Source organism: Clostridium sartagoforme (genome assembly GCF_039521405.1).
GTDB classification, from domain to species: domain Bacteria; phylum Bacillota; class Clostridia; order Clostridiales; family Clostridiaceae; genus Clostridium; species Clostridium sartagoforme.
In genome coordinates this window covers 159,583-264,713 of sequence record NZ_BAAACH010000039.1, presented here as the reverse complement: position 1 = coordinate 264,713, position 105,131 = coordinate 159,583, and the positions used below count along the sequence as shown (strand labels likewise).

The 105,131-nt window shown below is 27.4% G+C and carries 106 protein-coding genes, 1 tRNA gene, 1 pseudogene, 3 riboswitches and 2 other annotated features; of the genes and pseudogenes, 24 read left to right on the top strand and 84 right to left on the bottom strand.

Annotated elements, in window-relative coordinates; all coding sequences use genetic code 11:
- Positions 1 to 108: 108 nt before the first annotated feature.
- On the bottom strand, positions 109 to 1,521 hold the full coding sequence (locus ABDZ60_RS18545) for an MFS transporter (protein WP_343780226.1): 1,413 nt from the start codon (positions 1,519 to 1,521) through the stop codon (positions 109 to 111).
- A 156-nt stretch (positions 1,522 to 1,677) separates the two neighbouring features.
- Complete coding sequence (locus ABDZ60_RS18540; protein WP_343780224.1) at positions 1,678 to 2,355, bottom strand: HD domain-containing protein; 678 nt, start codon at positions 2,353 to 2,355, stop codon at positions 1,678 to 1,680.
- A 147-nt stretch (positions 2,356 to 2,502) separates the two neighbouring features.
- Here ABDZ60_RS18540 and ABDZ60_RS18535 point away from each other — a divergent pair, with 147 nt between their 5' ends.
- Positions 2,503 to 2,988 carry a flavodoxin family protein gene (locus ABDZ60_RS18535; protein WP_047000481.1) on the top strand — a complete coding sequence of 162 codons (486 nt, stop codon included), beginning with the start codon at positions 2,503 to 2,505 and terminating at the stop codon, positions 2,986 to 2,988.
- A 200-nt stretch (positions 2,989 to 3,188) separates the two neighbouring features.
- Here ABDZ60_RS18535 and ABDZ60_RS18685 read toward each other — a convergent pair whose 3' ends face one another.
- Positions 3,189 to 3,422: a DUF2651 family protein gene (locus ABDZ60_RS18685; protein WP_425544871.1), complete on the bottom strand. Its 234-nt coding sequence runs from the start codon at positions 3,420 to 3,422 to the stop codon at positions 3,189 to 3,191.
- Between the two features lie 379 nt (positions 3,423 to 3,801).
- Between ABDZ60_RS18685 and ABDZ60_RS18530 the strand changes: the two genes are divergently transcribed.
- On the top strand, positions 3,802 to 4,320 hold the full coding sequence (locus ABDZ60_RS18530; protein ID WP_047000480.1) for a nucleoside/nucleotide kinase family protein: 519 nt from the start codon (positions 3,802 to 3,804) through the stop codon (positions 4,318 to 4,320).
- Positions 4,321 to 4,418: 98 nt separating this feature from the next.
- On the opposite strand, the gene ABDZ60_RS18525 is transcribed toward ABDZ60_RS18530, so the two are convergent.
- The 10 genes from ABDZ60_RS18525 to ABDZ60_RS18480 form a co-directional block, all read right to left on the bottom strand.
- Complete coding sequence (locus ABDZ60_RS18525; RefSeq protein ID WP_343780221.1) at positions 4,419 to 5,084, bottom strand: deoxynucleoside kinase; 666 nt, start codon at positions 5,082 to 5,084, stop codon at positions 4,419 to 4,421.
- Positions 5,085 to 5,350: 266 nt separating this feature from the next.
- A complete protein-coding gene (locus ABDZ60_RS18520; RefSeq protein ID WP_343780218.1) occupies positions 5,351 to 6,073 on the bottom strand; it encodes an ABC transporter ATP-binding protein in 723 nt (240 codons plus the stop codon).
- Positions 6,054 to 7,058, bottom strand: a complete 1,005-nt coding sequence (locus tag ABDZ60_RS18515; RefSeq protein WP_047000462.1) for an ABC transporter substrate-binding protein — start codon at positions 7,056 to 7,058, stop codon at positions 6,054 to 6,056. Before ABDZ60_RS18515 ends, ABDZ60_RS18520 begins: the two co-directional genes overlap by 20 nt.
- Positions 7,059 to 7,092: 34 nt before the next feature.
- Positions 7,093 to 7,869, bottom strand: a complete 777-nt coding sequence (locus ABDZ60_RS18510; RefSeq protein ID WP_343780216.1) for an ABC transporter permease — start codon at positions 7,867 to 7,869, stop codon at positions 7,093 to 7,095.
- A complete protein-coding gene (locus ABDZ60_RS18505) occupies positions 7,841 to 8,131 on the bottom strand; it encodes an MTH1187 family thiamine-binding protein (RefSeq protein ID WP_016207059.1) in 291 nt (96 codons plus the stop codon). Before ABDZ60_RS18505 ends, ABDZ60_RS18510 begins: the two co-directional genes overlap by 29 nt.
- A 127-nt stretch (positions 8,132 to 8,258) precedes the next feature.
- Positions 8,259 to 8,366, bottom strand: a riboswitch (TPP riboswitch).
- A gap of 122 nt (positions 8,367 to 8,488) precedes the next feature.
- Positions 8,489 to 8,725, bottom strand: coding sequence for a hypothetical protein (locus tag ABDZ60_RS18500; protein WP_016207060.1), 237 nt, complete (start codon positions 8,723 to 8,725; stop codon positions 8,489 to 8,491).
- 30 nt (positions 8,726 to 8,755) lie between these two features.
- Complete coding sequence (locus ABDZ60_RS18495) at positions 8,756 to 9,490, bottom strand: TatD family hydrolase (protein WP_047000461.1); 735 nt, start codon at positions 9,488 to 9,490, stop codon at positions 8,756 to 8,758.
- A gap of 15 nt (positions 9,491 to 9,505) precedes the next feature.
- On the bottom strand, positions 9,506 to 10,348 hold the full coding sequence (locus ABDZ60_RS18490; protein ID WP_343780213.1) for a metallophosphoesterase: 843 nt from the start codon (positions 10,346 to 10,348) through the stop codon (positions 9,506 to 9,508).
- Positions 10,349 to 10,664: 316 nt separating this feature from the next.
- On the bottom strand, positions 10,665 to 12,449 hold the full coding sequence (locus ABDZ60_RS18485; RefSeq protein ID WP_343780210.1) for a DUF438 domain-containing protein: 1,785 nt from the start codon (positions 12,447 to 12,449) through the stop codon (positions 10,665 to 10,667).
- Positions 12,450 to 12,625: 176 nt separating this feature from the next.
- Positions 12,626 to 13,120, bottom strand: coding sequence for a deoxycytidylate deaminase (locus ABDZ60_RS18480; RefSeq protein WP_047000459.1), 495 nt, complete (start codon positions 13,118 to 13,120; stop codon positions 12,626 to 12,628).
- A 209-nt stretch (positions 13,121 to 13,329) separates the two neighbouring features.
- Between ABDZ60_RS18480 and ABDZ60_RS18475 the strand changes: the two genes are divergently transcribed.
- Positions 13,330 to 13,920, top strand: coding sequence for a lysozyme inhibitor LprI family protein (locus ABDZ60_RS18475; RefSeq protein WP_343780207.1), 591 nt, complete (start codon positions 13,330 to 13,332; stop codon positions 13,918 to 13,920).
- 355 nt (positions 13,921 to 14,275) lie between these two features.
- Here ABDZ60_RS18475 and ABDZ60_RS18470 read toward each other — a convergent pair whose 3' ends face one another.
- From ABDZ60_RS18470 to ABDZ60_RS18415, 12 genes are all read right to left on the bottom strand, one after another.
- On the bottom strand, positions 14,276 to 15,070 hold the full coding sequence (locus tag ABDZ60_RS18470; RefSeq protein ID WP_343780205.1) for an acetyl-CoA carboxylase carboxyltransferase subunit alpha: 795 nt from the start codon (positions 15,068 to 15,070) through the stop codon (positions 14,276 to 14,278).
- A 2-nt stretch (positions 15,071 to 15,072) separates the two neighbouring features.
- Positions 15,073 to 15,930, bottom strand: a complete 858-nt coding sequence (accD, locus tag ABDZ60_RS18465; protein WP_016207073.1) for an acetyl-CoA carboxylase, carboxyltransferase subunit beta — start codon at positions 15,928 to 15,930, stop codon at positions 15,073 to 15,075.
- A 12-nt stretch (positions 15,931 to 15,942) separates the two neighbouring features.
- Positions 15,943 to 17,286, bottom strand: a complete 1,344-nt coding sequence (locus ABDZ60_RS18460; RefSeq protein ID WP_016207074.1) for an acetyl-CoA carboxylase biotin carboxylase subunit — start codon at positions 17,284 to 17,286, stop codon at positions 15,943 to 15,945.
- Between the two features lie 15 nt (positions 17,287 to 17,301).
- Entirely contained in the window at positions 17,302 to 17,718 is a 417-nt protein-coding gene (gene fabZ, locus ABDZ60_RS18455; RefSeq protein ID WP_016207075.1) for a 3-hydroxyacyl-ACP dehydratase FabZ, read from the bottom strand.
- A gap of 9 nt (positions 17,719 to 17,727) precedes the next feature.
- Positions 17,728 to 18,237: an acetyl-CoA carboxylase biotin carboxyl carrier protein gene (gene accB, locus ABDZ60_RS18450; RefSeq protein WP_016207076.1), complete on the bottom strand. Its 510-nt coding sequence runs from the start codon at positions 18,235 to 18,237 to the stop codon at positions 17,728 to 17,730.
- On the bottom strand, positions 18,200 to 19,441 hold the full coding sequence (fabF, locus tag ABDZ60_RS18445; protein ID WP_016207077.1) for a beta-ketoacyl-ACP synthase II: 1,242 nt from the start codon (positions 19,439 to 19,441) through the stop codon (positions 18,200 to 18,202). Before fabF ends, accB begins: the two co-directional genes overlap by 38 nt.
- Before the next feature lie 15 nt (positions 19,442 to 19,456).
- Positions 19,457 to 20,200, bottom strand: a complete 744-nt coding sequence (fabG, locus tag ABDZ60_RS18440; protein WP_016207078.1) for a 3-oxoacyl-[acyl-carrier-protein] reductase — start codon at positions 20,198 to 20,200, stop codon at positions 19,457 to 19,459.
- Positions 20,201 to 21,145 (bottom strand): ACP S-malonyltransferase, encoded by a 945-nt coding sequence (gene fabD / locus ABDZ60_RS18435; protein WP_016207079.1) that lies wholly within the window; start codon positions 21,143 to 21,145, stop codon positions 20,201 to 20,203. It lies immediately after the preceding gene.
- A 12-nt stretch (positions 21,146 to 21,157) separates the two neighbouring features.
- Complete coding sequence (gene fabK, locus ABDZ60_RS18430; protein WP_016207080.1) at positions 21,158 to 22,084, bottom strand: enoyl-[acyl-carrier-protein] reductase FabK; 927 nt, start codon at positions 22,082 to 22,084, stop codon at positions 21,158 to 21,160.
- Between the two features lie 15 nt (positions 22,085 to 22,099).
- Positions 22,100 to 22,327: an acyl carrier protein gene (gene acpP / locus ABDZ60_RS18425; RefSeq protein WP_016207081.1), complete on the bottom strand. Its 228-nt coding sequence runs from the start codon at positions 22,325 to 22,327 to the stop codon at positions 22,100 to 22,102.
- 12 nt (positions 22,328 to 22,339) lie between these two features.
- The gene (locus ABDZ60_RS18420) at positions 22,340 to 23,317 is read right to left on the bottom strand and encodes a beta-ketoacyl-ACP synthase III (protein WP_016207082.1); all 978 of its coding nucleotides are present in this window, start codon (positions 23,315 to 23,317) and stop codon (positions 22,340 to 22,342) included.
- Between the two features lie 85 nt (positions 23,318 to 23,402).
- Positions 23,403 to 23,954, bottom strand: coding sequence for a biotin transporter BioY (locus ABDZ60_RS18415; RefSeq protein ID WP_343780197.1), 552 nt, complete (start codon positions 23,952 to 23,954; stop codon positions 23,403 to 23,405).
- A gap of 181 nt (positions 23,955 to 24,135) precedes the next feature.
- Here ABDZ60_RS18415 and ABDZ60_RS18410 point away from each other — a divergent pair, with 181 nt between their 5' ends.
- Both ABDZ60_RS18410 and ABDZ60_RS18405 read left to right on the top strand, forming a co-directional pair.
- Positions 24,136 to 25,209 carry an NAD(P)H-dependent flavin oxidoreductase gene (locus ABDZ60_RS18410; protein ID WP_343780196.1) on the top strand — a complete coding sequence of 358 codons (1,074 nt, stop codon included), beginning with the start codon at positions 24,136 to 24,138 and terminating at the stop codon, positions 25,207 to 25,209.
- Positions 25,210 to 25,764: 555 nt separating this feature from the next.
- On the top strand, positions 25,765 to 26,580 hold the full coding sequence (locus ABDZ60_RS18405) for a VanW family protein (protein ID WP_343780195.1): 816 nt from the start codon (positions 25,765 to 25,767) through the stop codon (positions 26,578 to 26,580).
- A gap of 205 nt (positions 26,581 to 26,785) precedes the next feature.
- Here the strand turns inward: ABDZ60_RS18405 and ABDZ60_RS18400 are convergent, their stop codons facing one another.
- The 5 genes from ABDZ60_RS18400 to ABDZ60_RS18380 form a co-directional block, all read right to left on the bottom strand.
- Positions 26,786 to 28,522 (bottom strand): oleate hydratase, encoded by a 1,737-nt coding sequence (locus tag ABDZ60_RS18400; RefSeq protein ID WP_343780193.1) that lies wholly within the window; start codon positions 28,520 to 28,522, stop codon positions 26,786 to 26,788.
- A 234-nt stretch (positions 28,523 to 28,756) separates the two neighbouring features.
- Positions 28,757 to 29,626, bottom strand: a complete 870-nt coding sequence (locus tag ABDZ60_RS18395) for an NAD(P)/FAD-dependent oxidoreductase (protein WP_343780191.1) — start codon at positions 29,624 to 29,626, stop codon at positions 28,757 to 28,759.
- 17 nt (positions 29,627 to 29,643) lie between these two features.
- A complete protein-coding gene (trxA, locus tag ABDZ60_RS18390) occupies positions 29,644 to 29,958 on the bottom strand; it encodes a thioredoxin (RefSeq protein ID WP_016207088.1) in 315 nt (104 codons plus the stop codon).
- 130 nt (positions 29,959 to 30,088) lie between these two features.
- Entirely contained in the window at positions 30,089 to 31,801 is a 1,713-nt protein-coding gene (locus tag ABDZ60_RS18385; protein WP_343780189.1) for an ABC transporter ATP-binding protein, read from the bottom strand.
- A gap of 108 nt (positions 31,802 to 31,909) precedes the next feature.
- Positions 31,910 to 32,332, bottom strand: coding sequence for a YaaR family protein (locus tag ABDZ60_RS18380; RefSeq protein ID WP_343780187.1), 423 nt, complete (start codon positions 32,330 to 32,332; stop codon positions 31,910 to 31,912).
- Positions 32,333 to 32,482: 150 nt separating this feature from the next.
- Between ABDZ60_RS18380 and ABDZ60_RS18375 the strand changes: the two genes are divergently transcribed.
- Positions 32,483 to 35,107 carry a calcium-translocating P-type ATPase, PMCA-type gene (locus ABDZ60_RS18375; RefSeq protein WP_343780185.1) on the top strand — a complete coding sequence of 875 codons (2,625 nt, stop codon included), beginning with the start codon at positions 32,483 to 32,485 and terminating at the stop codon, positions 35,105 to 35,107.
- Between the two features lie 276 nt (positions 35,108 to 35,383).
- On the opposite strand, the gene ABDZ60_RS18370 is transcribed toward ABDZ60_RS18375, so the two are convergent.
- The 12 genes from ABDZ60_RS18370 to ABDZ60_RS18315 all read right to left on the bottom strand — a co-directional run bounded on the left by ABDZ60_RS18370 (position 35,384) and on the right by ABDZ60_RS18315 (position 47,404).
- Positions 35,384 to 35,848, bottom strand: a complete 465-nt coding sequence (locus tag ABDZ60_RS18370) for a hypothetical protein (protein WP_343780182.1) — start codon at positions 35,846 to 35,848, stop codon at positions 35,384 to 35,386.
- Between the two features lie 209 nt (positions 35,849 to 36,057).
- A complete protein-coding gene (locus ABDZ60_RS18365; protein WP_016207093.1) occupies positions 36,058 to 36,735 on the bottom strand; it encodes an amino acid ABC transporter ATP-binding protein in 678 nt (225 codons plus the stop codon).
- An 11-nt stretch (positions 36,736 to 36,746) separates the two neighbouring features.
- Positions 36,747 to 37,388 carry an amino acid ABC transporter permease gene (locus tag ABDZ60_RS18360; protein ID WP_016207094.1) on the bottom strand — a complete coding sequence of 214 codons (642 nt, stop codon included), beginning with the start codon at positions 37,386 to 37,388 and terminating at the stop codon, positions 36,747 to 36,749.
- Between the two features lie 42 nt (positions 37,389 to 37,430).
- Entirely contained in the window at positions 37,431 to 38,231 is an 801-nt protein-coding gene (locus ABDZ60_RS18355) for an amino acid ABC transporter substrate-binding protein (protein ID WP_047000448.1), read from the bottom strand.
- Between the two features lie 195 nt (positions 38,232 to 38,426).
- A complete protein-coding gene (locus tag ABDZ60_RS18350; protein WP_343780179.1) occupies positions 38,427 to 38,747 on the bottom strand; it encodes a hypothetical protein in 321 nt (106 codons plus the stop codon).
- Between the two features lie 89 nt (positions 38,748 to 38,836).
- Positions 38,837 to 40,966, bottom strand: coding sequence for a cellulose biosynthesis cyclic di-GMP-binding regulatory protein BcsB (locus ABDZ60_RS18345; RefSeq protein WP_343780178.1), 2,130 nt, complete (start codon positions 40,964 to 40,966; stop codon positions 38,837 to 38,839).
- Between the two features lie 13 nt (positions 40,967 to 40,979).
- The gene (locus ABDZ60_RS18340) at positions 40,980 to 42,230 is read right to left on the bottom strand and encodes a glycosyltransferase family 2 protein (RefSeq protein WP_016207097.1); all 1,251 of its coding nucleotides are present in this window, start codon (positions 42,228 to 42,230) and stop codon (positions 40,980 to 40,982) included.
- A gap of 10 nt (positions 42,231 to 42,240) precedes the next feature.
- A complete protein-coding gene (locus ABDZ60_RS18335; protein WP_343780165.1) occupies positions 42,241 to 43,596 on the bottom strand; it encodes a DUF2334 domain-containing protein in 1,356 nt (451 codons plus the stop codon).
- Positions 43,586 to 44,434, bottom strand: a complete 849-nt coding sequence (locus tag ABDZ60_RS18330; protein ID WP_016207099.1) for a diguanylate cyclase domain-containing protein — start codon at positions 44,432 to 44,434, stop codon at positions 43,586 to 43,588. The genes ABDZ60_RS18335 and ABDZ60_RS18330 overlap by 11 nt, the downstream gene beginning before the upstream one ends.
- On the bottom strand, positions 44,434 to 45,882 hold the full coding sequence (gene wsfD / locus ABDZ60_RS18325; protein ID WP_343780162.1) for a glycan biosynthesis hexose transferase WsfD: 1,449 nt from the start codon (positions 45,880 to 45,882) through the stop codon (positions 44,434 to 44,436). The genes ABDZ60_RS18330 and wsfD overlap by 1 nt, the downstream gene beginning before the upstream one ends.
- A gap of 165 nt (positions 45,883 to 46,047) precedes the next feature.
- Positions 46,048 to 46,890 carry a CvfB family protein gene (locus ABDZ60_RS18320; RefSeq protein WP_016207100.1) on the bottom strand — a complete coding sequence of 281 codons (843 nt, stop codon included), beginning with the start codon at positions 46,888 to 46,890 and terminating at the stop codon, positions 46,048 to 46,050.
- Between the two features lie 13 nt (positions 46,891 to 46,903).
- Positions 46,904 to 47,404, bottom strand: a complete 501-nt coding sequence (locus tag ABDZ60_RS18315; protein WP_016207101.1) for a gamma carbonic anhydrase family protein — start codon at positions 47,402 to 47,404, stop codon at positions 46,904 to 46,906.
- Between the two features lie 119 nt (positions 47,405 to 47,523).
- On the opposite strand from ABDZ60_RS18315, the gene ABDZ60_RS18310 reads away from it, so the two are divergent.
- Complete coding sequence (locus ABDZ60_RS18310) at positions 47,524 to 48,549, top strand: CehA/McbA family metallohydrolase domain-containing protein (RefSeq protein WP_084820719.1); 1,026 nt, start codon at positions 47,524 to 47,526, stop codon at positions 48,547 to 48,549.
- A 97-nt stretch (positions 48,550 to 48,646) separates the two neighbouring features.
- On the opposite strand, the gene ABDZ60_RS18305 is transcribed toward ABDZ60_RS18310, so the two are convergent.
- Complete coding sequence (locus ABDZ60_RS18305) at positions 48,647 to 48,985, bottom strand: hypothetical protein (protein WP_343780159.1); 339 nt, start codon at positions 48,983 to 48,985, stop codon at positions 48,647 to 48,649.
- A gap of 422 nt (positions 48,986 to 49,407) precedes the next feature.
- Between ABDZ60_RS18305 and ABDZ60_RS18300 the strand changes: the two genes are divergently transcribed.
- Positions 49,408 to 49,875: an Lrp/AsnC ligand binding domain-containing protein gene (locus ABDZ60_RS18300; RefSeq protein ID WP_016207104.1), complete on the top strand. Its 468-nt coding sequence runs from the start codon at positions 49,408 to 49,410 to the stop codon at positions 49,873 to 49,875.
- Positions 49,876 to 49,942: 67 nt separating this feature from the next.
- Positions 49,943 to 50,152 carry a DUF378 domain-containing protein gene (locus tag ABDZ60_RS18295; RefSeq protein WP_016207105.1) on the top strand — a complete coding sequence of 70 codons (210 nt, stop codon included), beginning with the start codon at positions 49,943 to 49,945 and terminating at the stop codon, positions 50,150 to 50,152.
- A 60-nt stretch (positions 50,153 to 50,212) separates the two neighbouring features.
- Here ABDZ60_RS18295 and ABDZ60_RS18290 read toward each other — a convergent pair whose 3' ends face one another.
- The 3 genes from ABDZ60_RS18290 to ABDZ60_RS18280 all read right to left on the bottom strand — a co-directional run bounded on the left by ABDZ60_RS18290 (position 50,213) and on the right by ABDZ60_RS18280 (position 54,523).
- Entirely contained in the window at positions 50,213 to 51,574 is a 1,362-nt protein-coding gene (locus ABDZ60_RS18290) for a DUF2334 domain-containing protein (protein WP_343780157.1), read from the bottom strand.
- A gap of 99 nt (positions 51,575 to 51,673) precedes the next feature.
- Positions 51,674 to 53,422 (bottom strand): phosphoenolpyruvate carboxykinase (ATP), encoded by a 1,749-nt coding sequence (locus tag ABDZ60_RS18285; protein ID WP_047000440.1) that lies wholly within the window; start codon positions 53,420 to 53,422, stop codon positions 51,674 to 51,676.
- A gap of 390 nt (positions 53,423 to 53,812) precedes the next feature.
- A complete protein-coding gene (locus tag ABDZ60_RS18280; protein WP_343780155.1) occupies positions 53,813 to 54,523 on the bottom strand; it encodes a lysophospholipid acyltransferase family protein in 711 nt (236 codons plus the stop codon).
- 140 nt (positions 54,524 to 54,663) lie between these two features.
- Between ABDZ60_RS18280 and ABDZ60_RS18275 the strand changes: the two genes are divergently transcribed.
- Positions 54,664 to 55,506: a ComEC/Rec2 family competence protein gene (locus tag ABDZ60_RS18275; RefSeq protein ID WP_343780154.1), complete on the top strand. Its 843-nt coding sequence runs from the start codon at positions 54,664 to 54,666 to the stop codon at positions 55,504 to 55,506.
- Between the two features lie 64 nt (positions 55,507 to 55,570).
- On the opposite strand, the gene ABDZ60_RS18270 is transcribed toward ABDZ60_RS18275, so the two are convergent.
- Entirely contained in the window at positions 55,571 to 56,350 is a 780-nt protein-coding gene (locus ABDZ60_RS18270; RefSeq protein ID WP_343780152.1) for a ribonuclease H-like domain-containing protein, read from the bottom strand.
- A gap of 435 nt (positions 56,351 to 56,785) precedes the next feature.
- On the opposite strand from ABDZ60_RS18270, the gene ABDZ60_RS18265 reads away from it, so the two are divergent.
- Positions 56,786 to 57,007, top strand: coding sequence for a FeoA family protein (locus ABDZ60_RS18265; RefSeq protein WP_343780150.1), 222 nt, complete (start codon positions 56,786 to 56,788; stop codon positions 57,005 to 57,007).
- Between the two features lie 60 nt (positions 57,008 to 57,067).
- Positions 57,068 to 57,235: a FeoB-associated Cys-rich membrane protein gene (locus tag ABDZ60_RS18260; protein ID WP_343780148.1), complete on the top strand. Its 168-nt coding sequence runs from the start codon at positions 57,068 to 57,070 to the stop codon at positions 57,233 to 57,235.
- Between the two features lie 51 nt (positions 57,236 to 57,286).
- Here the strand turns inward: ABDZ60_RS18260 and argS are convergent, their stop codons facing one another.
- The 3 genes from argS to ABDZ60_RS18245 all read right to left on the bottom strand — a co-directional run bounded on the left by argS (position 57,287) and on the right by ABDZ60_RS18245 (position 61,602).
- Complete coding sequence (gene argS / locus ABDZ60_RS18255) at positions 57,287 to 58,978, bottom strand: arginine--tRNA ligase (protein WP_343780146.1); 1,692 nt, start codon at positions 58,976 to 58,978, stop codon at positions 57,287 to 57,289.
- 61 nt (positions 58,979 to 59,039) lie between these two features.
- Positions 59,040 to 59,247 (bottom strand) — a binding site (T-box leader).
- 155 nt (positions 59,248 to 59,402) lie between these two features.
- Positions 59,403 to 60,050, bottom strand: a complete 648-nt coding sequence (locus ABDZ60_RS18250; RefSeq protein WP_343780144.1) for a site-2 protease family protein — start codon at positions 60,048 to 60,050, stop codon at positions 59,403 to 59,405.
- 118 nt (positions 60,051 to 60,168) lie between these two features.
- Positions 60,169 to 61,602 (bottom strand): LCP family protein, encoded by a 1,434-nt coding sequence (locus ABDZ60_RS18245; RefSeq protein ID WP_343780141.1) that lies wholly within the window; start codon positions 61,600 to 61,602, stop codon positions 60,169 to 60,171.
- 292 nt (positions 61,603 to 61,894) lie between these two features.
- Here ABDZ60_RS18245 and ABDZ60_RS18240 point away from each other — a divergent pair, with 292 nt between their 5' ends.
- The 3 genes from ABDZ60_RS18240 (at position 61,895) to ABDZ60_RS18230 (ending at position 64,677) form a co-directional block, all read left to right on the top strand.
- Positions 61,895 to 62,539 (top strand): hypothetical protein, encoded by a 645-nt coding sequence (locus ABDZ60_RS18240; protein WP_016209202.1) that lies wholly within the window; start codon positions 61,895 to 61,897, stop codon positions 62,537 to 62,539.
- Between the two features lie 421 nt (positions 62,540 to 62,960).
- Positions 62,961 to 63,866, top strand: a complete 906-nt coding sequence (rocF, locus tag ABDZ60_RS18235; protein ID WP_016207118.1) for an arginase — start codon at positions 62,961 to 62,963, stop codon at positions 63,864 to 63,866.
- A gap of 181 nt (positions 63,867 to 64,047) precedes the next feature.
- Positions 64,048 to 64,677, top strand: coding sequence for a 3'-5' exonuclease (locus ABDZ60_RS18230; protein ID WP_016207119.1), 630 nt, complete (start codon positions 64,048 to 64,050; stop codon positions 64,675 to 64,677).
- A 93-nt stretch (positions 64,678 to 64,770) separates the two neighbouring features.
- Here the strand turns inward: ABDZ60_RS18230 and pflA are convergent, their stop codons facing one another.
- Positions 64,771 to 65,484 carry a pyruvate formate-lyase-activating protein gene (gene pflA, locus ABDZ60_RS18225; protein ID WP_343780137.1) on the bottom strand — a complete coding sequence of 238 codons (714 nt, stop codon included), beginning with the start codon at positions 65,482 to 65,484 and terminating at the stop codon, positions 64,771 to 64,773.
- A gap of 150 nt (positions 65,485 to 65,634) precedes the next feature.
- Positions 65,635 to 66,708 (bottom strand): GNAT family N-acetyltransferase, encoded by a 1,074-nt coding sequence (locus ABDZ60_RS18220; protein ID WP_343780134.1) that lies wholly within the window; start codon positions 66,706 to 66,708, stop codon positions 65,635 to 65,637.
- 384 nt (positions 66,709 to 67,092) lie between these two features.
- Here ABDZ60_RS18220 and ABDZ60_RS18215 point away from each other — a divergent pair, with 384 nt between their 5' ends.
- The 5 genes from ABDZ60_RS18215 to ABDZ60_RS18195 are packed head-to-tail and all read left to right on the top strand — an operon-like array spanning position 67,093 to position 71,415.
- Positions 67,093 to 67,632: a helix-turn-helix domain-containing protein gene (locus tag ABDZ60_RS18215; protein ID WP_016207121.1), complete on the top strand. Its 540-nt coding sequence runs from the start codon at positions 67,093 to 67,095 to the stop codon at positions 67,630 to 67,632.
- A gap of 20 nt (positions 67,633 to 67,652) precedes the next feature.
- Entirely contained in the window at positions 67,653 to 68,705 is a 1,053-nt protein-coding gene (potA, locus tag ABDZ60_RS18210) for a spermidine/putrescine ABC transporter ATP-binding protein (RefSeq protein WP_343780231.1), read from the top strand.
- Complete coding sequence (locus tag ABDZ60_RS18205; protein ID WP_016207123.1) at positions 68,698 to 69,555, top strand: ABC transporter permease; 858 nt, start codon at positions 68,698 to 68,700, stop codon at positions 69,553 to 69,555. Before potA ends, ABDZ60_RS18205 begins: the two co-directional genes overlap by 8 nt.
- Positions 69,549 to 70,361, top strand: coding sequence for an ABC transporter permease (locus tag ABDZ60_RS18200; protein ID WP_016207124.1), 813 nt, complete (start codon positions 69,549 to 69,551; stop codon positions 70,359 to 70,361). The genes ABDZ60_RS18205 and ABDZ60_RS18200 overlap by 7 nt, the downstream gene beginning before the upstream one ends.
- Positions 70,348 to 71,415 carry an ABC transporter substrate-binding protein gene (locus ABDZ60_RS18195; RefSeq protein WP_343780131.1) on the top strand — a complete coding sequence of 356 codons (1,068 nt, stop codon included), beginning with the start codon at positions 70,348 to 70,350 and terminating at the stop codon, positions 71,413 to 71,415. Before ABDZ60_RS18200 ends, ABDZ60_RS18195 begins: the two co-directional genes overlap by 14 nt.
- Before the next feature lie 28 nt (positions 71,416 to 71,443).
- Here the strand turns inward: ABDZ60_RS18195 and ndk are convergent, their stop codons facing one another.
- Positions 71,444 to 71,854: a nucleoside-diphosphate kinase gene (ndk, locus tag ABDZ60_RS18190; protein ID WP_343780128.1), complete on the bottom strand. Its 411-nt coding sequence runs from the start codon at positions 71,852 to 71,854 to the stop codon at positions 71,444 to 71,446.
- 133 nt (positions 71,855 to 71,987) lie between these two features.
- Here ndk and ABDZ60_RS18185 point away from each other — a divergent pair, with 133 nt between their 5' ends.
- Complete coding sequence (locus tag ABDZ60_RS18185; RefSeq protein ID WP_047000431.1) at positions 71,988 to 72,257, top strand: acylphosphatase; 270 nt, start codon at positions 71,988 to 71,990, stop codon at positions 72,255 to 72,257.
- Positions 72,258 to 72,343: 86 nt separating this feature from the next.
- Here ABDZ60_RS18185 and ABDZ60_RS18180 read toward each other — a convergent pair whose 3' ends face one another.
- Both ABDZ60_RS18180 and ABDZ60_RS18175 read right to left on the bottom strand, forming a co-directional pair.
- Positions 72,344 to 73,306, bottom strand: coding sequence for a glycoside hydrolase family 73 protein (locus ABDZ60_RS18180; RefSeq protein ID WP_343780126.1), 963 nt, complete (start codon positions 73,304 to 73,306; stop codon positions 72,344 to 72,346).
- 138 nt (positions 73,307 to 73,444) lie between these two features.
- A complete protein-coding gene (locus ABDZ60_RS18175; RefSeq protein WP_047000430.1) occupies positions 73,445 to 74,839 on the bottom strand; it encodes an alanine/glycine:cation symporter family protein in 1,395 nt (464 codons plus the stop codon).
- A 91-nt stretch (positions 74,840 to 74,930) separates the two neighbouring features.
- A riboswitch (glycine riboswitch) is annotated at positions 74,931 to 75,017 on the bottom strand.
- 2 nt (positions 75,018 to 75,019) lie between these two features.
- Positions 75,020 to 75,099, bottom strand: a riboswitch (glycine riboswitch).
- A 289-nt stretch (positions 75,100 to 75,388) separates the two neighbouring features.
- On the opposite strand from ABDZ60_RS18175, the gene aspD reads away from it, so the two are divergent.
- Positions 75,389 to 77,041 carry an aspartate 4-decarboxylase gene (gene aspD, locus ABDZ60_RS18170; protein WP_343780123.1) on the top strand — a complete coding sequence of 551 codons (1,653 nt, stop codon included), beginning with the start codon at positions 75,389 to 75,391 and terminating at the stop codon, positions 77,039 to 77,041.
- A gap of 512 nt (positions 77,042 to 77,553) precedes the next feature.
- Here aspD and leuA read toward each other — a convergent pair.
- The 11 genes from leuA to treP all read right to left on the bottom strand — a co-directional run bounded on the left by leuA (position 77,554) and on the right by treP (position 89,234).
- Complete coding sequence (gene leuA, locus ABDZ60_RS18165) at positions 77,554 to 79,230, bottom strand: 2-isopropylmalate synthase (protein ID WP_343780121.1); 1,677 nt, start codon at positions 79,228 to 79,230, stop codon at positions 77,554 to 77,556.
- A gap of 57 nt (positions 79,231 to 79,287) precedes the next feature.
- Positions 79,288 to 79,485 (bottom strand) — a binding site (T-box leader).
- Positions 79,486 to 79,556: 71 nt separating this feature from the next.
- The gene (locus tag ABDZ60_RS18160) at positions 79,557 to 80,516 is read right to left on the bottom strand and encodes a D-2-hydroxyacid dehydrogenase (protein WP_016207131.1); all 960 of its coding nucleotides are present in this window, start codon (positions 80,514 to 80,516) and stop codon (positions 79,557 to 79,559) included.
- A 13-nt stretch (positions 80,517 to 80,529) separates the two neighbouring features.
- Positions 80,530 to 81,162 (bottom strand): pyrophosphatase PpaX, encoded by a 633-nt coding sequence (gene ppaX / locus ABDZ60_RS18155; RefSeq protein WP_016207132.1) that lies wholly within the window; start codon positions 81,160 to 81,162, stop codon positions 80,530 to 80,532.
- 181 nt (positions 81,163 to 81,343) lie between these two features.
- A complete protein-coding gene (locus ABDZ60_RS18150; protein ID WP_016207133.1) occupies positions 81,344 to 82,228 on the bottom strand; it encodes an SPL family radical SAM protein in 885 nt (294 codons plus the stop codon).
- Between the two features lie 11 nt (positions 82,229 to 82,239).
- Entirely contained in the window at positions 82,240 to 83,004 is a 765-nt protein-coding gene (locus ABDZ60_RS18145) for an N-acetyltransferase (protein WP_016207134.1), read from the bottom strand.
- Positions 83,004 to 83,657, bottom strand: a complete 654-nt coding sequence (locus ABDZ60_RS18140; protein WP_343780115.1) for a GyrI-like domain-containing protein — start codon at positions 83,655 to 83,657, stop codon at positions 83,004 to 83,006. Before ABDZ60_RS18140 ends, ABDZ60_RS18145 begins: the two co-directional genes overlap by 1 nt.
- 59 nt (positions 83,658 to 83,716) lie before the next feature.
- Positions 83,717 to 84,571: an NmrA family NAD(P)-binding protein gene (locus ABDZ60_RS18135; RefSeq protein WP_343780112.1), complete on the bottom strand. Its 855-nt coding sequence runs from the start codon at positions 84,569 to 84,571 to the stop codon at positions 83,717 to 83,719.
- 111 nt (positions 84,572 to 84,682) lie between these two features.
- Entirely contained in the window at positions 84,683 to 85,579 is an 897-nt protein-coding gene (locus ABDZ60_RS18130) for a helix-turn-helix transcriptional regulator (protein ID WP_047002334.1), read from the bottom strand.
- A 235-nt stretch (positions 85,580 to 85,814) separates the two neighbouring features.
- A tRNA-Leu gene (locus ABDZ60_RS18125) sits at positions 85,815 to 85,899 on the bottom strand.
- Positions 85,900 to 86,073: 174 nt separating this feature from the next.
- On the bottom strand, positions 86,074 to 87,738 hold the full coding sequence (treC, locus tag ABDZ60_RS18120; protein WP_343780109.1) for an alpha,alpha-phosphotrehalase: 1,665 nt from the start codon (positions 87,736 to 87,738) through the stop codon (positions 86,074 to 86,076).
- Positions 87,739 to 87,797: 59 nt separating this feature from the next.
- On the bottom strand, positions 87,798 to 89,234 hold the full coding sequence (gene treP / locus ABDZ60_RS18115) for a PTS system trehalose-specific EIIBC component (protein WP_016207137.1): 1,437 nt from the start codon (positions 89,232 to 89,234) through the stop codon (positions 87,798 to 87,800).
- 172 nt (positions 89,235 to 89,406) lie between these two features.
- On the opposite strand from treP, the gene treR reads away from it, so the two are divergent.
- Positions 89,407 to 90,120, top strand: a complete 714-nt coding sequence (treR, locus tag ABDZ60_RS18110) for a trehalose operon repressor (protein WP_016207138.1) — start codon at positions 89,407 to 89,409, stop codon at positions 90,118 to 90,120.
- Between the two features lie 58 nt (positions 90,121 to 90,178).
- Here treR and ABDZ60_RS18105 read toward each other — a convergent pair whose 3' ends face one another.
- The 3 genes from ABDZ60_RS18105 to ABDZ60_RS18095 form a co-directional block, all read right to left on the bottom strand.
- Positions 90,179 to 91,309 (bottom strand): glycosyl hydrolase family 8, encoded by a 1,131-nt coding sequence (locus ABDZ60_RS18105; RefSeq protein ID WP_343780106.1) that lies wholly within the window; start codon positions 91,307 to 91,309, stop codon positions 90,179 to 90,181.
- 19 nt (positions 91,310 to 91,328) lie between these two features.
- Positions 91,329 to 92,114 (bottom strand): potassium channel family protein, encoded by a 786-nt coding sequence (locus tag ABDZ60_RS18100; protein WP_343780103.1) that lies wholly within the window; start codon positions 92,112 to 92,114, stop codon positions 91,329 to 91,331.
- 191 nt (positions 92,115 to 92,305) lie between these two features.
- Complete coding sequence (locus ABDZ60_RS18095) at positions 92,306 to 93,352, bottom strand: aldose epimerase family protein (protein WP_016207141.1); 1,047 nt, start codon at positions 93,350 to 93,352, stop codon at positions 92,306 to 92,308.
- 464 nt (positions 93,353 to 93,816) lie between these two features.
- On the opposite strand from ABDZ60_RS18095, the gene ABDZ60_RS18090 reads away from it, so the two are divergent.
- Positions 93,817 to 94,218 (top strand): bacteriohemerythrin, encoded by a 402-nt coding sequence (locus tag ABDZ60_RS18090; RefSeq protein WP_343780101.1) that lies wholly within the window; start codon positions 93,817 to 93,819, stop codon positions 94,216 to 94,218.
- Between the two features lie 121 nt (positions 94,219 to 94,339).
- Here ABDZ60_RS18090 and ABDZ60_RS18085 read toward each other — a convergent pair whose 3' ends face one another.
- The 15 genes and pseudogenes from ABDZ60_RS18085 to ABDZ60_RS18015 form a co-directional block, all read right to left on the bottom strand.
- Positions 94,340 to 94,678 (bottom strand): DUF1653 domain-containing protein, encoded by a 339-nt coding sequence (locus tag ABDZ60_RS18085; protein WP_343780098.1) that lies wholly within the window; start codon positions 94,676 to 94,678, stop codon positions 94,340 to 94,342.
- Between the two features lie 9 nt (positions 94,679 to 94,687).
- The gene (locus ABDZ60_RS18080) at positions 94,688 to 95,731 is read right to left on the bottom strand and encodes an NADH:flavin oxidoreductase/NADH oxidase (RefSeq protein WP_343780096.1); all 1,044 of its coding nucleotides are present in this window, start codon (positions 95,729 to 95,731) and stop codon (positions 94,688 to 94,690) included.
- 157 nt (positions 95,732 to 95,888) lie between these two features.
- Complete coding sequence (locus ABDZ60_RS18075; RefSeq protein ID WP_016207145.1) at positions 95,889 to 96,254, bottom strand: phage holin family protein; 366 nt, start codon at positions 96,252 to 96,254, stop codon at positions 95,889 to 95,891.
- A 349-nt stretch (positions 96,255 to 96,603) separates the two neighbouring features.
- Complete coding sequence (locus ABDZ60_RS18070; RefSeq protein ID WP_016207146.1) at positions 96,604 to 96,891, bottom strand: hypothetical protein; 288 nt, start codon at positions 96,889 to 96,891, stop codon at positions 96,604 to 96,606.
- A gap of 464 nt (positions 96,892 to 97,355) precedes the next feature.
- Positions 97,356 to 97,508, bottom strand: a complete 153-nt coding sequence (locus tag ABDZ60_RS18065; RefSeq protein WP_016207147.1) for a zinc-ribbon domain-containing protein — start codon at positions 97,506 to 97,508, stop codon at positions 97,356 to 97,358.
- 803 nt (positions 97,509 to 98,311) lie between these two features.
- Complete coding sequence (locus ABDZ60_RS18060; RefSeq protein WP_287596930.1) at positions 98,312 to 98,518, bottom strand: DUF6290 family protein; 207 nt, start codon at positions 98,516 to 98,518, stop codon at positions 98,312 to 98,314.
- Between the two features lie 88 nt (positions 98,519 to 98,606).
- Positions 98,607 to 98,771 carry a hypothetical protein gene (locus ABDZ60_RS18055; RefSeq protein WP_343780092.1) on the bottom strand — a complete coding sequence of 55 codons (165 nt, stop codon included), beginning with the start codon at positions 98,769 to 98,771 and terminating at the stop codon, positions 98,607 to 98,609.
- Between the two features lie 232 nt (positions 98,772 to 99,003).
- Entirely contained in the window at positions 99,004 to 99,885 is an 882-nt protein-coding gene (locus ABDZ60_RS18050; RefSeq protein WP_343780090.1) for an LAPAL motif-containing putative phage structural protein, read from the bottom strand.
- Positions 99,886 to 100,002: 117 nt separating this feature from the next.
- The gene (locus tag ABDZ60_RS18045) at positions 100,003 to 100,155 is read right to left on the bottom strand and encodes a hypothetical protein (protein ID WP_343780088.1); all 153 of its coding nucleotides are present in this window, start codon (positions 100,153 to 100,155) and stop codon (positions 100,003 to 100,005) included.
- A 159-nt stretch (positions 100,156 to 100,314) separates the two neighbouring features.
- Positions 100,315 to 101,277: a peptidoglycan recognition protein family protein gene (locus ABDZ60_RS18040; protein ID WP_343780086.1), complete on the bottom strand. Its 963-nt coding sequence runs from the start codon at positions 101,275 to 101,277 to the stop codon at positions 100,315 to 100,317.
- A gap of 32 nt (positions 101,278 to 101,309) precedes the next feature.
- On the bottom strand, positions 101,310 to 101,504 hold the full coding sequence (locus tag ABDZ60_RS18035; RefSeq protein WP_016208507.1) for a hypothetical protein: 195 nt from the start codon (positions 101,502 to 101,504) through the stop codon (positions 101,310 to 101,312).
- Between the two features lie 5 nt (positions 101,505 to 101,509).
- A complete protein-coding gene (locus ABDZ60_RS18030; protein ID WP_287596938.1) occupies positions 101,510 to 101,716 on the bottom strand; it encodes a BhlA/UviB family holin-like peptide in 207 nt (68 codons plus the stop codon).
- 117 nt (positions 101,717 to 101,833) lie between these two features.
- Positions 101,834 to 102,265: a hypothetical protein gene (locus ABDZ60_RS18025; protein ID WP_343780080.1), complete on the bottom strand. Its 432-nt coding sequence runs from the start codon at positions 102,263 to 102,265 to the stop codon at positions 101,834 to 101,836.
- 72 nt (positions 102,266 to 102,337) lie between these two features.
- Positions 102,338 to 102,550, bottom strand: a complete 213-nt coding sequence (locus tag ABDZ60_RS18020; RefSeq protein WP_343780078.1) for a hypothetical protein — start codon at positions 102,548 to 102,550, stop codon at positions 102,338 to 102,340.
- Positions 102,540 to 105,131, bottom strand: a pseudogene (locus ABDZ60_RS18015) (hypothetical protein); the annotation flags it as partial. The pseudogene ABDZ60_RS18015 and the gene ABDZ60_RS18020, both read right to left, overlap by 11 nt.

The window sequence follows — 105,131 nt, the reverse complement described above, 5'->3', positions numbered from 1 at the left end:
AATACAGAAATCAGCTTTTAGCAGCTTAACCTCTTTTTTTAAAATGTCCTTGACATGGGGTCCATTTTAATTTTATCAGTACCTTTTTTATTATATTTATGTATTTAATTAGTTTAATGTTTTTGACCTCTTATTTACGACTCTAAGTAATGTTAATATAGCTCCAATTAAGCAAATACACCCTATTCCGGCAAATACAAATCTCATTGCATAAATAAATATATCTGCTCTACCTTCTACATACCCAGAAACCTTATATCCAATTTTACTGCTCATTCTACTATATAAAATACTTGTTGAAAGTGCTATCCCAGTAGTTGTTCCTAAGTTTCTTACTAGTCCATTCACACTTCCTGCTATTCCAAGCTTGGTTTTATCAACTGTAGACATTATTAATGAATTATTTGGTGATTGGAATATACCACTTCCTAATGATACTAACCCAACAAATATTGCAACAATTATTAGTGATGTGTACTGATTAAAGATAGTTAACGAGAAAATACCAATAGTTAAAATACTTAACCCTATACATGATATCTTTTCACTTCCAAGTTTATCTGACAGATGTCCACTTATTGGTGCAACTATTGCTAATATTATTGGAGAAACTGTCATCATAAGTCCTGCTGAACTTGGGGTAAGCTTCAATACATCTTGATAATAAAAGGGTAAAATTATATTTATTGCTCCTATTGAAACAAATGATGTAAATCCACAAAATATACTTAATGAAAATAATTTATTTTTAAATATATTTATATCTAACATAGGACTTATTATTTTTTGCTCTACCTTTATAAATATAAATAATAGTACTAAAGAAAGCACAAAGGCTCCCATAATTATAGGATTTGTATATCCTATACTTTGCCCGAAATTTATAGATGTAAATAACATTATTATTGAAATCATGAATAAAAAAGTTCCTTTTATATCAAAGGGAACTTTTTCAGTAATCTTTTTAAAGTTTAATACCTTTAATACTCCTATATAAACTAAAATTCCTATTGGTATATTTATTAAAAAAATGTATTCCCATGGTGCTACTGATACTATAAGACCTCCTAAAGTTGGCCCTACCATAGTTCCAAGAGCAACTGCAGTTCCTGTCATTCCAAGAGCTCTACCTCTTTTGGTAGGAGGAAATGTTTCTGTAATTATTCCTTGGTTAGTTGCCATTGCAGCTCCAGCACCTATTGCTTGAATTATTCTAGATAATATAAGCATTATAAGGCTGTTTGATAACCCACAAAATAATGATCCTAAAGTAAATACTCCTATTCCTATTTTAAAAACTTTGCTTTTACCAACTATATCTCCTAGCCTTCCAAACAACAAAATAGTTGCACATATAGTTATTAAATAACTTGTAACTACCCATTCTATTCCAGCCATTGTTGTTCCAAGTTCTCTTGACATTGTAGGTAAAGCTACATTTACTATACTACTATCAAGAGTTGTCATAAAAGTCATAGGTAATACTGTAAGTAATATTGCCCATTCTTTTTTCATCTTCATATACTTCATCTCCTAGTCTATCTATTACATTCAATCATTATATAATACTATTATTTTTTGAAAATGAAAATCTATTTAAAAAAACAGAAACTTAAATTTAAGTTAAAACTTTGAGATTATCTTTAAAATCTTCATATTTTCGTAAAATTTCTAATTTTATATTATTTTATTATAGTAAAACTTGAATACCTCTTCTTTCTTCAAAATTTCTTGAGCTTCTATATAAGGTTTCATTATTACATTTTTACTTTCTTCTAAATAAAATTTAGCATATCCACCTTCACCATATTTTTCTACCAAATGTGAATATACTCTCTTATATGTTTCTTCTTCATTTAAAGTATTATAATTCTTTTTCGAAAAATTGTAGCATCTTTCTATCATATCATATATATCTGTTGTTCTATCTGCATCTGAAACTATATATCCATATATGCTTCTTGGTTCATGAGCATTAGAAGCCCTATGATCTTCACATGCTTCCCCCATTGAAATAAGCTCTTCTTTTGTAAACCAATTTTCTAAATTAGTATCATTTATAAGTATATCCTTTGAATGAATTTGATGTATTTTTCTATCTATACTCATTCCTAAATCATGATATATTGCAATAGTTAATACCATACTTTTATTTACAGGGAAATATTTTGACAGTTTAATTGATGAATCTATTACAGTTGCTATATGCTTTATTCCATGACCCTTATCAAAGGCTTTATATTTTTCTAAAATATCTTCCATTAAGTATTTTAATAAAGATTGCTCTATTTCGTTATTAATTATAGTATACGTTTCTTTGCTTATTATTTTTTTTATTTCATATAAATTTTCCATATTTTACTCCTTTTTATAGTTACTCTAATCTATATACTTTATAAAATAAACACTAAAAAATATTATATTTAATAATTTGTATCTAAACAAGTAAAGTTTTATAATAATTATATATTGTTATGTTTTGGAATTAATGGGGGAGATATAATGAAAATATCAATTTTATATTTTAGTAAAACTGGTCATACAAAAGAAATGGCTAATGTAATAGCTGATGGAATTAGAAAAGTTCCTAATATTGAAGTTGGGGTATTTGCTTTAGATAGTATAGATGATAAATTTTTGCTAGATAGTAAAGCTGTAGTATTTGGTACACCTACTTATTATGCAAATACTTGCTGGCAGATAAAGAAATGGTTTGATGAATCTAACCATTATAACCTTGAAGGTAAAATTGGAGCTGTCTTTTCTACAGCACATTATGCTCAAGGAGGTGCTGACACTGCAATTCTTACAATAATTAATCATTTAATGGTAAAAGGAATGTTAGTTTATTCTGGAGGCTCTGCTCTTGGAAAACCATTTATTCATTTAGGAGCTGTTGCTATAGACGAAAACTTTGAAGAAAGTAAATCTATGTTTTCAATATTTGGAGAACGTATTGCTTTAAAAGCTAAGGAGTTATTTAACTAGTAAAAATTCAAATAAATTTTTTATAACATATTTTAATTTATATATTTTAAAAATTAATATATATAACTATAATAAATAAAGCTGCCGCAAAGTAAATAATTCTTAATTGATTTATTTATGCGACAGCCTTTACCTTGAGGTTTTATAAAACATTTTATTTTATGCTTTTTAATAGTACTCTATTATATATTTTATCAAGATTATGCAGTAAACTTTTTCCTGTATTTTAGAATTAAATCTGCAACAAGTGTTCCAATTAAAGATATTCCTGTATAGACAAAACACCACATTAAGAAAGAAGAATTAAATACAGTATATGTTGCCACTAAATATACTGTAAAGATAATGCCTAAAATTATTATTTTTCTCTTAATAAATAATTGCAAAATTAAAGATACTACAAAAGTAAAAAGGGGTAAGATAATTAAAATCATTCCAAAGGGATTTTCATTAATGCTAAAAATAGACATATATTTCACGACCTTTCATATTCATTTGCTATTATGCAATATTTACACGTAATTGATAGTTTAATTTCAATATTTTTTATCTATACCTCACATTATTCTAAACCACCTTTAACCTAATTAATTTTCAATACGTTATTTTTTCTTTTCTATATTAATATGTTACATTTAAAAACTTACAAAAGTACTTTTCTATTACTTAAATTTTTCTAACAAAATCATTAATATAAAAATTTTTATACTCTATAGAAATCTAATATTGTTATAATATAAAATAATGATTCTAATTTTATAAATAATATTTATTAAAACACAATAATCAATTACATATAAAGGAGGATTTTTTATGAAATGTATTTCTATTTCTGGAAAATCAGGACACGGAAAAGATACTTTAGCCTTAAGATTAAAGGAGTTATTAGAGAAAGAAGGTAAAAAGGTATTTATTATTCATTATGCTGATTATTTAAAAATGGTTGCATCGAAAGTCTATAATTGGGATGGCTCTAAAACTGGTAATGGAAGAAGCTTACTTCAAAGCCTGGGTGATAAGATGAGAGCTGTAGATGAAATGTTTTTAATAAATGAATTGCTTAAAATATTATATTTAGTTAAAGATGATTTTGACGTAGCTCTAATTCCTGATGCTAGATTCCCTAAAGAAATAGATTGTTTAAAATCTATTGGTGAAACTGTATCAATTCATATTACAAGAGTAAATTATAAAAACAACTTAACCGACACCCAAAATATACATAAAACTGAAATATCCCTTGATGATTATAAGTATGATTATAATCTATATTCTTATGAAAATGAAAATATTTCTGATATTCCCTTAATAATAAATGATATATTGTCTTAAAGTTTTCTTGTAAAATATTTTGATTTTTTTATCATTTTAATAAATAAGAAAATAGAGCAAACTAAACAATTTGCTCTATTTTCTTATACTAAATGTTATTATGCAATTTCTTCAATATCTCTAACTTCTCTAAGCTTTTGTTCTACTAATTCTATAAGCTTTTCTTTATCTTCTTCGTTATTAACTACATCCATCTTGTCCATATCTATTATTAAAACTTCTGATGCATTATAGCAATTTTCTACCCATGCATCATAATCTTTCCATAGAAAATGATAATATTCTTTTAAGCTTTCATCAATTTCAAAATCTCTTCCTCTTAATGCTATTCTATTTAAAACAGTCTCGAAGGAGCCTTTTAAATATACCATTACATCTGGAGCTTTCTTAGGAAGTTCTTCTAGCTCTTCTAACATGTTATGTAAAAGATCCTCATATATCTTCATTTCTAAATCATTAATTCTATCAAGCTCCATATTCTTCTTAGCAAAATACCAATCTTCATAAATTGATCTATCTAAAACATTATTATTATGTACTAATGCTTCCTTTATACTTTTAAATCTTGTATTTAAGAAGTAAAGTTGTAGTAAAAAAGGATATCTCTTTTTTTGTATTTCTTCTTCACTTTCACTATAAAACAAAGGTAATATTGGATTATCATCTACACTTTCATAAAATACATCTGATTTAAAATGATCTCCCAAAATTTCTGCAATAGAACTTTTTCCAAGTCCAATCATCCCGCCAACAACTATCAACATGCTTCACCTATCCTTTACTTTTTGTCTTTCTCTATATTACATAATTAAAAATTTACTTTCAAGTCTTGACTTTCATTTTTATACTATATATGGTGTTTTATTTTATATTTCTTCTACATATTGTATAATTTTCTTACTTAATAAACTGATATATTTATTCAACCAATAAAAAAATGAACATATGTAAAGTTTCTTTTTTAGTTGCTTTTCTCCAAATCAACCAAACTTACATATGTCCATTTTAAAAGTAAAGAAATTAAATATATTTACATTAACTTTAATATTTCTTTTTTTATAGCTACAAATTTATCACTAGTAACTATATCTTCATTTCTTTCCTTAGGTAAATTAACTTCTATTTCACCTTTTATAATTGCTGGCTTTTCTGATATTACATATATCCTATTTGAAAGTAGAATTGCTTCTTCTATATCGTGAGTTATGAATAATATAGTTGAATTCATCTTTTTAGTTAGATCTAAAAGCCATTTTTGCATCTTTCTTCTTGTCATGGAATCCAGTGCCCCAAAGGGTTCATCCAAAAGCATTATATCATTAGATGTTAAATATGTTTTTAAAAAGTTTGCTCTTTGCTTCATACCACCAGATAATTGCGATGGATATTTATATTCAAATCCACTAAGACCAAATTCATCTATATGTTTTTTTACTTTTTCTCTTGAATTTTTCTTACTATCGCCTTTAAATATAAGTGGAATACCTATATTATCTATAACCTTTTTCCAGGGTACCATCATATCCTTTTGATACATATAGCTTAGGTCTCCACTAACTTCTACTTCACCATTATCACTACTTATAAGGCTAGTTAAAATATTAAATATTGTACTTTTCCCACTACCTGATGGCCCTAGAATAGAAACAAGCTCTCCTTCTTTAACTTCTATATTGATATCTCTTAATATCTCCATTTCATCAAAAGACTTAGATACATTTTTTAATACAATCTTATTTTGATAAGAACTCATTTGTATAAGCCTCGCTTGCTTTCATTTCCTTATTAATTAATTTATTATTATATAAGAATTTTGTATAGTTATCCCATACGCTATCTTTCATTTCTCCCCATACTTTAGTATCTTCCATATATTTATCTACAAGATACTTTTGGCTTTCTATTGCAAGTTCTTCACTGATTTCAGGAACTTTACTTACTAATAGTTTTGCACTTTCTTCTGGATTTGCTATAGCTTCTTCATATCCCTTAGTAGTTGCTTCCATAAACTTCTTAGCTAAATCCTTCTTATTATTAATAGTATCTTCTGTTGCTGCAATAATTGGAGTGTAATAGTCTAAAGCTGGATCTAAATCTTTAACTGCTATATAGTTTATGTCAAATCCTCTTAACTTTGCTTCAATATTAGTCCATGCCTCAAATGTCCATTCGAAGTCTAAGTTATTCTTAGTTGCTATAAAGAAATCTTCTGTTCCTGCATCTACCATTTTTAACTTACTAAAATCTGCTCCACTTTTCTCCATAACAGCCTTTAATATAGCTTCTTCTGATGGGCTTCCCCATCCACCATAAACTTTATTTTCAAAGTCTTTAACGCTTTCTATTCCTTTTTCCTTTGGAGATGCAAAACCTGATGTATTATGTTGAATTATTGCTGCTATAGCTTTAACTGGAAGCGGACTGTCTGATGTTCTAGCATATGTTAAATCTTCTTGATAACTTACTGCAAAGTCTCCTTTTCCAGCTGCTAAAAGTTGAAGTGATGACCCTTCTGATGGTTGTATTATTTCAACATCTAGTCCAAGCTCTTTATAATAGCCTTTTTCCTGTGCAATATATAATCCAGTATGGTTAGTATTTGGTGTCCAATCTAAAATTACAGTTACCTTTTGCAAATCTTCTGAAGTTTTTGCTTCATCTTTTTTACTACATCCAGCAAATAGTGTAAGTGCTGTTACTGATGCTAATACTACTGATATAATTTTCTTTTTTAACATTACTATTTCACCTCTAAATTTATTGTTTTTTATTTTATTTTTTCATACTTAGTTTTTTATCATTCCATGGAGTAAATACCTTTTCCATAAAGGAAACTAAAAGAAATATCCCCATACTTATAGCTACTATAATCACTATTGATGCAAACATCTTATCTAGTGCATATGCGCTTCTTGCTCTTGTCATATATACACCAAGTCCCTTATCTCCCCCAAGCCATTCTCCAATTACAGCTCCCATAATGCTATATGTAGCTGCAATTCTCATACCTGAAAAGAAATTTATCATTCCATAAGGTAATTTTAAATGTAAGAACACATTAAGTTTAGATGCTCCCATTAATTTAAAATGATTTATTAAATCCTTATCTACACCTTCAAGCCCATCAACTATACTAATTACTATAGGGAAAAAACATACTATAACTACAACAATTATTTTAGGCAATGCACCAAAACCAAACCAAATTATAAATAATGGTGCAAGAGCAACTGTTGGTATAGTTTGAGAAATAACAAGAACTGGATATAAGGATCTTTTTATTAATGGAACCATATCCATAATCACTGCCAATATAATAGATAATACTATTGCAATTAAAAACCCTACCATTCCTTCATATAAAGTTGCTGAAATATGTGGGATCATTGTTCTAAAGTCTTTAATTAATACTTTTATAACATCTGTGGGAGCGGGTAATATATACTTTTCTATCCCTCCAACATTTACTATAAACTCCCATATAATTAATAAAATTAAAATAAAAACTATAGGTGCTATTTTATTCCCTATACTTCTTAATTTTTTCATCCATCGTCACGCCTTCTTTTTTATAATCTATTTTAACCATAGATACTACTCTTGATGCACCTTCTTCTGTACAAATTTCTTGAGCTTTTTTTACTATTTCTAGTAATTCTTCAAGTTCGCCCTCCATTGTTGTTTCCATAGCACCTACTTCATATTTAACACCTTTAGATGCTATATATTCTATAACCTTGTCCACAACCGGATAAATTCTATCCTCATTTACTGTTGGTATAACCTGAAGACTTACATTGCAAAGTGACATAGTCCTCTCCTCCTTTAAATATATTTAAAAGTAAACAAATCAAATATTAGATTTTGTACATAGAGTAAAAAAATACAGTATTTCTGACTAGAAATACTGTATTATAGTTCAATTTGTATATTCATTAATTAATAACAAATAATCTCCCTACGTTGGCATTATCCAAATCAGGTTTATGGGTCAAAATAGTATCAATTTTATCTCAGGCAGTTCACTGCCCCCCCAGATTTATATTTACTTTTTATAATTCCATTTTATTCATCTTTACTATAAATGTCAAGTTAATCAATAATGTCTATCAAGTAGAGAATCCTATTAAATAATATTTTTAGATGCTTACTTCCTTTTATTTATATTCTAGTCTTCACTTTTATTTGCCCCATATAGCACAATTAAAAGCCCTAAGATTCCCACTATAATTTTTATTATTGACATTGATATTAATATAGAAAATAATATTACGGCTATACCAATAATCATAATTTTTAAAGATGAGGATTGATTTTGAATAACTTTATATACATACATACCTAATAAAATTAAAACTGCTATCATAAATAGCATTGGTATTCCCAAAAACATAAGACCTTTCATTTAACATTTCTCCCCTTATTCTAAACTCTTTTAATTAATGATTTTATAATAATTCTTCTCTATACTTCTTAATAGATCATCAAGCTCTATCTTCTTATAATCTGAAACCTTTTTAGCTACATCTATTATTGCACTTGGATAACCATATTCTCCATTTACCCATTCTAACGCTGTTGGTCCGTCAGTTTCTATAAGTAATTTACTTAGTGGTATCTTATCTAAAACTTCATTCGCTTTATCACAATAACCTATATCTACACTTACTGTAAAATAACAACCAAGTTTAATATATTTCTCTAAAGTACTTATTTCTCCACTATACCAATGTATAATAGCTTTATTATAATTATTACGCTTAAGCGCATTATAAATTTCTTCTTCGGCTCCTTTTGTGTGGATACTTACATACTTATTCCTTTTAATGCTTTCTTCCAATATAAAATTAAAAATTCTTCTTTGTGCCTCATAGGTGCTTGTATCTTCCACCCAAACATAATCTAAACCTATTTCACCTATAATTTCACTTTCTTCTATATATGGTATAAGCTCTTCTAAACTTCCTTTATATTCTGCTGCTTTCCAAGGATGAATACCAAAGCAGGGCTTAATAAATTTACTTTGTTTACTATACACCTTATTTTTTATATAGCTTTCTATATCCATACTATTTGCTAAAGTTAATATTTCATTTTCATTTATATCTTTAATTGCAATTTCTATATTTTCTTTAAAGAAATCTAAATGTGTGTGTGCATCTATATACATTTTGTTCTCCTTTAATTATAACTTTTCATCTGAAGATTTTAAGGTTACAGATATAATTTCTGGCCTATTAAATAATCTTATTGGCAGTACACTATTTCCAAGCCCCCTACTAACAAACATAGTAGATTTATCATTAGTGTAATTTCCACTAGTATATTTAGGAAAAAATCCTTGATCTGGTGCAAAAAGTCCTCCTATAGATGGAATTCTAAATTGTCCACCATGAGCATGCCCTGAAAAAATCATATTTATATTATATTCACAATATAAATCAAATATTTCTGGCCTATGTGAAAGTAAAATCTTAAATTCCTCCATATCTTCCCATTGACTTAAATATTTCTCCATATTACTTGTATTAGTATCTTCCAAATAACTTGATGTAAGAAAAGCTGGATCTGATAAACCAAGAAGTTGTATTTTACTTTTTCCTTTAAATAATTCTAAAGTAGTATTATCTAATATATGAACTCCAGCCTCAATCAACTTTTCCGATATCTCATTATATTTACCTGACCAAGCCTCATGATTTCCAGAAACATAGTAAATTGGAGCAACTTTTAAAGATCCCTCAATAAAATGCATTGCTTTATCTAAATTATATCTACGTCTATCTATTAAATCACCTGTAACTATAATTATATCTGGTGATAGCTTTTCTATTTTTTCTAATAATTTTGACTGCTCTTTTCCAAACATTTTATTGTGCAAATCAGAAATTTGAACAATTTTAAAATCCTTGAATTCAGATGGAACTTCAGAGCTATAATAATTAAAATTAGAAATAACAATGCTATTATTTTGCCATATACAAAAAACAATTAATATAATAATAAATAAAATACTTGATATTAGCATTTTTAATCTCCTAAATAGCTTTTTCATTTAATAAACCTCATGTATATACAAATTTTATTAATAACAATCTTTAATACTAAACATTATTGTAATCACCTATTATTTTACAAATAAAGTATACCATTTACTTATAAATAAATCTATGTTAAAACCTACATGTCAGTATATTTACTATAGAAAATAGCTAATGCATTTTAGTTTTTTACTATATTTCTAACGCTTTTATAAATAACCATATTTTATATAACTAATCTAAGGAATAAATAGAAGGTGGGCTACAATACCCACCTTAATTACTATCAGTTTGAAATTTGTTTTATTTATTTCTTTTATCAATTTCTTCAACTATTTTAATAATCAAATCTGAAACTTCAAATCCACCTCTTGCACTAATCATGTTAATTGTAGCAATACCTGCCATTGTTTTAAACACAGGAGAATTTAGTTTTTCAAACTTTGGACTTAAAGATATTAAAAAGTCCTTTATATAAGGATATTGCTTTAAAAGAACTCCTATATTTGTGTTTTCAGTAATATTATATTTATTTACTTTTATTACATTAGCTTCTTTTAATTGCACTTCTTTATCTTCTTTCTTATTTTCCCAAGATAATAATCTTTGGCTTCCATTAAGACTTCTAATATGAGTTGCATCTTGCATCATTTCAAGTATTCCCTTGAAATTACCATCTTCATCTCTTACTGCAGTATAAAGAATATAGACAAACTTTTCCCCCATATCAATCCAAAACTCTGCTTTATCTTGTTCACCATTTTTAAAAGCATCAATTATTTTCTCAACTGTATCTACACTTTCACGCGGATGACAGTTTTGTACCTTTCTACCTATAGCCCCTGCACTCCTTGGAAAAACTCTATGCTTTGTATCACTATAAAATTTAAATATTTCATTTTCATCAACATATGAAAGATCAACCGGAAGATGTTTGAAAATAAGATTTATTTGTTTAAGAGTAAGAAGTCCTTGGCTAACATTAAAAACTTCATCTTCTTGAGTACTTTTTGATGTTATTCCGTGCTTTTGAAGTACATTTGCAAGATCTTTTAGAAGTTCTGTATTAATTCCAGTATCTTTTGAAGTAACGTTGTTCTTAAAATCTTTTCCCTTATATTCTGGTGGATTATCTATTAAACAATATCCAATTTCATCATCACTAATTCTCATTTCAATAAACTCTTCATCATTTAATAATTCCATTGAAGTAGGGAATAGTATTTCAGTTTCCTTTATCATCATATCTTCAACCATTTCTAACACCTCAGATTGAAGTGAAAGAAACTCTGAATCTTTATCTTCATTTAGAAGATTTTTTGATTTTCTTATTATATCTCTAATATTATTATCTAAAGTCCACATTACTTTTGAAGGTTTATCAAATCCCTTTCTTTCAAGAGCTGAAAATAGCTGATTTTGTTTTCTACTAAAATGAATACTTATTTTACTTAATTTATCATAAGCTTCAAGCCATTGATTTTTTATAAACTTTTTATTTAATAATTCCTTCATAAAAGAAAGAACTTTTCTTATTTCTTCAGTCTCATCTATATAAGTTCTAATTGGATGCCCCTTTGGAAGATTAAGCTTTGTAGAAGTAAGTACACCCTTAAAAATCTCAAGAATTTCTTCCATTCTCTCTGCTAGTGTATCATCTGAAATCCCGTAACTTTGTAAATGTTGCTCAGCTAAAGCAAATTCTTCTGCTGTAACACTTTCAAAGGAAGAATTCATTCTATTCTTTGCTTCTTCAAGTGAAATTTTCCCATTTAAATAATCAAGTTTTATGTCAAGCATCTTCTTAATTCTTTCATTATCAAGACTTAAATACTTATTCATTTCTATATCTGAAATTTTTTCAAAAGGGAAGAAGTAAGCGTGATACTCAGTATCACTTATCTTTTCCACATACTTATCAAACCCCTTGCTTTCCATCATTTTATAAAGAGGAAATGGTTCAAAATCTTTAATTACATGTATTCCTTGGTTAGACTCTATTGTTTCTAGAGTTTTTGTTACACAGTCTCTAAAGCTCTCATGGTCTCCTCTGCCATCTATAGTTATATAAGTAATATCCTTTTTCATAAATAATACCCCCTTCAATTAATTGAAATTCATTATCATTATCATACCATAAAGAAATAATTATTGGTGTAACATATGATACAGGTTTCTATTTAAGAGTAAAAAGTTAAAAAAGATGACTTCTATCCATATAGAAATCATCTTTAATACTTTAATTATGTTTATCAATCTTATAGCTAGATATCTGTTATATCTAAAGATATATTTATATTTTTATTCTTAGGCTCTAATTTTGTCATCTTTACTTTTGCAGCATTAAATAATCTTTTAGAAGCTTTTACGTTATCTGAGTCAGAATATTTATCTGAAAGATATACTACTTCCTTTATTCCTGCTTGTATAATTGCTTTTGCACATTCATTGCAAGGAAATAGAGCAACATAAATCTTAGAACCATAAAGATTAGCTCCTCTACTATTTAAAATAGCATTAAGCTCAGCATGCACTACATATGGATACTTTGTTTCAAGTATCTCACCCTCTCTGTTCCATGGGAATTCATCATCTGAGCATCCCCTTGGAAGTCCATTATATCCTTGGCTTAAAATTTTATTATCATTATCTATTATACAAGCTCCAACCTGAGTACTTGGATCCTTACTTCTCTTTCCTGCTAATATTGCAACTCCCATGAAGTACTCATCCCAAGATATGTAATCATTTCTTTTCATTTAAATACCCCCTTTATATAAATTGTGAAGCAATTTATATAGTTCACAATGTACTAGAAATTTTGCTTCGTAAAATCTTATAATTATTTTAATTCATATTTAAATTATATCATTGATTTTCTTATTTGAAAAATATCCATGGATGTTAAACAATTATTATTATGATAAAATAGAAATATATTTAAAGATTAAAGTAAAAGGAGATACTAATGAAAATTAAAAAAATTCTAATTTTAATACTAATTTCATTGTCATTAATTACATTATCAGCGTGTAATAAAGATAATAAAACAAATCAAAATCCTTCAAATAAGACAGAACAAAGACAACAATTAGATGATAGTCTGAATAAAGTTGATAATACAAAGGATCCAAAAGTAAATGAAAATATTTCTGAAACTGATACCCCATCTACTATAAGCAAAATAGTGGGAAGAAGAAATGAATTTATAGAAAAATTAGATAATATACAAAAAGAACTTGATGCATTGCCAGAAAAGAAGGATTCAGATGCTGGAATAACAAATGCTATGAGAAGTTATTATGGAATATCATATGATATGTATGATAAAGTATTAAATGAAATTTATGATTTATTAAGAAATGATTTGTCCCCAGAAACAATGTCAGATTTGCAAACTCAACAAATAAAATGGATACAAGAAAAAGAAGCTGCTGCTAATAAGGAATCTGAACAGTATAAGGGTGGAACATTTGAATTTGTGGCATATAACTCATCTTTATATGAATCAACAAAAAAAAGATGCTATGAATTAGTTAATAACTATATGACAGACTGAAGTTAAAGGAAAAATCTAACCAATCCTAATTGTAAAAAATTGCGAAGCAATTTATATAGTTCACAGCGCACGGTTCACAGTTCACAGTTTTTGGAATAAAGTAACAGGGAACAGGTTATGATATAAATTGCAAAGCAATTTATAAATGAAAGAATGAAAAAATTGAGGTTATTTTGCTACACAAAACTAACTACTGTCCCTAAGCTTACCTTGAAGTAGATGTTTCTTAATTTTTAATTATAGTTTACATCTAGTACTTGTTACCTGATACCTGTTCCCTGTTACCTATAAAAATAAAACAACTGTGCACTGTGCCTTGTGAACTGTGAACTGAAAAATGCTTCGCATTTTAAAACTAAGAGAATTTTCTAAATCTTAAATACCTCTCCTCTAAAAGAGCATCTCTAGATTTATTTTTTAATATTTTGAACTCATTTATTAATTCTTCTTTTATGGAATTTGCTACAAATTCTATGTTCTTATGAGCTCCACCCCTAGGTTCTTTTATTATTTTTTCAATTATACCTCTTTCTAAAAGCTCATATGAAGTAATTCCCATAATTTCTGCAACATCTTTTGATTTTGAAGGGTCTTTTAAAAGTATTGAAGCAAATCCTTCTGGAGAAAGTATTGAATAAACTGAATTTTCCAGCATCCATACTCTATCTCCACAAGCTAAGGCCAATGCCCCACCACTTCCACCTTCACCTATTATTATTGAAATTATAGGCACTTTAATTTGTGCTATTTCTATTAAGTTTCTTGCAATGGCTTCTCCTTGGCCTCTTTCTTCAGCTCCAACCCCGCAATATGCACCTGAGGTATTTATAAAACAAACTATAGGTCTATTAAACTTTTCAGCTTGCTTCATTAATCTAAGGGCTTTTCTATATCCCTCTGGATGAGGAGATCCAAAATTTCTTTCCATATTTTCTTTTAAATCTTTTCCTTTTTGAATTCCTATTATAGTAATTGGATTTCCATTTAAAAGTCCAATTCCTCCTACTATAGCTTTATCATCTTTAAAGCATCTATCTCCATGTAATTCAAAAAAGTTAGTAAATATTTTATCTATATAATCCAGTGTAGTCGGTCTTTCTACCATTCTTGCTATTACTAATCTATCATATGCTTTAATTTTTTTATTCACAACTACACCTCCTTATTTCTATGAAATTTTAGAAGAGTTGAAAGAGCTTTTTTTAAATCTTCTCTTTTTATAATATTATCTATAAATCCATTTTCTAATAAAAATTCTGCACTCTGAAAATTTTCAGGTAGTTTTTGTTTTATTGTTCCTTCTATAACTCTTCTTCCCGCAAAACCTACTAATGCATTAGGTTCTGCTAATATAATATCTCCAAGCATTGCAAAACTTGCTGTAACGCCTCCCGTTGTTGGGTCTGTTAAAACCGTTATATAAAGAAGTCCTTCTTTACTATGTTTTGCAAGTGCACTACTTATTTTAGCCATCTGCATCAAGGAAAAAATCCCCTCTTGCATTCTAGCCCCTCCTGAAGCTGTAAAAATTATAATAGGTAATTTTCTTTTTGTAGCTTCTTCTATTGCTAATGTTAGCTTTTCTCCTACTACAGTTCCCATACTTCCCATTAGAAAATTTGAATCCATAACTGCAATAAATGCTTTATTTCCTCCAATTTCACATTCTCCTGTTACTACTGCTTCAGAAGTTCCACTTTTTTCTTCATTAGTTTTTAATTTTTCTTCATAGTCTGGAAAATCCATTGGATTTTTTGATTTCATATATTTATTAAACTCCCTAAAAGTATCTTTATCACAAATATATGATAATCTTTCATAGCTACCTAATCTAAAATAATTATTGCAATTTGAACATATATTAAGGTTTTCTTCCAAAGACTTTTTATATAAAATTTTTCCGCATTTGCTGCATTTTATCCAAGTTCCATCTGGAACTATTGGTATATCTTTTTCTTCTTCCTGAGTTAAATTTATAACTCCATACTGTCTCTTTTTAAAAATCCCCATAATTTTCACCAACTATAATTTATATTCTTTGCTTATAAAACTAGTGTCAAAGTTTCCTAAGCGAAATTTTTCGTTATTTAAAATATCTATTTGAAATTCTATATTGTTGTCAATTCCTTCTATTACAAATTCATCTAATGCTCTAAGCATTTTATTAATAGCTTCTTCTCTATTTTTACCATAGGCAATAAGCTTAGCTATCATAGAATCATATGTTGGAGGTATAGTATATCCTGAATAAACTGCAGTATCTACTCTTATTCCATTTCCTCCTGGTAAATTTAAAAATTCTATTTTTCCAGGTGAAGGTGCAAATCCCTTTTTAGGATTTTCTGCATTTATCCTACATTCAATAGCATGACCTCTTATTTCAACTTCATTTTGAGAAAAACTTAAACTTTCTCCATTAGCAATCTTTATTTGCTCCTTTACAATGTCAATTGAAGTTATCATTTCTGTGATTGGATGTTCAACTTGAATCCTTGTATTCATCTCCATAAAGTAGAAATTATTATATTTATCTACTAAAAATTCTATAGTTCCTGCATTTACATAACTTACTGCTTTTGCTGCATTTATTGCGGCTCTTCCCATTTTAGCTCTTAGATCTCCACTTAAAATAGATGATGGAGCTTCTTCTAATACTTTTTGATTTCTTCTTTGTATAGTACAGTCTCTTTCTCCTAGATGAATAATATTTCCATGCTCATCGCCTAAAATTTGAAATTCTATATGCCTAGGATTTTCTATAAACTTTTCAATATATATTGTATCGTCACCAAAATTTATTTTAGCTTCTGATTTAGCTGTAAAATATGCATTTTCAAGTTCATCTTCTTTATGAACTATTCTAATTCCTTTTCCGCCTCCACCTAAAGCTGCCTTTATCATTACTGGATATCCTATTTCTTTAGCCTCTATATATGCCTCTTCAATACTTTTTACTATTCCATTACTTCCTGGAATTACTGGAACATCTGCATTTTTCATAATTTCTCTTGCTTTTGATTTATGTCCCATAACACTTATTGTATTACTACTTGGTCCTATAAATTTTATATTACATTCTTCACATATAGCTGCAAACTCTGCATTTTCAGATAAAAATCCAAAACCTGGATGAATTGCATTACACTTTGTTATTACTGCTGCACTAATTATGTTACTTTCATTTAAATATGAGTCCTTTGATTTAGGCTTTCCTACACAAATAGCTTCATCTGCAAGCTGAGTATGCATAGCATCTTTATCAGCCTCTGAGTAAATAGCTACTGTTTGTATTCCAAGTTCCTTACAGGCTCTTATTATTCTTACTGCTATTTCTCCTCTGTTAGCTATTAAAACCTTTCTAATCATAAAAACACCTCTTTACTACCCTACCATAAAGGTTAATTCTGCTTCACATACCTTTTTATCATTTACATATGCAATACCTTTACCGATACCAGCTGAGCCTCTTATCTTAGTCAATTCAACTTCTAACCTTAAAGTATCTCCAGGAACAACCTTTTTTCTGAATTTAGCATTGTTTATTCCACCAAAGTATGCAATCTTTCCTTTAAATTCATCCCTCTTTAAAAGTGCAACTGCTCCAGCTTGTGCCATTGCCTCAACTATTAATACTCCAGGCATAACTGGCTCTACTGGAAAATGTCCTTGAAAAAAGTACTCATTCATCGTTACATTTTTTATTGCTACTATTTTATTATCTTCTAGACTTTCAACTCTATCTAATAATAAAAAAGGATATCTATGTGGGATTATCTCCATGATTTCTTTTATATCCAATTATTTCACCTACTTTATTTTAAATAATTCCATTCCAAATTCAACAATTTCTTCATCAGATCTTAAAACTTCTAATATTTCACAATCTTCTTCTGCTGTTATTTCATTCATTATTTTCATTGCCTCTACTATGCAAAGAACTTCTCCTTTTTTAACCTTAGTTCCTACTTCAACATAAGGCTTTCCTCCTGGAGTCCCTGAAGAATAATATGTTCCTACTAAAGGTGACTTAATACTTTTAAAATTTTCAATTTTATTAGAATCCTCTTTAGCTTCTTCTTTTTCTTCTGGTATATTGCTTGCTATTACTTTATTATCTGATGAAATTATTTCTTTAGAATTTTCTTTTAAAGATTCCTTAAAAGCTTCTTTATTTTTGCTAAGCTTTAATTTAATTCCGTCACTTTCTAATTCAAAAATTCTAAGAGAAGATTCATCTATAGATTTTATTAACTCCTTTATTTGTTCATAAGTTAACATTTTATCTTTCCCTCCATTTTTTGAATATAACTGTTCCATTATGTCCACCAAATCCTAATGAATTAGAAAGAGCATATTCTACTTCCTCTTTTTTACCTTCATTAATAACTATATTTAAATCACATTCTTCATCTGGATTTAAATAATTTATGTTGGCTGGAATAAAGTCGTCTCCTAATGCTTTTATACATATTATTGCTTCAATAGCCCCAGCTGCTCCAAGTAAATGTCCTGTCATAGCTTTAGTTGAGCTTACATAAACTTCCTTTGAAAAATCTCCAAAAGCTTTTTTTATGGCTATTGTTTCGACTTTATCGTTTATTTCTGTAGATGTTCCATGTGCATTTATATATGAAATTTCGCTTGGAGATATATTTGCATCTTTTATTGCATCTCTCATTGCTCTATAAGCTCCATCTCCATCAGAACTTGGAGATGTAATATGATAAGCATCACAAGTTGTTCCATAACCAACTACTTCTCCATAAATTTTTGCTCCTCTTGCTAAAGCACTTTCTAAATCTTCTAATAATAATGCACCTGCACCTTCTCCCATTACAAAACCATTTCTGTCTTTATCAAAAGGTATTGATGCTCTATTTCTATCTTCACTTTTACTAAGTGCTGTTAAAGATTGAAATGCTGAAATTCCAAACTCATTTATAGATGCTTCTGATCCACCTACTATCGCACGATCTAAATAACCATCCTTTATGCTTCTATACGCTTCCCCTATACAATGAGTTGAAGTTGCGCAAGCTGTAGTAACACTTAAACAAGTTCCTAAAATTCCAAATTCTATTGCTATACTTCCTGCTGCCATGTTAGATATAGACTGTGGTATAGTTAATGGTCCAACTCTACTAGGTCCTTTTACTTCTAAAGTCCTTATTTGCTTTTCCATTGTTGTAAGTCCACCTATTCCAGAACCAAATATTACACCAAATCTCTCTCTATCTACTTTTTCTAAATCTATATTACTATCTTTTATACACTCCTTAGCTGCAACTAGTGCTAGTTGAGTATATCTATCTAATCTTTTTGCATCTTTTTTACTTATATAATCTTCTGCTTTAAAATCTTTCACTTCTGCGGCTACTTTAACTTTGAATTCTGTTGTATCAAAAAAGGTTATATTATCTATACCATTTTTTCCTTCTTTAACAGAATTCCAAAAGCTTTCAATTGAATTACCTATCGGTGTTATAGCTCCTAATCCTGTGATTACTACTCTTCTTTTCATAAAAATTCACTCCTTTTAAAGCATAACCATTCCGCCATCTACATTTATTACTTGACCTGTAATATAGTCAGATAAATTAGATGATAAGAATAAAGCTAAATTTGCTACTTCCTTAGGGTCTCCTATTTTCTTCATAGGAATTGTTTTTAAAACTTCCTCTTTAACCTTTTCTGGAAGTACACTTGTCATATCTGTATTAATATATCCTGGTGCAATTACATTTACATTTATATTTCTAGCAGCAAGTTCTCTTGCTACAGATTTTGAAAAACCTATAACACCTGCTTTAGATGCAGCATAATTACATTGTCCTGCATTTCCTGTAACACCCACAACTGAGGATATATTTATTATCTTTCCATATCTTTGTTTAACCATTACTGCTGAGACTGCTTTAGTTGTATTGAAAGTTCCTTTTAAATTTATATCTATAACATCATTAAAATCTTTTTCACTCATTCTTATAATTAATCCATCTTTAGTTATTCCTGCATTGTTAACTAAGATATCTATTCTTTCAAAATTATTCTTAACTTCTTTTACAAAGTTACTTACTTCCTCTTCTTTACTTACATCACATTTAACTGCTAATACTTTAACTCCAAAGCTTTTTAATTCTTCTACTAGCTTTTCTATTTCTTCACTATAATTTCTATAATTAATTGCTATATTAGCTCCATTTTGTGCTAATGTTCTTGCTATTTCTCTTCCTATTCCTCTAGTTCCACCTGTTACTATTGCATTTTTATTTTTAATCATTTAAGCTTCTATCCCTTCTAATGTTTTTTGTAAAGATTTCATATCTTCAACATTATAAATTTTAACCTTAACGCCCTTTTCCCTGCTTATTTCTTTAATGAAGCTACTTAATACTCTTCCTGGTCCAAGCTCTATAAAGGTGTCAACTCCCATATTAAGCATCTTTTCTATACTTTCACTCCATCTAACAGAGGATTTTACTTGGCTAAAAAGTAATGATTTTATATCGTCTTTATCGTCTATAATCTCTGCTGTAACATTAGATATAGTTTTTACTTTAGGTTTATTAAATTTTATATTTTGAAGTTCTTCTCTAAGCTTTATTGATGCCTTTTCTAATAAGGAAGTATGAAAAGGTCCTGATACCTTAAGTTCTATAGCTCTTTTTGCTCCAGCTTCTAAGGCTAATTCCATTGCTTTTTTTACAGCTTCTTTTTCTCCACCTACTACAATCTGATTATTTGTATTGTAATTTGCAATTTCTACTATGCCATTTTCCCTAGCTTTTTCTAAAGCAGCTTTTAGTTTTTCTAGTGGTAATCCTATTATTGCTGCCATTGAACCAACTCCCACTGGAACTGCTTCTTGCATGAATCTACCTCTCTTTTTTACTAAAGCTACTGCTTCCTCAAAATTCAAGACTTCTGATGTCACTAAAGCTGAATATTCTCCAAGACTCAGCCCTGCCACCACATCAGCTTTAATTCCTTTTTCTTCAATGGCTTTTTTAGCTGCAATTGAAGTTATTAAAATAGCTGGCTGTGTATTTTCTGTAATATCTAATTCTTCTCTATTTCCATTAAATATTAAATCTTTTATATCAAAACCTAGTATATCATTTGCTTTATCAAAAACCTCTCTACATACTGAGATGTTTTCATATAAATCTTTTCCCATTCCTATATATTGAGATCCTTGACCTGCAAAAATAAATGCTGTTTTCATACTTCCTCCATTTTAAAGGTTTCTAATTATATTTTCATATTCATTAAACATTTCTTCTATAATTTCTTTAGCACTTTGCTTTTTTGAAATCATACCTGCAATTTGCCCAGCCATAAGAGATCCTTGTTCTACATCTCCGTCTTTTACAGCTTTTTTAAGAGCACCTCTTCCAATATCCTCTAATACCTCCATAGAAGCATTTTTACTTTCAAGATTTAAATATTCTCTTGCAAGTTTATTTTTTAAGACTTGAACAGGGTGTCCTGTACTTCTACCTGTTACAACTGTATCGATATCTTTGGATTTTATTACTGCATCTTTATAGTTTTCATGTATTGTACATTCAGTAGCAACTAAAAATCTTGTTCCTATTTGAATGCCACTTGCACCTAGCATAAATGCAGCTGCAACGCCTCTACCATCACCTATTCCTCCTGCTGCTATAACAGGAATATTTACAGCATCCACAACTTGTGGTATCAAAACCATTGTTGTTAACTTTCCTATATGGCCTCCAGCTTCACAGCCTTCTGCAACTACTGCATCTGCTCCAGCTCTTTCCATTCTTTTAGCTAATGCTACTGATGCTACAACTGGTATTACCTTTATTCCTGCCTTTTTCCACTTTTCAATGTACTTACCAGGATTTCCAGCTCCAGTAGTAACGACTTTAACACCTTCTTCGATAACAACATCTGATAACTCATCTGCATTTTCTGAAAGCAACATTATATTAACGCCGAAAGGCTTATCAGTTAGTTCTTTTGCTTTTCTAATTTCTTCCCTTACAACACTTACTGGAGCATTTGCTCCAGCAATTATTCCAAGACCACCTGCGTTTGAAACCGCAGCTGCTAAAGAACTATCTGCAACCCAAGCCATTCCCCCTTGAAAAATAGGGTATTTAATATTTAGCAATTTGCAAATATTGTTGTTCATGAGTTTTCCTCCACTCTATTTTTCTATAGCACTTTCTATATACTTTACTGCATCTCCTACAGTTTTTATAGTTTCAACATTTTCTACTTTTACATCAAATGCATCTTCAAGATCCATTACTACTTGGAATAAATCTAATGAATCTGCTCCTAAATCCTCTATAAAGCTAGTTTCTAACTTTACATCCTCTTCATTAACTCCTAATTGTTCTACTACTATTTCCTTAATTTTTTCAAATACCATTTTAAAATCCTCCTAAAATTTAATTAATGCTCCAGCCCAGGTTAATCCTCCACCAAAAGCTGCTATTATTATTTTATCTCCTCTTTTTATAAGGCCTTTTTCAAAAAGTTCGCTTAATGCTATTGGAATACTTGCTGCTGAAGTATTTCCATATTTATCAACATTAATATAAAACTTATCCTTATCTATATCTAATCTTCTTGCTGCTTCATTAATTATTCTTAAATTAGCTTGATGTGGAACTATATATTTTATATTTTCTATTCTTTCATCTGCTTTTTTTAACAAGTCATTAACTACATCAGGCAAAACTGATACTGCAAATTTAAAAACTTCAGCACCCTTCATTTCTATATATCTTTTTTCACTAATTTTTTCTTTAGCAAAAGGTGTATTTAGCTCTAATTGCCCTGCAACTAAGCTCTTTTCACCAAGACCTCCATCTGATGAGAAACAAGTACTAACTATTCCTTCTTCTTCATTTGAAAGCTCAATTACTGCAGCTCCTGCTCCATCTCCAAATAATATACAAGTACCTCTATCATTCCAATCAACTATTCTTGATAATACTTCTGCTCCAATTACTAATGCCCTTTTCTTATCTGTACCTTTAATCAAGCTAGATGCTACAATTAAAGAATATACAAATCCTGAACATGCAGCTGAAATATCAAAAGCAACTGCTTTATTACATCCTAATAATCCTTGAATGCTACAGGCTGTAGATGGCATTATTTTATCAGGTGAAGTTGTAGCCACAATTATTAAATCAATATCATCACTACCACAATTACTATTTTTCAACGCTGCTACTGCTGCCTTGTAAGCTAATTCTACAGTTCCTTCTCCACTGGATATTCTTCTTTCTTTTATTCCAGTTCTCTTAGTTATCCATTCATCTGTAGTATCTACTATATTTTCTAAATCTTTATTACTTATAATATTCTCTGGACAATAATGACCAAATCCAACTACTTTTACTCCTTTCATTCAACGCCTCTTTCTCAAATTATTTTTGATATGAGTAAAATATCTCATTTATCAAATATTTTTATATTCAAAGTTTTAATATATATTAAGCTACTATTTCGTGATTTAAGCTAGATGCTACTCTCACGCCTACTAAAGATGTTATTAATACTTTAACTATATCTCCTGGGATTGTTAATAAAAATCCATAATAAATAGCAAAGCTTATTGATATATTTGCTCCTAAGTAATATTTATTTATAAAATAGAAATATGGTACTCCTATTAAATAAATTACTATTACTCCTATAATATTAGCTAAAAACACATTTTTAAAACTATTTTTCTTTTTAGAAATTACTTTTCCAATTATATATGATGATAAAATAAGTCCAATTAAATAACCAAATGTAGGTTGAAATATATATTGAGGTCCTCCTCCTCTAGTAAATACAGGGATTCCTATAAGCCCTATGAGTACATATAGCAATTGTGACAAAGCTCCTTTTTTTGCACCCAATATGATAGCACTAATACTACAAAAGAAAAATTGCATTGTAAATGGTACATATGGAACTGGGATTCTAATAAATGCTCCTATCGCTGTCAAAGCTGCAAAAGTTGATATTAGAATTTTATCTTTCACTGTAAGATTCAATTAGTCACCTCCTCTCAAATATTTTGACTATCAAAGTAATATCATCATGATAATACCATTTTTTTAATTTGTCAATATTCGTAATTTATTTTTAATTATTGTATTTTTTAAAAATCTGAACTATACTATTAATAATATTTTGATTATCAAAGTATTATTTTTTATTTAAAGGAGTAAAATTATGAATATTAAACCATTAAAAATTGGTAATTTAATAGCTAAAGTTCCTATAATTCAAGGCGGAATGGGTGTCGGTGTTTCCCTTTCTAATCTTGCAGGTAATGTTGCGAAAAACGGTGCAATTGGAGTTATTTCTGCTGCTCATGCAGGTTATATGGAAGAAGATTTTGAAAGTAATACATTAAAAGCTAATCTTAGAGGATTAGCTAAACATATAAAGAGAGCTAAAGAAATAAGCTCTAATAGAATAATTGGAGTTAATGTAATGGTTGCAATGAACAATTATGTTGAACACGTAAAGGCTGCAATTGAAGCTGGTGCTGATTTAATTATATCTGGTGCTGGACTTCCATTAAATCTACCTGAAATTACAGAGGGAAGTTCTATAAAGATAGCCCCTATAGTTTCATCATCAAAAGCTGCAAAAGTAATACTAAACTATTGGAAAAAACATTTTAACAAAACCGCTAATGCTGTAATTGTTGAAGGTCCACTAGCTGGAGGTCACCTTGGATTTAAAGCTAATAACTTAAATGATGAAATTAAAAATTTCGATAATAATGTTATAAGTATTATTAAAGAAGTTAAAAACTTTGAAAATGAATTTAATACTACTATACCTGTTGTTGTAGCTGGAGGTGTATTTACTCATGATGACATGATTAAATATCTGAATCTTGGAGCTTCTGGAGTACAAGTGGCTACAAGGTTTGTAGCTACTCATGAATGTGATGCTCATATTAATTTTAAAAATGCTTATGTAAATTGTACAAAAGAAGATATTGAATTGACTATAAGTCCCGTAGGAATGCCAGGAAGAGCCATAAGAAATAAATTGACAGAAACATTAAAGAAAGAAAGAATAAAAATAACTAAATGTTATAATTGTTTAATTCCTTGTAATCCAGCCAATACACCATATTGTATAAGCTCAGCTTTAATTAACTCTGTTAAAGGTGATGTTGAAAATGGATTAGTTTTTTGTGGGGGAAATGCTCATAGAATAAATAAAATAGTTTCAGTTAAAGAACTTATAGATGAATTAATGGGAAAAAATATAATTGTTAATGAATAATTGATATAAAATGCGAATATAAAGGCTGCGATAAATAGATATGTTTCATAAGCTAAATAGCTACGAAAAGAAGTACTAGGCTCGGAGAACTGCTATGCCAAGAGTTTTGGTTAAACTCGCTGCGCTCAGACAAACCAACAACACTAAGGCATAGTAGTTCTTCCTTCACCAAGTACTTCTAGTTTCTCGCTATATACTTATTTCACATATTCTATTTACTTTCGCCAACTTATATTAAGAATTTAAATTAATAATAAATTAAGTTATTTGTAAAAATAATTGGTGAGTGACATTAAAATTTAGTTAAGTGTAGCAAACTATAATTGAGCCTGTTCCACGTTACCTTTTACCTGACACCTGTTCCCTGCTCCCTGTTACCTATAAAATCAAAGCAACTGTGCACTGTACCTTGTGAACTGTGAACTGAAAAATGCTTCGCATTTTTTTATAATTATTCTCCTAATTTTAAAATTATCTTTATAAAGAATATCTACTTGTATATAAGCTTCTATTATTTTACAATTATATTGTACTATATTTTAGGAGCTGATTTTTATGGCATACGTGGAGAAAAAGCCTATTACCCGTAGTAAATTAAGATTATTTTTAGGACAAACATATTATAAAATTAAGAAGTATTTTTACTGGTGGTTTTCTAAAAATTCATATTGTAAAAACATTAGCCAAAATCAATTAGATAATATAATTTTTACTCATAGCACACCACTTTTTAGAAAATTAAAGAATGTTGATATGTACTTACAACGTAATAAAGTTGAGAATTTAAAAATTGCTTTGAAAAAACTTGATGGTATTATTATCATGCCCGGGGAATATTTCTCTTATTGGAAACTTATTGGAAAGCCTAATTATAGAAAAGGCTATAAGGATGGGGTAGTTCTTTGTCCTAATGGTGACTTTAAACCTGGAGTTGGTGGTGGTCTATGTCAATTGTCAAATTTGATTTATTGGATGACATTACATACTCCTCTTACTGTAACTGAAAGGTACAGGCATAGTCATGATGTTTTTCCTGATACCAACAGAACCCAACCATTTGGTTCTGGAGCAACTTGCTTTTATAATTATTTAGATTTAGAAATTAAAAATACTACAAATAAACCTTATCAACTTAAATTGTATCTTACAAATGAAAACCTTATAGGTGAATGGCGTTCAACTGAAATGTGTAATTATAGTTATGAAATTTATGAAAAGGAACACTCAATAACTCCTGGGTTTTTTGGTCATTATATTAGAAATAATGTAATATATAGAAAAACTTATAATATTGTTGGTGATGAAATTAATGATGAGTATATCTCAGAAAATCACGCATTTATGATGTATCAACCATATCTGAGTAATTGATAATGGATAATTAATTTAAAAACTCGAAGAGTTTTATATTTAGTGAAAGAATGAAAAAATGAAAGAATTGTGGAATAAACTTCTACGGAGTTTAGTAAAATTTTATTTTCTTAATTTAGCATAGCTAAATTATTTCCTTAATTCTTTCATTTTATATTTAAAATTTTAATTTTAAATTAAATTTTAATTTTTTCATTCTTCCATTTTAGCTATATGATTTTTTTACTGCTTTTAATAAGACTTTTGGATCTTTCTTATATTGAGTTACTGGAATCACCTTTTTATCTTTTACATTCAGTAAAGTATATATTGCCATTCTTGCTGCACGAACTGAATATTCCTCAGTAAACACCATATCTTCAGGAATCTCAACAAATTGACTTATCATGGCAAAGTTAGTTGAACCTTCTGGTACTACTTTAGGTCTATCACTCATTTTACGTGGTTGGAATTGAGCATCTACATATGGCATCATACATGGAATCACATTTATTACGCTATCCATTATTTCTTCTACTTTATCTTCAAAGTGTAAATGGTGTAGAAGTTCTATTAATAATTCTTCTCCGGTACACTCTCTCATTGGTTTCTTTACGTAATCGCCTACTTTATCTGTATATAATCCATATCCCCAGAAAATTGTTGTATCCATTGGTTGGTTTTTAAAATGTGGTTGAGCTGCAACAACTATGCTCATTAACCAATTCGAATCTTTGAATGTCATTAAAGCTCCACTGCCTGGTACATTCCCTGAAAATTGTTCTATTAACTTTAATAGCTTATCTCCTTTACAAGTTACGGTAAAGCTTTCCCAATTTGTTTCATCTGGATGATTGAAGAATGGTTCTGGATTTCCAAGTCCCATTTTCTTTTTAGCAACTTTTGTCCATAATTCTCCTGAAATTGGCTTGTTAGGATTATATTCTGGGGCATTCTTTAAATCTCCTAATGTTGCACTGTCTGTCATGCAAGCATTAGTCATTATACATATATCCCCATCATTTAATTCAATTATTTTTTCACCTTCTTCATTTTCTATATGAATAGCTGTAACTGTTATTCCTTCTCCCGCTTTAAAATCTAAATCAGTTACTGTTGCATTTATACTAAAATCAACATTAAATTTATCTAAATATGCTTTTAAAGGCATTATAACTGACTCATATTGATTATATCTAGTACGAGTCACCCCTTCTAGTGTTTCAATACGTGAAAATTCAAATATCATACGTTCCATATATCTTTTAAATTCAAATAAACTAGACCATTTTTGGAAAGCAAAAGTTGTTTGCCACATATACCAGAAATTTGTTGTAAAGAAATGTGGTGTATCCTTAAACCAATCTTCTATTGTGAGATCATCTAATTTTTCTTCTGGAGTGATCATTAATTTCCCAAGTGCCATACGGTCTGCATTGTTAAATCCCATTCCTTTTACATCTTGTATAACACCGTATCTATCAATTAAACGAGCTTGTGCATGTGTTGGGTGTAAATGATCAAAGTTTAATATTTCCTCTGTAACACTCATTCCAGGCATTTCTAGTGATGGTACACTTCTTAATAATTCCCAGAAGTTTTCGTATGTTTCTTCATTTAGCATTCTTCCTCCACGACATACAAATCCATTATCAGGATCTCCCGCTCCATCATTACTTCCGCCTAAAATATTCATACCTTCTATAATGTGAATATTTTCACCTTTAAAATTACAATCTCTAACCAAGTATGCTGCCCCAGCTAAAGATGCTAAACCTCCTCCAACAAAATAAACCTGTCTTTCCTTATTATCAAAATTTTCTGTAAAGGTCTCAAATGATGATTTTTTTTCTCCATCATTTTTTAACTTTTTAGCAGCTATTGCAGCAACTGCTGCAGCTCCGGCAATAGCACCTACAGCTAATAAAGGATTTATCTTAGTATTTTTTGTTTTTTTACTCATAAAGCTATACCTCAACTTTCCTTAATGTTTTCTCTTTCTGATTAATATTATAGTTTATCCAAATTATAATGTATTTAGACAATATTTATTATTTGTCTAAATTTCTTTATTTCTTATAATTTGTTCATATTATAACTACTCTATTCATATTTATAAAATCTAAAACTTTAAAGAAAGTTTTTCTAATACAAAAAAATATACAGTATCAAAACTTGATGCTGTATATTTTTAAATCTATTTCTGCTTATTTATTGAATCTAAATATTGTACTGCACTAAGAGCTGCAATATTCCCTTCTCCTGCAGATTTTATATATTGATATGGCCTACCAACGCAATCTCCAGCTGCAAAGCATCCTGATAAATTAGTTTTCATAAGTCTATCAACTGCAATGTGGTTTTCTTCTATCTTTAATCCTGGAACTAGTTGTCCTGGGGATATTGAATCTTTTAATACAAAGACTGCATCTGTTAATATTTCAGAGTCTTTTAAAATTAATTTATTTACTTTGTTTTCACCTATAATTTCTTTAGGCTTATCTTCTATTAATTTTATATTATCTCTTAAATTATATTGGTCTTTGTACATAGGAATATAATATATCTCACCTGCTAATTCTGAAACATAATTTGCTTCCGCTTCTGCTTCTTTATTATACCCTATTATAGTAACAGTTTTTCCTTTATATAAAGGGGCATCACAGGTTGCACAATATCCAACTCCCCTACCTAAATACTTTTCCTCGCCTTCAATAGGTTTTGTGTATTCTATTCCTGTTGCTAAAATAATAGACTTTGCTTCAAAAGTTTTATCATTTGCCATTAAAACAAAATATTCTCCCATTGCATATATATTATTTATTCTTTCTTCCGTTATTGCAATATCCATAGCTTTTATATGCTCTTGAAATCTTTCCTTAATGCCTTCTCCTGTTAAGCCATAAAACCCTAAATAATTATTTACTTTAGGTGCTTTAGCAAGTTTATTGCTCAAATTATTGTTTCCAAAAATGATAAATTTCTTATTTCTTATTTTTGCATTTAATGCTGCTGATAATCCAGCTGGACCACTACCTACTATTGCAATATCATATCTTTCGCTCAATTTTCTACCTCTTCTTATTATAGATGTTTAATGATAGCATCCTTTAAAGAATCCTTTGGCATAAAACCAACTAAGGTATCTACAGGTGTACCATTTTTAAATATCATTAAAGTTGGAATACTTAATATTTGATATTTATTTGCTAAATTTGCATTTTCATCTACATCTATCTTTACAAATCTTGCATTAGTTATTTCTGTTGAAACTTCTTCTATTATAGGAGCAATCATTTTACAAGGATTACACCAAGTTGCCCAAAAATCTACTAATACAACTCCTTCATAATTTAATACTACTTCATTAAAATCTGTTTCTGATACGTGTTGAACCATATAAATCCGCCTCCCGATATACCCCCTAAGGGTATGATTATATTTTAATTTTATACAATTATTTTATTATAGTCAATACTTTATAAAAGATTATATAATTTATTTTCTCCAACTTATAGATTTATATTATTTATTTTTTTAAATGTAAAAATTGAGATTCATATAGTTCTTTATATAAACCTTGCTCTTTAAGCAACTCTTCATGACTTCCTTTTTCTTCGATTCCTTTATCTGTTAAAACTAAAATTTCATCCGCATTTTTTATTGTAGATAGTCTATGGGCAACAACTATAGTTGTTCTGCCTTTACAAAGTTCCTCTAAGGATTTTTGTATCATATATTCAGTTGTATTATCTAAAGCTGATGTTGCCTCATCTAAAATCAATATAGGTGGGTTTTTTAAGAATACTCTCGCTATTGATATTCTTTGTTTTTGTCCCCCTGAAAGCTTCACCCCCCTTTCCCCTATATAAGTATCATATCCTTCTGGTAATGTCATTATAAATTTATGTATATTTGCTCTTTTAGCAGCTTTTACTACTTCTTCATCACTTGCATTATGCTTACCATATAATATATTATCTTTTATTGTTCCTGTAAATAAGAATACATCTTGTTGTACTATACCTATATTTTTTCTTAAAGATTCTAATTTTGTATCATATATACTTATATCATCAATATAAATATTTCCTTCTGTAGCATCATAGAATCTAGGAATTAAATTACAAAATGTAGTTTTACCTCCACCTGAAGGCCCTACTAATGCTAGCATTTTCCCTTGTTCTATATCTAGATCTATTCCTTCTAAGATATTTTTTTCATCATAACTAAAATGAACATTATCAAACTTTATATGCCCTTTTACATCTTTCAATTCTAGATTTCCATCATTCTCAATTTCTTCATCTATAATAGATATAAATCTTTTAAACCCAGTCATTCCATTTTGATATTGCTCCATAAAGTTAACTAATTTTTTAATTGGTTGAGTAAATAACTTTATATATAAAAGATATGCAAAGAAGTCTCCCAAATTTATAATATCTAAGTATGTGAATACTCCTCCAGCAATTAAAACTACATAATCTAAAATATCTATTCCAAAGCCAACGCCTGCAAAATATTCAGCCATAACTTTATATGCTCTAGATCTAGCATTTTTAAACTTATTATTTCCATGTTCAAACTTATCTATTTCATGTTCATGAGAAACAAAAGCTTTAGTTATTCTTATACCTGAAAGTGAGTTTTCTAAATTAGAGTTTACTGCGGATGTTTCAACCCTAGTTTCCATAAAAGCACTCATCATTCTATTTTTTTGCTTTAATGTAAATAAAACTATAAATGGAATAAATGCAAATATAATAAGTGTTAGTGGAATATTTATTGTACTTAACACTACGAATGAGCCAATTAACATAACAAGAGAAATAAATAAATCTTCTGGCCCATGGTGAGCAAGTTCTGATACTTCCATAAGATCATTTATCATTCTACTCATTAAATCTCCTGTTTTATTGTTATCAAAATAACTATTAGGTAACTTTTGCAAACGCAAGAACATATCTTTTCTCATATCTCCCTGCATATGTACTCCCATAACATGTCCATAGTATTGCATAAAGTATCCACACCCTGCTTTTACTACATATATTATTAATAAAGTAATCCCAAATACAACTAGCATTCTAAGATTTTTATTGGGAATACTATCATTTACTAATGTTCTTGTCATCATAGGATAAACAAGGTCACATGCTGCTGCTATAAATGCAGCAGCCATATCTAAGAAAAATAATTTTTTATATGGCTTATAATAACTAATAAATCTCTTTACCATAAATAACCTCCTATTATTACTACATTAATTTTTATTATTCTTTAATAATAGCCCTATTGATAATTATTTTCAAGAAGTCTTTGATATTTTGAAATATTTTATTGAATTTTATCTATATATATCTACTATTAATCCTTGAATTTCATCAATTGATGAAGCTATATTTAAGTTTTCTCCTTCTCCATTTAAAAGAGATTTAGTTAAATCTTCAAGTTTTTTATCTATTGTATCTATTGTTATAAAATATTGAGTTTGCCAAAAACTAATATCCTTTTTTGTATCATACATAAATTTTAAAATTGATTCTAAATATTCCTTTATTAGCTTTTTATAAGCTATTACATCTCCATATGTTTTTGTAATTACTAATCTATTTCCCTTTTTATGAATATTTTCAATCATTTCCTTCAATTGCTCTTCTGATTTTCTTTCTCTAGCTTGATTAAAGCTTTGGGAAAAGTCTCTTTTTTCTGAAATCACTTTTGTATCTTGCTTCACAGGAGCTTTTCTATTAATTCTTCCTATTTCCATACTACTCACCCTTTCTCTAAAGATTATTATATCATTATTTAGAAAATATTTTCTCACTTTTTTTCCCATGTATTAATATTATTAAAAGTAATCATGATATACTTATATAGAGATTTTATTTTACAATTTTTAGAAGTGGGAGGAATTTTTATGTGGTTTAATGAAAGTTCAGAAGAAATAGTAAAGACTTTATCTTCTGATATTATTAATGGTCTTTCTTCAGAAGAAGTAAAGATAAGATTAGAAAAGGATGGCTTAAATAAACTTCAAGGAAAAAAGAAAAAATCTTTTTTACAACTTTTTATTTCGCAAATTAACGATATTATGATTTATATTTTATTAGTTGCAGCCATAATTTCTGCTATCGTTGGCGAAATAAGTGATGCAATAATAATTCTTTTTGTAATATTTATTAATGCAATAATAGGAGTTATTCAAGAATCTAAAGCTGAAAAAGCCTTAGAAGCTTTAAAAAATATGTCCACCCCTAAAGCTCTTGTTAAAAGAGATGGTCAAATTATTGAAGTTTCATCAGAGGAAGTTGTTGTTGGAGATATTGTTGTAATTGATGCTGGAAGATATATTCCGGCTGATTTAAGATTAATTGAAACTGCTAATTTAAAAATTGAAGAATCAGCATTTACAGGTGAATCTGTACCTTCTGAAAAAAATTCTGATATTATAGCTGAAGAAAATAATGTCCCTATTGGTGATCAGCACAATATGGCTTTTATGTCTACTCTAGCCACCTACGGTAGAGGTCTCGGCATTGTAATAGCTACAGGAATGAATACTCAAATAGGCAAAATAGCTAAAATGTTAGATGCTGAAGAAGAAAATATAACTCCTCTTCAAAAAAAGTTAGCTCAACTTGGTAAAATTTTAGGCTTTATGGCAGTAGGAATATCTATAATTATGTTTATAGTTTCTATGTTTCAAGGAAGAGATTTCCTTGAAATGTTCATGACTTCTATAAGCTTAGCTGTTGCTGCTATTCCTGAAGGCCTGCCTGCAATAGTTGCTATTGTACTTGCTCTTGGCGTCCAAAGAATGATAAAAGAAAATGCAATTATTAGAAAACTGCCTTCTGTTGAAACATTAGGTTCTGTTAATATAATCTGCTCTGATAAAACTGGTACATTAACAATAAATAAAATGACAGTAAAAAAATATTATGTTAATGGAGAAATTAATACATTAGATGAAATTAATCTTAATAATGATGAAAGTAAGATTTTAGTTCATGGTATGATTTTATGTAACGATGCTACTTCTAAAAGCGGAGTACAAACTGGTGATCCTACAGAAGTTGCTTTAATTGATGTAGGAAATAAATTAAATATATTCAAGGAAGATTTAAACACTTCTCATGAGAGAGTAAATGAAATTCCTTTTGATTCTGATAGAAAGCTTATGACAACAGTAAATAGTTATAATAATGCTTTTACCGTTTTTACTAAGGGTGCTATAGATAGTATTTTAAAAATATCTAATAAAATATTGGTTAATGGAGAAATTAAAGAATTTAATAATGAAGAAAAAAATAAAATTCTTTCAGCTTCAAATATAATGTCTGATGATGCTTTAAGAGTTTTGGCTTTAGGTTATAAAAATATAGAAAATGAACATGTTGCTATAGATGAATTGGAAGAAAATCTAATCTTTGTAGGCTTTATGGGTATGATAGATCCTCCTAGAGAAGAAGTAAAAGGCTCTATTCAAGTTAGTAAGAATGCTGGTATTAGAACTATAATGATAACAGGCGATCATAAAAATACAGCTGTTGCTATTGCCAAAGAACTTGGTATAGCTAATGATATATCTGAAGCTATGTCTGGAAGTGAAATAGATAGTTATTCAGATGAGGAATTTACCAAAATAGTTAATAATTATAGAGTTTTCGCTCGTGTATCTCCTGAGCATAAAGTTAAAATTGTAAAAGCCTTTAAATCTCATGGAAATATAGTTTCTATGACAGGTGATGGTGTTAACGACGCCCCATCTTTAAAAGCAGCAGATATAGGTGTTGCAATGGGAATTACAGGAACTGATGTTGCAAAGGGTGCTGCTGATATGGTTTTAACAGATGATAACTTTACTACAATTGTCAAAGCCGTTGAAGAAGGAAGAAATATATTTAATAATATAAAAAAATCTATTCTATTCTTATTAAGCTGTAACTTAGGAGAAGTTGTTGCTTTATTTGTTGCAATATTATTAAATTGGGCTTCACCTTTATTACCTATACACATTCTTTGGGTAAATCTAATTACAGATAGTTTCCCTGCTCTTTCTTTGGGTGTTGATCCTGGAGATAAAAGTGTTATGGATGTTCCTCCAAGAAATCCAAAGGAAAGCTTATTTGCAGGTAAAATGGGGAAACTATTAATAATAAATGGTATCCTAATAGGTATAACAACTTTATTTGCTTTTGTACTTGGAGAATACTTATATCCAGAATCATTAAGACACGCTCAAACAATGGCATTTGTAGTTCTTAGTGTTTCACAATTATTTTATTCTCTTGCTATGAGAAATGAAACTAAATCCTTATTCCAAGTTGGAATACTAAAAAACAAATGGTTAATTGCATCAGTGTTATTTGGAATACTATTACAATTCATTATAATAACAATACCATTCACTGCAGAAATCTTTAAAGTCTATTCACTAGAATTTAAAGATTGGGTAATAGTTATCTTAATTTCATTAATTCCATTTGTTGTTAACGAAATAATTAAAGTATTCTTTAGAATGAATGAAAGAAAAAAATAAAAATTTATTACTAAATTTAAAATTGCAATATAAAGGCGAAGATAAATAGATATACTCCATAAGCTAAATAGCTGCGCAAAGAAGTACTAAGCTCGGAAAAACCACTATGCCAAGAGTTTTGGTTAAACTCACTACGCTCAAACAAACCAACAACACTAAGGCATAGTAGTTCTTCCTTCACCAAGTACTTCTAATTGCTCACTATATACTTATTTCACATATTCTATTTATCTTCGCCAACTTATATTAAGAACTTAAAATAATATTGAATCAAATTTAATTATTATTCATATCTATATTAATTTTATTATCATCAAGGAATTGTCTTAAAACCTTTATCAATTTATTATAATCAGTACAGTTAAAGTACATAAAACTATCTCCACCATGATGAAAATATATTAACTTAATCTTGTCTTTATGATTTACTAATTTAACCTTATTAACTTTATTCCATCTACAAGAATCACCTTTAATTCCTGATAACCCTTGATTTGTAATACCCTTTCTAGAAAATGCTCCTAGTAAAAATAGTATTGAATACATTATTCCAGATATTAGTTCATTTGTATTGGTATAATAAAAAAAGTTAACTATTAAAATAAAAACCGATGCCGACAACATAATTACGCGATATACCTTATTAATTGAAGCTTTAATCAAATAAAACTTCTGTCCAATTAATGTAATAAAAATTAATGCAGAAACTAAGATTATATCAAAATTATCATGAATCTTCATAACAAAATACCTCTTTTATAAATTCTACAATTCTTATTATATATACTTATTTTCCCATCATCAATCATAAGTTAAATATTAATAAAAGAAAAAACCGTTCCTAAGATTTTTTACTTAAGCACAGTTTTAATTTACAAATATTTAATTCCATAACTCAACTCGCCTGAGTTATTTCCTCAATTCTTCATTCTTCATTTTTAACTATTAATTTAAAATATGTTTCCTTCTTCCAAAATTCCATCCTTCATTGAATATATCTTGTCAGCCACTTTTTCTGCAAAACTCATATCATGTGTTATTATAAGCATACTCATTCCATCCTTTGCAAGGCTTCTTATTAAAGTTGCGACTTCTCCTGTTAATCCAGGATCTAAGGCTGAAGTTGGTTCATCAAAACACATAAGCTTTGGATTTAATGCTAAGGCTCTCCCTATTGCAACTCTTTGTTTTTGCCCTCCAGATAACTCATATGGATAGTTATTTATTTTATCACTTAATCCTAGAAATCCTAGAATCTCTTTAGCATTTTTCTTTGCATTTTCTTCGCTTTGTTTTAAAACCCTTTTAGGAGCTTCTATTAAGTTTTCTAAAACACTCATATGTGGGAATAAGTTGAAGTTTTGAAATACTAAGCCTATTTCTCTTCTTGCTTCATTAAATTCTTCTTTCCCTTTATAAACCCCATTTTCACATAAAAACTTATTATCTATTTCCATGCTTCCTGCATCACAAAACTCTAATCCATTTACACATCTTAATAAAGTTGTTTTACCACCACCAGAAGGACCAACTATTACTGCTATTTCTCCACTTTTTATTTCTAAATCTATTCCTTTTAAAACTTCAAGCTTTCCAAAGTTTTTCTTTAACCCTTGAATCTTTAGCATAACTTTTCCTCCTATTCATAGTAATTAAACTTCTTTTCAATAAATTCTAAAACTTTTGTTATTATTCCATTAAATATTAAATAAACTACTGCTACAACTACAAAAGGCATTATAGATGAAAGCCTGTTTGAAGCTATTTTAGCTATCTTTAAAAGTTCATCTAATCCTACCACATAAATTAAAGCTGTATCTTTGACTAAAGTAACAACTTCACTTGCTACTGGTGGAAATATTTTCTTTAATGCTTGTGGCATTATAATTCTAAAAAATGTGTCTTTTTTACTTAAGCCTAATACTTCTGCACCTTCAAATTGACCTTTATCTATAGATAATATTCCCGCCCTAAATATTTCTGCAAAATATGCTCCGTAGTTTAAAACCATAGCTAATATTGCTGCTGGAAATCTAGGAATACTTATATTTAATAAAGGTAACCCAAAAAATATAAATAATATTTGTAAAAGTAAAGGTGTTCCCCTTAATATTAATACGTAAGCACCTGTTATTGATTTTAAAATACTTATTTTAGAAATCCTTCCTAGTGCAATAATAACTCCTAATGGAATAGAGAAAATAAGAGTAATTGCAAATATTTCTATTGTTACTTTTAATCCCTCTAAAGCCTGTGGAATAAAAGTTATTATTTCGTTCATTAATTCCAAAGTAAACACTTCTTTCTTAGTCATTTTATAATTTTATTTAGCTATTATATTATCTCCAAACCACTTTTTAGAGATTTCTCCTGCTTTTCCTTCTTGAACTAATTCATCAAAAGCTTTATTAAATGCTTCTACTAATTCTTTATCATCTTTTCTCATACCAACAGCATAAGCTTCTTTTCCAAAATCATCTTTTAACACTTTATACTTATCAGCACCTCTTTGATTTATATAATATTTAGCTAATATTTCATCAGCAACAACTGCATCTAATCTACCGGCTTCTAAATCCATTAAAGCTTCATTATTAGTTTCAAATGTAACTATTTTGCTATCCTTAAAAGTATCTACTATATTTCCATCAGCTTCAATTGCATCAACAGCACTTGATTGATTTTGTGCGCCTACTCTTGCTCCATTCAAATCTTCTTTTGAATTAATTTTTGAATCTGATAATGTTATTATAACTTGTCTATTATTTAAATATTCTTTTGAAAACTCAACTTTTTCTTTTCTTTCGTCTGTTACGCTATATCCATTCCATATAAAATCTATATTACCGTTATTAAGTTCAGTTTCTTTCATACTCCAATCTATTGGCTGAAATACTATTTTCTTTCCTAATTTTTTTTCCATTTCTTTAGCAAGATCTATATCAAACCCTGTATATTCTCCATTTTCATCTTTAAATCCCATTGGCACAAATGTATCATCAAATCCTAATACTAGTTCATCCTTATCCATAGAATTCACTGTTTTTTTTTCTGTACAAGATATCATTGCAAAAGATACTAATATTAATAAATACCCCACTAATAATTTTTTCATCATTTTCATATATAAAATCCCCCTTTTTATGCTTTACATTATTTATATTTCTTTCTTTATTTAATACTTTATCATAGTAAAGTATTAAAGTCAAATAAAAAATACGACATTTTAAATATCGTATTTTTTATTTTTATATAAATTACTTAAATACTATCAATTTCAAAGATAATTTATGAAAATGTATAATATTTATTATAACTTTCATAATTGTTTTTTTAAAATATATATCATATATGATGTTATAGGAATTATAGCTATCCAATAAAAGGTTCCTATTTGTAACTCTTGTAATTTAATTAAATGTCTGTATAGTATTATACTTGAATAAATGAAATCTATAAATATAGTTAATATAACAGAATCTTCAACTTTAATATAATAATTAATTACTGATAATAGACATAAAACTAAAAGCATAATTAAATTTTCATATTTAAAATTAGTTCTAATAATGTTTGAAGAAATAGCTAAAAAGAAATTATATATAATAAATACTATTATATTTATATTTTTTCTATACATTAATATCTAGCTCCTTTTTATCATCAGTATTATTATCACTTTAAAAATCTCTATTCCTAATATTATTTATCTGTATTTACTAATAATTTTTATTTGAATTTTCTTTTCTTATTTTTTATTAAATACATTATTGTTGATGCAAGTAAAAATATAAATATTAAAGCTACAATTATTAATATTCCCCTTGAAGATTTATCTAATCCTATAATCTTTTCATATACTGGTTTTTTATCTTCTTCTTTAAATCTAAATTTTCTTATATCTCCATATTCATCTATAATTATTGAATCTCCTGTAAGTTTATTTACCTCGTTAGAACTTTCTAAGTAACTTAATGAGTTTAATAGTATATCATTGTTAGGAGCTGTTAATACTAACATTGCTTTTTGAGTATTATATGGAGATAAATCTAATTGAAACATTGATATATTAGAGTTAAAGGGCTCTGTTAAATATAATTTCTCATTTCCTATAAAATAATTATAATTATCATCGTACTTAAACCATAATTTTTTATTTAAATCTTTAATTAAAGTATTTGTAGATGGTGTACCATATACTATTAAATTCTTATTCTTTTCTCTTCCATTTAAATTTGAATATCTTGATACATCTATTTCGCCAACATTACCATTTATTTCTTTTCCAATTACAGAAAAACATTTTCCTAGTGAAGTAAGTTCTTTAGATGATAAGCTATCTGGAACCGAAATCAAAACATCATTGAATCTATTATCTAAAGCAAATGGAGCTGGATATTTTTCGAAAAAGTATCCTAATGAATTTTGAGTTTCTGAATAAATATATGAACTTCCATCTATTAATGCCCATGGTGTTTCTTCCTGCCTCATTTCACAATAAGAATCTATAAGTTCTAAATCAAAAGCTAGTTTTATCTCTATATAATTGTTTTTTATTATATTGCTAGGAATCGAAAGTTCTAATGTATCTGCTAAAGCATTTTCTTTTTCTAATTTTTTGCTTCCTATTGCAATATTGTTTATGTAAACAGTTATAAGGGATTTATTAAAATTCAAATTATCAGAATATCTAAAATTTAATTTTATATTTGTACCCTCAGCAACTATTCTATTTTTAGGAATAAGATATGATACTGTTCCTGTTCTTCTAAAGGGCCCTTTAAACTGCATCTCACTAATTCCCATACTTTCAAAGGTTATTAGCTTATTAACTTCTTCTACTTTAATTTCTTCATTGATATTTTCGCTGATTATAAAAGTATCGTTATTTACTTGAGTTGTTAACTCACTGTTCATCAAAAACTTTATAGCTTTTAAATTTATGCTATCATTTTCAGAACATATAAGCATTGCTTTTACATCTTCAAAGTCACCTTTATAAGGAGAATTCCCTAACTTTATAATTGAATTATTTGATAAGTCTATAGTACTTACATCCTTAAACGCATTGCTTATCTCATTGGGTATTGAATTTTTACTTCCGATAAATATAATATTGTTATTATTTTTTTGTTTTATTAAATCTGAGTACTTTATGATTTCTGACTTGTATTTTGTATTAGTATCATTTTTGCCTAAATAAGATGATAGAAACAAAGCATTCTTCAAATCCATATCTGTGTAATCATCTGACAGTACTATTTGTGTTATCTGTGATGTATTATTCTTCACAAATGGATATGGAAAATTTTTTATTATGTTATCTGTGATTTTTTCTTTATAATTTATGTTCAATTTAGAATTCTTTTTTATTATCATCCAATTAGCTGTATTAATATCATCTGTACAAGGTTTATCTGTTATTCTACAATATCCATCTATTTTAAATTCATTAAACCCTTCCTTTAAGTTATCTATTGGCACCTTAGCCTTTATATTTTGCACTTCTTGTTTAGGGTTATAAACTAATTTAGATGAGTAGAAAGGAACTCCATTTATATTAAATGTTATATAAGAATCTTTTGTTACATCTACTAATTGATTTACTGATAAGTTTATTTCTATATCAACATTTTCTATACTCCACCATTTATCTATATTGAAATAAATGCTATGACTTGTAAAAACTCCCTTAAAGGTAATGTCATCATTTATAACTTCATTTTTTATATAACTTTTACCGCCTATATTATTATTTTGCTCTGCTAATACTACATTTTCAAATGACGATATAAATAATATAATGCTTAATATGACTATAGTTAGTAAACTTTTAATATTGAAATCATAGCTCTTCATTAATTCCACTCCTTTAAAACCTTTCTGTTTTGTACCATTTAACTTCTCTTTTAAATATTACATCTTTAATGTAATTATAAAATCCTAACGCAGCTACAATTCCCCATAGTTTACAATATGTAAAATACATGATTATAACTATTATAGTATTTTTTATTGATAACTCACCCTTTTCAGTAGATATTGCAACTAATATAGATAAAACAAATACCGAATATGCCATTATCCAAAGTATTGTATTATAACCAACTATATTTATATGTACAACTTCTATTGCTCCTAATAAAAATATAGCATCTGATATTATGGTTGCAGATAAAAAGAATACATAAATAAGAATATAATATAAAATATCAAACCTGGTTGCCCCTGCTGATTTATCAAATATGTACTTAAAGTTTTTAAGAACTACATAAATATTTCCTTTTGCCCACCTAGATCTTTGCTTAAACCATACATTAAGGGTCTGTGGCTCTTGCTCCCAAGTTACTGATAAAGGCATAAATTTTATTTTATATCCCATTCTATACATTCTAAAACTTAACTCTGTATCTTCAGTTATAGCTTTTGTATCCCATCCATTTATTTCATCTAATATCTTTCTTCTTATTACAAAGTTTGTTCCTGGAATAGTGCATAGTTTAAATAATTTCCATCTGCCAGCCTGTGCCATCCATTGAAATGTTAATGTCTCTATATTTATAAACTTTGTAAGTATATTTACATTTTTATTTCTACATCTAAACTTTCCTATAACTGCTCCTAATTTTTCATCACTTACTAATGTCTTTATTAAATATTTTAATGCTTTCTTTTCTGGAGTATTATCTGCATCATATACTGCTAATATTTCTCCTTTGCTTTGCTTATAACCTATATTTAATGCAGTAGATTTTCCTTTTCCTCCTGTAGTTTTATCTGTATTTATAATTATAAAATTTCTATTTTTATATTCTTCTTTAACTTTACCTAGTATTTCTGCTGAATTATCACTTGAATTGTCATTTATTATTATTACTTCATATTTATCTTTAGGATACTCTAATTCTAATAAAGCTTTTGCTGTTTTTTCTATTACTTTTCCTTCATTATGAGCAGGTACTAGTACTGAAACAAAAGGATATTCTTTTAGCTCTTGCACTAAGTTTTCCTTTAGTATATCTAAATAATATAAATATCCTCCTATAACTAAAATTACGTTAATAAATATTATTAACCAAATAACTATGAGGGAATATAGGATTATATAATCAAATATATTCATTTTTATTCTCCTATTTAAAAAATTTGTTTCTATCTAAATTTCTACTTCGAATTCCTATTATTAAGAATATAAAACTAGCTATTGTAGTTAATAATATTATCCATCTATTTGCATAAGATAAGTCAATTTCCTCATTATTAGTAGTATCTTCAACTTCTCTTATAAACATATTTTCAAAATCTTTTATGGATATAAACTTTTGAGAATTCACATTAATATTATTAAGAAAAATGTTCCCATTTTCTTTCTTTATAATATCTTCTCTCATGTGAACATAAGAATTCATATTCATAAAATCATTAAAATGTATTTGATTTTCTTTTATTGTATCTAAATTATTTTTAAAAACTTCAAAATCAGTATCACTTCTTAAGGTTATTGCTATATTATTTAAATAATTGCTTTTATTATTAAAATTATTATATGGAACCTTTTCTATAACATTTTCTTTTTTGTTTATTTTCATATTATATTTACTTATTTTTATATCTTCATCTATTGGTGTTATAAATAAAGTATTACTTGTATCTAAATATTTATTTATATCAGAAAAGTAAATCCAATCTTCTGATATATCTATTGCAGTTGCGTAAACTAAGTAATCTTGAAAACTCTTTTGTGACATAATCATTTTACTTGATATTTCTTTTATATCTGCGCTTACATTATCTTTTTGATATATATATGGGTAGTGCAATATTATAGATCCACCTCTACTCTCAGCATATCTTAAAACCTCCATATATCTTTTCATGGCCTCAGAATTTTGATTGTTAAATATAGGCATAGATGATATTATAAATGGTATTCCTTTATTGTATAAATAGTCTATTTTTTTTAATAACTCATTTAAATCATCAAATGGATAAGCTTCATCTAACATAAAAAATATTTTGTTGTTTTTTTTTGACATTCTTAATATCGCTTCTCTTACAGTTTTGTTTTTATCATAATCTTCTAAGTTTTTTATTCTTATAACTTCACTTATTTCTTTGTAAAATAAATTTTCTTTTTCTTCATCACTATTTATAATTAGCAAAATTTTATTACTATAACTAGCTAATATATTAATAATATTTTCTTTAAATTCTTCTGGTTTATTCTTAAGTAAAATTATTTCATCATAGCTATTAAAATTTATATTTTCTATTTCTTCTAAATTAATAACCTCTAAGCTACTTTCTAAATTTAATGATGATTTTATTACTTCATTTAGCAAATTAAGTTTTTCTCCATAAGCTTTATAAGAATCATATGTTATAAGTATATTTTTTTCTTTTGCACTAGTATAATTTTTTATAGAGAGAATATTAAATGATAGTATAAAAGATATTATAATTAGTATTGATTTTCCTTTACACGTCATACTCTAATTCCTTTTCAGCTTTTTTCAGAAGTTCCAATGGATCCTGTATATCTCCTTCATAGGTATAAGATCCAACTTGAATTTCTAAGTTTATATTTTTATTAAATTTTCTATCCTTCATTTCTATATTTTTTATATTTTCTTTCAATCTATTTTCAACTACCTTTGAACCTGAATTATCAGAAATTAATATGTACACAAAAGTGCTATCATTTAATATATATTTTCTATCTTCTACTCTTAAGGACTCACTTAATACTCCTGATGATTTTATTAATATGTTATTAAAATAATCTCTTCCCACTATAGTTTTTAATCTATCTCCATACTTAAACTTTACAATCATAATTGTTATTGGTATGTTGTATCTTTTGTTCATACTTATATATATTGGTATTTCGTTAGTAAAAGCCTTTATATTTCTATCTCCTGTTAATGGATTTATCATAACTAGTTCCTCATTTAAGTCTTCTAATTCTTCCACCTTATTTTGAAGTAATAGTATATTCCTTGAAACTAATGAAACAATAACAGCTGTTAGTGGCATGAAAACTATCCACAAATAAACTTCATTATTTAAAGATATTCCTGTTGATATGTTTTGATATAAGTTATATGTTCCATAAATGAAATCTATTATTAAAGTTATCACTAAAGATATTGTCACATTAAAATAGTAACTAATTAATGCAATTATCATTAATATTGTTAGCATAATATAGTTTTCAAAATTTACTTGAAAATTTAGAAATGTAATTATAATTGAAAGAATAAAAAAATATGCTATTAATAGATTAATATAAAAATCCACTGCTTTTCTTTGATTTTCATCTTTCATTATTTTATCCTCCCTTTAGAATCTTTTTTACTAATGATATTACTTAATAAACATACTATCATTAAATCAAAACTTAAATTGTACATAAATACATGTTTTGATAAGTCTGCATCTCCTGCCCCTATTATTGATATAAATATTTGAGATAAACCTATTATTAGTGCATATAATAACCCTTCTTCAAATAGTAACCCTTCTAAATTGCCTAACTTAAATTCTTTTATATATTTCTTATAAGAAAAAATTAAATATATAAAAATATATATTACTGATATAATAAAACCCTTTGGCATAATACTTTCTTTAAATGAACTCCATAATACAAAAAAATTAGACCTTTTTCCATAAGCCTTTCCCTCATATTTTTCATAGTTCCCCATAACTTTTGGTCTTATTGAATATGAGTTTTTAAAAGCTAAATCACACATTTTTATTAAAGCCTTAGGATTTTTAATATAATATAAAAGAATACTAAAGACAGAATATTTACTATAAAACTCTTCTTTTAATCTTTCATCGTCTGGGTTTACCATTGGTATTTTCTCAAAAAATATTTCATTTTGTAGAAGTGAGTATTGATTATATATGTCAAAGTTATTTAGTATTTTATCTGGTTCTTCTTCATATAATAAAACACCTCTTGTTATAGCATGATATCTATTTATATAATCAAAATCTCCCTTAATGGATTTATAGAAATATACTGAATTTGTTATTAAAAATATTATTAAAATTATAGATACTATTCTTACCTTAATATCCCTTTTTAGAAATATCACTCTTACCAAAAGTATTGATGCTAGTATTCCTATTGGTGATAATTGCTGTTTTGATCCTAAAAGCAAATATGTAGATATTCCAAATAAAATTAAATTATTTATATTAAACTTATTAAACTTACACATATACAAAAATATTCCTATACTATATAAAAAGCAGCATATGTTTACTGATTCACCATAAAATGAATTATAATAAGCAATGTATGCGGTATCTGAAAATATAATTGTAATTAAAAATACTAATATAACTTTATATTTTTTATTATTTATATCTTCTAGCAATACTCTACTAATAAAATAAAGTGCTACTGCTTGTATAATTATATATATCATTGATAAAAACCTTATATCAAAAACATCATCTTTAGTTATTAACTTATCTATAAATATAGCTAGTTTTATAAATGTAGATTGAGTGGAAATAAGAGTTGTTTCTAACTCATTGTTATATTTATATATTCCATAGCTTTTATTAAAATATCCAAAAAATATATCTTCATTTTCTTTAGGTAAATGATATAAATCATTTTGGCTAATAATTCTATAATAGTCTCCATTGTCAGCCATACCTATTATTGGAGGAATAAATAATGTTATTATACTAATTAATAAAAATAATATTACTGACAACATGGAGTAATTTATTTTATTTAATATATTTTTCATATAAATCTCCTGTTTAAATATATTCAAATATTTAAATTAATGAAATTTACTATTAATATTGAAGTTCTATTATAAATTTCATTTATATTTTGTATATATTTTTCTCTTAATAAATAAATATATACAAAAAGAGACAGCATTAATCTGTCTCTTTATAATAATATTTTATTTTAATCTAGTTCCTTCTTTCTCTTGAACTATTTTCCCATCCTTCATTAATCCACCTAAAGCCATTTTGAAATAATTTTTACTTGTATTAAAAGTAGCTTTAATATCATCTGGATTTGATTTATCATTAAATGGCATGAATCCGCCATTCTTTTTTAAATATTTTAATATATCTTCTTGAATTTGATCTCTTTCATTTAACCTTGTTTTTCTTGGTGTTAATCCTATTATCCCATCTTCATATATTCTTTTTACTCTTAATTTCATTTCAGTTCCTGGATAAAAATCTATGTAATACTCATTTGGTAATATCATGCCTTTATATTTTGAATCTATTGCTACATGGATAGTTCCACTTTGGCCTTTTGAATAAATCTGAGCTATAACCTCTTCTCCAACTTTAAATTCTTTTTCTTCATCTTTTGCATTTAATATATAGTTCTCAACATCTGTAGTTGCTGCTATTCTTCCAGTCTTATCTAAATACACATAAAACAAATATTTGCTTCCAGTATGTAATTTAAACCTTTGCTCTTTAATTGGAACAAAAATGTCTCTATCTAAGCCAAAGTCAATAAATGCACCAAATTCTGTTTGAAATACCACTTTCAAATATGCAACCTCACCAACAGTAACCAAAGGCTTTTTAAATGTTGCTATTGGTCTATCCTTAGAATCTCTATACACAAAGACCTCTACCTTTTCTCCGACTTGTATACTTTTCCCTTCTGCTACTGATTTAGGTAATAGTACATCAACTTTGCCTTCATCACCTAAATAAAACCCAAATTCTTTTTCTCTTTTAACTTCTAAAGTATTATATTTTCCTATATTAATCATTTTTCCTCCTGATTTATAAGTATTTTTTACTTAACTCAACATAATTATTGGCAGATCTTTCTATCCCCTTAATTTCATCCTCTGTCAGTTTTCTTATAACTTTAGCAGGACTTCCCAGAATAAGAACTCCTTCTTCATATTCTTTGCCTTGAGGCACTAAAGATCCTGCTCCTATTATAGTATTTTTGCCAATTTTAGCTCCGTTTAATATTATTGATCCCATACCAACTAAAACATTTTCAGAAATTATGCAACCATGAATTATTGCTCCATGTCCTATAGTTACATTTTTTCCTATATTAGTTTCACAATGAGAGTCTACATGAACAACTGAATTTTCTTGAATATTACTATTTTCACCAATATAAATTTTATTCATATCGCCTCTTATTCTAGTTCCAAACCAAATATTAACATTCTTTTCAATAACAACTTCTCCTATTATATCAACACTTTCTGATATATAGCAAGATTTATCTATCATGGGCTTTTTATTATTAAATTCTTTTATCATTTATAATCCTCCAATTAATTTCTCTTAAAGTTATTTTATCATTAGTGAATATTATTGTCATTATTTATAGATATTCAATACTATATATAGAATAAGTAATAATTTATAAGGAGCTTATTTTGGGAAGAAAAAAACATAAACAAATAAAAGATTTTGATGAAAATAATATGAAGTTTTATTATGGTATTCCTCACTGTCATACTGAATTTTCAACTGGCAAAGGTTCTCCCATAGAAGCTTATGAGTATGGTTATAAATCTGGATTAAATTTTATGTTTATAACAGATCATAATTCTTTTTTATCTAGTGAAATATCAATTAAAGACGATAAATATTCTAAATTTCAAGGTACTAAGGTTTATGCAGCTAAAGTAAGAAAAAAATATGATGATTTCTTACCTTTAGTTGGATTTGAATGTAAAACTTATCTCTATGGAGATTTAAATATAATGAATTCTTCAAGTTTCTTTACAGGCGCTGTTAAAGATTTGAAAATTTTAGCTTTATGGATGTTGAATAATCCTGATGCATTTATTTCTATAAATCATCCCCATAAAAATATAAAAGCTTTACCCTACAATCCTGTATTGAATAAATTAATAACATCTATAGAAGTTGGAAATGGCAATCCTTCTCACAAATATACACGACATGATAAATACTACTTTAGCTTGCTAGATGATGGTTGGAAACTAGGCGCTATTAATGGCCAAGATAATCATAAAATGAATTTTGGAGACTCCGAAAATTTAACTGTTTGCATTTGTAATAGTTTATCTACTGAAGATATTATATCTGCTTTTAGAGAAAGACGGACTTATTCTACTGAATCACGCTATCTAAAATTATACTTTACTATAAATGATAATTTCATGGGAAAAGAAATTTTTATTACTTCTGATAAACTTAAATTTATGATATTTACAGAGGATATTAAATATAAAATAAAAGAAATACAAATCATAACTAACAAGGGCAAAATTATAAGGACTATAGAAAATATAAATTTAAGTAGTATCAAATATCTATATGAGCATAAAAGGGAAGAAGATGAAAGCTGGTATATAATAAAGGTATTTGAAGAAAATGATAATATCGCATTTAGTTCTCCTATTTTTATAAATGACACTAACTTAAAAATATAAGTTTATTTTCAATGTATTACCCTTTATAAAATATATTTAATATAAAATAAGTAGGACATATATTATAATACTTTATAATATATGTCCTACTTATTTGCTAATCTTCCTTTTTTTGATTTTGTATATGTTTAGCTCTATTAGGTTTTGCTTTTGGTCTTATTTCAATTTTCTTTTCCTTCATCTTTGGTCCACCTGTATTTTGAATATCAAAAAACCATAAAAAGAACCAAACTATTACTAAAGTAAGCAACATATTTAACCACATGTTACTTAATTTAAAGAAAAATTGAGCTACAAATAAAACTAATGCTATTGCTAATGGAATCCACTTATTTATTCTCACTTTTGAAAATACATATTTTTTTCCTAAATTAAATAATAAAATCATTAATCCTATAGTTACTGCAAAATATAATATAGTAATAAGTATTTGCACGATATAATTCCTCCTTTAAAAGCTTCTATTATTATATTAAAAGAAATACTTCATATTTTCAAGCCATATCAGGTTAATACTTAAAATAAATTGCGAATATAAAGGCTACGATAAATAGATATGTTTCATAAGTTAAATAGCTACGCAAAGAAGTACTAGGCTCGAGAACTACTATGCCAAGAGTTTTGGTTAAACTAGCTGCGCTCAGACAAACCAACAACATTAATGCGTAGTAGATCTTCCATTAAGCCAAAACTGTAAACTGTGAATTGTACACTATGAACCCAATAAATAGTATTTATTACTAATATATTAATTTTTCCTATTTTATTTATTAAATTTATTATAATTCCCTTCTATTTTAATAAATTATTTGATAGAATATAGTAAGAAATTAAAAAATGTTAATAAGAGGTGATTCTATGAGTTTAAATTTAACATATCAATTAGATGAATTAGATCTACAAATTCTAGATTTATTAATAAAAGATTGTAGAACTCCTTACTTAGAAATAGCAAGAATTTGTCATGTAAGTGGTGGAACTATACATGTGAGAATGAAAAAAATGGAAGAGCTTGGTATAATAAAGGGAACAAGAATTCTTTTAAATTTACCTAAATTAGGTTATGACGTATGTTGTTTTGTTGGTATATATGTAGATAAAACATCTTCATTTGATTCAGTTTTTGAAGAGTTATCAAGAATTAAGGAAGTTGTCGAATTACATTTAACAACAGGTAACTATTCTATTTTTGCTAAAGTAGTTTGTAAGAATATTACTGATCTTCAAGATATATTGCTTAATAAAATTAATACTATTACTGGTATTCAAAGAACCGATACTATAATATCTTTAGATCAACCAATCGATAGAAATATCACTATTTAAAATACATAAAAAACTTTCCTGTGGTTATACTATTAATTGTAAACCTATTATAAAAGGAGTGTTTTTAATGAAAGTTTTAGATTCGATAGCACTTATATTAGTTATAATTGGAGCTATTAACTGGGGATTAATTGGATTTTTTCAATTTAACTTAGTTGATACGTTATTTGGAACTATGACTGCATTTAGCAGAATAATTTATGCTTTAGTTGGTATAGCTGGAATCTATTCACTATCCTTCTTTGCCAAAGATAAATTTCTTGGTTCTAATGACTAAAATAATATAGTGTTTTAAATTTAAATTAAGAAAGTGTGGTTATCCACACTTTCTTAATTTTTATAAATCTTTTATATTGCCAAATTCATAGCCTAAAGATTCTACGCAATTAACTATTTGTTTTAATATAGAGTTCTCATTATACTTATAATTTATTTCTCCGTTTTTATCTATTGAAATATCTACATCCTTTATTTCAACACTTAGATGATAAAATAAGCTTAACTCTTCATTATTTCTTTTATTTCTTATTCTACTAAGAATTGCTTTCCCATCATCATCATCTACATATCCCATTGGAGTTGGTATATATTTTGTAACTTTATTTATTTTACTTGTAATTATATTTTTATTATATATTCCTATGGAAGGTTCATAAATTATCTTAAAATATTCTTCAAAAATCTCTTGTTGCTTATGGGTTGTCCTATAGTGTGGTGTTTCCCAAAAGCTAATTGGTATATTTACTTTATTTGCAATTTTCAGTGCATTTTCTACCCTTGTCCTAATTTCCTTTTCATCCTTATATCCATCATCGCCAAACTCAAAACCTGAAATACTATTAGTATCTTTATATTGATGAGTATATCCATGTAACCCTACATTTCCACCTCTATTTAAAAGATAATCTAAAGTAAAAATGAAATTTGAATTTTGAATAGAATCTTTTTTTGATACATCATTATCTATATTATAGGTATTATTTATATATCTAGGTACCCATGCTACACTAAAGCTTTCTTTGTTTTCATTCATATAATCAGCAACTTTTCTTACTTTTTCTAGAGCACCTTTAGTAATGTATACATCTCCTGCAGTAAAATCTTCAAATCTTATAAATGCTTTTTTCTTTTTATTTCTTTTTATTGGTTTCTCTTTGTCTACTTCTGTTAATGTTTTTTTAGATATGTATATACTATTTTTTTCATAATCCCAATAGGTGTTTAATTTTAAGATTTCACACAAATCAAAAAATGATATGTAATATTCATTATCCTCTTTTAATATATCACCTCTTAAATCGGTAATTTTATTATCTTCTTCATAAGTTTTTTTATTTAGATCAATATTCGCAAGATTTTTTATTATTATATCGTCCTTATCTACTTCTTCTTTATTCCCAAAATAACTTAAAAATTCTGATAACGGAATATAAAATCTATCATTCTTGTATAATATGTTTTTATTAAAATTCATTTTATTATTTTTTAAATAAAATGATAAGTTATATGGGATTCTTTTAAAACTATTTTTTTCTTCTTCATTTACATTTTTAGACTTTAGTTCTTCTACAACCCTTGCTCCTTTTGTATTATAATACTTCTTCTTTAAATTATGACTCTTTAATAAATTAAACCCAATCAGATTTAAACTTATTATAAAAATAATTGATACTAAGAAAATTATGTAAGTTTTTTTCATAATGTTATACCCCTATAAATAATTTAAGTTTTACTACCTAATAGTAATTTATATTGTATAACTAAAAAACCTACTTTTGAAGTAGGTTTTCTTAATTATTTATTTCATTTCTTTAATAATATCAAATAATTCTATTGCCGCTTTTCTTGGGCCTTCTTTTTCTTGACCATCTATAGCTAAACAAGTTTTTATTTGCCCAACTTTAACAGATCCATTGAACATAGCCTTAAAATATCTTTCTATTAATATATCTGTTTCTTTTTGTTTTTGCGCAGGTCCAAATGGATTTGCAAAATAACTTTCTACTAATCCTTTTTCTGAAGTTGTTCCTTTCGCCATTCTAGCGCCTGATTTAAATATTTCTATAGCATCTTTAGTATTTTCAAAATATTCTATAGCATTTTCGCCCACTTCCACCGATGTATAATTATTAGCATATAAGAATAAATCTACTTCATATCCTTTTACTATTTCTTTATATGGAGCAACTGGCATTACTAATCTAGCATTTATTTTATCAGGATTCATAAAAATACTTCTATCGATTTCTTTAAAGGCATATCCTTGGTCTAAATCATCTAATCTAACAAATGCTCCTATTTCTGTTCCATATCCAATTATCTTTCCATCTATTTCTTTAAATGTTCCCATATCATCAAATATCACTGTCATATTACTTATATGATCTTCACTTAATGTTCTAAAGGCTTCTAAACTTTCTGATTTTCCGGCTCCACTATCTCCCATGATAACAACATTTGCTGCTTTACCATCCTTAAGCTCTATATTAACCATAGCACCATGTATTGGTAAATATCCTCTTTTAATCATTACTAAATTGTGTAATGTAAGAGTCATTTTCTTCATATATCCAAAATAATCAATGTCAACAGAATGATTTACATATCCTAACATGATATCATTTTCTTTATCATCATAGAATACTGTTTTCTTATCCGTTTCATTATCTGTTGCACCAAATACATAAACTAAATCTGGCTTTTTACCTCTATATTCTTCGCACCTTGCCATTTCAAATAAATTACATAAAGTTATTCCATGTTGCATGAAATCTCTATGGAAATATATGAACGCTATAAGTTCTCCTACTTTTGCTGGATAGCAAAACCAATGATCTTTATTTAATGAAGCATATTGTAATGGGTTAGTACTTACTTCTGTAAACATTCCACTTCTAGTATTCTTTTTAGGGTATGTTATAAATGGTGTTTCTAATAATATACTGTCAATAAATTCTATATCTTCTAATGATTCATATCCTTTTGGTAATGGCCATAAAACTCTATTAATTATTATTGAGGCATTTCCCCCAACTGGTATTTGTCTAAATACATTTGGCTTATATCCCAAAACATTCTTTTCTATTTTTCTATATAATTTCAAAATTAAATTAGATAATGATGAATTTGCTTGAGTAAAACTTACTGCTGATAATCCATCCTGACGTCTATTATTATGAATTATTGTATATCTTTCTAGCCCCCTCCAGAATAAATACAAGTCTTCTATAAATGCTATAAATTTATCTTTATCTGAAAATAAATCATCATACATCTCATTGGCTTCTACTATTTCTTGAACACTCATAACTGTACAATATTTAAATATTTTAGATAAATCTTTAGATATTTGAGCTATATCATCTGTTTTTAATCCTTGCCTTAAATATCTCCAGCTTAATGTTACCTTTTTCTTAGATTTCTTCAAATAATTTTCTATTACTCTCTTAAATCCATAACTTTCTACTAGTTCCTCAAATGTACTACAGTATTTAGCTGTAAAATTAATTAATACCTTATCATTGCTTATTGAAAACTCTTTACGCATAAATTAACCCCCTTGTGAATTATGTGTATGATGAAAATTTCATTTTGACCTTATTTTTTTCTATTATAACATATATTATGCAAGTTTTTAAAGTTTATTTTTTCATTTTTCAAAATTATTATGATTTTTAAATATTTTTTCTGAAAGAAAACGTAACCAAAATAATATACTTAAGTTTTTTTTAATAATTGATAAATTTTCGAACTATATTTATAAAAATAAAATAAACGTTCCTACATAATCGAATTATATTCTTTAAGTTATATATATAATATGCCCTATTATAATTTGCAGCATTCCTTTAACTCAAGGAATAAATTGTAAATAGCAAAAAGCTATATTATTGCCTTAATATCAATAATATAGCTTTTTACTATTTTTGTTCTATATTTATTTCTCTAAATTTTTTGCAATTTCTAATCTTACTTTTTCCATTAAGGATTTTTCTTCTTCTCTTGATAAATTCTCTGTATATATTGGCTCTGAAAATGTAATTGTTATATCTATAGGCTTAAATTTACGATCTATTTCAAAAGCTCTATAAGCCCCATCTATAGTAACTGGCACAATAGGAGCTTTTGCCATTGTTGCTAACTTTAAACTCCCTTTTTTAAACTCCATTAATTCACCATTTTTACTTCTTGTTCCTTCAGGAAATATAGCCATACTATATCCTTTTTTTATATTTTCTGAACCTTTTCTTATTACTTTAATAGCTTCCCTTGCATTTTCTCTATCTAGAGGAACACAATTATATTTACTCATCCAATATCCTAATACAGGTGCTTTAACCATTTCCTTTTTAGCTACAAACCCCATACACTTTCCAACTGAATCTATTAATATAGGAATATCTAATATACTTGTATGATTACCTATATAGCAACATGGTACATTCGGAATATTCTCTTTTCCCTTTATTGTAACATTCATTCCTAATGCATTATGAATCGTATATCTTGCCCAATCTTCTCCTACTTTTCCACTATAATCTATAGCTGCTCTTTCTCCTTTTGTTTTTTCTAAATACCATCGTTTAACAGCTTTAAGTTGCATAAATATCATATATATACCGTAACTAATTATTTTAAAATAACTCACTATTCTTTCACCACCAAATCTTACTTTTCTTCTCTATTATAAATGCATATAATTTTTTCTTCAATTATATTTTTAATTTGTTAAGTCTATAATATATGTATCAGCTATAAAATATATTACTATTTTTAAGGAGATAACAATTGAAAAAGAAAATTATTTATATAACTTTAAATTTTCTTTTAATACTAATATTATTTCAATGTAGTATTGAAACTAATAAAAATATTGTATCTGACAATATTAAAGGAATGAATGTTCATTTCATTGATGTAGGTCAAGGAGATTCTATATTAATTCAAGTTAATTCGAAAAATTTACTTATAGACTCTGGTCCAAGTGCTTCTAAAGATAAATTAGTAAAATATCTCAATTCTTTAAAGATTTCTAAGTTGGATTATATAATAGCAACTCACCCTCATGAAGATCATATAGGAAACATGAGCTATATAATTGATAACTTTGAAGTTTTAAATTTCTATGCCCCTAAAGTAAACAGTAATACAAAAGCATTCGAAACCATGGTAGAATCTCTTGTGATAAAAGATTTAAAAATTAAAGTACTAAAGCCAAATATTAAGTCAATAGATCTTGGTGAAAATACTAAAGTTGATGTTTTTTCTCCTATATCTAATGAATATGAAAATCTAAATAATTTTTCTTCTATTATAAAGATTTCCTACGGAACCACTTCTTTTCTATTTACTGGTGATTCAGAAGAGCTTTCTGAAAAAGAAGTTTTAACGCAAGGATATGATTTAAAAAGCGATGTACTAAAGGTAGGACATCATGGATCTTCATCTTCAACTTCAAAAAGATTTTTAGATGCTGTTGATCCCTACATCGCAGTAATATCTGTCGGAAAAGATAATAGTTATGGTCATCCTTCTCAGGAAGTTTTATCTAGGTTAAAAGATTTAACTATTTATCAAACTGATTTAGATGGAAATATTTTAATAAAATCAGATGGTTATTCTTTGAAATGATAGATGCTCCTAAATAATTAGGAGCATCTATCATTTAAGAATTTATTCTTAAATTAATATTTAATTATTTTACTTCTTCTATTGTATGCTCTTCTTTAATTAAAATTTCTTCTTCTTGTTTAATTGTATTTTCTCCAGTATCATTAACCTTTGATACATCTATTTCTTCTGTTTCGTGTATTGATTCTACTTGTTCTTCTTCAGCCTTCTTTACATATGCCTTCCAAAGCATATATATATTATATAAATTGGTTACATCTTGCTCATTATATAGGAGTATTGTTTCTATTTTTTCTCTAGGCATTCTTAAAATATATTCTCTATCTTTTAGCACTTTATTAAATGTCTTTGCTAAATTGGAACCACTTATAAGATCTCCTTCTCTATGAATATTAAAGTCTTTCTCTAAATTTTTTAGCCCTATTGAGTGCCCCATTTCCTTTTCATATTCTCTTTGAATATCTATATCTTCAAATTCCTTCGAAAAATTAAATGCTATTCTATACTTCTTAAATAAATAATTTATCACAGTATAGTCGTTATTTCCAGAGAAAGTAACAATTGCCTTTTTCCCTTTTCTTTTCATATTAACAAAGTATCTTTTTGCTAAATCTAATATCTGTATTACCTCTCCCTTATTTTCAATCATATACTGAGTTACATACAATTTATTGTTTTCATAAATACACGCTCCAAAGACACCTATACATTTTGGTTTTTTATACACATAATGCTCTAAATCAAAAAATATTAATTCCTCCGGAGATCTATTTATTGAATCTGTTTTTAGCATAAAATCTCTTGCTAAAGAATCAACCTCTATTATATTTTCTCTAATAATCACATTACCACTCTTTCTTCCTTATCATTATCACCTTTAAATTCCCTGTTTTATCTTATAATATTATATCACCTTTTATAGCAATATAAAAACAAATATATGTGTTTCAATTAATAATCTACATAATTATAAGTTTTAAGTTAATAGCCTTGCCTACATAGAATAACAAAATTGAACTCATATACCTTTTAAGTTTTTATATAAGTCACTGAAATACTACCGTAATAAAATACTTATTACAACTTATATAAATTTAAATATTCCTACTTATATAATATTATGTAATTTATTATATGTTCTCTATACTTATAATTATAATCTGTAAAAGAATATTTTTAATTAATGATTATAATTAATAAATTCTTAAAAGCATTGACTACTTTTTCACATTTTGTTATTATATTTATATGATAATGATTTTCAATACGAGGTGACAGTATGAGTTTATGTGATTTAAAATTAGGAGAAAAAGCTATAATAAAATATATTGATGGTGATGACAAGCTTGCCAAAAGATTATTAGCCCTTGGTTGTATTGAAGGTACGGAAATTCAATTTAAAGGAGTTGCACCTCTTGGTGATCCAATAATAGTTAATCTTAGAGGATTTGATTTAGCTATTAGGAAAAAAGATGCTAAAAATATCTTTTTATCTGTATAAACAAAGTATCTTTTATAATATCTATCATAATTATATTATTTATAAAAAGAAGGTGTTTTCATGGAAATATTAATTACCTTAATTATTGTAGCCTTTGCGGGCACTACAATATATAAATCTATAAAGAAATCTTCTAAAGGTGGTGGCTGTAACTGTGGTACCTGTTCTGACCATTGTCCAATGTATGAAGATAATTCAAACGGAATTAAATTGGCAAAGAAAAACTAAAGATAGAATGGCTTAATAAAATTTAATTAAATTTTATTAAGCCATTTTAAATTACATCTTATCTACAACTTCAATACCTAATAAGGCTAAAGAATTTTTAATAACTTGACATGTTGCTTTTACTAAACCTAGCCTTGCTTCTTTTAATTCTTCATCTTCTAGATTTAATACAGAATGTGCATTATAGAATTTATTGAATGTTTTTGCAACCTCAATTGCATATCTTGTAACAATTGACGGTTCTAATTTTTCAGTTGCTAAATGTATTTGCTTTGCAAATCCTTCTAAAGTCTTTACTAATTCAAACTCTTCCTTTGATGTAAGTTTAGAATAATCTGCATTTCCTTTAAGTTCTCCAGCTCTTGTTAATATGCTATTTGCTCTTGCATATGAATATTGAACATAAGGACCTGTTTCACCATCAAATGAAAGCATTTCTTTCCAATCAAATACTATATCTTTTTCTCTTGAATTCTTTAGATAAGTAAATACTACAGCACCAACACCTATCTTCTTAGCTACTTCCTCTTTATTATCTAAATCTGGATTTTTTTCATTTATTACTTCTAAAGTTTTATCTATAGATTCTCTAATTAAATCATCTAATAGAATGACCTCGCCCTTTCTAGTTGAAAGTTTTCTATCTGCAAACTTTACAAGACCAAAACCTACATGGACACAATCTTTTGCCCATTCATGTCCTGCAAGCTCTAAAACCTTAAATACTTGTTTAAAGTGTAAAGCTTGTGGTGTCCCAACTACATATATGCTCTTATAGAAATCATATGTTTTCTTTCTATACATGGCTGCTGCTAAATCCCTAGTTGCATATATTGATGCTCCATCACCCTTTAACACTATACACGGAGGCATATTATACTCATCTAGCATAACTACTTGCGCTCCATTACTTTCTACTAACAAGTTCTTTTCCTTTAACTCATTTACTACAACATCCATTTTATCATTATAGAATGCCTCACCTGCATATGAATCAAATTTAACATCAAAAATTTCATATATTCTTTCAAACTCTTTTAAACTTAAATCTCTAAATCTCTTCCATAAGGCTTCTACTTCTTTATCACCATCTTCTAACGCTTTAAAATAAGCTCTTCCTTCATCTTCAAGTGAAGGCTCTTTTTCTGCTTCATCATGGAATTTAACATATATTCTTAAAAGTTCATCTATAGCATTCTTTTCTAAAGCTTCTTCATTTCCCCATCTTTTATATGCAGATATAAGTTTTCCAAATTGAGTTCCCCAATCTCCTAAGTGATTTATTCCCTGAACATTGTAACCTTCTTTTTTAAAGATCTTATATAGAGAATTTCCTATAGCTGTTGTAAATAAATGCCCAACATGAAATGGTTTTGCTATATTAGGTGATGAATATTCAACACAAATAGTTTTTCCTTCTCCAATATTAGATGAACCATATTCATCTCCCTCTGTTAATACTTTTTCTATTGTATTTTTAGTAAATATGCTTTTATCTGCAAAAAAATTAACATATGGTCCAATATTAGTTATCTTTTCAAATCCTTCATTACTTATTTTACTTGCTAATTCCTCTGATATCATATTAGGAGCTTTTCTGAAAGCTTTTGCTAGTTGAAAACATGGAAATGCATAATCTCCCATATCGCTCTTTGGTGGAATTTCAATTAATTTCTCTATACTTTCAATATCCATATCAACATGCTTACTTATTGCTTGCGCAACTTTTTTCTTGTAATCCATTATTATATCCTCCTTAAGTTTCACTATTAATTAAAAAATAAAAAATCCGTCTCTTAACTAAATAAGAGACGGAAAACTTCCGCGGTACCACTCTGATTGCATAAAATGCCACTCAATGCTTTAACGCAGCAATACGAACTATCCTACTAATAAAATTTCAGTAGCTATCTCCAAGACTCTCTTCCTAATACTCTATCTTATAAGGCTTACACCAACCCCTTACTCGCTTAAAGAATCAAATATAGTACTCTTCTCTTCATTGATATTAATACTTATTTTATTTTAATATAAACATTATACATAAACAAAACTTTTATTGTCAACATAAAAGGTATATATAATAATTCATAATTAGTAATTATATACTTATAAGTTTAAATATTAATCTTTTACTAAATACAGCAATGTCTTTTTATAAACTTTTTTAAAATATTAATCCTAAAATTCCAAAAGCTATTTTACTGAATAATTCAATTATTAAACCTGAAGGTATTGCTAATATATATCTTCCTAATAAGACCACCCCTATAAGAATAAACATTTGATATTGATAAAGAATATCTGCAACTTTATAAAAGTTTTTAGGACTTAGCTCCTTAAATAATTCAAATCCTGCAAGACCAGGAAGTGGTATTAAATTAAATACAAATAAATTTATATTTATTATTGATATATATTGTAAAGCCATGCCCACAATATTGTATGATGATGAAGGAACTATTTTATATGCTGTAATTGCCCATAATCCATATATAAACATAGCAATAAATCCTACTAACAAATTTGCAAGAGGTGCTGCCATAGTTACCTTTATTGCATCCTTCTGTCCTCTTCTGTATGCTCTTGGATTAGTATCTAAAGGCTTAGTCCATCCAAAGCCAACTAATAATATCATTATAAAGCCCATTAAATCTATATGAGCTGCTGGATTTAATGTTAATCTTCCTTGAAATCTTGGTGTTTTATCGCCTAATTTATCTGCTACTTTAGCTTTGGCATATCCTTGTGCTACAAAAGCTATTAATATTGCTGGCACTGCCAATATCTTATTTAATAAGTAATCTACTCCCATCACTCTACTCCTCCTTGTTCTTTTTATGATTATATCATATTTATTAAAGCAAAGTTTATATTTACATTTTTTTAATAAAAAGAAGCTTTACTTAGAAGTAAAGCTCTTTAAAACTTTATTAATTTTGAGGTTTATCAGAATTATTCACATTATTTTCACCATTTGTTGGTGGATTCGTTGTTCCTCCTCCTGTTGGTGGGTTCGTTGTTCCTCCATCTGTTGGTGGATTCGTTGTTCCTCCTCCTGCCGGTGGATTCGTTGTTCCTCCTCCTGCTGGTGGATTCGTTGTCCCTCCTCCTGTTGGTGGATTCGTTGTTCCTCCATCTGTCGGTGGATTCGTTGTTCCTCCTGTTGGTGGTTTAACAACATCTTTATCTGGTACTGGATCTATTACCTTTTCTTCATTTTTATCATTATAATCTTCTGGCTTTATGTTATATAATGAATTATATCTTGCTTCCTCTGCATTATATCTTGCAGCTGCATTTTCTACTGATAATAAATCAAATTCTTCTGGATTAGGTGATTTATTCTTAAATATAAAGTCATAAAGTATCTTTGAGTTTTGCTTAAGATCTATTAATAAGCACCATCCTCTATCCTTATATAAATTATCTCTTGCTATAAGTTCAGCTTGTGGTATTTGTAATCTCTCAAAATTTAAATTAGGCAATTTATAAATTGTATAAGCCAAATTTAATGCTTCTGGTATATCTATATTAGTTTTTACATGTTGTGATAATGTATTAGCTACTCCTACATATTTAATAGGATTGACTTCTTTAAGCTTTGAAGCTACTTGATACAATACTGCTGATTGTCTCTCGCCTCTCTCAAAATTCCCATTACCAACATATCTAATTCTTGCATATGATAAAGCTTGTTGTCCGTTTACCTTTTGAAGTCCTGTTTCAGTAATTGGAGGAGAATTTACACCTGTTGATTCACCTATATATTTATTTACTTCCTCTATTTCATAATCTTTAATATCAACTTCTATTCCACCGATTTCATCTATTATAGCTTCAAATCCCCAAAAATTAACTATAACATATTTATCTAAATGTAAATTAAAGTTTTGTTCTATAGTTTCCATTAGTAAGGCCGCTCCACCTTCTGCTCCACGAAGTTTTCCGTTATCATCTTGCTCAGAACTTCCAAAAGCAAAAGCTGCATTTATTTTATTTTCGCCATATTCAGGTATATCAACTAATGTATCTCTCATTATTGTTGTTAACTTAACATTTTTATTATTATTATCTAAAGTGGCTATAATAATAGAATCAGATCTTGCTGGTTCATCTAATGTTCTTCCATCAGTTCCTATTAATAATACATTTGTAATTCCATCTACTTCATTATAGCTTGCTTCTCTTTTAACTTCAGGTTTGTATTCTACATAAATTCTATTTCTCAAACTATTATACCACCATAATGCTGTTGCTATTATTATTGCTAATACACTTAATACTGATATTAATATAATTTTGTTTCTTTTCTTCTTCTTATTCTTAGATTTTTTTCTTTTCTTCGTTAACTCATTCTCGCTCATCCGAATTCCTCCCTTTACTTTACCTTACTATTATATAACTAAGATTTATATTCTTACAACAATATCCATTAAATTATACTAAATTTATTTGTCATAATTGTTACAAATATATAACAATTATATGTTTTATATGTTTTTCAATTATTTACTTTAATTATTTACTTTAATTATTTACTTTATATGAATTGTTTACTCTATATAAATAAAAATACTTTATAAAAAATGAAATATTTCATTAATATAGTTTAATTTTACACTTATTTGGTAATAATAGTAACAAGGAGTGATAAATATGGATAATTCAAATAATAATTTAAATTCAAAATCCACAAGTGGAAATTTAAATAAAAAGCAAAAAGCTGCTATATTAGTTTCATTTATTTCTTTATTAGCTATCTGTTTTTGCCTAAGCTATTTTATAACGGATTATTTTACTAATCCTAATAGATTAATTAATAATGAAGAAGCCGAAAATAAAACTGTCTATAGTGAAAATGATAAATATTTAGATGATAATATTTATATTACTTTAAAAACAAATGATAATATAGATATGTCAGAAAACTTACTAAACTTAAAGAAAAAATTAAATTTAGATGATAATCTTACTAAAGAGGCTTTATCAGAGAAACTTTCTGATGATGGATACGCTCTTTATGAATGGGATAATAATAAATTAATTTACACCCGTGATTCATCTACAGATATTAATAAATTTGAATCAAATAAATATTATTTAGGTGAAGAAAATGGATATATAAGCTTATTTAAAACAGATTCAAATGGAAATATAATAGAATCTGAAAAAAAGGTTTACTCAAATTCAAAACCACTAGCTAATTTACCAGAAATAGATCAAAATTATATAAAAGAAAATAAATTCTCATTTGATACAAAGGATGAAGCATTACAAAAATTAAGCGAAATGATTTCCTAATTATTAAAATATTTACTTTACTTAAATTATGTATATAATTTAAGTCTTAAAACTGCCGTATAAACTTGACTCTATCACGTTTATACGGCAGTTTTTTATTAACTTTTTATTTAAATTTCTTTATTATATGGAAATTCCTTTTTAATTTATTAATATATAGAATAACATAAATTATTAAGGGAATAAATAAATTATATAAATCAAAATAGAATCTATATTTTTCTTTCTATTTTGATTTTTTTTCACATTTTAAGACAAAATAGTATAAATATAATATGTATTTAGTTAAATTTTCTATATAAAATTTAAAAATATAAAATTGTAATAAATTTTTTATATTTTTTTATTTACTTATTTACATTAAGCTATTAATATATATTTATTGCCCTAAAAAATTTATTCCAAATCGGAGGTTTGTTTTATGAATATTAGTATTATTGATATGCCTATATTCTATGGATGTGATAATCCTGGAGTTGAAAATGGGCCAAAAATTTTAAGAGAGAACAACCTTCTAGATATTTTTAATAAAAGCCACCAAGTCTGTGATATGGGCGAAGTTCATGTAAAAAATGTTTCTTCAAATGATAAATACGCAGCTAACGCAAAAATGAAGTATTTAGATGAAGTTGTGAGATCAAATGTTGGACTAGCTGATAAAGTTTATGAGTCCTTAAAAAATTCATATCTTCCTTTAGTTATTGGCGGAGATCATTCATTAGCAATTGGAAGTGTTGCTGGCTCAAGTAAATTTTTTGCAGAAGATCTTGCAGTAGTTTGGGTGGATGCTCATGGTGATATAAACACACACGAGACTTCCCCATCTGGAAACATTCACGGAATGCCTTTAGCTAGTTCTATGGGAATTGGTCATGAAGTTTTAACCAACCTTTATTCCTCTAGTAAAAAGGTTAAACCTGAAAATGTATTTTTATTAGGTTGCAGAGACTTAGATTTAGGTGAACTTGAATTAATCAAGGAAAATAATCTTAACGTATGGACCATGAAAGATATTAAAAATAAGGGCATAGAACTTGTATTAAAAGAATTCTTAGAAGCTATAAATAGAAACAATGTGAAAAACATTCATTTTAGCTTTGATATTGATAGTTTAGATCCTACTTATGTTCCTGGAACAGGAACACCAGTTGAAGATGGATTAACTTTTTCCGAAGGAAAACAAATAATTGAAAGTATAATTAGTACTTCATTAGTAAGGGCCATGGATTTTGTTGAATTTAACCCTAACTTAGATGATAATAAAAAAACATTAGAAACTTGTCTTGAATTATTAAAAGTTATATCAAAGGCTTTTGAAGGAAAATAAATTTTAAAATAACTAATAGTAACCTATTAGTTATTTTTTGTTCTCCAAATTTATAAATTGATTTTATAAATCTTTAGTTTTTATGTTATTATATATATGTGTTTCGATAAACACTATACAAATTTAAATCTATTTCTATTAAAGTTTATATAATAGTAAATTATATTCTTAGGAGGATAAAATGAAATTACTTTTTTTCGATACTGAAACCACTAGTATAAAACCTGGAAACATATGTCAATTAAGTTATATAATTATAGACGCTTCCTGTAAGCCTCAAAAAACAATAGGAAAAAACTTCTTCTTTACAGTTGATAGTATGGATGAAGGTGCGCAAGCAGTTCATGGATTTTCACTTGAAAAATTATATGATCTTTCAGAAGGGAAAGAATTTTTAGATTTTGTCCATGAATTTATGCCTGACTTTTTTGATGCTGATTTTATAATAGGTCATAATGTCCAATTTGATATAAAATTCTTAAAACATGAATTACAGCAACTTTGGGAAGCTGGTCTTATAGATACAACATGGGAACCTAAGAATACTTTCTGTACTATGTCATATTACAAAGCTATTTGTAATTTACCAAGTCCAGCTGGAAATATAAAAAATCCTAAGCTGTCAGAAGTTATAGATTTTCTTCAAATAACAGAAGAACAAATTGAAAGTAAAGCAAATGAGTTATTTGAAGGTAGTGGAAATTATCATGATGCTAGATTTGACACAGCTGCTACTTATTTAACAGTGATTCAAGGCATGAAGAAGGGACTAATACCTGCAGGGTACTTTTCTAAATTACTTAATAAATAAATTTCATTCAGTGCACAGTTAACAAGGCACAGTTCATAGTTTATTATGAACTGTGCCTTGTTAATTGTGCACTAGAAAATTGTTTAGTAAAATTTAATATTCTCCAAAGTATTTATCCTTAAGACTTTTACAAATATCTTTATTCATTGCTGGAACTCCATCTAATCTATATTGTATTCCCATAGTTTCATACTTATTTACACCTAATAAGTGATATGGTAATAACTCGACTTTTTCAACATTTTCTAAATTATTAATAAATGTTTTAAGGCCCTCCATATATTCTTCACTATCTGTCTTGCCTGGAATAACTACTTGTCTTATCCAAAGTTTAGTGCCAGCCTTTTTACAAGCTTCTAAGAATTTATTTGTTTCTTCTATTTTGAATCCAGTAATTTCTTCATATCCTTCTTCTGATAAATGCTTAACATCATACAAAACTAAATCTGTATATTTTAGTATTTCATCATAATCACCAAATCCAACACCTGATGTATCTAGACATGTATGTATTCCTTCTGATTTACATTCCTTAAGTACTTCTAACAAAAATTCTGGCTGTCTTAATGGATCCCCTCCAGAAAATGTTACTCCTCCACCCGAAGTTGTAAAATAACTTTTAAATCTCTTTATTCTTTTAACTAATTCTTCAGCAGTATATTCAGTTCCTCCTTTGTCACTCCAAGTATCTGGATTATGACAATAAAGACATCTTAATTTACATCCTTGAAAAAATACAACTACTCTTATACCTGGTCCATCAACAAGACCCATACTTTCAATTGAATGAATTCTACCATTTACCATACTTATCTTCTCCTCTATCTAGGAAATTAACTTTAAATTTATCTTGTCTTATTCATTATAATTTGTATATACTGAAAAGTCTATTATTGCAAATTTCTATTTTTATTTAGCTACTTGTAATTTACTTATTACCTTAATATGTTATATTCTTTAATTATATATACCTATTTCCTTTAATAACCTTTCACTTACCTCTTCACCAGCTAGCTTTTTAACAATCTCTGTGCATAGTTCTATTATCCCAATCATATTTGATGCAAACATTAATTTACCATTATCAACAAAAGCTTTTTTTATTTGAATTGTCCCCTCTATTCTCCATTCTGATTTTGGTACTGTAATTCCTTCTAAATCATTAAATTCATTAAGAAAATATATTCCGTTAGAAAATGTTATTATATAATCGCAATTACTATAAATAAATTTTAAATAATTCATTAAAACACTATCTTTAGCCGCTGATTTTACGTCTTTTCCTCCTGGTATTATAATCATATTAGGTTTATATATATTATTATTAATTATATCTTTAACAGATACATTTATATTTTCTGTTTCTATTTGTGATTTATTGGATATGGGATGAACTTCGAAGTAATCTTCCTTTAGAATTTCATTAGCTTTACTAAATATATTAAAAGGAATTGAATATTCCATTATATTAATATTATCATAAGTTAATATATTTATAATTTTTTTATTATTTATCTTACATTTAAAAAAGTTCTTTTTAGTTATTTTATAAGTAAATTGATTTCTAAAATTACTTATCTCTTCAAAACCTATTTTTTTCAATAGTTCTCTGGATTCTTTTGTACTTACAGTATCTATTATTGCCTCTCCACCAAATTCAAAAAAATAATATTCCAAAAGTAGCTTTAATGCTTCTTCTCCATATCCTTTGCGTCTATGCATATGATGTATTTTTATATTTATTCTAGCTACCTTAGTCGCAGAATTATATCCATGGAAACTAACTTCTCCAATTGCCTTTTCATCTAAAGAATATATAAGACAATAAAAATTCTTCCCATCTGTTGGTTGTACCATTTTTCTATAAAACATATCCCATTTTTCTTTTGGAAAAGAATATGTCTTACCTATCTCCCCCATATTTTCTTTATTACTCCACAAAGATTCTACAAAAGATAGCTCAGTAAATTTAGGTTGCCTTATATAAACCTTTTTACCATTTCTCCTATATAAATTTAATTTATTATTCATTTCATCACCTATAACAAGAAATTTATAAATATTTCTTTATTCTTCCAGATAATATATAGTTTAATATCTCATAAAATTCAGCTTTTATCAAGAAATATAACTAGTATTTAATTTTAACTTAATGTTTTTAAATATATTGTAATTATTTCACTTTTATTATTTTACTTAGTATTCCTAAACTTTCATGACTGTTTTCTTAAACTTAATTATATAAATAATCATATAGTATATATATAATGAGGCTTTGGCAAAAAACTTTTTTTATATATTATTTGAAAAAATATTGATTTTTATAATATTAATATTTATAATATTTATTGTTTGTTTAGTAATTTTAAACTTTTAGTTTAGTATTATAAAATTTATATGATGGAAGGTGTAATTGTGGAAATAGGAGAAAAAATTCGTAGACTTCGTATTGAAAAACAATTGACTCAAGAAGAACTTGCCAATAGATGTGAACTTTCTAAAGGATTTATATCACAAGTTGAAAATGACTTGACTTCTCCATCAATAGCAACATTAATTGACATACTAGAAATTCTCGGTACAAATCTCACAGAATTTTTTAGTGATGCTAGTGAAGAGAAAGTTACTTATACATATGAAGATATGTTTGAAACTGAAAATAATGATTTAAAATATAAGCTAATGTGGCTTATACCTAATGCACAAAAAAATGAAATGGAACCAATAATGATAACTCTTGAACCTGATGGAAGATATATAGAAGAAGAACCTCATGAAGGTGAAGAATTTGGTTTTGTTTTATCTGGAACTATAATTTTACATCTAGGAAAAAAGAAATTTAAAGTGAAAAAAGGTGAAAGCTTTTATTTTAAACCTAGATCTAATCACTATATTTCAAATGGTGGAAAAACACAAGCTAAAGTAATTTGGATAAGTACTCCGCCGTCATTTTAAATCTATAGAAAGAGGTGTTTATTTTGAAACAAAACATAATTGAAATGAAAGGTATTTCTAAATCCTTTGATAGTAATTGCGTTTTAGATAATCTTTCATTAAATATTAAAAAGAATGAATTTTTAACATTACTTGGTCCTAGTGGATGTGGTAAAACAACAACATTAAAAATACTTGCTGGATTTGAAGTTGCTGATAAAGGTGAAGTTTTATTTAATGGAAATGATATTTCATCTTTACCTCCATACAAAAGACAGGTAAATACTGTATTCCAAAAATATGCCTTATTCCCTCATATGAATGTATATGAAAATATTGCATTTGGATTAAAAATTAAAAAAACTCCTAAAAATGAAATAGATTTAAAAGTTAAAGAAATGCTTAAATTAGTTTCTTTAGAAGGATTTGAAAAAAGAAGCGTAGAATCCCTAAGTGGTGGACAACAGCAAAGAGTTGCTATTGCTAGAGCTTTAATTAATGAACCAGAAGTTCTTCTTTTAGACGAACCTCTTGGAGCTCTTGATTTAAAACTTAGAAAAGAAATGCAAATTGAACTTAAAAGAATGCAACAAAGACTTGGAATTACTTTCATCTTTGTAACTCATGATCAAGAAGAAGCATTGACAATGTCTGATACTATTATAGTTATGAATAAAGGTAAAATTCAACAAATGGGATCTCCAGAAGATATATACAATGAACCTGCTAATGCATTTGTTGCTAACTTTATAGGTGCAAGTAATATTTTAGATGGAACTATGTTAGATGATTTTAAAGTAGAGTTCTGCAATAATACTTTTGTTTGTGTTGATAAAGGGTTTAAACAAAATGAATTAATTGATGTAGTTATAAGACCTGAGGATATTAAAATTGTAGCTGCTGACAAGGGAATGTTAAAAGGTACAGTAAAATCAATAATTTTTAAAGGTGTTCATTACGAAATAGAAGTTGAAGAAGGAAATAATAAATGGATAATTCATAATACTAAATTTGCAGAAGTAAATTCTGTTATAGGATTAGATATTTACCCAGAAGATATTCATATTATGAGAAAGGTTTCAAATAATGAGTAAGGCAAAAAATATTAATAAAAACTTTGCTGCATCTCCTTTCATAGTTTGGAGTTCTTTATTTATTATAATTCCTTTAATAATAGTTTTATTCTTCGGCTTTACTATATTAACACCTGAAGGAGATTATAAATTTTCATTAGAAAATTTCACAAGACTACTTCAATCTCAATATATAAAGGTTTTTACTAGAAGTTTATGGCTTGCTTTTTTATCAACATTATGGTGCTTAATTTTAGGATATCCTGTTGCATATATAATTTCTAAAATGAAACCTTCAAAAGGTAATATTTTAATTATGCTTTTTATAGTACCAATGTGGATGAACTTTTTGCTTAGAACTTATGCTTGGTTACCTATCTTAGGTAAAAATGGCTTTGTAAATAATATTCTTGGTTACTTAGGTTTTGGCCCTTTTACTTTCTTATATAATGATGGCGCTGTAATACTTGGTATGATTTATAATTTTTTACCCTTCATGGTGCTTCCAATATATACTGTGTTAACAAAAATGGATAAAGATTTATTAAATGCAGCTGCCGATTTAGGCGCAAATAGGGGTGAGATATTTAGGAAAATAGTTTTACCTTTAAGCATGCCTGGTGTTATTTCAGGAATTACTATGGTATTTATGCCGGCTGTTTCTACATTTGTAATTTCAAGATTGCTTGGTGGTGGACAATATATGCTTTTAGGTAATTTAATTGAACAACAATTTACTATGATGGGTGATTGGAATTTTGGTTCATCTATTTCTATATTTATGATGATAATAATATTAGTATCTATGGCTATAATGAGTAAGTTTGATAATTCTGATGCTAAAGAAGGAGGAGGAAATCAGTTATGGTAAAGAAACTTGAAAACTTTATTAAGAAATCTTATTTATTACTTATATTTATATTTTTATACACTCCAATATTAGCATTAATTATTTTCTCCTTTAATGATTCAAAAACCATGGGAAAATGGTCTGGCTTTACATTAAGATGGTATGCTGACCTATTCCAAAATGAAAGAATTCTTCAAGCTTTATTCTTTACTGTTGTTATTGCAATAATTTCTTCCGTTATAGCTACTATAATTGGTACTTTAGCAGCTATTGGAATAAATAAAATGAAGGGACCTAAAAAAGCTCTTTTATTAAATATTAATTATTTACCTGTATTAAATCCAGACATAGTTACTGGTATTGCCTTAATGAGCTTATTTATATTTATAAGACCTCTTACAAAATTAGATTTTGGCTTTACTACTATGCTTCTTGCTCACATTACATTTAATATTCCTTATGTAATTTTAGCTGTTTTACCTAAACTTAGACAGTTACCTGAAAATATAGAAGATGCTGCATTGGACCTGGGTGCTACTCCAGCTTACACATTAAGGAAAATAATATTGCCTCAAATTAAACCTGGAATATTTGCTGGTATGTTAATGGCTTTTACAATGTCTATTGATGATTTTGTAATTAGTTTCTTCACTGCTGGACCTGGAGTTACAAACCTTTCTATAGAAATCTTTGCTATGGCAAGAAGAGGGATTAAGCCTGAAATTAATGCTCTTTCAACTTTGATGTTTGTAACAGTTTTAACTCTTCTATTAATTGCTAATAGAAAAGAATTTTTATCAAGAGGTGATAAAATTGAAAAAGCTTAAGAAATCTATTGCTATCTTATCATCATTATTTTTAATATCATCATTTTTTGTAGGATGCTCTAAAAACAATGATGATTCAAGTGGTACAAGAACCCTTAATGTATTTAATTATGGAGATTATATAAATGAAGATTTAATCACAAAATTTGAAGAGGAAACAGGTATTAATATAATTTATGATACTTATGAATCAAATGAAATTATGTATCAAAAAGTAAAAAATAGTCCTGGAACTTATGACTTAATTTTCCCTTCAGATTATATGGTCGAAAAAATGCTAAGTGAGGATATGTTGGAAAAAATTGACTTTACTAATATACCTAATTATAAAAATATTGGAGATGATTTTAAAAATCTTCAATACGATCCTAATAATGAATACTCAGTTCCATACATGTGGGGAACAATAGGAATAATATATGATGCTGATAAAGTAAAAGAGGGTGTAGACAGCTGGGATATATTATGGGATTCAAAATATAAAAATGAAATATTTATGTTTGATTCCATAAGAGATACTCTTGCTATTTCTTTAGTTAAACTTGGATACTCTTTAAACTCAGTTAATAAAAATGAATTGGAAGAAGCTACTCAAGAATTAATAAAGCAAAAGCCTTTAGTTCAATCTTATGTTATGGATGAAGTTAAAGATAAAATGATAAACGGTGAAGCTACCTTTGCTACTGTTTACTCTGGTGATGCGATATTTATTCAGGATGAAGCTCCAGATTTAAATCTTCAATATGTTGTTCCTAAAGAAGGCTCAAATAAATGGTTTGATGTTATGGTTATCCCAAAGGGAGCAAAGCATAAAAGTGAAGCGGAAGAATTTATAAACTTCTTATCCGATGCCGAAAATGCTAAAGAAAATGTAGAATATATAGGTTATGCAACTCCTAATTCAGCTGCTTATGAATTATTAGATGAAGAAACTAAAGAAGATGAAACTGTTTATCCTGCTGATGAGGTCCTTGATAAATGTGAAATATTTAAAGATTTAGGTAACAAAATAAAACTATATGATGATGCTTGGTTAAAAGTAAAAATTAATTAAGGAGTTACGTTATGTAACCCCTTTTTAATTATAAGTTTAAATTTCCAAACCACAATTTTATTTCTCTTTCTGCACTTTTAGGACTATCTGATGCATGAACACAGTTTTCTCTATTATTTGCAGCATATAACTTTCTTATCGTACCTTCTTCAGCCACTTCTGGATTTGTACTTCCATTAATTTCTCTAATTTTCTCTATTGCATTTTCTCCTTCTAAAATCAATGCACATAAAGGTCCTTTAGTTATAAATGCTATTAATGGATCAAAAAAACTTTTCCCAATATGTTCTTCATAATGCTTACATGCAAAATCCTTAGATATCGTTTCCATTCTTAATGCAATTACTTTTAGTCCATTTTCTTCATACTTATCGATTATTTTTCCTATTATATTTTTTCCCACTGCATCTGGTTTTATTAATACTAGTGACTTTTCCATATAATATTCCCCCTTGTCTTAAATTCTCATAATTATTATATCATCTTTGTTCATAAACTAATAATATTATCTTCATAACAATATTATATTTATGTTATAATTTTTATAATAATCTAATATAAGAGGTGAATTTATGATTAGATACTATGTTCTTGTTGAAGGTAGAGTTCAAGGGGTTGGCTTTAGATACTTTTGCCAGATGAATGCAGCTAACTTGAAGCTAACTGGATGGGTTCGTAATATGGATAATGGAATGGTTGAAATGGAAGTTCAAGGTGATGAAAAAATAATTATTAAATTTATTAATACAATAAACAAAGGTAACTTTTTCATAAGAATAGACTCCCTTTCAAAAAAACAAATTGATTTAGTTTTTAATGAATCTAAGTTCAAGATTAAATAACCGTTATCTAAAAGTGAAAAATTACATCAATAATTATTCATATTTAATTATCAATTCTTAAGTGGCTGTCTTTAATACAGCCACTATTATCTTTGTACCTTCGTATCATATAACATTAAATTATTTTCTTGAATAACTCTTATTAATTTATCTCCATAAATTAAATTTCCTTCCTCATCTTTAGCCGTACTATAACCTGCATTTTCTAAAGCTTGTGCTTGCTCCTTATAGCCTTTAGCTTGAAATAATCCATTTGCAGAATATCTTTCATTTTCATAAAGAAATTTTCCGTGATCTTTTATAGAAGATTTTATATCACCATAAGATCTAAATGCTCCAACAATAACATCATCATAATTCTCTTTAGTTTCAAGATCAATACTATCCCCACTCCATCTTTCATCTGCTTTTATCCCAAAAAGATTATTATATTTAGATGATAAAGTAGACTCACCCCATCCAGATTCTAAAATAGCTTGAGCAATCGTTATAGAAGGTAATATTCCATAACTTTTATAATTATCATAAGCAACCTCAGAAACCTTATCTATAAATTGAAGCTTAGAATTGTCCATTATTAATTCTCTGTGTATATAATTATTTTTCAATCCTTCAAGGTATTCATTAGCTTTTTCTTCTTGTTCACTACTTAAATTTAATGCTTTAATTGCAGCTTTAAATTTCTTTAATTCTACAACATTTCCAGAAGCATCTTTGTTGTAAAATGAATTTACTATATTATTTATATTCTCACCATTAATTTCAAAGTTACCATCAGCTATAGCACCATTTACTGCTGCTATTTCTTGCCAATTTAATTGAATCCCCCCAGCACTTAAGTCATCACTTATATTTATGTATTTAATTATTTCTTCATTTGAAAGTATTGTTTCTTTACTTGATTTATTAAGATATTCTGCGGTTACAAAAACTATTGTAACCATTAATGTAATAATAAAAGTTACACTTAAAATAATTTTTTTCATAATGTTTTTGCTGTAACTTTCCTTATAATCACCTATTCCTTTATATGTTCCCTTGTACTCCAAAACGCTACCTCCAAATATTCTTCTTTATAAATATATACATATATTATAAATAATATTTTATTTATATAAAGTTTATTATGAAAATTTAATTAATATTTAAGAAAATTTATTATATAAAAAAGGTGGAGTTTTTCCACCTTAAACTGTCATTTTTTCTTCAATTCCATCCGTATCCACTTCTTTTATATCATCAAAAAACTTCTGTGTTTCAGAAATAACAACATGCCTTAATCCTATTAATCCAATTAGATTTGGAAATGCCATAAGCCCATTAACTATATCTGCTATAATAAAAATCATCTCCAATGGTAAAAAAGACCCTACTGCAACTAAAGCTATAAAAATAATTTTATAAGGTTTTATTCCCTTTACGCCGAATAAATATTCAATACATCTTTCCCCATAATAATTCCATCCTAATATAGTTGTAAACGCAAAGAATATCAAACCTATATTAACTATATATTTTCCTAATAAAGCTATTGGCAATCCCTTTTCAAAGGCTGCTGTAGTTAAATTTGCACCTTCTAGGTTTCCAGTAAAGCTTCCTGTAACAACAATAACTAATCCAGTCATTGTACAAATTATAATAGTATCAATAAATGTTCCTGTCATAGAAATTAATCCTTGTCTTACAGGAGATTTTGTTTTTGCTGCTGCTGCTGCTATAGGTGCACTACCAAGTCCTGCTTCGTTTGAAAATACTCCCCTTCCAATTCCTCTTTGCATGGCAATTGAAATAGTTATTCCTACTGCACCTCCTAAAGCTGCTTTAGGATTAAATGCACTTCTTATTATTAAACTAATAGCTGAAGGTATTTTGGTAAAATTAAATATTAGTACCAAAATAACTCCCACTATATATAGTATAGCCATAAAAGGAACAATTTTTTCTGATACACTTGAAATTCTTTTTATTCCTCCTAGAGTAACTAAGGCCACTAATATAGTAACTACTACTGCTGTAACTATTAATGGAATATTGAATCCTATTTTTGCTGCATCAGCAATAGACTTTACTTGCCCAAATGTTCCTATTCCAAGTAGAGCAACACCTACTCCAAATATGGCAAATAATTTTGCTAACCAATTTAATCCTAGCCCATTTTTTATATAATACATTGGTCCACCAGCCATTTGTCCATTCTCATCTACTTCTCTATATTTTATTGCAAGTACTCCTTCAGCATATTTAGTAGCCATGCCAAAAAAAGCTGCTATCCACATCCAAAACAATGCTCCTGGTCCTCCAGCCTTAATTGCAGTAGCAACTCCAACTATATTTCCTGTTCCTATAGTTGCTGATAAAGCCGTACATAAAGCTCCATAACTAGTAACATCACCTTTTGCATCATCATCAGTATCTTCCTCTTTTGAAAATATGTATTTTAGTGCTAAAGGTAGTTTAAATATTTGTAGTAGTTTTAATTTCCAGGTTAAATATATTCCTGTCCCTACTAATAATACTAATAGTGGTGGCCCCCATATTATAGCATCGATAGTACTTAAAATTGATTGAATTTGATTTAACATAAAAAAATCCCCCTTAAATTTAAATTTACGGAGGAGAATAGATAGGTAAATAAGATCTATTAAATAATAAAAATTTATAGACCTATCTTATCCCCTGTCCTTTTACCTGAGAGTTTCAATAATTTAAACTTTAAATTATCTTGCTCCTTCGGTGCTCATCTCTGAGTCTCTCCAGAGGTTCGTCCAATAGCGGTCCTAATACCTGAAAGATTTACTTCTTCGGTGGATTTATTTAAAAATCTCTCTCCCACTACCTTCAACCGAACATTATTAAATTATATTACGATTATATATGCTTTCCTTAAAAATTTCAACCTCTTTTTATATTAATTATAAAAAATACTCTCAATATTTTTTATTTTTATAATTATTAACATTTAACATATTAATAATTTTTTATCTTTTATAATCAACATGTTTTGATAAATTATCATTTTTTGAATCATTTATTGCAGTAATTATATTTTTTGCAAGAATTCATTGAATTTTTACAATGGAGATATATACTATTAATAGAATTAATAGTACATTTGAAAAGGAGTATCCATAATGGACATAAAATTAACAAAGGACTACTTATCAAATCTTTATGGTAAAATAAGCCCTTTCGAATTTAAAGATAAATTGATTGAATTAGCTAACCTTAATAAAGGAAAATTTAATGGAAATATTTTAGATGCTGGTAGAGGTAATCCTAATTGGACTTCTTCAACCCCTAGACAAGCCTTTTTTACACTTGGCCATTTTGCTGTTTTAGAATGCCAAAGAAATTTATGCGTAAATGACTTAGCTGGTATGGTTAGTAAAAATGGAATTTATGAAAGGTTTTTAGATTATTATACTAAGAACACTAATTTACCTGGAATTAGTTTATTAAAAGAAATACTAAATTATTGCATTAAAGAGTTTAGTTTTAATCCAGATGATTTTTTATTTGAAATTACTGATGGAATTATTGGTGATAACTATCCGTTTCCAGATAAAATGCTTATTCATATAGAGGAAATAGTTAATAAATACTTATTAAAAGAATTATGTGGTGACACTAAATTTAATAATAAATTTGATGTTTTTGCCGTTGAAGGTGGAACTGCTGCAATGTGTTATATTTTTGACTCTCTAACATCAAACAAGCTATTAAATAAAGGGGATAAAATTGCTTTAATGACACCTATTTTTACGCCTTATCTAGAAATTCCTCACTTACCTAACTATGATTTTGAGGTAATAAGGATTCATGCAAATGATTTAGATGAAAATAATAATCCAACTTGGCAATATCCAATTGAGGAACTAGAAAAACTTAAGGATACTAATATAAAAGCATTATTCATTGTTAATCCAAACAATCCCGCTTCAATAGCATTAAGTGATAAATGTAAGAATAATTTAGTTAATGTAGTTAAAAACTATAATCCAAATTTAATGATAATAACTGATGATGTTTACTGTACATTCATAGAAAAGTTTAAATCTATAGTTGCTCATTTACCATACAATACCTTAGGTGTGTATTCCTTATCGAAATATTTTGGAGTTACTGGTTGGAGACTTGGTGCAATATTTTTAAATGAAAACAATGTATTTAATGATCTTTTAACTAATCTGTCATCTAAAGATAAAATAGAATTAAATAAAAGGTATAAACACATGTCATCTGATCCTAGTAATATAAAATTCATAGATAGATTAGTTGCTGATAGTAGACAAGTTGCTCTTAACCATACTGCTGGTTTATCAACGCCTCAGCAAGTTCAAATGGCTTTATTTTGTGCCTTTACTCTAGTTGATTATAATAATAATTATAAAAATCTTACTATTGAAATATGTAAAAGACGTAAAGCTTTATTATTTGAAGGCATGGAATTAAATCTTATAGATAATCCTAATGATTCTTCATATTATACTGAACTAAATATAATTGATTGGGCAAAAAATAAATTCAATGAAGACTTTTCTAATTACATAGCATCACACTATACCCCATTTGATATATTATATGATTTAGCTAAAAATTACTCTATAATCTTATTAAATGGAGATGGATTTGCTTCTTCTGAATGGTCATTAAGAATTTCACTTGCCAATCTTAATGATAATTTCTACTATATCATTGGTAAAGTTTTAAGAAAAATTCTTTCTGACTTGCTTAAAGAGTGGCAAGAAAATAAATGGTCAAAAGAAAAAGCAGAAAATTTATAAAACTATTCAACACTTTCATATATAAAATAAAGATCGAGTTTATACTCGATCTTTTCTAGTTCGTAATAGTAAAAAATACGAAGCATTTTTCAGTTCGCAGTGCACAATTCACAGTTTGCAATTTTTGGAATAAAGTAACAGAGAGCAGGGACAATCTCAATTATAGTCTGCTACACTTAACTAAGTTTTTAATTTCCCTCACCAATTATTTTTTACCAATAATTTAATTCATTATTAATTTAAATTCTTAATATAAGTTGGCGAAGGTAAATAGAGTATGTGAAATAAGCATATAGCGAGAAACTAGAAGTACTTGGTGAAGGAAGAACTACTATGCCTTAGTATTGTTGGTTTGTCTGAGCGTAGCGAGTTTAACCAAAACTCTTGGCATAGTAGTTCTCCGAGCCTAGTACTTCTTTGCGTAGCTATTTAGCTTATGAAACATATCTATTTATCGTAGCCTTTATATTCGCAATTTAAAACAACTATGAACTCTAGTCTTGCTTGTAAATCTACATGTGTTTTTTATAAAGTCTATTTATTGCACTAAATACTGCTTTTATTGATGCTATAGTTATATTACTATCTACTCCAACACCAAAGGTTGTTTTAGAATTATCTAGTCTTTTCATTTCAACATAAGCTGCTGCTTTAGCTTCTGAACCTTCACCTAAAGAATGTTCTGCATAATCTAGTATTGTGGTTTCTACTAAATTACTTTTAATTAATGCTTTCTTTAATGAATCTATAGGTCCATTTCCTTCTGCTATAAAGCTCTTTTCTTCCCCATTAAATAAGAAAGTAACATTTATTTTAGTATTTTGAGATTCGAAGTCTAAACTATCACTATCTTCAATCTTAAACTTTAATAGTTTAAATGGGCCTACAAAATCTAAATACTCGTCTCTAAACTTTTCCATAATTACTTTTGGTGATATTTCTCCATGCTTTTCTGTTACCTTTTGTATTATATCTCCAAACTCTTTATGCATACTCTTAGGCATCTTATATCCAAAATGACTTTCTAATACGAAGGCCACTCCACCTTTTCCTGATTGGCTGTTTATTCTTACTAAGGCTTCATATTCTCTTCCTAAATCAGTAGGATCTATAGGTAAATATGGAACTTCCCAAGTATTTTGGTTTCTTTCTATATACTTTTTCATTCCCTTATTTATTGCATCTTGATGTGAACCTGAAAATGCAGTAAATACAAGTTCTCCTGCATAAGGATGTCTTATATGAACAGGTATTTTGCAACACTTTTCATAAACATCTATTATTTTATTTATATTATCTAATTGTAAGTTTGGACTTATTCCATGAGAAAACATATTATATGCTAAATTTAATATATCAACATTTCCTGTTCTTTCTCCATTTCCAAATAAAGTACCCTCAACTCTATCTGCACCTGCTAACATTGCAAGTTCTGCAGTTGCAACTCCTGTGCCCCTGTCATTGTGTGGATGCACGCTTAAAATTATTCTATTTCTATTACTAAAATTTCTACTCATCCATTCTATCTGATCTGCAAATACATTTGGTGTATCCATTTCTACTGTGGATGGTAAGTTTATAATTACCTTATTTTTATCATCTGCTCCCCAAGTATCTAATACAGCTTCACATACTTCTAATGCATAATCAACTTCTGTTCCTGTAAAACTTTCTGGTGAATATTCTAAATATAATTTTCCATTAAAAGACTTAGCATACTCTTTAACTAGTTTTGTTCCCTCTACTGCTATAGACTTGATTTCCTCTTTGCTCATATTAAAAACAACATCCCTTTGAAGTATCGATGTAGAATTATATATATGAACTATAGCCTCTTTTACCCCCTCTAAAGCTTCAAATGTTCTTTGTATTAAATGTGGCCTAGCTTGTGTTAAAACTTGAACCTTCACCCCTTCAGGAATCAAGTTGTTTTCTACTAAAATTCTCAAAAAGTCGAATTCTATTTGTGAAGCTGATGGAAATCCAATTTCTATTTCTTTAAATCCTAATTCTATTAAAAGATTAAACATTTTTATTTTTTCTTCTACTGTCATAGGATTAATTAATGCTTGATTTCCGTCTCTCAAATCAACACTACACCATATAGGTGATTTTTTGATTTCATTATCTGGCCATGTTCTTTCCTTTAATTTAATCGTTTGAAACTTCTTGTACTTTTTATAATTCATTTAAATGCCCCCTTATTTATAAATATAGAAAGTAAAAAACCGCATAAACCTACTCCTAATTGGAGCGATTTACGCGGTACCATCCAAGTTTTAACTTAATTAAAATAACAGCATAACAATGCCGGCAAAACCTACTTCCCCATTCAGTCTTGCAGCTCCTGAGCGAGTTCAAAAGCGATAATACGTGGGCTTTCACCATTCCCCTACTCTCTTTAATATCTCTTACTTTTTACTACTCTCATTCTAAGCTTTTCAATATTTAATTAATCAGTAATATACTATAAATTTATCCTTTTGTCAAATATTTCTAAGGTGTCTTATTAATTTTATATTTCAACTCGTCCTCTTATCTCTCCATTATAAAAAGCTTTAATATTTTTAATTACTTCTTCAAATAATCTTTCCCTTGCTTCTACGCTTGCCCAAGCAATATGTGGTGTTAAAACTAAATTGTCCTTATTTTTGATAGAGGTTAATGGATTATCTTCTTTAATAGGCTCTACTTCAAATACATCTAAAGCAGCACCAGCAATAAGTTCTTCATCTATTGCCATTGCTAAATCACCTTCAATTACTATTGGCCCTCTCCCCATATTAATTAATATAGCTGACTTTTTCATCTTATTAAGAGCATTATAATTTATTAAACCTTGTGTATCTTGATTTAATGGAGCATGAATAGAAATTATATCTGATAAACTTAATAATTCATCAAAATTCACTCTCTTATACTCACTATTTGAATTTTTTCCTGAAGTAGAGTAATAAATTACATTAACTCCAAATGCTTCTGCTATCTTGGCTACTCTTTTCCCTATTGCGCCAAAGCCTATGATTCCCCATGTCTTACCTTCTAATTCATAAAAAGGCTTATTTAAATTAGTGAAAAGACCTGATTTTGCATAGTCTCCAGATTTAACATAATTGTCATAATAAGATATTTTATCATATAAAGATAATACTGTGGCAAAAGTATGTTGAGCAACGGTATTAGTTGAATATCCTGCAACATTTGTAACTGCAATATTATTATTTCTTGCATATACTATATCGATATTGTTAAATCCAGTAGCAGTTTCACATATTAGTTCTAAATTCTCAGCTTCCTTTAAATTATTCTCATTTAATACTATCTTATTAGTTAAAACTATATTAGCGTCTTTTATCCTTTCTACTACATCTTCTGGTTTTGTGGTATCATAATAAGTTACTTCTCCAAACTCTTTCAATTTAGAAAAATCTAATTCCCCTAAAGTTTTTCCATCTAAAATTACTATTTGCTTCATTTTGCCCTCCTAATTATAATAAATTTAAAATATCCATTGGTTTATCTATAAAATAATCTGGATTAGATTCTTTTAATTTATCTATTCCTATAAAAGTATAATTTACTGCACAAGTTTTACATCCTGCTGATTTCCCGCAATATATATCATAATAACTATCTCCAACCATAATAGCTTCATTTGGTTCTATTCCTAATTCACTACATGCTTTAAGCGCTGGATCTGGATTTGGTTTATGAAGAGTTGTTGATTCTGGTGTTATAATTACATCCATGAAATCATATATTTCTGCTATCTTCATTCCTCTTACAGCAAGTTCTTCTCTTTTTGATGTTACTATACCTATTTTAATTTTCTTTTTCTTAAGATTAGTTAAAAGCTCTTTAACTCCATCAAATGCAAAACACATCTTATCATGTATTCCCTCATTATACTCTCTATAGTATGCTACTAAATCATCAACATTTTCTTCAATTGCATGTCTCATAAAAGGTTCTTTTAAAGGTCTTCCAAAAAAATCTAAAATCTCTTCTTTTTTTAATTCTATTCCTAACTTTTCTTTAAATGTTTTATCAAAAGAATTATAAATTAATTCATTTGTATCTAACAAAGTTCCATCTAAATCAAATAACACAGCTTTTATCATAATATCCTCCTAGTATAAAAGTAAGTTATGGAGATGTTTCAAAGACATTTCCTCATAATACTTTACAATAATAATAACATATAAAATATCCTTGTACAAAATTCAGATAATATTTAATTAAAATAAAAAGATACCTAAATTATATAAAGGCATCCAAAAATATCCATATTCTTATTTTGTATTAAAATAAACTTAATTGTTCATCCTTATACACTTCTCTGTAATTATAAATTATATCATTCATTTTATAAAATAGGCCCAATTTTTCACATTCATTAGCAAATATCTTGTATAAATTTCTAGCATTCGGACTGTTACACATATATTCATTTCCAAATATTTTTATATATCTTTCTTTAATTCCAGGAAAGGCTTTGTTTAGCATGTCGAAAAAATAATCTCTTTGGTTTGATCTTAAAGTGACTCCAAAAGCAGGATAAATAAACTTAGCTCCATTTTTTTGCGCCAGTCTTACAATACTAATTATATTTTCTTCACTATCATTAATAAATGGTAAAATAGGCATTAATAATATTCCTGTATAAATTCCCTCATCTGCTAATCTTTTTATCGTTTCAAACCGCTTAGAAGTAACTGCAACATTTGGTTCAATTTTTCTACACAAATCATCTTGTGCTGTTGTAATTGTGATTTTACAAAGTACAGGTGAATGACTTTTAATTCTTTTTAAAATATCAATATCTCTTGTGATTAAATTACTTTTTGTTGCAATTGAGACTCCAAAACCGTTATTATCAATGGCTTCCAATGCACTACGAGTTAAAGAGTACTTTTTCTCAAAAGAATTGTACGGATCGCTCATAGCACCAGTCCCAATAACTCCTTTTTTCCTTTTAGATTTTAATTCTCTTCTTATTAGTTCTATTGAATTTTCTTTAGCCCTAACAATTTCAAAGTTATCTATACCATAGCAGTCACTTCTACTATCGCAATATATACATCCATGATTGCAACCCTTATATATATTCATATTATAATTAATTCCAAACCAATTATTACCTTCTCTATATCCAGATAAAATACTTTTTGCAGGTATATAATTCATATATATCTCTCCTAAATAAGTCCTTTTTCTATAATAAGTTTGTTAAACTTATTTTCTGATAATATTTCATTTGTTACAAATTCTCCATTGTAAAACAAACTATAAGTTGTAAATGGACACGGTGAACTTTGAGCTTGTTCTTTAGTTTCAATTTTAATTATCTTTATATCAACTTTCTTTTCACTTGAAATTTTTCTTATTAAATCAACATATTTACTTGTATGAGGACATTGATTTGAATAATATAATGTTAATCCATTCTCATCATTTTTTCCATACTTAACATGATTTTTAAACTTAGGTGAATCATACTTATCCGAAAATGGTAAATATAATAACTCATAATAAGGATTGGCGATATCACATACTTTAAAACCTTTATATTTTAAATAATCTGGATCTGATAAAAATGGCATTTTCTTTTTTGAAGAAAGTGTAATAATTCCATTTTTTCCTCTTTTCTTGCAATTATCGATACATTCATTTAATAATCTATTAGCATAGCCTCTCCCCTTAAACTTTCCAGATACCCAAAAACAATTTATAAACATATAATTTTTACCTTCAATAGGTGCCCATGCATTTTCTACTGGAATGTATTCTATAAATGCTTTTCCTCTCACATTTATTTTATTAAATATTAACCCGTCATCAAATCTTTCCTTAAGCCATTCTTTTTTTAAATAAACTCCACAATCACCTTTTTTATCTGATAAAGAACAACAAATATGTTCACATTCAATATTATTATAATTTAATGTTATGATTTCCTCCATTACTTCCTCCTAACAGGGTGCCTTATAACAGTTTTCATCTTTTCCTTATTAGCTTTTCTTGGATCGGATAAATAAATTTCGTGATGTCTTCTAATTTTACCATCTTGACTAATCTTACTAATATCATTAATTAAGTTATTTTCTTCAATATATTTATCAATTTTTTCAGTAGTAGCATATTCTTGATCAAATGGACCTATATGCATACATTGAACACATAAACCTTCATTAAATATTTCAAGTCTTGCTTTAGATACATCAATATTAGGCTTTTTCTTTTTTAGTTCTTCACAAGCAAAATCAAATATTTCTTGTGTTACAAATTCAGGTTGTCGTATCATAGAGGTCCAAATATATTTATGTTTTTTACTAAAATCCATATCATCATCTTTTAACCACCATAACCCTTCAAGAGGTGGAACAACATAATCAAAATAATTTTCTATCTCATTTCTTATATTCTTATTCATCTTTATTGTATAAGATAAACCATATAGTACTTCAATGGCATCTTGATACTCTCCATCTTTATTATTGGGATCTCCTTGTCCATCTACCATTATAAATGTCATTGAAGGTACTGTTATTTCTATAGGTTGTGTTTTGGGTAAATATAAATCTTTAAACGCCTTTTTATAATCTAATTTATCCATCTTAATTCTCCTTTTACTTTTCTTATATAAATAAAAATAAATTATATTAAAATAAATATTTATAATATCTCTTCTAAATATTTATTAAAATCCATTGATAAATTAATTTTATTTTTTATTCTACTTTCACCTTTTCCATCAATAGTTGCCTTAGTCATAAGCATAAGATTTTCAGCTGCATCTTTAGAAAATCCTGATTCTAACAATGTTTTTTCCCATTCACTTGGCACTATTAGCTGTAAATCAACTTTTTTATTTAAGGTTTCTTCAAATATTTCTGCTATTTCTGATGGACTATAATCTTTTGGTCCTACAATCTCATATATTCTTTCTTGATGCCCCTGATTAATAATTACATTTGCTAAAAATTTAGAGACATCTATTGGGGAAATCATTGGTAATCTCATATTAATAGGAAAGAATGTTGGAAGAATTCCATATTCTTTGATTAAGTCCATATATCCAATCCAATTACTAAAATAATATGTTGGTCTTACAAAAACCTGTTTAATATCTAAATCTAAAAATGCATTTTCTAACATATATGAAGCCATAAGATTACCGGTTTTTTCTTTATTATGAGCTCCCATAGAAGATAATCCAACAATTTTAGTAATATCTGATGATAAAATTGCTTCTCTATAATTATCTATAATAATTTTTGTTTCTTTCAAAAAATTATTACTTTGTGGATTTTCAGGCGTTAATAAAAAAACTGTTTTACCCCCACTAAAAGCTTTTTTTAATTCATCTAAATTAAAATAATCTGCAATAGCAATTTCAGCACCTATTTTTTTCAACTTTTCGGCTTTAGCTTCATCTCTAATAACAGCTCTTACCTTTTCACCTTGCTTTAATAAGTTTTCAACAAGCATATAACCTATTTGTCCTGTTGCTCCTAATACTATATTCATAATCTACCTCCAATTATATAAATAATCTATTATTAGAAGTCAATAATGAACTTCTATATAATTGACTATAGTTATATTATATAGATATTAATATGACACCATTATGTCATATTAATATCTATTTAGAGAATTTATTAACTTACTTTTTATTTCCTCTCTTATATGCAAAGGTTCAAGGATCTCTATATTCTCCCCAAAAGACATTAGGTATCCAAACATCCAATCGCCTACTGGAAAATCTAAATTAACTATATAATCTCCATTATCATCTAGAGAGTAATTTTGAAACTCATCAAATACCCTAAATGCTAGTTTCTTATTTATTCTTACTTTTACATGTACTAATTCTTTAGAATATCCTATATCCTTTTCTGTAAATATTTTATTAGGAACAACTCTAGCAAACCTTTCTGAAATTACATTTACACTCTTCATTCTTGTAAGTTTAAAAAATCTATTATCCTCTTTTTTTCTACAATAAGCATATAAATACCACCCCTGCCCCTTAAAAACTAATTTTAATGGTTCAACAATACGCTCTAGTAACTCTCCATTTGCATTAAAATACTCAAAAGATATTAAATTCTTATTTATTATGGAGTTCTTTATAACTGTAAATTTTTCTCCTAAATCATTATTTTTATCCCAATTTGAAAAATCAACTTCAATCCAATTCTCGTTATTTCCTCCTAAAAATGAATTTAATTTAGACAAAGCTCCATTAAACTCATCTTTATTAACAGCATTTAACCCTTGCATAGCTGCTAATATTTCTTTCCTTTCTTCTTGTGTTAAAATTGCTTTATTTAATATAAAATCTGCTAAAAGACTTATTCCTCCGCCTTTTCCCTTAGTCATATAAATGGGAACTCCTGCCTCTGACAAATTTTCTATATCCCTATAAATAGTTCTTTGAGAAACTTCAAAATGGTCAGCTAATTCCTTTGCTGTAATATTCTTTTTATCTAATAAAATATATATTATTTCAAATAGTCTATTTCCCTTCATTTTTACCACCTAAACTTACCTTATAATAATTACTTAATAATATCTTTATATAATAAAAAAAGACTACATTCTATAATTTCTTACTAGTAATGTAGCCCAAAGTTCAACTTGTTCTTCTTATATAAATTTATAAATTACTTTTGATTTTACTACCGATATCCCAATTTCACTTTTAGAAAGGAATATCTATACACAATAAATTCTATATGATTTTCATAAATTAAATAATTTATTTTGGTGCAGATGGCGGGACTTGAACCCGCACGAGGATTCCTCGTCACCCCCTCAAGATGATGCGTCTGCCATTCCGCCACATCTGCATAATATATTCATATACTATATTCTAATTTATATAAAATAGTTTTTCAATATATATATTAAATTATATATTAGTATAATCATATATAACTTTAAAAACCATGTATATAAAGAATTAAATTCTTTCTATACATGGTTTTTACTTATAAAACATTATAAGTATTTTTTATAATATTTTATTTACTCAAAGAAATTACCATACATCCATAAGGTGATAAAAATATCTTATTTTCATCGATTTTATTTTCATCTGAATTAGTTAAAATCATTTTAGTTTTTACATTGTCTAACTCACTTAAAGATGCCATAATTTTTTCTCCATAAAAATTACATACTACTAATATTTTTTGACCTTTATGTTCCCTAATATAAGCTAATATCCTTGGGTGATCTTTTAAAATTGGTATAAAACTGCCCTCGCATATTACTTCATTATTCTTTCTTAAATTTATTAAGTCTTTATAGTAATTTAATATAGAATTAGAATTTTTCTTTTCAGAATATACATTTATATTTTTATAGTTCTTTGAAACGCCTATCCACGGTGTTCCCTTTGTAAACCCAGAATTTTCTTCACTATTCCATTGCATTGGTGTTCTTGAATTATCTCTTGATCTATTTTTTAATATATTTATAACTTCATTTTCATTTATGCCCTTATTCAAGAGAATATTATAAGCATTTAGTGACTCTACATCTCTGTACTCATTAATATTATCAAAATTAGGATTTGTCATTCCAATTTCTTCACCTTGATATATATATGGTGTTCCTCTCATTAAATGTATAGCTGTAGCCAACATTTTTGAAGACTCGTCTCTATAAACTGTATCATTTCCAAATCTAGATACTATTCTAGGTTGATCATGATTACACCAAAATAAAGCATTCCATCCATTTCCTTCTTCCATTTCTACTTGCCAACTAAACAATATATCCTTTAGCTTTTCAAAGTCAAATGGCGCTAACTTCCACTTTTCGCCTTCAGGATAATCTACCTTTAAATGATGAAAATTAAAAGTCATATTTAACTCTTCATTATTTGGATTAGTATATTTTATACAATTCTCTATTGTTGTAGAAGACATTTCACCAGCAGTCATAATTCCATCATATTTTGAAAAAACTTCATTATTGATTAATTTTAAATACTCATGTATCTTAGGTCCATCAGTATAAAATCTTCTACCATCTCTAGTAGGGGATTTAAAATCATCATCTAAATATTCTTCATCCTTAGATAAAAGATTAATAACATCTAATCTAAATCCATCAACTCCCATATCTAGCCAATATCTCATCATTTTAAATATTTCTTCTCTAAGTTTTGGATTTTCCCAATTTAAATCTGCCTGTGTCTTATCAAATAGGTGAAGATAATATTCATTTAAGCTTTCTACATATTGCCATGCAGATCCACCAAACTTAGATCTCCAATTATTAGGCAATTCTCTCCATATGTAAAAATCATGATAAGGATTATCTTTACCTTTAAGCGCTTCTTTAAACCAAATATGCTCTGTAGATGTATGATTCACTACCATATCCAGTATTAACTTCATTCCTCTTTTATGAGTTTCCTTAAGTAATTGTTTAAAATCTTCTAAAGTTCCAAACATTTTATCTATATTATAATAATCCGCTATATCATAACCATTATCATTTTGAGGTGATACATATATAGGTGTAAGCCAAAGTACCTTCACCCCTAAATTCTTTAAGTAATCTAATTCTTCTATTATTCCAACTATATCTCCAATTCCGTCTCCATTGCTATCCTTAAAACTTTTAGGATAAATTTGATATACTACTGATGATTTCCACCAATTCTGTTCTTTCATTTACTCCACCTCTTAATAGATATGGGCTGTCACAAAGATGTGACAGCTCAATTTTTTTATTATTCTAAGTTTTCTATATCTGATCCAAACTTTTTATTAAATATGAAGGTTAAAACTATTGGAACTACTACTGCTACTACCATTGCGATTATAAAAGGAACCCAATATTGAGGTTGAATTGCTAAAAATCCAGGTAATCCTCCTATTCCAATAGAATTAGCTAATACTCCAGAAAGTATTGAAATTACTGCTGCACAGCCTGATCCTATTAATGCTGCAATAAATGGGAATTTATATTTTAAATTAATACCAAACATAGCTGGTTCAGTAACCCCTAACCATGCAGATATACCTGCTGATGCTGCTATTGATTTTATTTTTGCATTCTTCTTGTATATTATTAACATAGCTACTGCTGAAGCTCCTTGAGCAATATTACTCAATGCTATAAGTGGCCATATCATAGTACCCCCATTTGCAATTAATTGTAAATCTACTGCAATAAAAGTATGATGTAATCCTGTAATAACTAATGGCGCATAAGCTACTCCAAAAATTATTGCTCCAAGTATTTTAAATGGTCCTGTTAATAAATAATTGAAAATAATTGCAACGTAATTGCCAAGTTCTCTTGAAATTGGTCCAATTATTATATAAGATAATAAAACTGTTACTAAAAGAGTTGTAAATGGGATAACTATTAATTTCAATACATCAGGTATATATTTTTTAAGTGTAAGTTCAATTTTAGTTAATACGATACCAGATAACATAGCTGGAATTACTTGTGCTTGATATCCAACCTTGTCTATTGTAAACCAACCAAAATTCCAGAATGGAACACTTCCATTTTGCACTGCTTCTGCATATCCATAAGCATTTAATAACTGTGGTGATACTAATGTAATACCAAGTACTATACCAAGAATTTCTGAGCCACCAAATTTTTTAACTGTTGACCAAGTTACCGCCACAGGTAAGAAGTGGAATATTGCTTCTCCCAAAATCCATAAAAAACTATGAATTTCTGCTAAAATTGGATGTAAACTAGTAAGTGTTTGTGTACCATCTCCAAATACAGCTAAATCACCTATTATATTTCTAAATCCTAATATTAACCCCCCAGTAATAATTGCTGGTAAAATGGGAATAAATATTTCAGCAAGTCCAGCTATAACTCTTTGTACTATTGACATATTCTTTTGAGCAGCCTTTTTAACTTCTTCCTTAGACTCTGCTTTCAATCCTGATACTTGAATTAATTCATCATAAAAAGCTTGTACACTATTTCCTATAATGACTTGGAATTGACCTGCATTTACAAATGTACCTTTAACTGATGGTAGTTTTTCAATATCCTTCGCTCTCTCTTTAGCAATCTTTTCATCTTTTAAGACAAATCTTAATCTAGTTACACAATGACTTGCACTGGCAATGTTGTCTTTCCCCCCAACAAGTTCTAACAAGTCTAATGCCTCTTGTCTAAACTTTCCCATAGCGTTCTCTCCTTTTAAACATTTTATTTTTGATTACGATTACATTATATCTTGTTTAAACAAGTATGTCAACACTTGTTTAAACAAGATTGTTTTTCTTTTTTTATTTTATTTTTACCTCTTAGTGCTATAATATACTATATAGTAAGCCCTAAAGGAGATTTTAATTAATATGAAACAAGTGAAATACACGGAAATATATGAATACTTAAAAAATAAAATATTAAATGATGAATTTAAATCTGGCGAAAAACTTCCTTCTGAAAATGAATTAACATCATTATTTGAAGTAAGTAGAAATACTGTTAGACGAGCAATAAATCAGCTATCCTTTGAAGGTCTTGTTGCAAGTGTTCATGGAAAAGGAGTTTTTATTTTAGAAAAACAACAACTTAAATTTTTAGTTGGTGGATTACAAAGCTTTAAAGAAGCTTCAGTAACTAACAATGTAAATTATTTAACTCATGTACATAGATTCGAAGAATTAACAGTTGATGAAAAGCTCTCAAAAAAAACTGGTTTTTCATTAGGATCAAAAGTTATTTATATAATAAGATCTAGAAATATAGATGGAGAAGAAAGTATATTAGATATAAATTTCTTCTTAAAAGACATAATTAAAGACTTGGATAAAAATATTGCAAGTAAGTCAATTTATGAACACATAGAAAATAATCTTTCTTTAAAAATTGCTGGTGCTCAAAAAATAGTTTCGGTAGAGCCAGTCTCTAAACTCGACATGAAGTTTATAGATTTAAAAAATTACAATTTAGTTGCCATAATAAAAAATTATGTCTATTTAGAAGATGGAACTTTATTTGAATATACTGAATCACGTCATAGACCAGACAAATTTACCTTTTCTACATATGCTAAGAGATTATAACTTCATATATAATAAAAATGAATCAAGAAATATTACTTCTTGATTCATTTTTATTTTCTTACTTATTAAATTTTCTTCTTAGTGCTAGTAATGCATTTAAATTGTCGTAGGAATATACTTCTTCAGTTTTTTCATTTCCAAATGCTCCGTATATATTGCTGTTTATATTTATTACCTGGAAAACTTTCATTTTATTTATTGCCATTTTGTAAAGTTCTTCATCATTTATTACCTTTGCTAATTGTGCAATATTAGCATAAATAGATGTAGATTCTATTTTACTTTCATCCTTCATATTTATATTATATGAAGTTGATATATATCCAAAATTTTTTAATCTATCCTTAATCCAATTTATACTTTCGCTTATATCTTCATTCACTTCTGCTTTATTTAAAATAACTAATATAGACAATAAAGTATCTATATTTTCTTCCTTATCATATTCATTTGTACTACCATCATAATACTTTCTATATAGTGGTAAATCCTTACTTATGTAACCTTGCTCTATAATTTCACTTGATTTATTATAAACTTCATTCCATTTGTCATCAAATAAAGATAAAAGTTTTATTGCATATAAATCTAAGTAACATAAGGTAGTTATATTACTTTTTCCATATCCATCATGAAAATCTATTAATCTATTGTCTGTAATTAAATTTTTATATATTCCATTTGAAACCTTTATTCCATAGTATCTATATCTTAAATTATGAAATTCTTCTGAAGCAATTACTAGAGATCTTACTATTCTTAAATCATCTATTGTCGCTGATACCTCTGAAGGCTTATTATTTTCTATTCTCCAACTAACTAATTTATTTTTTAAAATCATATTTTCTTTTAAATACTGAAAGGATTTTTTATAATTTGCTTGATCATTTTTATATAAATAATAATTTAAAATCATTCCTTGAGATTCTGATAAGATATCATGCCCCTTAGTTAAATCCCCTTCTGTTTTGATATTATTATAATTAGTATATATTCCTCCAAACTCATTAATTAATTTACTGTCTATAAAATTAATTAATATTTCTTCTTCCTTAGTTATTTCCTCATTTGAAATAACTGAATTTATTTCTATTTTTTTTATATATTTATATAAATATATATATCCTAAATAAGAAGATAAAATTAATATTATCAATATCATAATTATAGTTCTATATACTTTTTTCATATGTGTACCTCTTCCTTTATTACTTTTCCTTATTATTTGATTTTAAGGTTTTTAAAGTCTTATATATATTATCTAATTCTGAATCTGATAATGAATCAAGATTATCTATTTTATATTTAATAAAATCTATAGTTTCGTCCTTAAAATCTCTTTTTCTTTTCTTTCTCCCATCATTATTTATTATATAAGCCGCTATCGTACTTGTAGTTACTCCTATAAATCCAATTCCAAAAATCATTAATAAAATAGCCACTATTCTTCCACTATTAGTTGTGAGAAGGACATCTCCATACCCAACGGTAGTGAAAGTTACAAAGCTCCACCATATAGCATCTCCAAAACTCATATTTTCTAATAAAGCTATAATTACTGCTGCTAATACAATTATAATAGTAGTTAAAACTAACATATAGTTAAATTTATTAATTTTTACAGATTCTCTTATTTTATTCTTAAATTTGATCACAAAAATTATAAGTATAACTACTTTTGTTATTTTTATTAATAACTTTAAGTCTATAACCATTCCTATATTCAAAGTATAAATCATTTTGCTTATTCCAAAAACAGGTATTATAGAAATTAAATCTACAAGATTATTAATTATAAAATTCATTTTGTTTTTTGATAAACCTAATCTTATTATATAGTCCATAAAAAATATATAGCAAATTATTAAATTTATATAATAAAAAGTTTCTACTACACTAATGGGCAGTTTATACATAAGTTCTAATATCATCATTATTGCACCCATCAACGATAATAAACCAATAAAGATATCATAAACTAATCTCTTTTGCATACAAATACCTCTCCTATAGTTATCTACTTATATTTTATATAGTAACTTTAGAAAAAATGATATATACGATGTAATAAATATCACACACCTAGCTTAATTCTATTTTAATTTGAGATTATTCAATTGATATCAGTGTTTTATCAACTTATATAAGTAAAAAGGCAATACTTGAATTAGTACTGCCTAATAATTTATATAATTGAAAACTTATATATTGTTTCTTTATTATACTCTTCACCTTTTCTTAAAATTGAATACTTAGCAAATATATTATTCTCTCCTATAGGAGGACTTTGAGTTTCTATTGCCAAGGCCTCTCTTCTCTTAGCACTTCTATTTGCATAAGATATTTTTTCATCATCTGGGAAATTTAACGAATATAAAACTACGCTATTTTGATTTGTGTAAACATCCATTTGCCTTCCTGAAGCTTTATGGTATAATCTAATTTTTATATCATTACCGCCATTTAGAATCCAAGTATGATCATATCCTTGTCCAATTTCCAGTTGATAATCTTCTTCCTCTATATCTCTTCCTATTGTTTTAGGACTTGTAAAATCAAATGGAGTTCCATCTACGCTTATTATCTTTCCAGTTGGAACTTGATTTTTATTTATTTCAGTTATAAAATCACTATCTATATATAAATGATGATTTAAAATGTTCTCTTTATAATTGCCACTTAAATTAAAATAACTATGATTAGTTAGATTAACTAATGTATCTTCATCACTTATTGCTTTATATGATATTTTCAATTCATTTTCTTCTGTTATAGTATATCTTAAATTAATTTTTAAATTACCAGGATATCCTTCCTCCCCTGATGGACTTAAATAAGAAAATTCTATATATCCTTCGTTTTCGTTAATATTTGTTTTTACATCTAAAAACCTTTTGTCAAAGCCATTTATTCCTCCATGACCTTGATTAGACCCATAATTTTTATCAAAACTTAAAACGTTGCCATTTAATTCGACTTTACCTTTTGCAATTCTACCAGCTGTTCTTCCTATCAATGCTCCTAAATATGATGGATTTTTTTCATATGAGTTTATATCTTCATATTTAAGAACTACATTTTCAATTATTCCATTTCTATCTGGTACTAATATATCAGTTATTATAGCACCATAATTTAATGCATTTATCCCAAAACCATTAGAGTTTCTTAAGTTATAGCTTTCCACCTTTTTGTTATTAAACTTCCCAATTAACACCTTTAAAATTTCCATAGTTTCACTCCTAAAACTTATACTTTTTTAATATATATGTTTCAATTAATAATCTACCTCATTACAGTCTTATAAAATTAAAAGTTAATAGGTTTATTTAAGTTAAATGTAGAATATTTATTGCAACTTATATACTAATAAATTATATTTTACTAATATTTTTATGTGCTTTAAAATAGCTAATAATCCAAATACCTAGCTATATTCATAATATACCGATAAAATATAACAGTCAATTATAAAAAACCTTTTTAGTAAATTTTTACTAAATTTAAATGTTTTTTATAATCTTCAAATGATTATTTATATAATTCTAATATATTTGTAACTTTGCTAATCTTTGCTATATTTAATAATCTATAAGCTTTGGTAGAAAATGTTTAATTGTAAAAATTTATTCTTATTGTTTATTTTATACTATTCAATTATAATAGAATTATATTTTTTATACTGGGGGAGTTAAAATGGGATCTTGGTCTGATAAATTTTCTGTTAACATAGACATTATAGATAAGCAGCATAAAGAATTATTTGATATACTTGATAAATGCTATGAACTATTACTAAAAGATAAGGAAAATGATAAGTATGATAAAATTATCACTATACTTGAGGAATTAAAAGAATATACAATTTATCATTTCCAAACCGAAGAAGATTTTATGCGTAAAAATGGCTATTCAAAATTTTTAACACATAAATTTGCTCATGATGCTTTTATTGAAGAAATTAATAAGTTTGATATATATTCTATAGATATAGATCAAAAAAAATCTATAAATGACATACTAGATGTGGTTTCTAATTGGATAAAGGTACATATAATGGAAACAGATAAAAACATCCCTAAATACTTAAAAATGTAATAGAACCATGTATAGTATCTAATTCTACTTAGTACTATGCATGGTTCTATCTTCATTATATATATAAACTATTATTATACTAATTGAATATTATCTCTAAATTCTTATACTAATTCTTTAATTAATATTTAAATAATTCAAATCTATATTTTTGAAGTACTTCTGGATATTTATCATTATCCACTTCACTTAAAAACATTTCTATAGGTCTGGCGTATATTCCTTTATCATCATAAAGTGCTTTATATAAAACTAAAGTTAAATCTTTATCATTTGAATGAAAATACTCATCATCTTTTATGTATATTTCTATCAATGAATTTAACTCTGTATGAAATGCCTTTAATACTTTAAGATCTTTGCTATTATCTTTATTTTCTATATATTTACAAATCCCCATAACAGCATAGTATTTATTTTTAAAATGCTTATAAATTGCTGGATACTTTAAATCTCTCATTTACTCTCCCTATTTATTTAAAATATTTCTTGGAAATCCTAATTCATATTGTCTAGGTAAATCAACCTTTTTATTTAATTTAATAGCTGCTTCTAATGGCCAATATGGATTTCTAAACATTGCTCTTCCAACTGCTACAAGATCTGCTTCTTCATTTCCTATTACTGCATTAGCAAGTTCAGGCTCATCTAGCCTTCCAACAGCAATAACATCTGTGTTTAAAGCTTCTTTAATAGCTTTTGCATAAGGTACTTGATATGCTGCATGTGTTCCTGGTTTACCGGCTGCTGCTATTTTGCCTTCTCCCCCTGCACTAATATGAAATATATCTGCTCCTGCTTCTTTATATGCTTTGGAAAGCTTAATACCTGTTTCTATTCCATATCCATTTTCTACATATTCTACTGCTGATATGCGCATTATTAGAGGCATATCTTTTGGCATTTCACTTTTAGCTGCTTTAATTATATCTACTCCAAATTTAGTTAAATCCTTTCCATACTCATCACTTCTTTTATTAGTTAATGGTGAATGAAATTGATGTATTAAATATCCATGAGCTCCATGAATTTCTATAGCATCAAATCCTGATTTAATGGCACGCTTAACTGATAATCTAAATTTATCCACAATTTCTTTTACTTCTTCTGTAGATAATTCCTTTGGAGTTTTACTTTTTTCATCAAATTGAATAGGCGATGGTGCAACTGGTATTTCTGCATCTTCAGCCTTTCTTCCTGCATGTGCAATTTGAATTGCCACTTTAGCACCATATTTATGGCACTCATCTACTATTTTCTTTAAAGGCTCTATCTGTTCATCACACCATAATCCTAAATCATAATCACTTATTCTTCCATCTGGTTCTACATCTGTCATTTCTATAATTATTAAGCCTACACCACCAATTGCTCTACTTACATAATGCATATAGTGCCATTCATTAGCTATTCCATCTTTTTTCTCTACTGAATATTGACACATCGGAGGTAGTACAATTCTATTTTTTAACTCAAGCCCTTTCATTTTATAGGGTGTAAATAAATCCTTCATTCAAAAATCACCTTCCTTAATTTATTAACTTACATTTAGTATAAAAAATATATTTTTCTAAATCAAGTGCTGAATTTTTATCTATTGAATATAAAATAAGAATTCTCTTATTTGAGAACTCTTATTTTTAAATTTAATTTAGTATATAACTTTATAATTACATAACTCTTGATGGGAAAATAGCATCTAATATCCCTATAACTAATGCTGCTATTAAGGCTCCTATAATTGATACTCTCATATTAGGCACAAAAAACTGTGCTACATATATTATTACTGCTGAAATAACAAACCCCTTTAACCCTTTTCCAAATGGAGAAGCATCTACTCCCATAAAGGATTCTACTATATAATCTAATATAGTAATTACTACTGCTGCTATTAAATAAGACCATAATCCATTGATACTAAATCCAGGAGTAAAAAAAGATGTTATTCCTAAAATTATAGCCACCATTACTAATCTTCCTATCCATCCTACTATACTAGTTTTATTTTCCCTTGTATTATTACTTTGAGACATATTAATTCCTCCTTTGTAAAATTTATATTGTCTATATATAGTATTAACTAAATAAAAAAAATTATTTCTTATGCTTTAGTTTTAAAATTGCATATTGCTGGAAATAATTAAACTGAGGTGATTTATATGGTAATTATGTCAAATATACTTTTTTATTTGATTATTCTAATTTCTACGTTTTTGTTTATTTATATTATTAATAGTGTCTTGGACGCTTTTAATTCCTTAGATGATCTAAACTCTTATAATAAAATATTACATAATGATTTATTATAATAAAAAAACAATCCTTGATTATTAATGCAAGGATTGTTTTAACTTTTCTGAATGTTATTTTTGAAATTTTTTTCTATTCACTAATTTTTATATTTCCAACTCTAACTAATAAATCATGTATAAAGTTCGATCCTCTACTTATTAATATCCCAGTTAATATAACACCTAAATAGGGAATAAAAGTTTTTACCCCTAGTAGTGATAGTATATCTAAATTAGTTCCTATAGCTATTAGTACGGAGACCACTAATGCTCCTACTCTATCTATAACTAACTTTCCATTTTGCCATATCATCTTTAAAGTTTCCCATACACTTTCAGCTAGTAAGGAAATTAAAATTAAGATAATAAAATTCTCCATTTAAATCTCTCCAATTTATTTATTATATTATCTAATATTATAAATTTAATTTTTTTATGACTTTTACCTATGAAAAATTTTTATTTATAACTTTCTGATTGACAAAAAACTTGTCTTTAATTTATTATCTATACAAGTAGTTAACTATTTGCCAGGTAGAATTTTATACATACTGCTTTCTACCTGGTATTAATTTTATATGCTTTTATAAAATTATTTTTGATTAAAACCATTTCTTCTTTATATAAAATAAAAGCACCTAGATTTCTAAGTACTTTTATCATTATGGCAAGTAGCTTTTTTAAAGGGTACTACTAAGAACCTTCTCTTTATTGATTTTAGATATATCATAAAGATATTTATAAATTCACTTTATTTTCCTCTTTCTATAGTAAATATATTTTTTATTTTTAAAATAAAAAAGAGTTTTAAGATATACTTAAAACCCTTGATTCAAACAAAAATTATCTTCTATTTTGCTCTTTTTTAGCTCTTCTACAAGATACACATCTTGTTGGCTCATTATCGAATCCTTTTTCTTTGTAGAATTCTTGTTCTCCTACTGAAAATATGAATTCGCTTCCGCAATCTCTACAAGTTATTGTTTTATCTGTCATAAATATTCCTCCTAAATTTAAAGATTCCAAATGGATAATAATCTCCAATTTACGAGAAATTATTTATCTAAATCAAACCTAATTAATTAGCTCTTCGCTATTTATTTATAATATCATATTATAATAGTTTTAGCAATAGTTTTTTATAAAAATCTTTTCAAATAAAATTTAAATCTATTAATTAAAATTTCTTCTAGCCAATTATAAGTAAATATATTTGTATTTTTAAGTTATAAGTAAATATAGTATAATTAAGGAAGTAATTTGTGATTGGAGTAGTTTCATGAAATATATTAAAGTATTTTTTATTTTTATCTTATCCTGTACATTTTTTGTATTCTTCAGTTTTTATGTTTTACCAATGATATTATTTCTCTTAATGTCTAAAGTGACAGTTGCACAATCATATCGTTTTATCTATTATATTGGAATGACTGTTATTTTTGCAACTATAGTTACATGCACTTATTTAATAATAAGTAAGATTAAATCTATAGAATAAGAAACCCCTCTAGAAAACTCTCTATTGATAAATATTTAACAATTATTAAAAATAAAATAACAAGAGAATATTAAGGTAAGATTTTAATCTCTACACCCATAAACCCTTGCTATTACTTATGCGAGACAAGCCGTAAGCGGAGTTCTGTATTACGGTAAGCTTGTACCCAAGTGTATTTAATTATCTTTGAATTTAGTGAAATGCCCATTCCTAAATATCTAATCTTGATATCCCTTATACACTCAACATTCCAGGCTTGGGCAAATACTTGGGCAACTATAATTTTTATGTTTAAATATAATCATCTACCTGCCTTAATAAAATTATCAATTTCTTTCATTGCAACTTTTCTAAAAAATTCAGATGCAGAAATACGTTGTAGATCACAATATTTCTTTATAAGTATTTTTTCATTTTTATTTAATCTAAATTCAAACCTATCATCTAGTAATATTTCTTCCTCTTTAGTCTTAAATATACTATTTATCAACTCTATTATCTTACTCAATACTACTCTCCCCCACTTCTTTTCTCACTATTTTTGCTTGATTTAAAAGGCTTGTCCGTACGTGTACAGATAGTACGGACATACTCCACTACTCTTTACTGGTGTCATTTGTCATATTAGGTAACGGACTTAACCCTTTTAATACATCTTTAATATGTGCTCCTGGACTGGAGTATTTTAATAATGTTTCATAGAGTTTTAAATCATCTTCTCTATTCTTATTAAAGTCTATAGTTATTCTTAACCTTTGCATCTTCTCACCACCTTCCATATGTTATATATGTATTAATATGGTGGCTAAGATATTCGTAATTTTTATTATATATCTTGTTTAAAATTTTTATATCTGGATATAAATTATATTAGGCGGTATGTAACTAAAATGTTCTAGAAAATCACCAATATATCTAGTATTAAATCATATCGCCTTATATAAAGTTTTATAAATATAAAAAGCACCTAGATTATTCTAAGTGCTTTTTTGCTTAATTATTACTATATTCAAATTTTAATTGTTTCAATTCATCTGTATTGCTAATCTTAATAACTTCATTAATATAATGAACTGTTTTCGTTTGCTCACCTATTTCATTCAAATATGTTTCTGTTAATAATTCGATTTCCATATTTGTTTTAGCTGTTATTGATACATTCCCATTGTGAAGATTTTCTATAAATCTTTCATCTTTTATCGCTGCTTTTATACACTTAGTTTTGTACATTAATTCCCATTTGGATTCACCTATAAAATCGGCTTTTTTTACTGATACTATTATTTTCGAGTTACTTTTAATAACTTTTTCATCAACTACACTTTCTATATCTTTAGTCATATTTGAAAACTCATTTTTATCTATTTCAAATATCTTCTTATTTTGATTTTCAATATAAAATCCTTCTCTACCACAATTAGAAAATATTCTTTTCATAGCTTGATTGCTTTCTACTCCATATATATTGTATATTTGAGTGTTGATTGTCAATTTTTTTGTATCCTTATTCTCGATAACTACATTACCATTATTATCCGGAAAAACTGATTTTGCCTTTTCACCTTTTAAATGTTTTTTCAAAGTGAATAAACCACATACAGTATCAATACAGAGTTTAGCATATGTTATATTAGGAACATTAATTAAATTTAATCCTTCCTTAGCAAGAACACATAAATCAATAATAAAACTTCCTTTTCTGGATCCTTGAACATTTACTTTTATAAAAGAATTTTTATCTAATGAATTCGATACAAAATCAATTAACTCAATAGTTCCATCTAATGTAGATATAAGTTCTTTTAAATCAATATCATTTTTACCTTTAAATCCAATACTAAAACTTTCTTTACTTTTATCCATAACTTCTATCATAAACTCACTCCAAAAAATACTGTTCTAGTTACTTTCTTTTATTTTACACACTTTTGGTAAACTTGTCCATATTATAAAAAAAGTAGCACTTAGAATATTAATCCTAAGTGCTACTTTTCATCCTTCTAACTTTTTCTTTCTGGCATTAATATGTATTAGCATAATTAAAATAATGTACATTGTTTTAATTTGCCAGTATGAAGATATTAACTGAACAATCATTCCAATTGTTATCTCCATAAGTATTTCATTTCTTATTTTTACAAGCATATAAGTAACCTCCTTTCAAAAATGTGGTCCCACCCCCCATTTTTTAAGGATTTATGTCTTATATATAATATTAAGTTTTTTATAGATTTATGATAAATTATAATAAAAAAATAAAGGCTAGTAAGTAAGATTTTTCTCCTACCTACTAGCCTTAAAAAATTAATAGATTATACTTAAAGTTATGCTGCTATCATTATCTCTTGGAGCATATATTGCGACTCTACCAAAGTCTCTTGTTTGAATAATATAAACATCAGTGGCAGGGTTACCCAGTATCTCATAACTTAATCCAGAAAATTGGGCAGGTTTAACATCACCAATCTTATAAGGTGTTGTATATGGTCCATTTTCTTTATATATTGCCCATTTTTGCATATGTGGTTTTAAATTTAAATACTTCTTATTACTTACTTGTGGAATAACTGAATTTACATTATTGTTTACTTCTTGTACATCACTAGCATATACCCAACTCATAATACCACCTAGCAATACCTTATTGTTACTAACTTGAATAACTTCATAAGTATTTTCTTTAACCCAACCTGGTATCATTTCACCAGTGGCATAATTATTTCCAACAATTTTAACTTTATCACCTATATTGTAATTAACTTCTACATTTGAATTTCCTGTTTGATTAGATCCACTTAATTCTAATTGGACCATATTTAAAAATCTTTGCCATCCCATATCTAAAGTTCTATGAGGGCAATATTTATTGCTAAAATCTTGATGTTTCTTAACTTTATCTATTCCCCATCCATATTGTTTTAAAAGTGCTGCCACTTCTTTAGCTGCCATCTTTTCAGCATTAATAAACTTATCTCCACCTGATTTAGAGTAACATATTTCTATTGCTATATAATTTCTATTTCCATTACCATTTCCTCCATCTCCTGCATGCCATGCATTACGATTTAATGGTAATCCTTGAATTGATTCTACATCATCTATTGCTATATGAAATGATACCTCTAAATTATTATTTTGCATATAAGCTATTTCATTAGATGCAGGTGCATCATTTGCAGTATTATGAATACATATTCCTTTTGGTGTCATTGTGTATGGACACTTTACCCCATATTTGCTTTCTGATATTAATTGTTGCTTTAACATATTTATTCCTCCTTAAATAAAAAGAACAAGATTTACTCCTGCTCCTTAGTTTCTTTTATAGCTTGTCTAGTTGAACTTTGTCCAAAATAAAAAGCTATAACCATACTAAATATGGTTAAAAATTCAGTAGATCCTATTAATCCTTTTAAAGCTAATATTGAAAATACTATTGTTAATATCAAAGCTATTATCTTTTTAATTTGCAATAATTTCTTTAATGTTTCCATCTTTATCACTTCCTTTCTTCAACTTTAATTTTTATTTCTTTAACATCTTCTTGAATGTTTTCAACAACACTAAACTTATTTGCCATTGCATCTAATAGATCCTGGTATCTCTTTTCTCTCTCCCCTGTTGTTTTTAGAACATAGATTAATAGAAATACAAATAATGCATATCCTAATCCTTGCCCTATTGCTGCTTGCATTAATTCATCCATATTTCACCTTCCTTTTTTACAAAATAAAAAGAGCTTACTTTTGTAAACTCCTATTTTCTTAATTTTATAAGATATTTTTAAAACAAAAAGAGCCTACTTATATGTAAGCTCTTATATTTATTCTCCATTGCTCGCTGGTTTTATATCTGGTATTTCTATTGGATTTTTCTTCATTTCTTCTTGTCTTCTTCTCTCTATTTCTTCCGGAGAAGTAGCTTGATTTATTGCTTCTTGTGCATTAGCATTTGCTTGTTGAATAGCCGCTTGAAGATTATTTGCCTGCTCTAGCTTAGCGTCTGCCATAGCTTTATCATACTCAACTTTTAATTTCTCTATCTGAGCGTCAGTGTCTTTCCTAACTTCTTCAAGTTGTTTGTCAAACTCTGCCTGTACTTCTGCTTTAGCCTGTTCCTTCATTTGTAGGTATAGTTCTGTATTATTTTTCTCTGTTGCCACTGTTCCCATAGGTTTAAAGATAAATGCACTTATACCAATGCTAAGCACTAGAGTAACTATAATACTAATAATCACATTCTTATTAACCTTCATATTTACCCCCTTAATAAAATATGTATATATTTATTATACTATCCAATTGTAGGAAAAGTAAATATATTGTAATTAACTTGTTTTATTTTCTCTATTTGATAAAAATTCATTGATTTTTTCTATATATCCTATTACATCATTATCTAATACTATACAGCTAATTCTATCATTATTTACTACTATGTTTCCACTTTCGTCAATCTCAGAACAAGTATATGAGAGCCTTTGCCCCTCTGCCGTAGTATGTGCAGTAAAACTTGTTATTTTTTTTATATTAGCCAACATTAATCAACTCCATTTCATATTTTTTTAAATACTCATTTGCCAAATCATCATATTTAACTTCCTTAAAATCATCTATATTACTGAAAAACTCTTCTTGAATAATTATTTTTTCTTGTTCTAACCTTTCTAATTCATATCCTTTTTGCTTTGCTACAAATCTCCAACCAAATTTTATATTAGGAGTTCCTTTTACTATAAAATAATATTCATTTCTTTCTAATATAAATAGTTCTCCTTCTCCATATTTCTGCAAAAAAACTTGATAGTTACATTTTGTATTTATAGTTTCTAACATAACAGAATCTATATAAATGTAGCATAATCCTGTGCCATCTAATTCACCTTCTCCTATATCCTCAAAAACCGGAGATGCACTTTCTACAGCATTTAATCTAACCCCACTAAAATTATTTGTATTTACCAATCTTGCCTTACTTCCCGTAATGTCTAAATTTCCATTTATTTGAGTGTTATTATTTAATACTATTGGATAGCTATACCCTGCTAGTATTCTAGCCAATACACCACCAGTATTACTTTGTATCATAAATCCATCATCTTTATTTGTTACAGATACTTGTATTGCTAATATATTTCTTGAGTCGCCCTTGCCTTTAAATATTTGAGGGGTTGTTGAGTTATACGCTGCTTCAAAACATATTTTATCCGGTACATAAACTCTATCTTGTAAATTTACAGCTGAATTAAATACTGCACTTTCAAGTACTCTTATAGGAGCTGGATAAGTAGGATTTTTAGCATACTTATCAAATACAATATACGAACTATAGCCAGTACTAGTTTTATAACCTAAAGTCATATATCCTTCATTGTGATGTGCTAGAGAAAGTCCTCTTACATTTGGATAGTCTGTTAAATAAGAACTATATATTATTCCAAGTTCCCTTCCGTTACGTTCCCAATCATAAAAATATATGCTTGTATCTTGTATTTTTATTGCATCAACACCATTCCAATTCTTATTTATAAATGTTCCTGCTATAGTTAAATTACCATTTGTATCAGATGTTAATACATTAGTTCCTGCTTTATTTTGTATCTTTATAGCTCCATTTTTTACTGTAAGTCCTGCTGTGTCCATTACAAATTGTGTGGTTGTTATAGCTGCAGTACCTGAATTTATTGCATTGCTTACTGATGCTGTTATTGCACTATCAGTTATTTTTAATTCTGCACTATTCATTCTTGTAAGAATATCCATTGAGCCTACTGTTAAGGCTTTTAAGGATTGCGGAGTTTCAAATAAATAAGCATAGTTGAAACTTTCAGCATCCTTCATATTAATTATTCCAATAGCAACATGTTCACTAGTTGGATTTAATATTCCAGTAGAAGTTCCTCCTATAAGCATTTTGTATTTCCAAGATTTAATCGTGCTATCATACCAAGCTCCCATAACTACAGATTGATTAGTAACATTCATAAATAAGTATATATCTCCACCAATTCCATAATCACTATTAGGATCTATCATTCCCTTAGGAACTGTAATATTTTTTCCATTCCAGTATATTGTCCCATTTACATCACTCGGATTATTATTAAAATCAAATCCATGTAGGTATATTTCACCTTGGTTAAGAGTTGTAAATGTAGAATAATTTATTTTAGCTCCTAAATCATTACATCTAATATTTTGCTTGTTTTGATTTACTAAGTTATTAATAGTTGTAGTTTGAGTGTCAATATCTTCTGGAGCATTTGTCCATCCTGTAGTCCTTAATCCCTTTTCTACTTTTATATTATCAAATAGTGCTTCTGCACCTTGTACGAGTAAAACTACTTGTAAAGTAACAACATCACTAGGTATGGTTACTAGATATTCAATCTTTTTATAATCTCCAGTTACATTTAAGGTTATGGGAGTAGGACCCCCTGCAATAGATCCATCAGCTCTATAATAATTACATGCTAATTTTACTGATGAACTAGTATTTACAACTTGCAAAACTTTAACAAATCCACTAATAGCAATTTTACTATTTGGATTAACACTTATGTTTTGTCTTAGTGTTTGATACTTACTACCTGTTGTTTCTTTTATTCTAAAAGCTTTAGCTCCATAATAAACATCTATTTCAGATATTAATACTTCTCCATTGCTTTCTGGTTTATTCCAGTACTTTAAATCTAATTCAGCTCCACTATTTAGAAGTAGATTCCTTCCTTGTACTTCTATAGTTTCTAAACCTTCTACCTTAAAGCTTATATCTTTAGATGTTTGTTTAAAAATAGAATAAAAGTCTTGTAACTTAACTACAGTTCCGTTGTCCTCTATTTTTGTATCTTTTACTAATGTGTCTATACTTCCTTGTATTGCTGTAATAGATGTTGTATTTGCCTGTATTTTGCTATCTATATCCTCTGGTGCAACTGTCCACACTGGGTTAGTATTTTCTCCAAGTTCTACCTTTAAATTTGAAATAGTAAACGTTCCTATTGCATTATCCAATCTATACTCAATTCTTGAAAATGTTTTATCCCCATTCACAGGAACAATAACTGTTTTGATTATCCTATTCGGCATTGAAGCTATATTTTGTGAAGGTATAATAAAACT

What these genes read in the sequence shown, in the direction of transcription:
- leuA (WP_343780121.1), bottom strand. Translation starts at nt 79,230, where the DNA reads ATGAATTATAAAAAGTACAAGAAGTTTCAAACGATTAAATTAAAGGAA.
- ABDZ60_RS18530 (WP_047000480.1), top strand. Translation starts at nt 3,802, where the DNA reads ATGAAATGTATTTCTATTTCTGGAAAATCAGGACACGGAAAAGATACT.
- ABDZ60_RS18375 (WP_343780185.1), top strand. Translation starts at nt 32,483, where the DNA reads ATGTGGTTTAATGAAAGTTCAGAAGAAATAGTAAAGACTTTATCTTCT.
- ABDZ60_RS18140 (WP_343780115.1), bottom strand. Translation starts at nt 83,657, where the DNA reads ATGGATAAATTAGATTATAAAAAGGCGTTTAAAGATTTATATTTACCC.
- fabG (WP_016207078.1), bottom strand. Translation starts at nt 20,200, where the DNA reads ATGATTAAAAATAAAAATGCAATAGTAACAGGTGGAACTAGAGGAATA.
- ABDZ60_RS18360 (WP_016207094.1), bottom strand. Translation starts at nt 37,388, where the DNA reads ATGAACGAAATAATAACTTTTATTCCACAGGCTTTAGAGGGATTAAAA.
- ABDZ60_RS18385 (WP_343780189.1), bottom strand. Translation starts at nt 31,801, where the DNA reads ATGGTAAAGAGATTTATTAGTTATTATAAGCCATATAAAAAATTATTT.
- ABDZ60_RS18095 (WP_016207141.1), bottom strand. Translation starts at nt 93,352, where the DNA reads ATGGAAATTTTAAAGGTGTTAATTGGGAAGTTTAATAACAAAAAGGTG.
- ABDZ60_RS18460 (WP_016207074.1), bottom strand. Translation starts at nt 17,286, where the DNA reads ATGATTAGAAAGGTTTTAATAGCTAACAGAGGAGAAATAGCAGTAAGA.
- treR (WP_016207138.1), top strand. Translation starts at nt 89,407, where the DNA reads ATGAAACAAGTGAAATACACGGAAATATATGAATACTTAAAAAATAAA.
- ABDZ60_RS18080 (WP_343780096.1), bottom strand. Translation starts at nt 95,731, where the DNA reads ATGAAGGATTTATTTACACCCTATAAAATGAAAGGGCTTGAGTTAAAA.
- ABDZ60_RS18365 (WP_016207093.1), bottom strand. Translation starts at nt 36,735, where the DNA reads ATGCTAAAGATTCAAGGGTTAAAGAAAAACTTTGGAAAGCTTGAAGTT.
- ABDZ60_RS18540 (WP_343780224.1), bottom strand. Translation starts at nt 2,355, where the DNA reads ATGGAAAATTTATATGAAATAAAAAAAATAATAAGCAAAGAAACGTAT.
- ABDZ60_RS18070 (WP_016207146.1), bottom strand. Translation starts at nt 96,891, where the DNA reads ATGGAGAATTTTATTATCTTAATTTTAATTTCCTTACTAGCTGAAAGT.
- trxA (WP_016207088.1), bottom strand. Translation starts at nt 29,958, where the DNA reads ATGGTTCAACACGTATCAGAAACAGATTTTAATGAAGTAGTATTAAAT.
- ABDZ60_RS18525 (WP_343780221.1), bottom strand. Translation starts at nt 5,084, where the DNA reads ATGTTGATAGTTGTTGGCGGGATGATTGGACTTGGAAAAAGTTCTATT.
- ABDZ60_RS18485 (WP_343780210.1), bottom strand. Translation starts at nt 12,449, where the DNA reads ATGAAAAAGGATATTACTTATATAACTATAGATGGCAGAGGAGACCAT.
- ABDZ60_RS18030 (WP_287596938.1), bottom strand. Translation starts at nt 101,716, where the DNA reads ATGGATGAATTAATGCAAGCAGCAATAGGGCAAGGATTAGGATATGCA.
- ABDZ60_RS18350 (WP_343780179.1), bottom strand. Translation starts at nt 38,747, where the DNA reads ATGTATAGAAAAAATATAAATATAATAGTATTTATTATATATAATTTC.
- ABDZ60_RS18535 (WP_047000481.1), top strand. Translation starts at nt 2,503, where the DNA reads ATGAAAATATCAATTTTATATTTTAGTAAAACTGGTCATACAAAAGAA.
- ABDZ60_RS18295 (WP_016207105.1), top strand. Translation starts at nt 49,943, where the DNA reads ATGAAAGTTTTAGATTCGATAGCACTTATATTAGTTATAATTGGAGCT.
- ABDZ60_RS18420 (WP_016207082.1), bottom strand. Translation starts at nt 23,317, where the DNA reads ATGAAAGGAGTAAAAGTAGTTGGATTTGGTCATTATTGTCCAGAGAAT.
- ABDZ60_RS18085 (WP_343780098.1), bottom strand. Translation starts at nt 94,678, where the DNA reads ATGAGAGATTTAAAGTATCCAGCAATTTATAAGCATTTTAAAAATAAA.
- ABDZ60_RS18200 (WP_016207124.1), top strand. Translation starts at nt 69,549, where the DNA reads ATGGTAAAGAAACTTGAAAACTTTATTAAGAAATCTTATTTATTACTT.
- ABDZ60_RS18050 (WP_343780090.1), bottom strand. Translation starts at nt 99,885, where the DNA reads ATGATAGAAGTTATGGATAAAAGTAAAGAAAGTTTTAGTATTGGATTT.
- ABDZ60_RS18520 (WP_343780218.1), bottom strand. Translation starts at nt 6,073, where the DNA reads ATGAGTTCTTATCAAAATAAGATTGTATTAAAAAATGTATCTAAGTCT.
- ABDZ60_RS18545 (WP_343780226.1), bottom strand. Translation starts at nt 1,521, where the DNA reads ATGAAGATGAAAAAAGAATGGGCAATATTACTTACAGTATTACCTATG.
- ABDZ60_RS18330 (WP_016207099.1), bottom strand. Translation starts at nt 44,434, where the DNA reads ATGAAAGATGAAAATCAAAGAAAAGCAGTGGATTTTTATATTAATCTA.
- treP (WP_016207137.1), bottom strand. Translation starts at nt 89,234, where the DNA reads ATGGGAAAGTTTAGACAAGAGGCATTAGACTTGTTAGAACTTGTTGGG.
- ABDZ60_RS18285 (WP_047000440.1), bottom strand. Translation starts at nt 53,422, where the DNA reads ATGCGTAAAGAGTTTTCAATAAGCAATGATAAGGTATTAATTAATTTT.
- ABDZ60_RS18490 (WP_343780213.1), bottom strand. Translation starts at nt 10,348, where the DNA reads ATGCTAATATCAAGTATTTTATTTATTATTATATTAATTGTTTTTTGT.
- ABDZ60_RS18400 (WP_343780193.1), bottom strand. Translation starts at nt 28,522, where the DNA reads ATGAGTAAAAAAACAAAAAATACTAAGATAAATCCTTTATTAGCTGTA.
- acpP (WP_016207081.1), bottom strand. Translation starts at nt 22,327, where the DNA reads ATGGTATTTGAAAAAATTAAGGAAATAGTAGTAGAACAATTAGGAGTT.
- ABDZ60_RS18220 (WP_343780134.1), bottom strand. Translation starts at nt 66,708, where the DNA reads ATGAATAATAAATTAAATTTATATAGGAGAAATGGTAAAAAGGTTTAT.
- ABDZ60_RS18480 (WP_047000459.1), bottom strand. Translation starts at nt 13,120, where the DNA reads ATGAAAAGAAATGATTACATATCTTGGGATGAGTACTTCATGGGAGTT.
- ABDZ60_RS18505 (WP_016207059.1), bottom strand. Translation starts at nt 8,131, where the DNA reads ATGTCACTTTGCAATGTAAGTCTTCAGGTTATACCAACAGTAAATGAG.
- ABDZ60_RS18020 (WP_343780078.1), bottom strand. Translation starts at nt 102,550, where the DNA reads ATGTTGGCTAATATAAAAAAAATAACAAGTTTTACTGCACATACTACG.
- ABDZ60_RS18045 (WP_343780088.1), bottom strand. Translation starts at nt 100,155, where the DNA reads ATGCTTGTAAAAATAAGAAATGAAATACTTATGGAGATAACAATTGGA.
- rocF (WP_016207118.1), top strand. Translation starts at nt 62,961, where the DNA reads ATGAATATTAGTATTATTGATATGCCTATATTCTATGGATGTGATAAT.
- ABDZ60_RS18160 (WP_016207131.1), bottom strand. Translation starts at nt 80,516, where the DNA reads ATGAAGCAAATAGTAATTTTAGATGGAAAAACTTTAGGGGAATTAGAT.
- ABDZ60_RS18340 (WP_016207097.1), bottom strand. Translation starts at nt 42,230, where the DNA reads ATGAATATATTTGATTATATAATCCTATATTCCCTCATAGTTATTTGG.
- ABDZ60_RS18315 (WP_016207101.1), bottom strand. Translation starts at nt 47,404, where the DNA reads ATGATAAAAGAATTTAATAATAAAAAGCCCATGATAGATAAATCTTGC.
- ABDZ60_RS18035 (WP_016208507.1), bottom strand. Translation starts at nt 101,504, where the DNA reads ATGGAAACATTAAAGAAATTATTGCAAATTAAAAAGATAATAGCTTTG.
- pflA (WP_343780137.1), bottom strand. Translation starts at nt 65,484, where the DNA reads ATGGTAAATGGTAGAATTCATTCAATTGAAAGTATGGGTCTTGTTGAT.
- ABDZ60_RS18150 (WP_016207133.1), bottom strand. Translation starts at nt 82,228, where the DNA reads ATGAATTATATACCTGCAAAAAGTATTTTATCTGGATATAGAGAAGGT.
- fabK (WP_016207080.1), bottom strand. Translation starts at nt 22,084, where the DNA reads ATGAACAACAATATTTGCAAATTGCTAAATATTAAATACCCTATTTTT.
- ABDZ60_RS18265 (WP_343780150.1), top strand. Translation starts at nt 56,786, where the DNA reads ATGAGTTTATGTGATTTAAAATTAGGAGAAAAAGCTATAATAAAATAT.
- ABDZ60_RS18145 (WP_016207134.1), bottom strand. Translation starts at nt 83,004, where the DNA reads ATGGAGGAAATCATAACATTAAATTATAATAATATTGAATGTGAACAT.
- ABDZ60_RS18335 (WP_343780165.1), bottom strand. Translation starts at nt 43,596, where the DNA reads ATGACGTGTAAAGGAAAATCAATACTAATTATAATATCTTTTATACTA.
- ABDZ60_RS18495 (WP_047000461.1), bottom strand. Translation starts at nt 9,490, where the DNA reads ATGTATATAGATGCACACACACATTTAGATTTCTTTAAAGAAAATATA.
- ABDZ60_RS18320 (WP_016207100.1), bottom strand. Translation starts at nt 46,890, where the DNA reads ATGATTAATATAGGAAAATATAATACTTTAGAAGTTAAAAGAGAAAAA.
- ABDZ60_RS18370 (WP_343780182.1), bottom strand. Translation starts at nt 35,848, where the DNA reads ATGAAGATTCATGATAATTTTGATATAATCTTAGTTTCTGCATTAATT.
- ABDZ60_RS18105 (WP_343780106.1), bottom strand. Translation starts at nt 91,309, where the DNA reads ATGAAAAAAGTATATAGAACTATAATTATGATATTGATAATATTAATT.
- ABDZ60_RS18405 (WP_343780195.1), top strand. Translation starts at nt 25,765, where the DNA reads ATGGCATACGTGGAGAAAAAGCCTATTACCCGTAGTAAATTAAGATTA.
- wsfD (WP_343780162.1), bottom strand. Translation starts at nt 45,882, where the DNA reads ATGAAAAATATATTAAATAAAATAAATTACTCCATGTTGTCAGTAATA.
- ABDZ60_RS18090 (WP_343780101.1), top strand. Translation starts at nt 93,817, where the DNA reads ATGGGATCTTGGTCTGATAAATTTTCTGTTAACATAGACATTATAGAT.
- ABDZ60_RS18065 (WP_016207147.1), bottom strand. Translation starts at nt 97,508, where the DNA reads ATGACAGATAAAACAATAACTTGTAGAGATTGCGGAAGCGAATTCATA.
- ABDZ60_RS18025 (WP_343780080.1), bottom strand. Translation starts at nt 102,265, where the DNA reads ATGAAGGTTAATAAGAATGTGATTATTAGTATTATAGTTACTCTAGTG.
- ABDZ60_RS18205 (WP_016207123.1), top strand. Translation starts at nt 68,698, where the DNA reads ATGAGTAAGGCAAAAAATATTAATAAAAACTTTGCTGCATCTCCTTTC.
- ABDZ60_RS18240 (WP_016209202.1), top strand. Translation starts at nt 61,895, where the DNA reads ATGGATAATTCAAATAATAATTTAAATTCAAAATCCACAAGTGGAAAT.
- ABDZ60_RS18250 (WP_343780144.1), bottom strand. Translation starts at nt 60,050, where the DNA reads ATGGGAGTAGATTACTTATTAAATAAGATATTGGCAGTGCCAGCAATA.
- ABDZ60_RS18130 (WP_047002334.1), bottom strand. Translation starts at nt 85,579, where the DNA reads ATGAAGGGAAATAGACTATTTGAAATAATATATATTTTATTAGATAAA.
- ABDZ60_RS18230 (WP_016207119.1), top strand. Translation starts at nt 64,048, where the DNA reads ATGAAATTACTTTTTTTCGATACTGAAACCACTAGTATAAAACCTGGA.
- ABDZ60_RS18475 (WP_343780207.1), top strand. Translation starts at nt 13,330, where the DNA reads ATGAAAATTAAAAAAATTCTAATTTTAATACTAATTTCATTGTCATTA.
- ABDZ60_RS18380 (WP_343780187.1), bottom strand. Translation starts at nt 32,332, where the DNA reads ATGGAAATAGGAAGAATTAATAGAAAAGCTCCTGTGAAGCAAGATACA.
- ABDZ60_RS18040 (WP_343780086.1), bottom strand. Translation starts at nt 101,277, where the DNA reads ATGTTAAAGCAACAATTAATATCAGAAAGCAAATATGGGGTAAAGTGT.
- ABDZ60_RS18185 (WP_047000431.1), top strand. Translation starts at nt 71,988, where the DNA reads ATGATTAGATACTATGTTCTTGTTGAAGGTAGAGTTCAAGGGGTTGGC.
- ndk (WP_343780128.1), bottom strand. Translation starts at nt 71,854, where the DNA reads ATGGAAAAGTCACTAGTATTAATAAAACCAGATGCAGTGGGAAAAAAT.
- ABDZ60_RS18685 (WP_425544871.1), bottom strand. Translation starts at nt 3,422, where the DNA reads ATGATTTTAATTATCTTACCCCTTTTTACTTTTGTAGTATCTTTAATT.
- ABDZ60_RS18510 (WP_343780216.1), bottom strand. Translation starts at nt 7,869, where the DNA reads ATGAAAAAATTAAGAAGTATAGGGAATAAAATAGCACCTATAGTTTTT.
- fabD (WP_016207079.1), bottom strand. Translation starts at nt 21,145, where the DNA reads ATGAAAACAGCATTTATTTTTGCAGGTCAAGGATCTCAATATATAGGA.
- ABDZ60_RS18290 (WP_343780157.1), bottom strand. Translation starts at nt 51,574, where the DNA reads ATGAAAAAAACTTACATAATTTTCTTAGTATCAATTATTTTTATAATA.
- ABDZ60_RS18515 (WP_047000462.1), bottom strand. Translation starts at nt 7,058, where the DNA reads ATGTTAAAAAAGAAAATTATATCAGTAGTATTAGCATCAGTAACAGCA.
- treC (WP_343780109.1), bottom strand. Translation starts at nt 87,738, where the DNA reads ATGAAAGAACAGAATTGGTGGAAATCATCAGTAGTATATCAAATTTAT.
- argS (WP_343780146.1), bottom strand. Translation starts at nt 58,978, where the DNA reads ATGGATTACAAGAAAAAAGTTGCGCAAGCAATAAGTAAGCATGTTGAT.
- accD (WP_016207073.1), bottom strand. Translation starts at nt 15,930, where the DNA reads ATGGGGATTTTTAAAAAGAGACAGTATGGAGTTATAAATTTAACTCAG.
- aspD (WP_343780123.1), top strand. Translation starts at nt 75,389, where the DNA reads ATGGACATAAAATTAACAAAGGACTACTTATCAAATCTTTATGGTAAA.
- accB (WP_016207076.1), bottom strand. Translation starts at nt 18,237, where the DNA reads ATGGAACAGTTATATTCAAAAAATGGAGGGAAAGATAAAATGTTAACT.
- ABDZ60_RS18500 (WP_016207060.1), bottom strand. Translation starts at nt 8,725, where the DNA reads ATGAAAGGTCTTATGTTTTTGGGAATACCAATGCTATTTATGATAGCA.
- ABDZ60_RS18260 (WP_343780148.1), top strand. Translation starts at nt 57,068, where the DNA reads ATGGAAATATTAATTACCTTAATTATTGTAGCCTTTGCGGGCACTACA.
- fabF (WP_016207077.1), bottom strand. Translation starts at nt 19,441, where the DNA reads ATGAAAAGAAGAGTAGTAATCACAGGATTAGGAGCTATAACACCGATA.
- ABDZ60_RS18075 (WP_016207145.1), bottom strand. Translation starts at nt 96,254, where the DNA reads ATGTCTCAAAGTAATAATACAAGGGAAAATAAAACTAGTATAGTAGGA.
- ABDZ60_RS18175 (WP_047000430.1), bottom strand. Translation starts at nt 74,839, where the DNA reads ATGTTAAATCAAATTCAATCAATTTTAAGTACTATCGATGCTATAATA.
- ABDZ60_RS18345 (WP_343780178.1), bottom strand. Translation starts at nt 40,966, where the DNA reads ATGAAGAGCTATGATTTCAATATTAAAAGTTTACTAACTATAGTCATA.
- ABDZ60_RS18100 (WP_343780103.1), bottom strand. Translation starts at nt 92,114, where the DNA reads ATGCAAAAGAGATTAGTTTATGATATCTTTATTGGTTTATTATCGTTG.
- ABDZ60_RS18410 (WP_343780196.1), top strand. Translation starts at nt 24,136, where the DNA reads ATGAATATTAAACCATTAAAAATTGGTAATTTAATAGCTAAAGTTCCT.
- ABDZ60_RS18355 (WP_047000448.1), bottom strand. Translation starts at nt 38,231, where the DNA reads ATGAAAATGATGAAAAAATTATTAGTGGGGTATTTATTAATATTAGTA.
- ABDZ60_RS18055 (WP_343780092.1), bottom strand. Translation starts at nt 98,771, where the DNA reads ATGCAAAGGTTAAGAATAACTATAGACTTTAATAAGAATAGAGAAGAT.
- ppaX (WP_016207132.1), bottom strand. Translation starts at nt 81,162, where the DNA reads ATGATAAAAGCTGTGTTATTTGATTTAGATGGAACTTTGTTAGATACA.
- ABDZ60_RS18300 (WP_016207104.1), top strand. Translation starts at nt 49,408, where the DNA reads ATGAGTTTAAATTTAACATATCAATTAGATGAATTAGATCTACAAATT.
- ABDZ60_RS18135 (WP_343780112.1), bottom strand. Translation starts at nt 84,571, where the DNA reads ATGAATATAGTATTAGGAGCAACAGGACAAATAGGTTATATGCTTGTT.
- ABDZ60_RS18245 (WP_343780141.1), bottom strand. Translation starts at nt 61,602, where the DNA reads ATGAGCGAGAATGAGTTAACGAAGAAAAGAAAAAAATCTAAGAATAAG.